Here is a 113,455-nt window from a genome sequence, read left to right as displayed (position 1 = left end):
TGGTACGCCACCGGCGCCATGGCCACCGTGGTGCCGTCGCTGCGGCGGGCCGGCGCCTTGCCTGCGGCCGGGGCCGCCAGCGGGGTGACGGTCACCGAGTGGTCAACGGTCTCGTTGGGGCGGAAGCCCGTCCCGGTCAGGATGACCGTCTCGCCGAGGAAGATCGTCGGCCGGTTGACGGTCAGGGCCGGGGGCTGCGGCGCGTACGGGGGCGGCTGGGGTGGATCAGTGGTCGCGCTGGGCGACGGCTGCGGCTGCGGCTGTGCCGCCCCCGCTGCCGTCGGCATGGCCACCACGGCCAGGCCGACCGTGAGCGCCATGATGATGCGGGATAGCCGCATGATTGGTTCCCTCCTACTGGTCACAGCTTGGTGCGGAATGAACTTGGGTGGTCCACGGGCTGGCGGTGGGGGTCAGCCACAGCTCGGCCTGCCCGACGCCGGTCTTGGCCGTCAGGACGGTGACCTCCAGCGCCCTCTCGGCGCCGGGGCCGATGTCGACGTTGGCCGTCGCCACCTGGCGGCGGCGTTCGGTGCCGCTGCCCAGTGCCGTTTCGGTCCCGTCGAGCCGGGCGTCGAGCACGGAGCCGCCAGCCGGACTGAAGATCGACACCAACGTGCGAGCGGTGTACGGATCGCCAGCCAGGCCGAGGCCGAGGATCGACTTGCTCAGCCCCGACTTCGGCGCCGTCGAGCGCAGGGTCACCCGCAGCCGGAGCTCGCGGCGGCCGTCGGATTGGCATTCGCCGACCGTGAGGCTTGCCGTCGGCCGCAGGTAGTAGCCGAGTTTCGCGCCGCTGCCGTCGTTGAGAAACACGCCGACCGTCGGCACGGTGTCCTGTTCCGGGAGTGATCCGGCCATCCGGCTGTCGCCGAACGTCCGCTGTTCTTCCGGTCGAGCACTCCAGAACAATATCCGGCGTTCCGTGATAGCACGGTCGAATGCGGACAACAACACCCTAGGGTTGACATTCTTCTTGAGGAAGGCGTCAAACACCGCAGCGGCCGAGGACGCGAAGTACTCGTCCTGCTGCTTGGTGTCCAGCCGCTGGTAGGTCTCGTTGAGCAGGGTCTGCACGACCTTCTCGCTGGCCAGCGGCACACCGCCGGGCACCAGCACCGGGCCGGTGGCCTTGAGCAGATAGGACAGCACCACCGGGTCGACGGCGAGCACGCCGTCGACGGTGGTTCCGGTCTTGCGCCGGAACATCTCCCGGTACAGGGCGGCGGCGGTCGGGAAGTGCGGCGTGAGGTTCACGTCGGCGGGATAGATGCCGGGCAGGTCGGTCCAGACCGCCCGGGTCTCGGCGGGCAGCTTCAGCGCCGGGGTGAACTGGCCGAGGGAGGCGCTGCTGCCCTGCTGGCCCATCCGGACCCGACCGTTCTCGGCCTCGATCATCGCGTACGCGCCGAACATGCCGCCGGTGGCGCGCAGCTCGGCCAGGTTCTGCGAGACGAGCAGGTAGCGCCGTGGCCCACTCGCGCCGAGCAGCGGCGGCAGCAGCCGAGCGCCCTCATCGGCCGCGGCGGTGAGACTGGCCAGCCGGTCGATCTCGCCACGTAGGTCGGTCAGCGCCTGGCGCACCTGGTTGACCAGCCGGTCGACGGGCACCGCGCTCAGGTCACGCCGGGTGCCCTGCACCGCGTCGTTCGCCCGGGTCAGCTCCGCGGAGACCGAGCTGAGCCGGGCCAGGTCCAACCGCCCTTCGGCCGGCACCAGGCTGGTCAGGTCCGTCCGCAGCAAGGTCGGGAACGCCCGCCGGGCCAGGTCGTCGATGGCGATGGCGATCAGCCGGACGGCGTCGAGGTCGTCGCCGACGATCGGGGTACGCCGACCGACCTTCCAGCTCGGGTCGGACGTGGCAGCCCGGGCCGCGCCGGCCTGCTCCTGCAAGGCGGAGAGGGTCCGCTGGGCACGCTCGGTGTCCCCGCCGACCACCTGCGCGCTCAACTCCCGGGCCAGGCCGGCGGCATTGAGCAGGTGGGCACGCGCCTGCCAGCCCCGGAAACCGATCCATCCCCCGGCGGCCAGCAGCAGCGATCCGACGACCAGGGCGCCGAGCAGGGCGCGTCGCAGTCGCGCCCGCCGGCGACGCCGGGATCGGCTCCGCCGTCGATGCGGTCGTTCGCTCTCCGTCACACCACACTCCCGTTTGCTGGAATCGGACAGTCCGGCGGATTCCCCGACGTTCTTAGCACGTAGCGGAGGAACTTCGTACGGTTATGGCATTTTTCGTCCTTTACACGAGGTTTCCTCGCGGCTCTCCCGCGTCCTGCGGAACCCGGCCGGCGGCCTCGTGCAGCAACCGCTCGATGCGGTCCACCCCGGCCGGCAGCGACATCTCCCGCAGGTACGTCTGCCGTCCCCGGCGGCCCATCTCGGTGCGCGCCGGCGGCGGGATGGTGGCGGCCAACCAGAACCGGTCGGCCAGCGCGGCCCAGTCCTCGGGAGGGCACGACAGCCCGGCTCGGGCGCGTTCCACCAGCTCGGCGGTGTCCCCGCCGGCCGACGCCACCACCGGCGCTGCGCAGGAGAGCGCGGCCTGCAGCTTGCCGGGCACCATGCCGCGAAGCTCCGGCAGGTCGCGCAGCATGATCAGCTGGTAGTCGGCGGCGGCGTACAGCTCGGGCATGTCGACCGGCGACCGCCGCTCAAGGAAGCGGACGTTCTCCGCCTTCAGATCGGCGGCGAGCCCGCGCACCCGCTGCTCATCCGCGCCCGAGCCGACCAGGACCAGGTCCATGGTGCGGTCCAACGCGGCGGCGGCTCGTACCGCCGTCTCCAGCCCCTGGCGGGCGCCGATGGTCCCGGCGTGCATGACCACGCACCGACGATCCCGGCGGACCATCTGCCGGGCCGCCGCGCCCGGCGTCGCCGGGTAAAAGATGCGCTCGTCGGTCCAGTTCAGCACCAGCTGGACCCGGGCCGGGTCGGCCCCGGCGGCGACCACCAGGTCACGCATCGACGGTGCGGCCACCGCGACCCGCGCGGCCGTCCGGTAGAGGCGGGTCATCGCGGCGCCCATCCGTGCCGACCAGCGGCCGTCGCCGTCCGCGTCCGCGCCGTCCCGTGCCCAGACATCCTGTACGTGCAGCACGGCCGGCACCTTCGGCAGCAGCCGGAACAGGGCGGCGGTGGCGAACGTGGTGGCCGGCAGCTGGAAGACGTAGAGCGCGTCCACGTCGCCGAGGAACCGACGCGCCGCCAGCGACGCGCTGCCCGCGAACGACAGGTAGCTGACCATTCGCCCGCCCATGGAGGTGGCCCCGCTGGAGTAGCGCGGCACCCGTCGGACCGCCAGCCGTTGACTGTGCGTCTCGTGGTGCCAGCGCTGCCGCCACCCTGGATAAACGTGGCCACCGGGGTAGTCCGGGAAGCCGGTGAGCACACGGACCTCGTGCCCGCGCGCGGCCAGCTCCTCCGCGAGGCTGCCGGGGATGAAGGCGGGCTCGGGTGGAAAGTGGTACGACAGGATGCCGATCTTCACCGGGGCACCGCCGAGGACCACGGATCGACCTCGGCCGGCGCGGCAGCACGTCCGGCGGGTGGTCGGCCCGCGTACGATGCCGGCAACCCCTCCCCGCGCGGCCAGCGACGTCGATGCACCACCCTCGGGGTGTGGCGACCCGCGTCCGCACCCACGAGAGGGCTCCCGATGGCCGATCGCGTGTTGTTCGTCTGCCACGCCAACCTGTGCCGCTCGCCGATGGCCGAGTTCCTGGCCCGCCGGTTGCTGGCCGACCGGCCCGTGCTGGTGTCCAGCGCCGGCACCGACGCGATGGACGGCATGGCGATGCACCCGTACGCGGCCCGGGTCGCGGCCGAGGGCGGCGGCGACCCGGCGGCCTTCGCCAGCCGGACGCTGCGCCCCGAACACCTCGCCGACGCGACGCTCGTGCTGACCGCGACACGGCGGCAGCGCTCGATCTGCACCGCGCTGGCGCCCGGCGCGCTGCACCGGACGTTCACCCTGCGCCAGTTCGGCCGACTGGCGGCGGCGGCCGAGCCGCCCGCCGAGTCGCGCGACGACCCGCTGCGGGCCGCCATCGCCGCCGCCGCCCACGCCCGGGGGCGGTTGCAACCCGCCGCCCCGGACGCAGACGACCTGCGAGACCCGATCGGCGGGACCGCCGCCGACTTCCGTCGCTGCGCTGAGGAGATCGAACGCTCGCTACGACCCCTCGCCGCGCTCATCGGGGCAACCGGGTGAGTTCCTGGGTGCGGTCGCTGACGCCGTTGACGCCGGCGCCCTCGCTGTGCCGGGCGGCGGAGGCCCGGCCGGTCGGCACCGACGAAGTGGCCGGCGAGGTCACCACCCGGTAGGCCTCGTACTGGTACGCCTCGGCCTTGGCCACCTTGGCCATGTTCAGCACGCAACCGAGCACCCGCACCGAGACCGAGTGCAGCGAGCGGGCCGCCGCAGCCACCTGGCTTCGCGACGTACGGCCCTGCTGACTCACCAGCAGCGCACCGTCGGCCTGGACGGCCACCACGACACCATCGGTCACCGCGAGCAGCGGCGCGGTGTCGATGATGACGATGTCCGCGCTCTCGCGCAGCGCGAGCAGCAGGTCCGCCATCGCCTTGGAGCCGAGCAGTTCGCTCGGGTTCGGCGGCGCGGAGCCGCTGGGCAGCACCAGCAGGGACTTGTCGCCCCAGCGTTGCACCACGTCACCGACCTGGACGTCACCGACCAGCACGTCGGTGAGACCGACACCCGCGTCCAGGCCCAGGTACTCGTCCACCTTCGGGCGGCGCAGGTCCGCGTCGACCAGCAGCACCCGCCAGCCCGCCTCGGCCAGGGCGATGGCCAGGTTGCAGGAGAGCGTCGTCTTGCCCTCGCCCTGCAGGGCGCTGGTCACGGCGATGACCCGGGCCGGCTCGTGCACGTCCACGAAGCGCAGGTTGGTCCGCAGCTTGCGGATCGCCTCCGCGCGGACCGACGTCGCGGCTTCCCCGACGATCAGCGGAGCGGTCCGGGCGGCGCTCTCGAACGGGATCTCACCCAGCAGGGGGCTTCCGGTGGCGCGTTGCAGGCCCGCGGCGTCGCGCAGGCGGACATCGGCGACACCGCGCAGGATCGCCAGGCCGACGCCGAGCACCAGACCGACCAGACCGCCGAGCGTGAGGTTGCGCGCCGGCTGCGGCGAGACGGGGCTGGCGCTGACCCGGGGGCCGCTGACCACCTCGATCTTGATCGGCGCCTTGCCCTCGGGCGGCGTCTCGACCTTCTGGACGAGCTCGACGAACTTCGCGGCGAGGATTTCGGTCACCCGCAGCGCGCGCGCCTGGTCGGTGTCGGTGACGGAGGCGCGCAGCAGCACGGTGCCCGTCTCCGTGGAGGTGGTCACCCGGTGCTGCACCTCGTCCGCGGTGAGCCCGACCGGGGTCTCGGCCACCACGCTCTGCGCCAGGCGATCGCTGCTGAGCAGGTCGGCGTACGACTTGACCCGCTGTTGAAGGAACAGACCACCCTGGTAGGCGTCGGTGACGCCCTGGTTGGGGGTGGTGACGAAGAAGGTCACCGAAGCGACGTACCGGGGCTGGGCCCGTACGGTCAGGAACGCCGAGAGGCCCAGGGCCACCATGACGGTGACCAGCACGACCCACCAGTGCCGACGCACGTGGCGCAGTTGGCGGAGCAGGTCCATCAGGAGTGCCTCCGTGCGGGTCCGGTTACGCCAAAGAACTTCACGAAAACCCCCAAGGTCGTCTGGCAACTCGTGAAACCATTAAAGCCCCTCATAGGGCTTATGTCCGGAGTTATGCATTTTCGAGGCGTACAAGTGCGCCCGCATGACCAACCCGACAAAGGGCCATTCGGCAGCGGCGACATCCGGGAAAAGTCACGGCCGATCCGCGGCCACCCCCTCGCGGTCGCCGCGAGATCGCCCGCAATATCCACCGCCGGAGGCGCGCTGCTGCTCCTCGGCGCCGTCCTCGCGCTGCTCTCGGCGGGGACGCAGCTGGGTCGAGTCGTACACCCGGCCAGGACCGGTGACACCCTGGCCCGGCGGCGGGCGCTGGCACCTCGACCTGGGCTGCTGGCCGACTTCGCCTTCGTGGCGGGCCTGAGGTCAGGCGCGAGGTCGTGGCCGGCGATCTGCGGGAGCGCGAGGCGCGGCACTCGCGGTGGTGGCCGACATCGGCGGGATGACGCTGCCCGCGTCGATCTACGCGGCGGTAATCGAGAGAGCGGGCGGGGAGGGGTTGTGCGGCTGGGCCACCGCGATCGCCGCCGACATCGCCCGCACGCTGGCCGTGCTCACGGTGGTCACCTCGATGGTCACCGCACACCTGGCATCGACTGGCGGGGTGGTGGCGGTCAGGGACGAGCTGCTCGCACTCGGATCGGCCGGGACGAAACGGCGCCGGCGGTCGCCCGCGTGGACGACCGCCGCAATGCGTGACGGTTCAGTGGCGACGCTCGCTGGGGCGACGCTCCTCGGTCTCGTCGGCCAACGCGTCGGTCGCCGGCGCGGTGAGATCATCGCCGGGCACCGCCACCTCCTCCGCGAGGTCCTGCTCGTCGGGCTTGCCGCCGGGCTGGGGCTCGGGAGCGGTGGCGCCGCCGGCGTAGCCGTACTCGTTCGGTTCGTCGTGCCGGCCCATGTGGTTATCCTCCCGCTTTTCCCTGTTTCGCTGCTACCGCCCACGGTAGGTGGTGATCGTCGTCCGCGCAGCGCGGCGGGGATTGTCGGCGCGACCACGGCGGCGCGAGACTCAACGCCGCCCCGAGCAGTTGGCGCAGCGCGACGATCGCCGCCGCGGCGGCCAGGCCACCCCACTGCGGATTACCGGCCAGGCGGAGCAGGCCGGCCGCCGTGAGCAGGTCCAACAGGACCCGGACCGCGACCCGGACGGCACCGGTGCACAGAGCTGTGACCACACCGGCGGCCAGGGCCAGCGCGGTCACCACCTCGACCAGCGCGCCGATCACGGCCGTGGCTGCCCGTCAGTGACCTGCCGCTGCTCCTGCCGGATCTCCCGGCCCAGGAAGTAGTTCAGCGCCGTCCGGATCGTGGCGATCGCCGCCAGCTGGCCGATCTGGGTGAACGACGGTGACACCGCCGTGCGCAGGACGTCGGCGGCCAGCTGGAACTCCAGACCCAGCGTCAAAAACCGGCCCAGGGACAGTCGGATCGGAGTGAAGACGGCGGCGGTGCGGTGCCGCAGCCCTTCGACCACGAACCGCACCGCCGCCCACACGGCACCCACGAAGATCACCAGGGCCCCGGCCACCTCCACCACGGCTACCAGCACCTCGTCGCCGTGGCGCAGCAGCTCCGCCGGCTCCACCCGGAGCCGTTACCCGCCAGCGGGGCAGCTAGTCGGTGCTCAGGTCAGCTCGTTCACGGCCTCCAGGATCAGCCAGAGGCCACTGATGGCGAAGAGCACCGCGGCGCCGTACTTGATGGTCTTCTCCGGCAGGCGGCGGCCGAGCGTCCGGCCGACCAGGATGGCCAGCGCGTCCGCGGCCACCATGCCGATCGTGGAGCCGAGCCAGGTGCCGAACCAGCCGTACTTCGTGGCCAGGGTGATCGTCGCGAGCATCGTCTTGTCGCCCAGCTCGGCCAGGAAGAACGCCACCGACACCGCGACGATCGCGGTCTTGCTGGTCTTCTCGGCCTTGCGCTTCTCCTCCTCGGTGAGCCTGTCACCGCGCAGTGTCCACGCGCCGAAGCCGAGGAACGCCACACCGGCCACCAGGGAGATCCACTCGGTGGGCAGCACAGCGCCGAGACCCGAACCGATCGCGACCGACGCCAGGTGCACCACCGCCGTGGCGACGGTGATGCCGATCAGCACCGGAATCGGTTTGAACCGCGTAGCGAACGTCAGCGCCATCAACTGGGACTTGTCTCCCAGCTCGGCCACGAAAATGACACCGAAGCTGACGACCAGCGCGGCGAGGAATCCCTCCATGACATCCTTCCCGTTTACGCCGGGAGGAGGTACAGGGGCACCCTCGACCCGGCTGCGACAGCCTGAGTCGAAGGTCTCGCCCGCCCCGGAGACCGGGGCCGCGTGGCCGGGTGCGGAACGCACCAGTATGTCGACCACGACATTGAGGGCTACTCCCCTTCGCGCGACCAGCCTAACCGATCACCGAGCGGCCCGGACGCCGTGGGTGAAGAGCGTCACCGCGCCCGGGCCGCAAGTCGTGGATGAACAGCCTCACCGCGCCCGGGCCAACGTCACGCCGAAGAGCCCGTCCGGATCGGTCCAGAAGTTCGCCGCCGCGAAGCCCGCGTCGCGTAGCTCGGCGGCCACCCCCTCCGGGCGGAACTTCGCCGACACCTCCGTCCGCAGCTCCTCCCCCGCCGCGAACTCGACCGTCAGGTCCAGCACTCGGACCCGCATCGGGCGCGTCGCCCGCAGCCGCATCTCGATCCACTCGCGGTCCGGATCCCAGTGGGCGACGTGCTCGAACGCCTCCGGGTCGAAGTCGGCGCCCAACTCCCGGTTGATCACGTACAGCACGTTGCGGTTGAACTCGGCCGTGACCCCGGCCGCGTCGTCGTACGCGGGCACGATCACCGACGGGTCCTTCACGAGGTCGGTGCCGAGCAGCAGCCAGTCGCCGACCTCCAGCGCGGCGCGCATCGCGGCCAGGAAGTCGGCCCGCTCAGCCGGCAGCAGGTTGCCGATCGTGCCGCCCAGGAACACCACCAGCCGCTGACCGCCGGTGGGCAGCCGGTCGAGCTGACGGGTGAAGTCACCCACGATGCCCCGGACCCGCAGCCCCGGATAGTCGGCGGCGATCTGCGCGGTCGACCCCAGCAGGGCACTGACCGACACGTCCAGCGGCACGAACGTGCCCAGCCCGCCCTGACGGGTGAGCGCGTCCAGCAGCAGCCGGGTCTTCTCCGACGAGCCGGAGCCCAGCTCGATCAGGGTCTTGGCGCCGGTCAGCGCCGCCACGTCCGGCGCGTGCTCGGCCAGCACCGCCCGCTCAGCCCGGGTCGGGTAGTACTCGGGCAGCCGGGTGATCTCCTCGAACAGCTCGCTGCCCCGTGAGTCGTAGAACCACTTCGGCGGCAGCCACTTCGCCTCGGCGGTCAACCCGGCCCGGACGTCCTGACGCAGACCACGCTCCAGGTCCTGCGGCTCAAGGTAGATCTCCAACGGTTCCGCTGTCATCGGTCCTGCCTCTCTGCTCAGTCACACACCTCGCGTTGCCCGACCGGTGCTGCTCACCGGGTCGGCAGTGGGCACATCCGCACCTCGTCCACGGTGGCGGTGACCAGGTGCCCCTCCGGCACCGGCCGCCACCGGGAGTCGTCGTCGTGTGGCTCGGAGGCCAGCAGCACCGAGCCCGCCGCCGCACGCACCGACAGCGCGTGGCCGGACGTGGTGGCCACCACCCGCCGCCCGTCGGTGAGCAGCACGTTCAGCCGCGACCCCGGGGCGGCCACGGCGACCTCGGCCACCGTCCGGGCCACCGCCTCCGCCGGGTCGTCGCCGGCGCGCAGCCGGTGCCGCACCAGCGCCCACAGCAGCGCCGAGTCGGTGGCCGCGTCCAGGGTCAGCAGGTCACGCACCGGCAGGCCGGCGGCGAGCGGCACCACCGCGTCCGGCCAGCCCCGGACCACACCGTTGTGGCTGAACAGCCAGCGCCCCTCGGCGAACGGCGCGGCAGCGCCGTCGAGCACCGCCATCCCGACGGTGGCCGAGCGGACCGCGGCCAGAACAGCGCCGGCGCGGGTCACCGCCGCCAGCTCGGCGAGCGTCGGGTCGCTCCAGATCGGCTGGGCACGCCGGTACCGCACCGGCTCGCCGTCGCTCGGATACCAGCCGACGCCGAACCCGTCGGCGTTGATCGTGCCGCCGCCGCGCATGTCGCGAGGCGCCCAGGACTGGCGTACGAGTGCGTGCGCCGGCTCGAACAGCAACTCGGCCAGCGTGACCGGCGGCCCCAGATAGGCCAGGTGACGACACATCAGCGCAAAATGGTCGCCAGCGCACCGGCCCGGTGCGGCGTCACCGGCGCGACTCGTCCGGCGCGGCGTCCCGGGCGCAGCGAAAGCCGCTGAAGATCTGCCGCCGGATCGGGTAGTCCCAGTTGCGGAACGTCCCCCGGCAGGCCGACCGGTCCGTACCGAACGAGCCGCCGCGCAGCACCCGGTAGTCGTCGCCGAAGAAGACCTCCGAGTATTCGCGGTAGGGAAACGCGGTGAAGCCGGGATGCCCGCGGAAGGTGGTCGACGTCCACTCCCAGACGTCCCCGATGAGCTGGTGCACGCCCAGCGGCGACGCGCCGCCCGGGTACGCGCCCACCGGCGCCGGCCGCAGGTGGCGTTGGTCCAGGTTCGCGTGCGCCTCGGTCGGGTCCTCGTCGCCCCACGGGTAGCGGCGCGACCGCCCGGTCGCCGGATCCCACCGGGCGGCCTTCTCCCACTCCGCCTCGGTCGGCAGACGCTTGCCCGCCCACGCGGCGTACGCCTGCGCCTCGTGGAAGCACACGTGCACCACCGGCTCGTCGGCGCGCACCGGATCCCACCGGCCGAAGCGCCGGTACGCCCAGCCGTCGCCGTCGCGACGCCAGTGCATCGGCGCGACGAGTTGCTCCCGAACCCGGTGCTCCCAACCCGCCGCGCTCCACCACCGTGGGTCGGCGTACCCGCCGTCGGCGATGAACGCCTCGTACTCGCCGTTGGTGACCGGCGCGGCGTCGATGACGTACGCGGGCAGGTCGACGCGGTGCGCGGGACGTTCGTTGTCCAGAGCCCACGGGTCGGTGTCCGTGCCCATCGTGAACTCCCCGGCCGGCACCAGCACCTCACCGCCGACGCGGGCGGTCGGCTCGGGTGGTGGCGGGGCGTGCAGGACCGCCGCACCCGCGCGCAACTGGTGGGTCGCGAGCATCGTCTCGTCGTGCTGCTGCTCGTGCTGAACGATCATGCCGAAGGCGAACCCGTCGGCGACCAGCGGCCGGTCGGTGAAACTCACGGCATCGAGCAGGTCGTGCACCTTGTCCCGGACCGTGCCCAGGTAGGCACGCGCCTCCGCCGGTGGCAGCAGCGGCAGCGCGGGCCGGTCGCGGCGGGGCTGCTTGAACGCGTCGTACAGCTCGTCGATGTCGCAGCGGACCGGCTCGCGGCCACCCACATCACGGACCAGCCAGAGTTCCTCCTGGTTGCCGACGTGCGCCAGATCCCACACCAACGGCGACATCAGCGGAGAATGCTGGCGCATCAGGTCGGCGTCGTCGACCGCCTCGGTCAGCAGGGCCGTGCGGGACCGGGCACGCGCCAACTCCGCCGCGATCCGCCCCCGCAGCCGCTCCCCCTCGGGATGTTCCGTCGTGCGCTCACTCACCGTCTCGCCGTTCACCGGTCTCCCTTTCGTTCGCGACTGCGGGGCTCGCAACCCCGGCTCACTCCTCGCGCTCACCGGTCCGCCTTCGTTCGCGACTGCGGGGCTCGCAACCCCGGCTCACTCCTCGCGCTCACCGGTCTCCCCTCTGTGCGGCGACCAGCCGCCGTCGTACGCCTCGTTGGACCTCGTCGTGGGTGCCGGCCGGCAGCTCCAGCCGGGGCAGTGCGGCCAGGGCCAGGTCGAGCAGCGCGGCCGCGGCGGCGGCCAGCGTCGGGTCGGACAGACCGTGCCGCGCGGCCGCCGACCAGCGGTGCGCCACCGGCGCGCCGATCGTGTACGCCGTGCGCACGGTGCCCGGGTCGCTGAACAGCGCGCTCAGCACCGCCAGCGGGAGACGCCAGTCCCGGTCGGGCTGGGCGTCCAGGTAGCGCAGCTCCAGGTAGCCGCGCGGGCGCACGGGTGGAAAAAGAGTGCTGACGTGGTAGTCAAGATCGTCGGTGGTGGGCGGGCGGGGCAACGCCCCGTCGAGCCAGTCGGCGAAGGTGACACCCGGCGGCGGCGCCCAGTTCGGGCCGCGTCGGCGCAGGCAGAGCAGTGGCGCGGCCAGCACGTACCGGATCCAGGTGGTCGTCGGATCCTCGTCGGCGTTGCCGGGCACCCACACCGGGCGGGTGCGGGCCGGGTCGATGGCCAACCAGGCGGCCATTCGCGCGGACGCCCAGCCGGTGCGCCGCCCGGCGTGCCGGCTGGCCGAGGCGAACGCCGCGAGCAACGGCGGCCCGACCGCGTGGGCCGCCGCCCAGCGCGGCGCGACCTGGTCCGGCTCGCCGATGTCGAGGCAGACCTGGAGACCGGCGGTGCTGTACATCATCGTCCGGCCGGCCGGACCCCGCCGGTCGAAGACGCGACGCATGGCGCGGTATCGGGGAGTGTCCACCACGGGGCGGGGCCGACGGTGCGGGTCGATCCCGCTGCGGCCGAGGGTCAGCCCAGCGGCGGCCAGCAGACCGGTGACCTGGGCGATGTCGGCCTCGGTGGCCTGGATCAGCGCGCCGGTCGAGGAGCGCGGCGGGGTGGAGATCTCCAACTGGCCGCCCGGTTCGAGGGTCACCGTCCCGCCGTGTCGCAGCGGCTCGGCGGGGCTCGTCGGGTCCAGTGTGACGGGGCAGTGGCGCCCCAGCGCCGCCCGCAGCCGCACCGGGTCGACCGGTCGGGCGGGGTCGGCGGCGTCGTGCACGGTCCATTCCAATTCGACGCCCGTGTACGTCGGGGGGCCCGTCTTGAAGCAGATGCGCGCGAGATGTCGGCCTGCGGCGGCGGACTCCCGCAGGATCGCGCTGCGGTCCAGCTCGGGCGACGTCACCATCGGGTGCAGCCTCCTTCGTCGTGCGCCAGCTCCGGAACACTGTGCCACCGTAAACCCACCCACCGACACTGTCGGCGGCGTCGACGGTGCCACCAACTTCTGTCTAACAGAAGAATTTCCCGGTGCACGGCAGAACGAACGCGCCGGCCGGACGCTCAGTTCGCGGCCGGCCCGGCCGGGTGGGAGGGCTTGACCTTCGCCGATCCGGGCGGCGTCGCCGCCGGGGACGGTTCGGCGGGGGCAGACGGCCGCGCCGAAGCCGACGGGGACGGTCGCGCCGGAGCCGACGGCTTCGCCTCGGGCACCAGTCGCCGGCAGTACTCCTCGACCGCGGCGACGCCACCGGCGGCCGCCACCAGCCGCTGGAAGGCCGGCGTCCGCAACTTCTTCTCCCGCTGCTCGGGCTTTCCTGCGCGCCAGGCCCGGCACAGCCCGTGCAGCTGACCGTTCGGCGCCGCACCGACGGACCCAGTGCTGGCCGGGGGCGGCGGGCCCGGCGAGGCCGACCGGCTCGGCGCGGTCGACGTGGTCGCCGCGGTCGACGAGGTCGCCGCGGGATCGCTGGCGCTCGGTGGCGCGCTGCTCGGCGCCGGCGGCACCGGGTCGGGTGCCCGGTCCAGGCCGGCCGCGGCGAACGCGGCGCCCGCGGTGGCGGTGGCGGCCAGCGCTCCGATCCAGGCCAACGCGCCGGTGGTGAGCCGGCGGCTGCGTGGTCGTCGGGCTGCGGACGGCTCCGAGGCGGCGGCCCGGGCGACCCGGAACGCGGCCAGCGCGGCCTCCTCGCCCGCCAGCTCCCCCGGCCGGGCCGGGCCGGCGGCAGCGGCGAGCAGCCGCGCCAGCGGGTCGGCGGACGCCGGCGAGGCGGCGGACGCGCGGGGCCGCTCGGCCGCGTCGAGGTCGGGGGCCACGTCGGGGTCGACGGCGATGTCGACGTGCCGGGCCGTGTCGGAGTCCGAAGACGTGTCCGGGCGGAGAGACGCCTCGGGGTCGAGGGCAGCGTCGATGCGGGTGGCGTCGAGCAGCCGCTCGGTCTCGGCACGGCCGGCGTGCCGGTCCGGCCGGTACGGGTTCATCCGGAATCCCCTCACGTCAGCCGTCCGCCTGCTCGGCGTGTGACGTCCGCCGGGATCGGCCGGTCCGTCCGCGAGGTGGCGGGACCACCTCGGCGCCGATCGACGGTGCGACGCCGTCGGCGCCGAGGGCCGGCGCCGCAGTCGCGCCCTGCGCGTTCGACGCGGACGCGGGGCCCTGCGCAGACACCGCGCCCTGCGCGTTCGGCGCAGACACCGGGCCCGGCGCGGCAGGCACAGGCCGTGTGGTCGGAGCGTCAGGCGCGGACACCCCGTCCGGCGCGTCGGCCGCCCGGGTCGGGACGGCACCGTCGGATGGCGGTGCGGTCACCATCTGTCGGTCCAGCACGGTGGCCAGCCGCCGCAGCCCACGGTGGGCGGCGGTCCGGACGGCCCCGGCCCGACGCCCCAGCACCCGACCGGCCGACTCAGCGTCCAACCCGATCACGGCCCGCAACAGCACCGCCTCGGCCTCACGCGGCGGCAACGTGGCGATCAGCGCCAGGGCCGCCTCGGTGCTGATCGTCTCGCCGGCCCGCTCGGCGGTGTCACCGTCGCCGGCCAACTCGGTGAGCGCCTGCACCGGGACCGGCAGCGACGGTCGTCGACGCAGCCGGCGCAGATGGTCCATGGCCCGGTTACGGGCGATGGTGACCGTCCAGGCGCGGAACTCACCGCCGGTGAAGTTGGGCAGGTCACGGGAGATCTGCAACCACGTCTCCGACGCCACGTCCTCGGCGTCCGCGCCGACCAGGGCGGTCAAATAGCGCAGCAGACCCGGCTGCAGGCTGCGGTACAGGAAGCGGAAGGCGTCCTCGTCCCCGGCCTGCGCGGCGGTGACCGCCTCGGACAGCTCGCCGGTCATCCGCGGCTCACGGGTCGCTCCGGACGGCGGGCCGGCCCGACGCGCCATGCCGGCGCTCTCCGCGCGCGCACCGTCGACCCCACCGGCTCCCGCACGCGCACCGCCCTCCACCGAATCCGCTTCGCGCCCGCGTCCGGGCCGGCCGGGGGGCGTCCGCACCGGCGCGATGGCTCTCGACTCTCCAGGCGCGGCCGGCCGGGCGGCCCCGAGCCGGGCTAACGGTAAAAGGGGACCATCCGAGCGACAAGTCGGGATCGCGTCACGGAAGAGTGACAATTATCAAGCCGTCCGGACGGCGTGCCGCCGTAACAGGTGTGCACCACCGGACGCTCCGTGGGCCGGGAGACCGCCCGCGGCGGTGATCCGGCAACCGTACGCCGGGATGTGTCGGGTTTTGTCACGTGCCGCTGTCATGTCGTCACAGATCTGGCCGTGTCCACTGAGGTCGGACTGGACGGACCGGCGGGTACGACCACCTGGCCGATCAACCGCAGCGCGCCGTTGCCCGCCGCTCTGGGTACGGTAATGCTGTGTTGTCATCGGAGGTCGTGCTCAGCGGGCGGTACCGCCTGGACGAACGTGTCGCCACCGGCGGCATGGGCGACGTCTGGCGTGCCTCGGACCTGGTCCTCGGCCGGCAGGTCGCGGTCAAGGTCCTGCTGCCGGCGCTGGTCTCCGACCCGGACTTCATCGCCCGTTTCCGGGCCGAGGCACGGATCATGGCCGCTCTGCGGCACCCCGGCATCGTGCAGGTGTACGACTGCGGCGAGGACGACCTGCCCGACGGCGGTCGGGCGGACTACCTGGTCATGGAGTTCGTCGAGGGTGAGCCGCTGTCCAAGCGGATCGAGGCGGCCGGTCGGCTCGACGTGGCCGAGACGATGTCGATCGTGGGTCAGGCGGCGCACGCGCTGAGCGCGGCGCACCGCGGCGGCATCGTGCACCGCGACGTCAAGCCCAGCAACCTGCTGGTCCAGGAGGACGGCACGGTCGTCCTCGTCGACTTCGGTGTCGCCCGTTCCACCAACGTGACCAGCATCACCAGCACCAACGCGGTGCCCGGCACTGCTCTCTACATGGCGCCCGAGCAGGCCGCCGGTCGTCCGGTCAGCGGCGCCACCGACATCTACGCGCTCGGCGCGGTCGCCTACTGCTGCCTCACCGGCGGTCCACCGTTCACCGGGGACAACCCCCTCCAGGTCGCCGTGCGGCATCTGGACGACGAGCCGCCGGAGCTGCCGCACGACATCCCGGAGGCGGTCCGCGCGCTGGTGTCGCGGGCCCTCGCCAAGGACCCGCTCGACCGCTTCACCAGCGGCTCGGCCATGGCCGAGGCCGCCCGCACCGCGGTCACCGGCGGTGAGCCGCCGACGGCGATGGCGGCGGCGGTCCCGCTGCGCGAGGCCGGACCGGGCACCCGCACCGACGTGCCGGTCGGCGCGGCGGTGGCGAGCACGGCGGATGTCGCGCGTCAGCGACGTCGCGGGCCACTGGTCGGCGCGGCGGCCGCCATGCTGGTCGCCCTGATCGGTCTCGGGGCGGCACTGGGTGCGGCACACAACACCGGCGACGACGAGCCGGCCGTCGACCTGCCGACGACCTCCGCGACGCAGGGGTCGACCCAGCAGGCGGAGCTGCCGGCGGCGGACGAGCAGAGCACCGACGATCCGGAGCGCCCGAACCGGCCGACCGTCCCGGACGCCACCACGTCGGCGTCGGTCACCGCCGCGCCGAGCGTGCAGCCCTCCCAGTCGTCCAGCCCGGCGTCGGCGACGCCGAGCGCGACCACCGCGCCGCCGCCCAGCGACCCGCCGAAGACCGACCCGCCGAAGACCGGCCCTCCCGCGACGGAACCGCCCCCCACCACGGCGCCGCCGACCGTTCCGGAGGAGCCGGGGGGCCGCTGACCGTCGACCCCACCAGCACCGATATCCCCAAAACGGACTTACAACGCCGAAGACCCCTCTAGGCTCCCAGCAGGTCATTTCCACCATCTGCCGCGGGAGCCCGGGTGAGCGCTGAGAAGCTGGTCGTGATCGGTCAGGGGTACGTCGGACTGCCGCTGGCCATGCGTGCCGTCGAGGCGGGCCTGGACGTCGTCGGCCTCGACGTCGACGCCGACCGGGTGAAGCGGCTCGCGTCCGGTGAGTCCTTCGTGGAGGACATCCCCACCGACCGGCTGGGCCGCGCGCTGGGCAGCGGTCGGTACCGCCCCAGCACGGAGTACACCGACGCCGAGGGTTTCGACATCTGCGTCATCACCGTGCCCACCCCGCTGCGCGACGGCACCCCGGACCTGAGCTTCGTCGAGCAGGCGGGCGTCGGCATCGGCCCGTACGTGCGGCCGGGCTGCACGGTGATCCTGGAGTCGACCACCTATCCGGGCACCACGGAGGAGCTGCTCCGACCGCTGCTGGAGTCGGCCAGCGGGCTGACCAGCCCCGGCGACTTCCACCTCGGCTACAGCCCGGAGCGGATCGACCCGGGCAACCCGACCTGGCGACTGGAGAACACCCCGAAGGTGGTCTCCGGTGTCGACTCGGTGTCGCTGGCCCAGGTGCAGGGGTTCTACCAGCGCCTCGTGGAGCGCACCGTCGCGGTGGACTCCACCAGGGTCGCCGAGCTGACCAAGCTGATCGAGAACACGTTCCGCCAGGTCAACATCGCGTTGATCAACGAGCTGACGATGCTCTCGCACCACCTGGACATCGACGTGTGGCAGGCGATCGACGCCGCCGAGACCAAGCCGTTCGGGTTCCTGCCGTTCCGGCCCGGCCCCGGCGTCGGCGGGCACTGCCTGCCGATCGACCCGTGCTACCTGTCCTGGCAGGTCAAACGGCGCCTCGGCCGACAGTTCCGGTTCATCGAGCTGGCCAACGACGTCAACCACGAGATGCCCGAGCACGTCGCGCAGCGGATCATGGCGGGACTGAACCGGTCCGGCCGGGCGGTGAGCGGCGCCCGGCTGCTGCTGCTCGGGCTCGCGTACAAGAAGAACACCGGCGACATGCGGGACTCCCCCGCCATCGACGTGGCCCGCCGCCTCCAGGCGCTCGGCGCCGAGGTCCACGCGGTCGAGCCGTACGCCCAGGCCCACCACATTCCCGCCGGGGTCACCATCGTCGGGCTCACCGAGCGGGAGGTACGGGCCGCGGACGCGGTGGTGGTGGTCACCGACCACGACAGCTTCGACTACGACCTGGTGGTCCGGCACGCCCGCTACGTCTTCGACACCCGCAACCGGTGCGTCGGCGAGATGGTCGAGCGCCTCTAGACCCGGCACCGCTGGCCGGTCCCGCCGCCGGGGAAAGATGGCGGGGCCGGCCGGCGGATGTCCGCCCGACGGCCCCGAGACGGAGCCGGCCGAGATCACTGGTCGGCGAGCGCCTCGACGACGGGCCGCGACAACGCCCGGCGGGCCGGGAGCACCGACGCGAGCAGGGCGGCCAGCACGGCCACGCCGAGGATCAGCCCGAGTTGACCGAGCGGCAGCACCACGTGGAAGTCCCCACCGAGACGTGCCAGCAGCGCCATCGCCGCGGCGCTCACGCCGGTGCCCAGACCGATGCCGAGCACCGCTCCGACCAGCGCCATCAGGACCGCCTCCGCCGCGAGCATGGCCCGCATCCGGGCGCGGGTCAGCCCGACCGCCCGCAGCACAGCGTTCTCCCGGGTGCGCTCGACCACCGACAGGCTCAGCGTGTTGGCCACGCCGACCAACGCGATCACCACGGCCAGGCCGAGCAGCGCGGTGACGAAGGCCAACAGCATGTCCACCGTGCCGGTGAGCATCTTCTTGTACGCGCCCTGGTCCATCAGGTTCACCGTCGGATAGCGGGCCAGGACGGTTTCGATCGCGTCGCGGGCCTGCACGGCGCTCACGCCGTTGGCGGGGTCGATCTCGGCCAAGAAGCCCCGCTCGCGGGGAAAGAGCGCGGCGAAGTCCGCGTCGTCCAGGTCAATGACGTGCCCCTTGGGCGCCGCGCTGGCGACCATGGCCGGCGCGTCGTCGGCGACCACCGCCGCCACCCGGAACGGCCGGCCCGCGATGGTGACCGGGGAGCCGACCTGCCAGCCGCGCGCCTGTGCCAGCTCCCGGTGCACCAGGACCTGCCCCGGTCCGAGCCGCCCGACGTCGCCGGCCAGCACTCCGGTCAGCGTCCGGCCGACCAGCGCCGGGTGGGCGGCGCGGACCTCGATGTCGCCGGTGACGGTGCTGCGCTGCTCGTGCACCACGCCCAGCTCGGGGCGCGCGGCCAGTTCACCGGCGAGCGCGGCGGGCAGGTTCTGACCGATGCCGCTGACCACGAAGTCTGTCCCGATCTCGGCGTCGACGCTGCGTTCGATGCCGTCCTTGGTGCTGCGCGCGCCGACCACGAACGCCGACACCAGTCCGATTCCGATCACCAGGGCGGTCGCCGTGGCGGCGATCCGGCGCGGATTGCGCACGGCGTTGGCCACCGCGAGGCCCGCGGTCATCCCGAACAGCCGCCGGGCCGGCCAGCCGATCGCCCGGACCAGCGCCGGGACGAGCACCGGCCCGAACAGGACGATCCCGAAGAACGCCAACACGCCGCCGACGGCCACGAGCAGCACCTGACCGGCGCTGGCGGCGCCGGCCAGCGCCGCGACGCCGGCACCGAGCACCACCGCGCCGAAGATCAGGCGCAGCCGACCGGCGCCCCGAGCGGGCTGCACCGCGGCGTCGGTGAGCGCGGCCACCGGGGCGACCCTGGTCCCCCGCCAGGCGGGCAGCAGGGCGGACGCCACGGTGAGCGCGGTGCCGAGCAGCAGGCTGGTCAGCACTGTCGAACCGGCGACCGTCAGCCCACCGGACAGCGGCACGTCCAGCCGGGTCATCAGCAGCCGCATACCGGCCGCGAGAGCGACCCCGAGCAGCACCCCGAGCACGGACGCGACGAACCCGACCAGCGCCGACTCCAGCAGGGCGGCCCGGAAGACCTGCCCCCGGGTCGCGCCCACCAGGCGCAGCAGCGCGGTCCGCCGGGTGCGTTGCGCCAGCACGATCGCGAAGGTGTTGGCGATCACGAAGCCGGCCACCACCACCGCGACCCCGACGAAGATGAGCAGCAGCATCATGAACTGGTTCAGGTCGCGGACCGCGTCGTCGACGGCCTCGTCGAGGATCTGCTGGCGGCCCCGCACGCTGGCGTCGGCGCCCGCGACGACCGCGCGCAGCCGGCCGGCCAGCACCGTCTCGGACGTTCCCGGCCGCGCCGCCACCATGATCCGGTCATAGCCGCGCGCACCGCTGACCGCGAGCGCGTCCGGGCCGACCAGGCCGATGAACGGCCCGCCGACGTCACGGACGCTGCCGGCCACGTCGACGGTACCGACCAGGGTGTACGGACGGGCCGCGCCGCCGGTGCCGCCGATCTGGACCGGGGCGCCGAGGGTGAAGCCCTCCTCGGCCACGGTGGGCGCGTCGAGCACCACCTCGCCCGCGCGGTCGGGCAGGCGGCCGGACACCACGTCGTACGAGCGCAGGGCGGCCTCGGTGGGGATACCGGCGAGCACGGCGTAGCCGAGCACCGGCCGGCCGTCGGCGCCGAGGAGCCCTCCGGCGCCGGTCAGCTCCCCGGCCGCGGCGGCCACGCCCTCGACGGCGCGGACCCTGTCGATGAGGCTCGCCGGCAGCGCCCTGTCGCCGCTCGGGTAGACGCCGAGGTCGGTGTGCCGGTCGAAGGTCCCGGCCCGCTCGTACGCGCCGGCGCGCATCCCGTCGACGAAGATCAGCGTGCCGGCGATGAACGCGACGCCGAGCACGACGGCCAGCGCGGAGAGCAGCATGCGCAGCGCCTCGGCGCGCAGCGAGCGCAGGGTCGATCGGATCATGTGCGGGCTCCCGGTGCAGGCGCGGATCGGACCCCTTCGACGCTATGGCCGGGCCGATCCGATCGACCTGCACCTGCGCGCTCGACCCGCGTACGCCCGAGGTAGCGCTCGGCCCGCCGGCCGTACGACCCGGGTCGTACGGCGGGTCATCGGCCGGGCGTGACCAAGCCGCTCTCGTACGCCAGCACGACCGCCTGGACCCGGTCGCGCAGGTGCAGCTTCGCCAGGATCCGCCCGACGTGGGTCTTCACGGTGGCCTCGGCCACGTGCACCTTGGCGGCGATCTCGGCGTTGGACAGGCCCTGCGCGACCAGCAGCAGCACCTCCCGCTCGCGCTCGGTGAGCTGGGCCAGCCGGGGGTCGGCGGTCGGGCCGGCGCCGAGCTGACCGGCGAAGCGGTCCAGCAGCCGCCGCGTGATCGACGGGGCGACCACCGAGTCGCCGCGCGCCACCACCCGGATCGCGTCCAGCAGCTCCTCCGGAGGGACGTTCTTGAGCAGGAAGCCGCTGGCGCCGGCCTGGAGCGCGGCGAACGCGTCCGCCTCGGTGTCGAAGGTGGTCAGCACCAGCACCCGGGGCGGCCCCGACGGCCGGTCGGCGCAGAGTCGGCGGGTCGCCTCCACCCCGTCCATGGTGGGCATCCGGATGTCCATCACGACGACGTCGGCCTCGGTGCGGGCCAGCACCCGCAGGGCGTCCGCGCCGTCGATCGCCTCCCCGACCACCTCCAGGTCGGGCTGGGAGCCCAGCACCATCCGGAACCCGGCGCGCACCAGCGCCTGGTCGTCCACGATCACCACCCGGACCGTCATGCCGCGATCACCTCCGTTGCCGGGCCTGACGGTAGCGGTAGCCGGGCCTCGACCTGCCAGCCCCCGGCCGGCCGGGGGCCGGCGGTGAGGCTGCCGTCGTACACCGTCACCCGCTCGCGCATGCCGAGCAGACCGTGACCGCCGGACGGCGCCGGGCTGACCACCGGGCGGCCGCGACCGTCGTCGACGGCCCGGACCACGACGGCGTCGGCGGTGTACGACAGGCTCAGGTCGACGCCGGCGCCGACGCCGCCGTGTTTGAGCGCGTTGGTCAGCGCCTCCTGCACCACCCGGTAGACGGTCAGCTCCAACCCCGGCGGCAGGACCAGGGCGTCGCCGGTGACCGTGTGCCGGATGCGCAGCCCGGCGTCGCCGAAGCGGGCCAGCAGGTCGGGCAGGTCGGCCAGGGCCAGCCGGCGGTGCTCCGGGTCGGCGGCCATCACCGAACCACCCACGCCGGTCGGGCCCGCGTCGCGCAGGACGCCGACCAGCCGGCGCATCTCCTCCAGTGCCTGCCGGCCGGTGTCCGCGACCACCTTCACGGCGGTGCGGGCCTGGGCGGGATCACGGTCGAGCATGAACCGGGCGCCGTCCGCCTGGACGATCATCACCGCCATGCTGTGGGCGACCACGTCGTGCAGCTCCCGGGCGATCCGGGTGCGCTCCTCGGCGACCGCGGCCCGGGACTCGGCCTCCCGCTCGCGTTCCAGGGTCGTGGCCCGCTCCTCCAGGCTGAGCACGTAGAGCCGGCGGGTCCGCACGTTCAGCGCGACCAGCCAGACCGCGCCGGTGACCAGCGCGTACCAGAGCGCGGTCATCCACCAGGCGATGACGCCCGAGGTCTGCGCGGCGGCGAGGAGCACGCCCACGGCGGCGACCGCGCCGGCCAGCACGCCGTCGCGCAGGCGTTCGCCGTACTTCACGACGCTGTAGAGCGCGATGAGAACGGCGACGTCGAAGGCGAGCGGACCCCACTGGGCGATCACCTGGACCAGGGCGAGCGCCGCCACGACGACGGTCACCGCGCCCGGGTGGGTGCGGCGGAACAGCAGCGCCACCGCCATGCCCACGCCGACGCCGGTGGCGGCCCAACCGCCGGGCTGGGCCACCGCCGAGGCGAAGCCGACGAACGCCACCACGGCGGAGACGGCCACGTCGAAGGCGACGCCGCGCAGGGGGCGGCCGAACAGCGTGCGTCTCACGGTCACCCAGCGTACGTGTCGTGGCTGGTGGCGGCCGGCCGGCCGCCGGTCAGGGCGGGGTCAGCTCGCGCAGGCGGGCGATCTCGATGGCCTGCTCGGTGGCGAGTGAGGTGGCCAGCTCGTTGAGGGTCGCATCGACGCCGACCGACAGCAGGTCGGTGGCCATGGTGACGGCGCCCTGGTGGTGGTCGGTCATCATCGTGATGAAGAGCCGGTCGAACTCGACGCCCCGGGCGGCGGTCAGCCGCTTCATCGCCTCGGGTGACTGCATTCCCCGCATGCCGGCATGGTCGTGGCCGGGCGCCGTCTCGGGCAGCCCGCGGGTGGCGAGCCAGCCGCGCAGGACCTTGATCTCCGGGCCCTGGCCGGCGCGGATCCGGTCGGCGTAGGCGCGGATCCGGGGGTCGGCCGCCCGATCCTGGGCCAGCGTGCTCATCTCCAGCGCCTGCTCGTGGTGCGGGATCATCATCTGGACGAAGACGGTGTCCAGGCCGTTGTGCCGGGGCGGGCTGTCGTCGCGCAGCTCCTGGGCGGACCGGGCGACCGCCGGCTCGCCGGGGCGGCCCGGCACGAGCACCGGCGGGGGCGGCGGGCCGGTCGGGCTGGCCGTCGTCGCAGCGGGTGAGGTCGCGCCGGCCGTGGCCGGACGGCCCGGGTCGCCGGTGGCGCGGACAGCCAGCACCGCCAGCACCACAATGATGGCCGCCGTTATGACGACGGCCAGTAACCGAGCACGTCGGACGGTCATGCCACACCCCCTCAGGTCGAGGTCGCAGCGATCCTATCCATTGACGAGTGGGCAAATATGTGACCGGGGTCACATTGATGATCTCCGAAGCTCGGTAAGGTACCGACAACGTCATCCCCCCTTTCGAAGGGCGCCGCCGATGATCAAGTTGGCCACCGCACGGCTCCGACAACTCCGCATCGTCAGCCTGGCCGCAACGGGCCTGCTGCTGACCGGCGTCGCCGTGGCGACGCCGAGCAGCGCCCAGGAGGCCGCGCCAGCGGCGGCACCACAGGCCGCCGCCAGCGACATCCCCGGCGTGGACGAGATCCGCAGCAGCCCGAACCTGCGGCAGATCGCCAACCTGCCGAAGCAGGCGCCGTTCGACACGACAGCCGCGCTCAACAGCGACATGGCGTTCCAGGGCAAGTACGCTTTCGCCGGCAACTACAACGGGTTCGTCGTCTACGACATCTCCCGGCCCAGCGCGCCCAAGATCACCGCGCAGGTGTCCTGCCCGGGCTCGCAGAACGACATCTCCGTCTACGGTGACCTGCTCTTCGTCTCCACCGACTCGTCGCGCAGTGACGACTCGTGCGCGAGCGTCGCCCAGCCCGCCTCCGTGAAGGAGTCGTGGGAGGGCATCAAGGTCTTCGACATCAGTGACAAGGCCAACCCGCGCTACATCAAGTCCGTGGAGACCGCCTGCGGGTCGCACACCCACACGCTGGTGCCGGGCAAGGATCGCAAGAACGTCTACCTGTACGTCTCGTCGTACAGCCCGCGGGCCGAGTTCCCCGACTGCCAGCCGCCGCACGACTCCATCTCCATCATCAAGGTGCCGGTGAAGAAGCCGACCCAGGCGGCCGTCATCTCGACGCCGAACCTCTTCCCGGACGGCGGTTTCCCGGGCAGCGAGACCGGCTCGGCGACCACCGGCTGCCACGACATCACCGCGTACCCGTCGAAGGACATCGCCGCCGGCGCCTGTATGGGTGACGGCGTCCTGCTCGACATCAAGAACCGCGAAGCGCCCCGGGTGATCACCCAGGTCCGCGACACGGTCAACTTCGCCTTCTGGCACTCGGCGACCTTCAACAACGCCGGCACCAAGGTCGTGTTCACCGACGAGCTGGGCGGCGGCGGGGCGGCCACCTGCAACGAGACCGTCGGCCCCAACCGCGGAGCGGACGCCATCTACGACATCACCGGCCGCGGTGACGCTCGGACGCTGGCGTTCCGCAGCTACTACAAGATCCCCCGGACGAACGCCGATACCGAGAACTGCGTGGCGCACAACGGCTCGCTGATCCCGGTGCTCGGGCGGGACATCATGGTGCAGGCGTGGTACCAGGGCGGCATCTCCGTCTGGGACTTCACCGATTCGCGCCACCCCAAGGAGATCGCGTACTGGGAGCGGGGCCCGCTGTCCGACACGCAGGCCATCACCGGCGGCGCCTGGTCGACGTACTACTACAACGGCAACATCTACTCCAACGACATCCAGAAGGGCCTGGACGTCCTGGAGCTGAACGACTGGCGGACCTGGACGGCCAACCTGACCCGGTTCCAGGAGCTGAACGTGCAGACCCAGCCCGGTTACCTCAGCTGGTAGGCACCGCGCGCGACGCCGGGCCCGGCCCCCCGATCTTCGGGGGCCGGGCCCGGCGCTGTCCGGGCGACGGCCTGCTGATCGGCACCAACGTCAGCTCGCTGCCCGCCCCCTGGGCGTCGCTGGCCGCCCTGCTGTGGTTCGAGCGGTGCCGGGCGGCCGACGTGGCCGTGCCGTTGACCCGGTTCGTGCTGACGAGCACCCTGCTCGCGGCCACCGGCACCCTCGCCGCAGTCGGCGCGCTGCTCCTGGTCGGCTGACCGGAGCAGCTCCGGGGCCCCGGATACGCAAGTGTCCGCAATTGGTCATCAAGCTGCTGACCTGCGGGAATGTGGTATACCAGAGATAGCGAAATGTCAATATAAACGAGTCCATTTCGGAATTCTTCCCTCGCAGCACCCGGTCACCCTCCGGGCTCTGCGGCGTGCCCATCGACGTGCCCGCCACTGTTCCCCAGCCCGATGCCTCACCCACCCCCGAGAGGTAGGTTCAATGTCATCTTCATCCCGTCTCCGCGCACTGGCGGGCTCGGCGCTCGCCGGCCTGCTGGTCGCGACGGCGCTCACGGTGCCAGGCGCCGCCGCAGCACGCGCCCCCGACCTGACCGCCGCGCCGGCGCAGGCCGCCGTACCGCGGGCCCCGGCCCAACGTCTGGAGCCCTCCGGACCAAAAGCAGCGCCGGCCAAGCTTCGCCCGCCATCCGCTCCCGCCGCACCCAAGGCGGCCCGCAAGGGCACGAAGGCGGTGGTCACCTGGAAGGCGCCAGCGGCCAACGGCAGCCCGATCACCGGCTACGTGGTCACGCACTACCGTAACGGCACGAAGGCCAAGTCCACGTCCGTCGACGCCTCCACGACCAACGCCACGCTGAAGCTGACGTCGGCGAAGGACACCTGGACCTTCACCGTGGCGGCCCGCAACGCCGCCGGCGCGGGCCCGGCCAGTAAGCGCTCGGCCCCGCCGAGGCTGCTCGCCCTGCCCGACCCGCCGAGCATCATCGCGGCCACCGCCGACGTCACGACCGCGGTGGTCAGTTGGCGTCCGCCCGTCTCCGACGGCGGCTCGCCGATCACCAACTACATCATCTTTCCGTACATCGGCGGGGTGAAGCAGCCGTCGCAGACGGTGCTGGCCACGCCGCTGACCGCCACCGTCGGCGGCCTCACCGCCGGTCTCACCTACACCTTCAGAGTCGCCGCGCTGACCGGCCAGGGGCTCGGGCCGGAATCGGCGCCGTCACACCCGGTCACCCCGAACGACTCGCCGTGGGTGTTCTGGACCGGCGCCTCCGCCGAGGTCGGCGTGGCCTACAGCCAGAACGTCGGCGTCTCCCGGGGCCATGCCCCGTGGACGTTCTCCATCACCTACGGGGCCCTGCCACCCGGGCTGACCCTCAACCCGAACAACGGCAACATCGGCGGCATCCCGACCACGGCCGGCAGCTTCGCCTTCGTGGTACGGGTCGTCGGCAGCACCGCAGAGATCGGCAGCCGGCTGATCACCATCCCGGTCACCCCGGCCCCGAACATCGTCATCACCTCCATCCCGCTGGCCGAGATCAATGCGCCGATCTCGCTGCGGCCCGCCGTGGTCGGCGGGGTGGCCCCGTACACCTGGTCGATCGCTGCCGGCATCCTGCCACCCGGACTGACCCTCAACCCGAACACCGGCGAGATCAGCGGTGTGCCCACCGTGGTCGGCACCTTCGGCCTCGACCTGCGGGTGACCGACAGCGCCGGGCTCACCGACGTCCAGCAGATCCGCCTCGTGGTGCAGCCGGAGACGGTGGTCTCCGTGACCGTCAACGCCGCTTCGGTCAACTTCGACAGCCCGACCACCCTCACCGCCGAACTCGGCCCCGGCGAGGTCGGCGGCACGGTGACCATCTTCGACCGGCAAAGCACCGGAGTCACCGCCAACCTCGGCACCCAGACCGTCGGGGGCAACCGGGCGAGCTTCACCCTGAAGCTGCCGGCGTTCGGCCTCAACCAGTTGTTCGTGGTCTACAACTCCACCATCACCAACTCCGTGGCCACCTCCAACACCGTGCCGGTGCAGGTCAACGGCGTGCCCGGCCAGTTGCTCATCGACCAGTTCCGGCAGTCCGGCCTGGCCAACACGCCCACCCAGTACGACCAGTACGTGGTGCTCTACAACAACACCTCGATCCCGATGCAGTTGCCCGGGATCAAGGTGGAGGCCCCCGGCGGCGTGTCCATCGTGATCCCGAACACCGAGACCACCATCAGTCCCCGGAACGGCTACCTGATCGGCAGCGCGAGGTACAACATCTCCTTCCCCACCATCCCGGCGGACCTGCTGGTGCCCACCCTCGGGCCGGTGCCGAACACCGGCCCGACCGGCCTGCGGCTGCGGGTGCCCGACGCCGCCAACACCATCACCGACGCGGCCGGCAGCCTGCCGGCCTGGTCCACCGGCACCCCGTTGGGGACGTTCACCAGCCCGCCGACGGTCCGCAGCGCCTGGGTACGGCTGCGGGTCTTCGGCACACCGCAGAACACCTTCAACAACCAGACCGACTTCCGGTTGGTGGCGACCACCCTCGGCCCGATCAACGGGGTGCCGTCCGCTCTCGGCTCACCGTCGCCGCTGCGCCAGTTCGGGCCGTTCGAACAGAGCAGCATCCTCCAGACCACCCTGCTCGACCCGAGCAAGGCGGCCGACCAGGCGCCGAACCAGCAGGTCGTCCCGGCCACCCCGACCAGCGCGAAGCGGCTGATCGTCCGGCGGGGCATCACCAACCGGGGGGTCACGCCGGCCACCCTGGTGCGGCTGCGGATCTCCACGCTCAGCCAGGCCAACGGCGCTCCCATCCCGGGCGGGCCGAACCCGCCCAACCCGGCGGAACTGCGGTTGGCCAACCCGGACACCACCACCTCCACGTTCACCGTCGGCGGGCAGCAGGTGACGGTGCAGAACCTCCGGATGGACACACCGGCGGAGGACCCGCCGGGCGGCGGGCTCTCCACCACGCTCACCGTGCCGCTGCCGATCGGCGGCCTTGTCCCCGGGCAGACCGCCTCAATCTCCCTCAGCTTCGAGGTGGACAAGGGCGGCAGGTTCTGGGCTGGCTGGGACGTCGAGGCCATCGGCGGCGGACCGGTCATCCCGCCGACCCTCACCGCGACGACGGCGGTCACCTCGGCCAAGGAGAAGGCGGCCAAGAAGGCCGGACAGCGGGCGGCGAAGAGCCGCAAGCTGACCAACGTACAGGGCAGCCTGCGCTGAGCCACTGATCCGTCCGAGCCGGACCAGGCGCCGGGTGGGGGCCACACCCCACCCGGCGCCGTCCGCGCGCCCCTGAGCCGCACCAGGAGACACATGCCAGCCAGATCCGCGTACGGGCTGCACATCCGGGGTCTCGACGAGGTCGCCGAGCTGCCCGCCACGACGTACCCGCCAGCGGGAAGCCGCCCGGTGACCGTGTGCCAACGCCACATCGCGCCGCCGCCACGGGTGCCGTTGAACGGCGACCGGATGGTTCGGCAGCTCACCGACGGTCGTACCCTCGCACTGGACCGGGCCACCGGCGACGCCACCTTCTACGGGCCGCCGCTCGCCGCCGACGTGCTCGCCCACCCCTACCTCGCTCCGGTGGCCGTCGTCGTCAACCGCTGGGCCGGGCGGGAGACCTTCCACGCCGGGGCGTTCGTCCACACCGGACGGGCGTGGGTGGTGCTCGGTGCTCGTACCGCCGGCAAGAGCACGCTGCTCGCGGCGCTCGCCGACCGGGAGGTGCCGGTGCTGGCCGACGACATCGTGGTCTGCGACGGCGACGAGGTGCTCGCCGGGCCGCGCTGCGTCGACCTGCGGGAACCGGTCCCCGGCCTCGGGTTGCCCACCCGGGAGGTCCGCGACGCGACCCGGCTGCGGGTCACCCTGCCCGCCATCGCGCCCCGACTGCCGCTCGGCGGTTGGATCTTCCTGCGCTGGGGCGACGGGCTCGCGCTGACGCCGATCGGCCCGGCCGAGTTGCTGGCCCGCCTCGCCGCCCGGCGCTCCCTGCCCGAGTTGCCCTCCGATTCGGCCGCGCTACTCACGCTGGCCGGCCGGCCCGGATACGACCTGACCCGTCCGCGGGACTGGGCGGCCCTCGACGCCACCCACCGACTCCTCGACAGCACGCTCACCCCCGCCGGGGCGCTGCGGTGACCGCTACCCCCGGCCTCGCCCTGCGCTGCCTCGCCCTCGACGCCCTGGCCGTGGCCACCAGCGACGCGCTGCGCCACCACGGCGTCGACAGCATGCTGCTCAAGGGTGCCGGCCTGGCCCGCCGGCTCGACACCGACCGGCTCTACGCCGACGTGGACCTGCTCGTCGCGCCGGACACCGTCACCGCCGCGCAGGACGCCCTGCTCGCCGCCGGCTACCGGCCGAAACTGCCCCCCGACCTGTACGACGTCGGGGCGTACTGGCACGAGCAGCCCTGGCACGCCCCCGGGCCACTGCCGCTGACCATGGAACTGCACCGCGGCTTCGCCGGGGTCGGCGACTACGACGAGCTGTGGCGGTCGCTTCGCGCTGGGGCGCAGCACCTCGACCTGGCCGGCGGGCACGTCCTCGTGCCCGACGCCGTCGGCGCCGCCCTGATCGCCGCCCTGCATGCCGCCAGTCCCCACGGCTTCGGCAAGCCCGCCCGGGACCTGGCCCGCGCCCTTGAGGTGCTGCCCCCGGATGCCTGGGAGGCGGCCGGTCGGCTCGCCGTGGCCTGCGACGCCGTGCCGGCGTTCACGGTCGGGCTCGGGGTGCTACCGGCCGGCGTGGCCGTCGCGACCCGGCTCGGCCTGTCGTCCACGCACGGCCCGTCGTCGGCATGGCTCGCCGCCCGCCTGTCCAGCCCCACCGCCGTCGGCCTGGCGCACCTGGCGGAACTGTCCGGGCCGGGGCACCGCCTGCGAGCACTGTCCCGGCTGGTGCTGCCGTTGCCGGTGCACCTGCGCCTGCTCGACGCGGGGGCACACCACGGCCGGTGGGGCCTGCTGTGGGCGTACGCCCGGCGGATCGGCCGGCACGTCGGGCGGCTGCCCCGGGTGCTGCGGGAACTGCGGACCGCGCGGCGGCGGCATCATGCCTGATTCGGTACGCGCGCTGCGCGCCCTGGCCCGGGTGATTCGTCGGCACGGGCCGCTCGGCCTGGCCGTGGTGGCGTGGACGCTGCTGGCCTGCCGGCGCGTACGCCGCCAACTCGCCCGAGGCGGGCTCGACGCCGTACACCTTCCCGCGCCCCCGCCCGGCGGCACCGACACCCTGGTCCGGCGCGCGTTGGGCCGGGGCGGTGGCAACTGCCTGGAGAGCGCGCTGGTGCGGCAACGCTGGTTCGCCCGGCAGCGGGTGGCGCGGACCGTGGTGATCGGGGTCAGCGCGCCGGGGGTCGGGTTCCACGCCCACGCCTGGCTGGACGGCGACCCGGACCCGCACCGGCACGAGCTGGCGGAGATCCTGTGCCGCCCGGTCCCACGCTCCTGGCTGCCCTGACCACGGCCGCGGGTCGGACCGCGCCGCCCGTTGCGTTGAGCGCGCAGCTCGGCGGGCGTCAGAGGCGTTCGAGCAGGTCGGCGGCCTCCAGCTCGGCGAGGAAGGCGCGGACGTCGGCGGCGGCCCGGTCCCGGCCGATCGGTGCCTGCCCGGCCAGCACCTCGGACAGTTCGTCGGCGGTGGCGCCGGCCAGCAGGTGCGGCCACAGCAGCGCGGCCGAGCGGTCCAGTGCGAAGTAGACCGACTGCCGGGTGTCCAGCAGCACGGTCTCGTCGCCGGCCGACCGCCAGGCGACCCGGTCGGCCAGCACTCGATAGACGGGCGCGGTATCGGTGGTCACCTCGGCACCTCCAGGGTGGTTTGTCTCCTCGGAGCCGACCGGTCGGCCAGCCACACCTGCTGCACGAGCGCCGCCGTCCGCGGGTTGATCGGCCAGCCCGACCATTCCCGGCGCAGCGCCGCCACGTCCACCAGCGACTCGTCGACCCCGCCGCCGTCCCAGGCGCGCACCACCTCGCGGGTCGGCGCCCGGAAGAACACCTCATCGAAGGTGGCCTTACGGCGGGGCGCGATGATCAGCGGCGGCAGGGCGGCATCGGTGATCGCGGCGAGCAACTCCCGCCGGGACGGTGCGCGCAGCCCGCCGTGGTGGGCGGCCAGGGCGGCGGCGAACCCGTCGTCCAGCAGCGGCGTCACCGCCAGCACGGCGTGGTCGGCGGCGACCGCGGCCAAACTCGCCCGGGTCATCGTCAGGTCTCGGCGGCGCAGGTGCCAGGCGATCCGCCCAGCCAGCCGGTGCGGCTCGGCGCGCTGCTCGACGCGGAACGCGCGGCTCATCTGCCGGGCCACCTCCGGGCGCAGCCAGGGGAACGGGTCCGGCTTCCGATGCCGCCACCGGGCCCGCAGCCGGCCGAGCCGGGCCCGCACCGAGCCGGGACGCCGCCGCCAACCGGCCAGGATCTGGTCACCGCCGACCCCGGTGAGCAGCGCACCGCCCCGGGCCAGCTCGACGATCGGCAGGTGCAGGTGCCGGTTGGGCGGGTGCACCTGCCCGTACCGGCTCAGCAGCCGGTGGGCGACGGGCCCGACCAGATCCAGGTCGTCGCCGGCCTGGAGGATCTGCCACTGTGCGGCCAGCCCCAACTCGGCGATCACCCGATCCTGCCAGGGCGACTCCTCGGCGCGGGGCGCGTCGGTGAACCGCCAGGTGACCGGCACCGGGTCCGGCAGCCCTTCCCGCCGCGCCACCCGGGCGGCGATCGCCAACACCAGCGAGGAGTCCACCCCGCCGGAGAAGCTGACCAGGCAGGGCGGTCGGCGCAGCGCCGGCAGCACCGCCTGCTCCAGGGCCACCAGCGGCGTCGGCGCCGGGCCGGACGGGGTGGCCGGTGTCGACGCGGCGGGGTCCAGGCCCAGCACGATGCCGCACGCCACATCGCGGTCGGTGGGACGCAGCGGTACGAGGTCAGTCACGGGTGAGCACCCCTCTGCGCCGGGCGAACCACAGCGCGCGGTCGAACATCCAGGCGGACAACGGCAGCAGTACGGCGGCGATACCGGCGAGCGCCCACGCCGCCCCCGCCCAGTCGCCCCCGGTGAGCGCGTGCCGCAGGCCGTCCAGCGCCATCCGGGTGGGCAGCACCGCGCACACCGGGTGCAGGATGTCGGGCAGCGCCGAGATCGGGAAGTACGTGCCGGACAGGAACGACAGGGCCACCACCAGCAGCCGGGCCAATGGGTCGCCGCGACCGACCGCGACCGCGAACCCCATCAGCACCACCCCGAACGGCAGCGCGCACAGCGCCCCGAGGACCAGCACGACCACCACCCCGAGCCAGTAGGCATCGCCGACGTGCAGACCGAAGAACCCGGCCAGCAGGCCCAGATACACCCCGGCGCGCAGCAGCGCGAAGGCGAACGGGTGACCGACCAGCCCAAGCGCGAGCGCCCAGCCGGGCACGGGTTGCGCGGCCAGCAACTCCAGCATTCCGTCCCGCTGCTCGGCTGTCACCCGGGCGACCACCTGCACGGTCGCGGCCTGGATCACCAGCAGGAACACGATGCCCACCGCGACGAAGTCGAAGTAGCTGGACGAACGGGCGAAGTCGCTGGTCGGGGACAGCATGAGCACCCGGGACACGAACAGGAAAACCAGCAGGTTGAGCAGCCCGAACCCAAGGTCCAGCAGGAACGACAGCCGCAGCCCACGACGCTCGGCCAGGTCCCGGCGCAGCAGCGCCAGCACGGCACGACCGCCGGCCCGCCAGGTCGGTGGTGCGTCGGGGACCGCGCTGGCGCGACCGGGCTCCGTGGTGCCGGTCGGTCGGGGCGCCCGTCCTGCCCCGAGGGCGTCGGCGGAGCGCAGGTCGCTGCTCATCGACGTACCGGCATGGCGAGCGTGCGGTCGCACCGGGCGCGATCCTCATCCAGGTGCGAGGCGAGTACGCAGGTCAGGCCCGGACGGCGATCCAGCGCGGCCCAGAACAGCGCCCGAGCCGCGGCGTCCAGGGACCGCCCGGGCTCGTCGAGCAGCAGGAGCGGCGGGGCGCCGAGCAGCGCGCGGGCGACGCTGATCCGGGCCCGCATCCCGGCGGAACACCGCTGGGCGGGCAGTCGGGCGTAATCGGAGATGCCCAACTCCTCCTCGACCTCCGCCACCGCTGCGGCAGCCTTCCGGCGGGGCAGCCGCATCCGGGCCACCAGCATCAGGTTGTCGTGCCCGGAGAGCCGGCCGCTGAGGGTCTGCTCGGGCGCGAAAGCGACGCCGACCAAAAGGCGGGCCGCCGGTGTGCCGGCCGGCCACCCGGCGATGGTCGCCCGGCCGGTGCTCAAGGCGAGGGTGCCGGCCAGACAGCGCAACAGGGTCGTCTTGCCGGCACCATTGCCGCCGGTCAGCAACAGCCGGGTGCCGGGCGCAGCCTCCAGGTCGAGCCCCGAGAAGACCCGGCGCCGCCCGAAGGCCCGCCCGGCACCGTCGAGTCGCAGCATGGCGAGGATGAGTGGTCGACCGGGACGGTCAGATCGAGCCCTCGACGCCGGACTGGCCGTCGGCGTCCGTGACTCCGGGGAAACCGCCCTGGGTCAGCTCGGCCAGCGTGCCCAGCCGGCGCAGCTGCGGCGGCTGGTAGCCCTGTGAAGCCTCGTTCGGGGAAAGGGAAACAGGACTAACATTCATTAAATGCCCCCCAATGTACGGAATACGATATAGATACCGTAGCACCATCATTTGGGGACAGGACGTATCTACGCGGAGCGGACGTGTTCGGGCCGACGCAGCCGTCAACGACGGGCCGGGAGCGCTGCTGGCCAACGCGGTGAACAACCTGCCGGCGTACCTGGCCGGCGAGTCGGTGCTGCCGACCGCCGACCACACTCGCCTACTGGCCCTGCTGATCGCCACGAACGTCGGCCCGCTTGCCGCGCCGTGGGCGTCGCTGGCCACCCTGCTGTGGTTCGAACGGTGCCGGGCGGCAGGTGTGGCGGTGCCGGTGGAGGCGGTTCGTGCTGACCAGCACCCTGCTCGCCGTCGTCGGCACGCTCGCGGCGGTCGGCGCGCTGCTGCTGGTCAGCTGACTGCGGTCAACCGGCGGCCCGCTCCACCACGAACATGAAGCAGCCGTAGACCACGTTGCGGCTGTGCAGCTGGTGCACCTGCGGGTCGGCGAACAGTTCTGCGATCACCGCCTCCGGGTCCGTGCCGTCGTGCAGCCGGCCGCCGCAGATCCGTCCCTGCCGGTCGTACGCCCGCAGGACCTGGGGGCGTCCGCGCCAGGCCGGCGGGTGGCCGCCGCCGTGGTCCGGGCCGGGGCACGCGGCGGCGTGCGCGAAGACCGGGCCGATCTCCCGGTACGGGACGGCGGCGATCGGCGGGGCGTAGCCGAACAGCAGCAGCGCCTCCCCCTCCTCGGCGTCGCGTAGGCAACAGCGCAACGGCTCCCCGCCACCGGCCCGGCGCCCCTCGACGCGATGGCCCGCGGCGTCGCGGCCGGTCCGACGGACGAGGTCCAGCGCCGCGGCCGGCACGGCATGGACGCGGAAGGTGTCGGTGATCGTCATGCGTCCAGCCTGCCCCGGTGCCGGTGCGGATGCTGGCGGCGATCGGACCTGGCGCTGGGGACGGCCCGGGCCCCAGTGGCCGACGCGACGGCGGAGCGACCGTCAGGCGCGGTCGACGGCGAGCTGAAGCTCGGTGACGCCCTGCTCCGGGGAGTCCTGGCAATACTCCAGGTACACCTCACGGGCGAATCCGTCGGTGCGGTAGCCGTTCTCCTCGATCCACCGGGCGAGCACCTGGACGCTCTGCTCGACGTCGTCCATGGCGCCGTGGTGGACGATCGTCGCGGCCGCGCCCACCGCGGGCAGATCACGTACCGCCAGGTCGGAACCTGCCGACACGCCGGCGCCGACGGTCACCCCGGCGTGCACGACGACGGCGTCGCCGTCGTCGTCGCAGGCGGGTTCGTACCAGGCGATCGCCGGGCCCGTCGGCGTGATCCCGGCCTCGGCCAGCCGGCGGAACAGCTCCGGGTAGAGCGGCTGGATCACCGGACCGATGTCCTGGCTCTCGTAGCTGGGCGCGACGGCGGTCAGCTCCGCGACGCGAACCGGCGCGATGTCCTTGAGGACGACTTCCTGGGCGGTCATCCGACCCTCCGATTCGATCATGCGGAGTCTCGCCTCGACGGCCGCGAGCCGGGCGGTGTCGGCGGCCAGTTGCGCCGTCAGCTGGCTGCGCCGCAACCGCAGCATGCCGCGCAGCTCGGCGGTGTCGACGGCGTCGTCCAGGATCGCCCGCACCTGTTCCAGGGTGAGACCCAGGTCCTTGAGGGCGAGCACCCGGTTGAGCCGACGCAGCTGGTCCGCCCGGTAGGAGCGGTAGCCGGTGTGCGCGTCGACGCTGGCCGGGCGGAGCAGGCCGATGCTGTCGTAGTGGCGCAGCATCCGCACCGACACGCGGCCCAGTCGGGCGAAGTCTCCGATGCTGAACATGGTCCCCTCACGCTCGTCCCTGACACGGTGTCAGAGTCAAGCGTCGGGTGGGTGCTCAGCCGACGGGTGAGCGGCGGGGCGGGCGGGGCCCGACCAGTCGGCGGACCATCGGCGCGGCGTTCCACTTCGCCGCACCGACCAGGTCGCGGGCGTGCTCCAGGACGGTGTAGTCGGGTCGGTCCATCCCGGCGGCGATGGCCCGGTCCAGGTCGTTGCCGCAACGGCTGAGCACGGTGTCGAAGTCCCGGCGGACCGGTTCCAGCAGGTCGTAGCCGAACGACCGGTGCGTCCGGGCGAACAGCGGCTTGTAGAGCCGGACCCGTTCGTGCAGCCCCGAGGAGTACGACATGGGGTTCTTCGGCCGCCGCAGGACGTAGTCGGGCAGCACGTCGGCGAACGCCCGCCGCACGATCCACTTCTCCTGGCCGTCGCGCACCTTCAGGTCCAGGGGCAGACGCATCGCCAGCTCCACCACGCTGAGGTCGAGGAACGGCACCCGCGCCTCCACCCCGTGCCCCATGGCGGTCCGGTCGACCCGCTGCAACTCGGTACGGCACAGGTTGCGGATGCGGTGCAGGAACAGCCGACGTGACGCGATCGGGTCGACCTGGCGGTACATCGGGTACCCGCCGAACAGCTCGTCGGAGCCGTCGCCGGTGAGCACCACCTTCACGCCGAGGTCGCGCAGCCGCCGGAAGACCGGCACCGAGACGACGGCGTTGATGATGTCGCCGTACTCGGTCAGCTCGGAGATCCGGATGGCCTCGCGTACGTCGGCCAGCCGGATGTCGCGTGGGCGCAGTTCGACGACCACGTGCGGCACGTCGAGGTCGGCGGCGAGGCGCCGGGCGTACGCCACGTCGGGGCTGTCCGGCATGCCGACCGTCACCGCCACGCAGTCCGGGTGGATGTCGCGTACCTGCCGCAGCGTCAACGAGCTGTCCAGCCCGCCGGAGAGCACCACCCCGACGGTCAGGTCGGTCTGCACCCGCATCCGGATGGCGTCGGTCAGGGCGGCCCGGACGAGCAGGGTGGCCTCGTCCGGGTCGTCGATGACCGGCAGACCCTCGCCGATGGTGAGCAGGTCGACGTACGGGCGCAGCCGTACGGGCCCGTCCGGCGCCGCCCAGCCGTGGTGTCCGGGCGGCACCTCGGTGACCGGGGCGCCATGCCCGACGAGCGCCTTCACCTCGGAGGCGAGGTGCAGGCAGCCGGGCCGGCGGGACCAGTACAGCGGTTTCACCCCGAGCGGGTCGCGGGCCAGGTACGCCCGGCCGCTGGCGCGTTCGACGACCGCGAAGGCGTACTCGCCGCGCAGCCGGGTCACCGCCGACTCGCCCCACTGTTGGAACGCGGCCAGCAGCACCTCGGTGTCGCTGTCGGTGTGGAACACCTGCCCGAGCCGGGTGAGCTGCGCGCGCAGCTCCCGGTGGTTGAAGATCTCGCCGTTGAAGCAGAGCAGCCAACGCTCGTCGGTCGACGTCCAGGGCTGCACGGCCCGGTCACGGTCGACGACACGCAGTCGGCGGGTGCCGGCGAGCAGCCCGCGCTCCAAGCGGGTCTCGGTGACCTCGCCGCGTGGGGCGAGGACGGCGAGCATCCGCCGGTAGGTCGCGGGGTCCGCCTCGGGGCCGAGGCTCAACGCGATGCCGCACACGTGCTCACACCCCCATCTCGGCCTCGTACGCCTGGCGCAGACGACGCCGGGCGGAGGGCGCGAGACACAGGTGCCAGGCCTGCCCCTCGTCGATCACGTTGATCTCGCCGGACTCCTGCCGGGCCAGCAGCAGCTCCGCCAGGGCGTCCCGCGCGCCGAACCGCTCGAACCAGTTCAACTCGACGTCGACCGAGTAGCCGAGGCAGTGTCCGCTGGGCAGCATCGCGGCGTAGCCCAGGCGGCGAAGCCGGTACTGGTGCTCGGCACTGCGGACCAGGCTGGTCACCCATAGTGACGGGGTGGCCGGCGGCGCGCTGGCGGTGAACTCCCGTCCGATGTCGTTGAGCAGCGCCACCACCTCGCGCCGGGCGCGGCGAAACAGCAGCCCTGCGGTGCGCGGAGTGGCGTCCGGTCGGAGCCGGCGACGTAGCCCTCGCGTGGCCCGGCCCAGCACCGTGGCAGGTTGCTCCTGGTAGCGGAAGCGCAGCAGGTCGCGGCGGCGCAGCCACTCCAGGTCGACCAGGTCGGCGCTGCCGTTGACCTGGTCGTCGGTGACGAAGGTCGGAGCGTCCTGCCACCACAGCACGTCGATGCGGGAGAGCAGGTAGATCCGGACCAGCGCGGTGAGGTCACGCGCCGAGTTGCGCGGGTTCGGCTGGTAGCGGACCATCTCCAGCAGCAGCGTCTCGCGTGCGCCGAGCACGCCCTGCGGGGTGGCGTCCAGGACGGCGGCGAGCGCTGGCTCCCGCAATCGCTCGTCGATGAGCACCTGCCGAGCGCGGGTGCTCGCCGCGTCGGCCAGGGCGCCGACCTCGACCAGCAGGTCGGCGACGGCCGCCCGGTAGGCGGCGAGGTCGGGCGCGGCGGTGGCAGGACGGCGAGGGGGCACGCCGGAGGGTCGGCGGCGGGCCGGGGCGGTGGGCGAGACGGGTTGCTGTCCCGGACTACGGCTGGGCACTCGCATGACGGGGGTCCCTTTCTCCGGTCACGACACTGGGTGATTCGCCCTGTAACACACCGTAATCGCAGGGGCCGGAGCGGGACCGAACATTTCTCCTATCTACCCCGAAGGGAGCGGGACGTCCGGCTTTGTGCAGTGCTTCGCCGGCACCGGGCCCTGCACCTCGGCGTACGACGGCAGCCCTTGCGGCACCGCGAGCCCGCCGGCGCGTACCCCGTCAGCGGCGGCGAGCGCGGCCCGGAACAGCAGGGAACCGGTGCTGATGTCGACGGTGAGCGGCACCGGCAGCTTGGCGAGCCGGCGGGCCAGGGTCAGGGTCTCCGCGGCGGTGGCCCCGATCCCGTCAGGTCGGCCGGCGGCCGCGGCGACCCCGAGGCTGGTGGTGCCCGAGCAGATGGCCGTAATCAACGCCGATCTGGGCGTGTCCGGCGTGAACCAGCCAAGTGGCGTCCGAGTACTCTTGACCTTGTCGGAACTCCAACCACGGGTCGGTTGGCGTGCCGGCAGGCGGCACGCGTGCGCGGCAACTCGGGTGGAGGCAACGATGAGCAGCAGCGTGACGATCGCCCTGATCACCGTGGTAGCGATCATGAGCGTCGTCGTCTGGTTCGACCGGCGTGTGCTGGCCGATCTCGCCCAGACCAGCGACCGCGACCTACGCTACTTCAACCGGAACACCTGGGCACTGATCATCGTGTTGTCGTTCCCGATCGGCCCAATGCTGTACCTGCTGTACGCGAAGGGCCCACGCCGATACAGCTAGCGATTCTGCGAGGCGACCGGCGCCCGGCACCAGGTCCTGCACCTCGGCGTACGACGGCAGCCCCGCCGGTGCGGTGAGCCCTCCAGCGCGGACGGCGTCGGCGGCGGTGACCGCGGCGCCCAGCGCGGCCCGGAACAGCAGGGAGCCGGTGCTGACCCGGGCCACCCCGGCCCGACCAAGCTCGGTCAGCCCGGGCCCGCCCGGCTGGTACAGCGCGTTCACCGGCGCGTCGAGCCGCTCGGTGAGCAGGCGCAGCGTCGCCGCGTCGACGGTGCCGGGCACGAAGATGCCGTCCGCGCCGGCCGCCCGGTAGGCGTGGGCGCGGCGGAGGGCCTGCGGCAGCGGATCGGCCACGTTCAGCCACCACGTGTCGGTGCGCGCGTTCACGAACAGGTCCGGCACCGCCGCCTTCACCGCCGCGATCTTCTCCGCGACGCACTCGGGATCGGCGAGGGTGCCGTCGGAGCGCCCGTCCTCCAGGTTGATCCCGACCACACCGAGGCCTGCCAACTCCGCCACGTACCCGGCGACCTCCGCCGGGTCGTCGCTGAACCCGGCCTCCACGTCGACGCTGAGCAGCACCGGCAACCGGGCCAGCCGGCGGGCCAGGGCCAGGGTCTCCTCGGCGGTGGCCGCCGCGCCGTCGGGGAGGCCGGCGGTCGCGGCGACCCCGAGACTGGTGGTGCCGACCGCCGGATGGCCACGCGCGGCGAGCGCCGCCGCCGAGGCGTGGTCCCAGGCGTTGGGCAACAGCAGGGGACGGCCGGTGTGGTGCAGGGCATGGAACGCGGCACGGCGCTCGATCATCGGACGCTCACCTCCACGGTGGTCGGGACGCGCAGGGTCGGGTGCGGCTCGTGGCGCAGCGGAGTCGGGGTGCGCCGGCAGCGTTCCCGCAGCACGTCGAGCACCCCGCCGGCCAGCGCGAGGGCATGGCGGTCACCGGGGCAGCCGCGCTCCCCCGCGCCGAAGGTGAGCGGGCCGAGGCCTGGCCGGCCGGGCCGGAACGCCTCCGGCGCGGGGAACGCCAGGGGGTCACGGTTGGCGGCGTCGAAGCGCAGCAGCACCGGGCTGCCGGCCGGCAGGTCGCGTCCGCCCAGTCGTACCGCGTCGACGGTGACCCGTCGGGTCGCCCGGACCGGGGGGTCGAGGCGCAGCACCTCGGCCAGCAGGTCGGCGGTCCCCGCCGTGAGCGGGACGGCCGGGCTCAGCAGGTGGTGGGCGGCGGCGCCGATCAGGCCGGCAGTCGCGTCGCACGCCTGGACCAGCAGACCGATCAGGTTGGCCCGCACCTCCAGCGGGGCCGGCGGGCAGAGCGCCAGCAGCGCCGCCACCGCCCGGTCGGCCCGCGCGGTCAGCGCCGGGTCCACCCCCGGGTGGTACGCCGCGGCGACGACGGCGACCGCCGTCGCGGCGGCTGCCGGATCGACGAGACCGAGCTGGTCGGCCAGCACCCGCAGGGGCACCGGTCGGGCCAGGTCACGCATCACGTCAAGGTGGTCACCGGCCCGGTCGAGCAGGGTGACGGTCAGCCGGGCCGCCTCGTGCCGCAGCTCGTCCGGGTCCAGCTCGGCCAGCGCGCTCACCCCGATCGCGCGGCGCTCGGCGTGCCGCTGCGGCGGGCTGAACCTGCTCACCGAGGCGCGCAGCCAGGCGAGGGTGCCGGGCGGACCGCTGTCGACGGCTGGCACCCGGAACGCCGGGTCGGTCAGCGCCGCCCGGACGTCGGCGTGCCGGGTCACGCACCACCCGCCGCCCGGCTCGACGGTGGGCGGGCCGCACTCCGGCGTCCCCGCGACGGGCGCGATGTCAGGCCAGCTGTCGATCACCGCTCGACCGTAGAGCCCGAACCGTTCGCTCCCCACCGAACAGTCCCGCAGCGCACCGCACCGGATCCGGAGCGCGGCGGCCGGCGGGTCAGGCTCGGCCGCTGGACGGCGCCAGGGGCGTACCGGGCAGGAGGGTGTTCACCGGCACGTCCAGGCTCTCGGCCAGGGCGGCGCGGCCGATCGGGGTGAGGCGTACCGCCCGGCCGGCGCCCTGGGTGATCCAGCCCAGCTCGGCGAAGCGGCTGCAAAGTGCCGCGCCGAGCGCTCCGGCGAGGTGCGGCAGGCGTTCGGTCCAGTCCAGGCAGTCGCGGACCACCGGTCGGCGCGCGGCGCGCAGCACGTCCACCGGTACGCCCAGCCCGGCCGCCCAGGCCCACCCGTCGGGCGTCAGCGCCAACCCACTGGATCGGTCCAGCCGGCCGTCGGCCAGCAGCGCGTCGTACAGCAGCACGCCCAGCCGCCCGGCGAGGTGGTCGTAGCAGGTCCGGGCGTACGCCAGGGCGGCGGTGGCGTTCGCCCCGCGCAGTGACGTGGTCGGGGCGGGCGGGGTCGGCGCATACCCGGCAAGGTTCTCGATCAGTTGGGCCACCGACGGCCCGGCCAGGCGCAGGTAGCGGTGCCGGCCCTGCCGTTCCTCGACGAGCAGCCCGCCCCCGACCAGGCGGGTGAGGTGGTCGCTGGCTGTCGACGGGGCGACGCCTGCCCGCCGTGCCAGTTCCCCGGCCGTCCAGGCCCGGCCGTCGAGCAGCGCCACGCAGATGCCCGCGCGGGTGCCGTCGGCCAGCAGGGCGGCCAGCTCGGCCATATTCCGACCGTCGGTGCCGGTACTCATCGATCCAGTCTAGGGAGGCACCATCGCAAACCTCTACAACGTTGTACCGCTGACGCAACGGCCTGGTCGGCCGCGCGAAAGGAGCCTCGAACATGCCGGCGGAGTCATCGCCCACGCCCCCGGGGCGTGCCAGGGACGGTGTCCGTCGGCCTGGTCGAGGACAACCCAGACGGCGGCGTGCAGCGCGGTCAACGCCGGCGTGGGCCGCACGAGCCAGACCAGCGGGGCGCTGCCGTCGAGGACGACGACCCGGTCGAGCGTGACCGGCACCGGCAGCACGGCGTCGAACAACTCGGCCAGGCGGTGCTCGACACCGGACGGGAACTCGTCCACGGCCGCCATGGTCAGATGCGGCCGGTTCGTCGGATGGATGGTGCGGGCCAGGCTCGGCAACCCGGCGGCCGCCAACCGCCCCAGACCGTCCGGATCGCGGCGTCCAACCCGGGCGAGCAGACCAATTCCACCGTACGCACGCAGACACGCTAGTCCGAACGCGTCACCGGCCCGGGTGGTACGGGTTGACTGGCCGACTTCTGCCCACCGGGTTGAGCATCCCGGCCGGCGCGGCCGCCAGCCAACTGGGCTCCTTGGCCAGGGTCGACGACAAGCGGCCGAGGGTGAAGATGAAGACGAGATAGAAGAACAGTTCGACCGCGCTCGCCCGTCCGGGTTGACCGGACCCGCCGCGACCTACGTCAGCATCAAGCCATCATTGCGTCCAATTCGAACACGACGGCGGGACCCGTCCCGATGCTCAGCGTTGGGATCGCGCGAAGGCCACGAAGCCCCGCCACGCTTCCGGCGCGAAGGTCAACGTCCCACCGTCACGGTCCTTCGTGTCCCGAACGAGGACAACACCCGGGAGATTGTCGGCAACCTCCACGCAGGCCCCACCGTTGTTGCCGCTCTTCGTGCTCTTGCGCCACCGTGCACCGATCAAGTCCATGAGGATGCCGCTTCCCTGAGCAGGTCTAGGGACTGTCCGCGCGAAAGAGTCTCCCCGCGAATGCGTTCCCATCGTCGGTCAAGGGTAGCAATCTCTGACAGCTGCTCGGATATTTGCGCCTGCGCCTGTCCGTCGATGTGGGCGACGCGTCCGCCGCCTTCCAACTCGGCGAGGATGAACGGCCCACCCAGGCCCGGGTACATGCCAACCGACATCGGCACAACGTAGACCTGCACCGACGGGAGTTGCGCACAGGCCACGAGATGCTCGCACTGGTCGCGCATCAGATCCCGGTCACCGTACGCCGACCGCCGCACAACGGCCTCGTCCTGCGCCGCGATCAGTAGAGGCGGCTGATCCCGATGCAGGATGGCCTGACGACCGATGCGGGCCTGCACGAGATGATCGACATCCTCCGTGGACAGCGGTTCTCCGGCCAGTGTCGCCCGTGCATATGCCTCCGTCTGCAGGAGGCCAGGAACCCAGGCCAACTCGTACCAGCGCAGGGCGACTGCCTCACGTTCAATGTCGGCCCACGGCCGGAACCACACCGGTTCACGACGCTTCAGGACGTCCGGCCACAACTCGGTTACCTCTCGGCCAAGGATCGCCGCGACCTGGGCGCGGTGGCGCGTCTGCGGGATTCGTCCAGGGTTTGCCCAGCGCGCGGCGGTTTTCGGGTCGACGCCGGTTTGAGCTGCGAGGGAGTCGGCCGTTTCACCGCATTAGGTCATGGCCTCCACGACGGCATGATTCATCCGCTGTCCTTTCAGGATATCCCGAACAACCAACCGCCATAGTGCAACGCAGTGTAGTTGGATCGCAACCCTCGGCAGGGTGTTGGAGGAACGGCGCGGCCCCCAGGGACCCGAGACCCGGCGGACGCGTTCGCAACGGGCCGCCCCTGGGGATGACGCTCAGGGGCGGCTCCCTCCACCTCGGAAGGAGAGCAAAGTGTCGGAGCATGCCGTGGCGGGTGCCCGCCCGATCAGGGCCGGTGACGTCCTGCACCTGACCCGCGCGGCGAGTCCGCAGTTCGGTCGTCCACTCATCCTGCGGGTCGTCCGCGAGCTGACCGACCGCCATACAGTTGTTCGTTCTCCGCGACGGGCTGCGGTGGCTGTCCGTGACGCCCGTACGCCGCCCGGTTCGTGGCGCGTCGCGGGCGGGGACGTCCGCGTGAGGCGGCGGGGTCTCCCCCACCTGCCGACGCGTCCCACCTGGCGGTGCCAGTCGTGCGGGATCGCCTGGCCGTGCTCGGCAGCGAAGCTGAGCCTCCTCGGTGAGTACCGCGAGAAACGGGCGGCCCTGGTGACCTACCTGGTGACCCTGCGGGACGAGGCCGCCGCGCAGCACGGCACGACGGCGGCCGACTTCGACGACCGGTTCGTCACCTGGGCACGGCTCCGCTAGCCGAGTGAGTCCTAACTCAGGACGGGGTTGGGGTTGCGGCGAAGGGCGTGTGGCCATCCGCTGTGGCTGCCCGCCGTGCCGATGTGCTGGTGAGCGGTATACCTCAGAGGTATGAATATGACTCTGAGGTATACCGCTTAGGACCGCGTCCGCCCCCACGCAGGTGACCGACTGTCACCGCCGGCCGCAGTCCAGCCAGGGTGAGGAATTACTCGTCTAGCCCAAGCAGCCGGCACGTCAGAGCCAACCGTTGTCCTGGGCTCTGCGCACCGCCTCGGCTCGGTCGGTCGCGCCGAGCTTCTGCACGGCGGCGGAGAGGTGGTTGCGCACGGTGCCGGTGGACAGGTGCACCCGGCGGGCGATCACGGCGACCGGTGCGCCGAACTCGGCCAGCCGCAACGTTTCCAGTTCGCGGGGCGTCAGCGGGCACGCCGGCAGCGTCAACGCGTCGGCGGCCAGCGACGGGTCGACGTACCGGCCGCCGGCATGCACCCGGCGGATCACGTCGGCAAGCGCGCCACCGGGCGAGCCCTTGGACAGGAAGCCTCGGGCGCCGGCGGTCAGCGCCTGCCGCAGGTGACCCGGCCGGCCGTGCCCGGTGAGGACCACCACGGCACACTCGGGCCGGGCGCGGGTCAGTTTGGCGGCGACGGCGATGCCGTCCAGGCCGGGCATCTCCAGGTCCACGACGGCCACGTCCGGGCGGTGCGCGAGCGTCGCCGTGACCGCCGTGTGGCGCTGCGCCACCGGCACCACACACCGACGGCGGTACGCCGGCACCCGGCCGTGGTGGCGCTCGCCCGCCGCTGGCCGACCGGGCTGGCGCTGCTGATGACCGTCGACATCTGGGTCGACCCGGGAGTGCTCAGCCCGTGGACGATGCTGGTGCTGCCCGGCGGGTACCTGGTGATCGGCGTGGCCCGGCGGACGCTGCGCGGGCCGGGCGTGCTCGCCACCCAACTGGCCGGTCTCGCCGTCTGGGTCGCCCTGACGCTGGTCGCCGTCGCGGCCGGCGGGCGGACCGCCGCCTGGCTGGTGGCGTTCGGCTGGCTGGCGCACGCCGGATGGGACCTGGTCCACCACCGCACCGGCCGGGTGGTGCCGCGCGGGTACACCGAGTGGTGCGGCGTGCTCGACACGAGCCTCGCCGCGGTGATGGTGCTGGCGATCCTGACCACCGACGCCTGAGCCCCGTCGCGGCGGTGTGCCGGTCGGCGCAGCGGCCCCGACGGCGGAATGAAAGGCTTGGCACATGAGTTCCGCACCTGCACAGCACGATGCACCGACTGACGCACCGACCGACGCCACCCCCGCCGGCACCGAAGAGGTGTACGCCTTCACCGAGCTGGGGCTGCGACCCGAACTGCTGGGTGCGTTGGCCGCCCTCGGGTACGAGGAGCCGACCCCCATCCAGCGGGAGGCCATCCCGCCGCTGCTGGAGGGTCGGGATCTGCTGGGTCAGGCGGCCACCGGCACCGGCAAGACGGCGGCGTTCGCGCTGCCACTGTTGAACCTCATGACGGCCCACCGCGACGGCGGGGACCCGGTGGCGCTGGTGCTGGTGCCGACGCGGGAGCTGGCGGTGCAGGTGTCCGAGGCGTTCCACCGCTACGGCAAGGACCTGGGCGCGCGGGTGCTGCCGATCTACGGTGGGCAGCCGATCGGGCGGCAGCTTCGGGCCCTGGACATGGGCGTCGACGTGGTGGTGGCCACCCCGGGTCGGGCCCTCGACCATATCGCCCGGGGCACCCTGCGCCTCGGTGGCCTGGCCACCGTCGTGCTCGACGAGGCCGACGAGATGCTCGACATGGGTTTCGCCGAGGACATCGAGGCGATCCTGGAGCACGCCCCCGCGCAGCGCCAGACGGTGCTCTTCTCGGCCACCATGCCGTCCCGGATCGACGGGATGGCCCGCCAGCACCTGCGCGAGCCGGTCCGCATCGAGATCGGCCGGGAGCCGACGGTGGCCGGCGAGGCGCCCCGGGTGCGCCAGAGCGCGTACATCGTGACGCGGGCGCACAAGCCGGCCGCGCTGGGCCGGGTCCTGGACGTGGAGTCGCCCACGGCGGCGATCGTGTTCTGCCGCAGCCGCGAGGAGGTGGACCGGCTGACCGAGACGATGAACGGCCGTGGTTACCGGTCCGAGGCGCTGCACGGCGGGATGAGCCAGGAGCAGCGCGACCGGGTGATGAGCCGGCTGCGGGCCGGCACCGCCGACCTGCTGGTCGCCACCGACGTGGCCGCCCGTGGGCTGGACGTCGAGCAGCTCACCCACGTGGTCAACTACGACGTGCCGTCGGCGCCGGAGTCGTACGTGCACCGGATCGGTCGGGTGGGCCGGGCCGGTCGGGAGGGCGTGGCGATCACCCTCGCCGAGCCGCGCGAGCATCGGATGCTCAAGACCATCGAGCGGGTGACCGGCCAGCGGATCACCATAGACAAGATCCCCACCGTGGCCGACATGCGGACCCGCCGGCTGGAGCTGACCCAGGCGGCGATGCGGGAGAGCCTGCTGGAGGACGACCTGGACCCGTTCCGGGTGATCGTGGAGACGCTGACCGACGAGTTCGACCTGATGGAGGTCGCGCTCGCCGCGGTGAAGCTGGCGCACGAGGTGACGTCCCCGGGCTCGGACGACGAGGAGGAGATCCCGCAGGCGCCGGTGCGCGGCCCGCGCGAGGGTCGGCCGGAGGCCGGTGGCCGGGGCGGCGACCGGCGCGGCGGCGGGCGGCCCCGCTCGGGCGGCGGCAACACCGTCCAGGTCTTCGTCGGGCTGGGTCGGCGCGCGGGGGTCCGCCCGCAGGACCTGGTCGGCGCCATCACCGGCGAGACAGGGATCCGCGGCCGGGACATCGGCTCGATCGAGATCGCCGACCGGTTCTCCCTGGTGGAGGTGCCGCAGGGGGTGGCCGACGAGGTGATCTCGGGGCTGCGCTCCAGCACGATCAAGGGCCGCAAGGCCACGGTTCGTCGCGACCGCGGGGGCGAGGGGCGCTGAGCGAGCCGCCGGCGACCGCCGGGGTACGACGGTCGCCGGCGCGTCAGCTCAGAAGGAGTACGGCCCGAAGCGGCCCCAGGCGACCACCGCGGCGAGGACGAGCAGCACGGCGCAGGCGATCGCGCCCTGGATCTCCGTACGACGCTCGGCCGCCGTGTCCCGCTTCTTCCTGTCGCGCAGGTGCACCAGGATGGCGCCGATCATGACGATGACCAGCCCGACGGCGGCGAGCGGCGTGAGCACCGTGGCGATGCCGGTCAGCGCGGGCAGCACGAGCCCGACGGCGGCCAGCACCTCGACCGCGCCGAGGGCCTTGACCTGGGTCGGCGGGACCGGATCGACCCAGGCCATCCGGTCGCGCAGCTTCTCCTTGGGCTGGGCCAGCTTGGTCAGGCCGGCGCCGGCGAAGACGGCGGCGAGCAGGAACTGGATGATCCAGAGCACCAGGTTCACGGGGGTTACCTCCGGGGGCACCGCCTCGCGGCGGAGAGGTGGTTGAGGTTTGCAGACGAGACAGTAGCCCCCATGCGCGAACATCAATGACCCCCGCCGTCGCACAGACGGCGGGGGTCATCGGGCTCGAAAACGTCAGACCGTGAAGAGCGCCGGTCCGTCGAGCGACTGGACGTCGGCCGGGCGCAGCGCCAGGGCGAGCACGTCGGCCACGTCGGCCAGGGTGTGCACGGTCAGCGCCTCGCGCACCTCGGTCGGCAGGTCGTCCAGGTCCGGCTCGTTGCGCGCCGGGATGATCACCTCGGTGAGGCCGGCCCGGTGCGCGGCGAGCAGCTTCTGCTTCACCCCGCCGATCGGCAGCACCCGACCGGAGAGCGTCACCTCACCGGTCATCCCGAACTCCGGGCGGACCGGGCGGCCGGTGACAAGCGACGCCAGGGCCGTCACCATGGTGATGCCGGCGCTGGGGCCGTCCTTGGGCACCGCGCCCGCCGGGACGTGCAGGTGGATCCGGCGTCCCGCCAGGGCGTTCGGGTCGATGCCGAGCCGACGCCCGTTGGAGCGCAGGTACGACAGCGCGATGTGCGCCGACTCCTTCATCACGTCACCGAGCTGGCCGGTCAGGGTCAGGCCCGGCTCGCCCTCCATGCTCGTCGCCTCGATGAAGAGCACGTCCCCACCGGCGCCGGTGACGGCGAGGCCGGTGGCCACGCCGGGCACCGCGGTGCGCTCGGCCGACTCCGGGGTGAACTTCGGCCGCCCCAGGTAGCCGGTGAGGTTATCGGTGTCGACGCGTACCGGCGACGGGTCGGTCGCCAGCGTCACCGCCACCTTGCGCAGGATCTTGGCCAGCGCCCGTTCGAGCTGCCGGACGCCCGCCTCCCGGGTGTACTCCCCCGCGATCAGCGCCAACGCCTCGTCGGCGACGCTGACCTCGTCGGCGGTCAGACCGGCCCGCTCCCGCTGCCGGGGCAGCAGGTGGTCGCGGGCGATGGCGACCTTCTCGTCCTCGGTGTAGCCGTCCAGGGTGACCAGCTCCATCCGGTCCAGCAGCGGGCCGGGGATGGACTCCACCACGTTGGCGGTGGCCAGGAACAGCACGTCGGACAGGTCCAGGTCGACCTCCAGGTAGTGATCCCGGAAGGTGTGGTTCTGCGCCGGGTCGAGCACCTCCAGCAGGGCGGCGGCCGGGTCACCGGCGTAGCCGGCGGCCAGCTTGTCCACCTCGTCGAGGAGCACGACCGGGTTCATCGAACCGGCCTCACGCAGCGCGCGGACGATCCGGCCGGGCAGCGCGCCCACGTAGGTGCGCCGGTGACCGCGGATCTCCGCCTCGTCGCGGACGCCGCCGAGCGACACCCGGACGAAGTTGCGGCCAAGGGCCCGGGCCACGGACTCGCCGAGGCTGGTCTTGCCGACCCCGGGAGGACCGGCGAGGGCCAACACCGCGCCGGAGCCGCGACCGCCGACCACGCCGAGGTTGCGCTCGGCCCGGCGGTTGCGCACCGCGAGGTACTCCAGGATGCGGTCCTTCACGTCGGCCAGGCCGGCGTGGTCGGCGTCGAGCACCGCCCGGGCCGCGGCCAGGTCGATGTTGTCCTGGGTACGCGTACCCCACGGCATTTCCAGCACGGTGTCCAGCCAGGTGCGGATCCAGCCCGCCTCCGGGGAGGCGTCGCTGGCCCGCTCCAGCTTGCCGACCTCGCGCATCGCCGCTTCGCGGACCTTGTCCGGCAGGTCGGCGCTCTCCACCCGGGAGCGGTAGTCGGCCGAGCCGTCCGGCTCGTCCTCGCCCAGCTCCTTGCGGATCGCGGCGAGCTGCTGGCGCAGCAGGAACTCCCGCTGCGACTTCTCCAGGCCCTCGCGGACGTCGCTGTTGATCTGCTCGGTGACCTCCTGCTCGGCCAGGTACGCCTTGACCCAGCCGACCAGCAGCTCCAGCCGGGCGGTGACGTCCGGCGCGGCGAGCAGCTCGGTCTTCTGGTCCAGGGTCAACCAGGGCGCGTAGCCGGCCGAGTCGGCCAACTCGGACAGGTCGGTCATCCGCTCCACCGCGTCGATGACCTGCCAGGCGCCTCGCTGCTGGAGCACGGAGGTCACCAGGGCGCGGTACTCGCGGGCGAGTTCTCGGGCGCGTCCGGCGGGAGCGGGTTCGTCGAGTTCGGTCGCCTCGACCCAGAGGGCCGCGCCGGGGCCGGGCACGCCGGAGCCGATCCGGGCCCGGGACAGGCCACGGACCACGGCGGCGGGCTCACCGTCGGGCAGCCGGCCGACCTTTTCGATGGTGGCGACCACGCCGACCGGACCGTACTCGCCGTCGATACGCGGCACGGCCAGCAGCTTGCGGTCGCCGGTCGTCCGGGCCGCGTCGATGGCGGCCTGGGTGGTCGGGTCGAGGGTCACCGGGATGACCATGCCGGGCAGCAGCACGGCGTCGGTCAGGGGAAGTACCGGAAGAGTTGCCATCGAACACCTGCTATCGCGTTGAGTTGAGCGTGTCTCACTCAAGTAACAAAGCGTTCCCCTTGTTCCGGGATGTGACCCAGACCACTGCCCGCGCCGGCGGGCGAGCCGGCAGCACCAATTCCCGGACCGCCCGGACACCGCCGGCCAGCGCCACGGCGACGGGAATGGCCAGGCTGGCCAACGGCCGCGATTCCTCGTCGGTTCGCGGTTTTGTGCGCCACTCAATCGCGACGCGCCGAAATGAATGGGACGCATATTGTTGCGGATTCCCCGGGTAGTAGGTCAGACTTTGGACACATCCCGCCACACACAGGGAGTAATCGGCAATGGCGAGAAAAGTAATCACGGTGCTGACCGACGACCTCGACGGCGGGAAGGCCGACCGGACGGTCGAGTTCAGCCTCGACGGCGTGGCCTACACGATCGATGTCTCGGACGAGAATGCCGGCGTCCTGCGGAAGGCGCTGGACCCGTACATCAATGCGGGTCGGCGGATCGGTCGGGGCCCTGCGGAGAACACGCGGACGGTTCGGCGGCCGGGGCGACCCAGCGGCGCCGGAATGGACCGCGAGCAGAACCGGGCGATCCGGGAATGGGCCGTGCAGAACGGCTACAAGATTTCCGAGCGGGGCCGGATCCCGGTCGAGGTCGTCGAGGCGTACAAGAGCCGCTGACACGCGGCAACAGCGACGGGGTCCCGCCGGAAACGGCGGGACCCCGTCGCTGTGCGCGTGGCCGGCCAGCCGGGGCTGTCGCCCTGGCTGGCCGACCGACTGTCGAATCAGTTGACGTCGATACGCACCGCGTCGAAGGCGGGGGTCTGGTTCGCCCGCTCCATCATCGGCAGACGGTGCGAGCCGTCACCGGCCCAGACCGAGCACTGCGCCGTACCCGACTCCGGCAGGCCCGGAATCTGAATGGTCACCTCGTCCGGCTGGGCGCCACCGCGACCGTCCTCGGTGGCGACGAAGAACGCCGGCACCTCCTGCGGCTCCGGCGGCGCGGTCAGGCTGTCCAGCATCCGGCAGGCGGTGTGGAAGTGACCCCGGACCAGGCCCTGGGCGTTGAGCAGTGAGCTCTCCACGTAGTACCCGCCCTGACCGGCCGCGAGGAAACGGTCACGGACCAGGTTGCGGGTGCTGACCCGCAGGGTGAAAGGCTGGTTGCGGCCGACCTGCTGCGGGAACTGGGTGATCAGCAGCGACGGGTTGTTGGCGGCGGCGCCGACCTCACCGAACTCGGTGCTCACGCACCGGTTGCCGTTCTGGAAACCGTCGTGCCGCTGCAACTGGCTCTCGTCGCAGTTGTTGGCCAGCACGCCGAGGCCCGCGCCGGGGGCGTTGCCGCCATTGTTCCCGCCGTTGTTGCCACCACCGTTGTTTCCACCACCGGTGTTCCCACCGTTGTTGTTGCCACCGCCGGTGTTCCCACCGTTGTTGTTCCCGGTGGGCTGCACCTGACACTCGGCGAGTTGCGCCAAACCCTGCGGACGCGGTCCGACCCGGTCGATAGCGGTCGTGATCCGGTCCAGCACCGCCTTACGCTTACCGGCCAGCGGCTGCAGGATCGCATTGCGGATGAACGCCTCACCCTTGTTGCCCTCGGCGGCCAGCCGGCGATCGGCCTCGGCGATCTGGGTCTGCAACTGCGCGAGATTACGGTCGACCTCGGCTCGCGCCCGATCCGGCACCTGCGGCAGCTTGGCCGCCACATCGGGACAGGCGATGGCCGAGCCGGTGCCCACCGTGCCGTCCTTGCCGTCCTCGCACTCCGCCACCGACTCCTGACCGTCACCCCAGTGGTTGCGCACCCACCGACCGTTCTGCCAGGTGCGGCTGGTCGAGGCGCCGCTCGGCGCGGTCGAGCCCGGGCTCGGCTCCACGCACTGCCCGGCGGCTGGCCGGGGCTTGTTCGTCCGCCGGTCCTGAGCCGACGAGATCTGGGTGACGGCGACTACTCCGCCGAAGACCACGAGCGTGCCGACAACGGCCAGCAGACGCTTGCTCCGCGCGATGCCGGGTGACCGGCGCGCCCGAGTGGACCTGCGCATCGAATTGCTCTCCTTCTCGATCCGGTAGTGGATTCCTGCCCTCGGCGGACCGACGGATGTGAGATGGCACGCCACGGCGGCGACCACCGCGACCTACCCGGTAACGTGTCGATGGCCGACGATGCCCTTTCCGCACCGTCTCCCGCGTCCGGTCGACGCGGTCGGGGAGATCCTCTTCATTCGCGCAGGAGTACGGGACGGCGACGGGGAAGGTTCAACCCGCGCACAGAAAATTGCTCCGCCGCCGAACGGATCGGCTGCGGAGCAGGGTTCAGCAGGGAAAGCGGCCGGTCAGTCCGCGCAGAGGTGATCGAACGCGAAACCACCCACCAGCTCGTCCCGCCGCCGGCTCAGCGCGACGATCTCCGTGCTGAGGTCCGCGCGCGCCAGCAGGTCCGGGCCGTCCGGCCGCACGGCGCGCAGCCGTTCGCCGACCGCGACGGTCGCCAGGTCCTCGGCCAGCCGGGCCACGTCGACGCCGCAGGAGAAGCGCTGGGCGGTCACCGAGACCCGCTCGACCAGACACGCGTCCGGGCGCACCTGGACCCAGCTCCAGCCCTGCGCCGGGCCCTCGGTCCAGTGCACGTGCAGCCCGCGCACGATCGGGTCGGCCAGGCGCCCGGCCACGTACGCCTCGACCGCCGCCGCTCGGGTCAGCGCGCCGAGGTCGTTCACCGGGCCGGTCCGGCCGTCCGGAAGCCGCCCGAGGATGTCGCGGAAGCCCACCGGAGCGGGCTCGTCCTCGGCCCCCGCCACGGCGGCGCCGGCCGCGTACGCGCGCGCGTCGACCACGTACTCGACGAGGCGCCGGCCGTGCTCGGCGGCCCGCAACGTCGGGGACCCGATGCGCAGCACGGGCAGCCCGACGGCCGCGCTCACGGCGTCCGTGAGGCGCTCGGCGCGCTGCTCGGCGGACCCGGCGGGCGGGACCGGGCCGATCGCCACGGCGACGACCGGCCGCCCGGTGTCGGCGGCGGCGACTACGAGGTCGAACGCCGCCCGGCTGGCCGACCCCCACTGGCTGCCGGTGACGCCGGGCGGACGCCCCTGCACCAGTTCGCTGAGCCGGCGCGTTTCGTACACCCGGTGGCCGGCGCGGCTGAAGAGAACGTCGCGTTCACCATCGGCGGGCATCGCCCGCAGCCAGCCGCGGCCGTCACTGCTCGTCATGTGCCTGATCCATCCGCCGGTCGGTCGAACCGCGCCGAGTCTAGGCGGTCGATCACCCGTCCCGGTGGAGCGGCCCGGCCGGCTGCGGAGCGCCGCGCCCGCTGCCCTAGCGGCAGACCGCCGTGACGACGACGGGGGCCTGCGGCAGGGTCGGCGGATGGCAGTTCCCGGGCGCTGCCGGTCGCCAGGCCGCCGCGACGTTGTGGACCGGATCCTCCGGTCGGTACGCGGCCCACCGGGACAGGTCGTTGCCGCCGTTCAGGCCACTGGCGAGCAGCACACTGGGGGAACCAATCCGGAGCGCGGCCAGCAGCAGCCGCATGCCGACCGTTGGATAGCCGAGCGCGGAGCACGCCTCGTCACCCTCACGCCAGCACGTCCAGGCGAGGGTCGGGTCGGCGATCGCCCGATCCGGGTACGGCGCCGAGAAGAGGTCGAATACCACCGTCTCGCTGGAGAGAGTCAGACCGACGCTCTCCCAGAAGTCCATGGCGTGCGCGGCGTCGGGCATCGGCTTGGCGCAGACGGCACGTTCGTCCCGACAGGTCGCCCCCGGCCCGGTGTAGCGGCCGTGGCTCCAGCCGAGAGCGACGATGGGCGTGATGCCGGCGGCCGTCAAGCGTTGCGTGTACGCGGCGATCTCCTGCCGATACGGCTCACCGCCGAAGCGGGGGTCCACGTACGACAGGCCGAGCCAGCAGGCCTCGTTGAGTGGGACGTACACCGCCTGGACGCCGCGTGCGACGAGCCCGGCCACGGCTGTGGCGTCGACCGGGCCGTCCCAGATGCCGCGCCGCTGCACGCAGCGGGCCTCCGCACCGGTGCGGACGAGCGGCGTCAGGCGTCGGGGGGCGGCCGCGTCGATGACCGGGGAGATGCCCCAGAGCTGGTCGCGCACCACGCTGACGTACGGCGCCTGCCGCTCCTCGCCCGGTGTCAACACGCGCACGGAGCTGCTCTCGTTGCTGGTCCGCGTCGCGCCTTGGTCGTCGTACACCTGGGCATACACGCTGTAGAAGCCGGCCGGCAGGTCACGCCACTGGGCGGTGTACGGCGCGGTCGTGTCGGTGCCGAGCGAGATGGTGTCCAGCCCGGTGCCCCAGCCGAAGAACTCGACGCGGGTGATCCGCCGGCCGGGCGCGGGCGTGGCGACGGCTTCCACGGTGATGGTGGCCGGGGCGAAGAGGTGGTCACCGTCTTCGGGCTTCGTGATCTGGACGGACGGACGGTTCGGGTCGGGGGTGGGGCTGGGCGGCCCGCTCGGCTTCGGGCTCGGCGAGACCGGCGGCGGGCTCGACGGGGGCGTCGGCGTGGGCCTGGGCAGCACGGTCGTGCAGGTGACGCCGTTGAGCGTGAAGGTCTGTGGCCCGCCGATCCGCACCCCGTGCGTCATGACGAATGGAAAGGACACCTGCTGGTCGGCCGGCAAGGTGACACCGGGCAGGTTGCGGATCGTGACCTCACCGCCGTGCTGTTCCCAGCGCACACCGTCGACGTTCTTGATCTGCTCGGTCGGGTAACGCAGCGGGAAGCTCAACGTCCACTCCGTGAGTGGCTGGCCGACGCTCAGCACCGTGAGGTCGCCGCGCAGCATCGCCGGGTACTGGTAGCGGACCTGGAGGTCCGCCGCACACCCGCTGGCGGCGGACGCCGGGACAACCACGGCGAGAACACCCGAGGCGGCGGCGAGCGCGGCGACGGCCAGACAGACGACCCGGTTCCTCATCAACGACCCCCATCATCGACATTCATCACTAGGATCGTCGTCCTGACCGGCGCCGGACGTCAAGGCCGGCGATTCCGCGCGCCCAGGCGGCACGCGGAGCGGGGTCGTCGGCCGTGGGGTGGGTGGCGGGTGCCGCTGACTGAGCCGGGGGTATGCCCATCGGGGCCTTTTCGGGCGGACGATATGTCTTACAACGTTGTAGAAACCTGCCAAGGGTTGGCGGGCGACGCCAGCGCTCGACGAACACCTGTGAGCTGGATCACATCACGGTCGCGTTCCAGGACACCCGACGAGGTGTATCCAGCGAGGTCGCCCGTAGCGGACCGGCTGGGAGGTCAGAGCATGTCGCGTCAGCAGTTCGGCACCTTCGCCCCGCGCGGGCCGGGTCCTCGCCGACCCCGCAGGGAGCGCCCGCGTCGGCCTCGCCAGCCGCGCCCCGCGGGTGATCCGACCATCCGCCGCCGACCGAACGCCGACCAGGCGGGACGCCACCACCGACTTCCCCCGCGTCCCACCACCATCCGTTCCACCCCGAGCATCGACCCGACCGGCGGCGGGCCGCGCCCCGCTGGCGAAACCGGCGCGGCGGCGGAGGTCGGGCGGATCGCGGCCGACGCGGCCGGTCGGGTGCCGGGCGTGTCCGACGTCCGCCCGGCCACCGTCCGCGTGGGCGACCGGTCCGTGGGCCTCGACCTGGACCTCATCATCGAGTACGGCCACCGCGTGCCCGCCGTCGCCGACGCGGTCCGCCGGACGGTCGCCGAGCAGGTGCTCGCCGGCACCGGTCGCCCGGTGGCCGCGGTGACGGTCACGGTGCGGGACCTGGTGGTGACCGGCTCGGACGACGCCGCCGCGTCGTACCCACTGGTCGCACGCCCCGAGCTGACCACGGCGACCGCCAACCGGGTGGCGTCCGCGCTGCTGGGCGTCGCCCTGCTCGCCGGTGGCGTCCTGCTGGCCGCGCAGGCGCTGCTGGTCACGCTGGCTCGCCGGACGCCGCTGCTCATCCGCCCCGGCTGGTACGACGCGCTGACCACCACCCGGTGGCACGATCCCGGCGTACCGGCAGCGGCCGGCGCCGCCGTACTGCTGGGCCTGCTCGTCCTGGTCGCCCAACTGCGCCGGTGGACGCCGGTCCGACTGCGAGTCGACGAGCGCGACGGCTGGCACCTGCACCGGCGGTGCGTGGAACGCCGGCTGACCGACGCGGCGGACACCGTGCCGGGCGTACGCGGAACCCGGGTGCGGGTCCGACGCCACGGCGACCGGTGGCGACCCCGGTTGCGCGCCAACGGCGACCCGGCGGCCCGTGCCGAGGTCGAGTTCGCCGTGCGCCAGGAGCTGCGTCAGCTCGCCTCGCCACGCGCCGACCACGTCGACGTCCGGCTGCTGCCCCACCGGCGGCCGGCATGACCGATGCCGCGCACCGCCTGCTGTGGACGATCGTCGCGCTGCTGCTGGTGGCCGGCGGGGCGACCGCGCTGGCAGCCGGTTCCGGCGCGCTGCCGTCCGGCGACCCTGACGCGGTCCTGCTCGGCGGCGGCCTGGTGGACGCGTGGCGGCTCGCGACGCCCTGGAGCACCCTGGCGGCGGCGGTCGCCGGGCTGCTGACCGCCGTCGCCGGCCAGCGCCTGCTGCACCGGGCGCTACGCCGACCCGACCGGGCACTGCGGGGCACTCTGAGCCGACCCGGAAGCCTGCCCGGTCGCACCCGCCTGGCCAGCGAGGTGCTCGTACGCGCGCTGGAACGGGACCTGCTGCGCGCGCCCGGGGTGCACCAGGCCCGGGTGGAGCTCACCGGCACGCCACCGCGCCCCGACGTCTGGGTCCGGGTGGACCTGACCAGCGACGCCCGCGCCGCCGGAGTGCGCGACCACGTCCACGACGCCGTCCGCCGGTTCGCCACGACGGCCGGCTGCCAACCGGCACACCTCGACGTGACGGCCCGGATCGAGCCGGCCCGCCCCTGAGCCGGTCGTCCGGCTCCGCCGGGTCAGCGGCTGAGCCAGCACCCGCCGTCGGCGCTCCGGTGAAGTCGATGCCCCGCCAGGGCGTCGCCGAACCGCCGGCCCACCGCCGCCACCGACAGCGGGAAGACGGCAGCGGCGACGACGAACCGGGTTCGCTCAGGCGACCGGCATGATCTGACCCGGATCGGTGACCGTGTCGTCGGCGTCGTAGGCGATCGCGTTGGTCACCCGCACGACGCCACTCACCTGGCCCGCCAGCCGGCCGGCGAGGTCGACGGCGGAGCGACGGTCCACCCGGCCCGCCAGGGTGACCTCACCATGGCGGACCTCGACCGTCACCAGGCCGTCCCGCACGGCGAGCACCCGGCGCAGCACCTCCTGGACGATGTCCGCACGAATCTCCGCGTCCGAGCGCAGGTGCACCTTCAGCAGGTCGGCGCGGCTGACGATGCCGACCAGCCGACCGAGGTCGTCCAGGACCGGCAGCCGCTTGACCTGCTCGCGATCCATGAGCCGCGCGGCGGCGGACAGTGCCGCCTCCGGGCCGGTGGTCACCGGCGGCGCGGTCATCAGGTCGCCGGCCAGCAACGCCTCGCCCTTGCCCCGGGCGTCGCGCCGACGCCGGCTCTCGAAGACCCGCCGCTGCGCCGGCTCACCGGCTCGTTCGATCCGGTGCAGCAGGTCGGCCTCGGACACCACGCCCAGCACCCGGCGGAACCCGTCGATCACCGGCACGGCACTGATACCGCGGCGCAGCAGCACATCGACGATCTCCCGGTACGGGGTCCCGGCCTCCACGGTCACGACCTCCCGGGTCATCACGTCACCCACCTGCCAGGTCCTCATCACGGCCTCCCTTTCGTACCTCCACCTCGGACGCTACGGCCGGACGGCGGCCACGGTCAGGGTCGCCGGCCCGGGCCGATGGGGGTCCAAGGTCCCGGGCCGGTGCGGTCCGGTCGGCCCTACCGAAGGCGCCGCCGAGAGCGTCTGATGGAGATGTCACCGGGAAGCGCGGTGCGAGGCAGAGAAGGGACGTGGACACCATGACCGCGACGATCGAGCGGACCACCGCCGAGACCACCGCTCCGGCGACCGGCACCACCCGAGAGAAGGCCACCCGGTACGTTCTTGCCGGCATCCGGATGGCGCTCGGCTGGATCTTCCTCTGGGCCTTCCTCGACAAGCTGTTCGGCCTCGGCCACGAGACCGAGTCGAAGAACGCCTGGATCAACGGGGGCAGCCCCACCAAGGGCTTCCTCACCTTCGGGGTCGCCGGCCCGTTCAAGGACCTCTACACCGGCATCGCCGGCGCCGCCTGGGCCGACTGGCTGTTCATGGCCGGCCTCGCCGGGATCGGCATCGCGCTCCTGCTCGGCGTCGGCATGCGGGTCGCCGCCGTGGCCGGTGGGCTGCTGCTGGTCCTCATGTGGACCGCCGTCCTGCCTCCGGAGAACAACCTCTTCATGGACGACCACCTGATCTACGCCGCGGTGCTCGCGGTCCTGGCGCTGGTCAACGCCGGCGACACCTGGGGCCTCGGGAAGCTCTGGGCGAAGCTGCCGATCGTCGCGCGGGTGCCCTGGCTGCGGTGAGCACCACCGCACCGTCGCACGGCGGGCGTCACCACCGGTGACGCCCGCCGACACGTGTACCCGGTGACCTGGGGTCAGGTACGGACGCGTCGGGGCAGGTGGCGGGTCCGCCGCACATCGGTGACGCGCTATCCGGCAGGATCGACGGTGACCGGACACATCACCCAACACGGCAGGAGATCCCCGCATGAACCAGGCAGCAGGCGCCCGATCGGGCAAGCCCGAGGTGGGTCCGATCGGGGGTGCGCCGCCGGCCGACCTCGTGACCGAGGACATCACCGTGGGCGACGGCCCGCAGGCCGAGCCGGGTCAGCTGGTCAGCGTCCACTACGTCGGCGTGTCCCACTCCACCGGCGGCGAGTTCGACTCGTCCTGGAACCGGGGCGAGGCGTTCGAGTTTCCGCTCGGCGGCGGTCAGGTCATCGCCGGCTGGGACCAGGGCGTGGTCGGGATGCGCGTCGGCGGCCGTCGCCGCCTCACCATCCCGCCCCACCTGGGGTACGGCGACCGCGGTGCCGCCGGCGTCATCAAGCCGGGCGAGACGCTGATCTTCGTCGTCGACCTGCTCGGCGTGCGCTGATCGAACGTGGCGGGGGTCGTTCGGCTCGATGCCGGGCGGCCCCCGGGCGCGTCCGCTGTCGGCGTCAGACGGCTGGTGGGCGTGGGCACGTCCGCGTTCGGACGGTGCGCCAGCTCACCCCCAGGTCAGTCTCAGGCCGCCAGCACCAGGCCGCCGGCCGCGGCCGGCGGCCGACCGGCGGCCTCGACCAGGTCGGCTGGCATCGGGCGACGGGCGGCCTCGACCACCCGGGCGGGCTCGAGGATCGGCATCACCCGGTGCAGGCCGGTGGCGCGCAGCACCCGGGTCACCACCGGGGTGGGATCGACCAGGACCAGCTCGCCGCCCCGGGCCCGGACGCGCAGGTGCGCGGCGAGCAACGCGCGCACCCCGGCCGCGGAGAGCAGGCGCAGCCCGGACATCTCCAGCTGCACGACCGGCCGCGCCGGCGCGGACCACAGAGCGGACCGGAACGCGGCAACCGTGGCGATGTCGACCTCGCCGGTCACCCGCACCTGGACCACCTGGTCACCGACGCGGACCTGCACGTCGAGCCGGTCGCTGCGCTCTTTCATGACATGAAATCTAGCCCCCACCACCGACAGTTTCGCCCCTCCGCGGAGTGATTCCGGGTACGCCCAGGGTCATCCCCCGAGGTGCCCCTCGTCCCCCTAGGGGTGGAGGCCAGGGGCCTCGCGGTCGACCGAACGGCCAGGTGCCGCGCCGGTGCACGGCGCTTCAGGTCCGCCGGGCATCGGCGGTGGAGAATGACCCGATGGTGATCCCCCGGCCCCGGCCGCCACGGCTGATCCGTCCCGTCCGCGAACCGGCCACCGTCCCGCCTCCGCTGCACGGCGTGTGGGCGGCCACGGACCGCCGGCTCGACCAGGTCGACCTCCTGCCCCTCCCCGAGGGGTCCGTCGGGCCGGAGGACGTGCTCATCGACCGGAGCGGCCGGGTCATCAGCGGCGACGAGGGCGGCAACCTCTGGTGGTGGCCGGCCGACGCGCCGGCCGGCACGCGAGGACGGCTGCTGGCCGAGACCGGCGGCCGGCCGCTCGGCATCGAGGCGGATCCGTCCGGGGAGGCGCTCATCGTCTGCGACGCGTACCGCGGGTTGCTGCGGGTCACGCCGGACGGGGCGGTCCGCGAGCTGACCGGCACGGCGCCGCCGGTGCACCTGGCCAACAACGCGACGGTGGCCCGCGACGGCACCGTCTACTTCACCGACTCGTCGGACCGGTTTCCGGTCTCACACTGGAAGCGGGACCTGCTGGAGCACCGCCCCAACGGCCGCGTGCTGGCCCACCACCCGGGCAGCGGGCGCACCGAGGTGGTGGTCGAAGGGCTGTACTTCCCCAACGGGATCGCGCTGACCCCGGACGAGTCGGCGTTGCTGCTGGTCGAGACCACCACCCACCGGCTGCTGCGGGTGGAGCTGCGCGGCGGGGTGCGGGTGCTCGCCGACCTGCCCGCGTACCCGGACAATCTCGCCGCGGTGGGCGACGGGACGTACTGGATCGCCCTGCCCAGCCCCCGGGTGCCCATCGCCGAACGGTTGCTGCCGCACCCGCGGCTGCGTCAGCTCGCCGCGCTGCTGCCCGACGCGATGCAGCCGCAGCCGCGCCGCTACGGGCTGGTCGCGCTGGTCGACGGCGAGGGCACGGTCCGTCGTACGCTGCACGGCCCGGCCGGGAACTATTGGATGATCACCGGGGTACGACAGCACGGCGACCAACTCTGGCTGGGCAGCCTCGTCGGGCCCGGCGTGGCCCGCGTACCCCTGTAGTGAGCGTCCGGCGTGTCGGGCGGTGGCCGACCTCGACGCGGCCGGGATGCCTGCACGGCGAACGGACCGACCCACCGCGCTGGTGGGTCGGCCCGGTGCCTCAGCGTCCGCTGACCGAGGGCGCCGGCGCGGGTGACCCGCCGGCCACCGCGCCCGGGTGCGCCGGGGCGACCGGCGCGGGCTTGAGCCCGGACGGCACCGGCAGGGCGCTGCCCTTGACGAACTCGTCCCAACTCACGTTCCACGCCGTCCAGCCGTTGCCGGGTTGCAGGTCGACCTCGGTGCCCTTGACCGTGACCAGGTCACCGACCTGGGTCACGCCCATCAGCCAGTCCGCGGCCGTGGCGGAGACGTTCGCGCAGCCGTGCGAGGTGTTGGTGTAGCCCTGCTCGCCCTCCGACCAGGGGGCCGAGTGGATGAACTCACCACCCCAGGTGAGTCGCTGGGCGTCGTCGACGTCGACCACGTAGCCGCCGTTCGGGTCACCCCGGGTGTCGAAGGTGGTCCGCTCGTGCTTCTCCATGATCACCATCTTGCCGCTGGAACTGGGCGTGCTCGGCTTACCCAGGCTCACCGGGATGCGGCGAACCAGCTTGCCGTCGCGCAGCACCGTCATCTGCTTCGTGGCGTTGTCGATCTCCAGCGAGACCTGTTTCCCGATCTTCGAGGTCGCGGTCCGTTCGGCGTCCCCGACCAGGTTCTTGCCGATCGGCAAGCCCTCCAGTGCCGCCCGGACACTGATCGTCGTCCCCGATTGCCAGAAATCGGGCGCCCGGTAATAGACCTGACTTCCGTCCTCCAGCCACGACCAGGTACCCGGCTGCGGCGGATTGGTCTTCACGAACAACCGGCGCTGCACATCCGCCCTGGCCTCTTTCGGAATTGCCGGGTCGAACGCCACGGTTACCGGCATAGCCGTGCCGTACGTCCGGTTGCCGACGAAATAGAGGGTGCTGGTGATGTGCGGCTTCGTGGACTTGGCCATCGTGGTGAACGTGGTGGTCCGTGTCGTGGTCGCACCCGAGTCACCGGTCGCCGTCACCTCCGCGGTGTACGTACGCCGAGGTTGCAGCGGCGCGCTCGGCACCCAACCGGAACCGTCCTCCCGCGGTTCCGCCTTGACCTGCGCGCCCTTGTCGTCGGTGAGCCGGACGGCGGTGACCCGGCCGCCCGTGACCACCGCGCCGACCTCGGCGCTGATCGGCACGTCCCGGGTCTTGTCCCCCGGTGTCACGGTGAGCTCCGGCGCCGCGACGTGCCCCTTGGCCGGCCCGGCCGCCGAGTCCCGGTCGGCGGTACATCCGGCCAGCACGAGCGGTGCGGCCGCGATAGTTACCGCCAACAGCGTCAATCGCCGCCTAGGTGTCATTTTCAATCCCCCCGTTTTCGACTTCCCTCTGCCACATTCTGTCGGCCCCGACAGGAGTATCCAGGGCATTCGGAAATAATCGGCGGCGCATTTATCGGCGCATTTTCCGACCCTGCGCCGTTGACGAGAAAAACGCACGAGTGCCGCCTCTCGGCATGTCCGCACTCCCGCACGTCACCCGACCCGCAACGTCCCGTCCCACCCCGACCCCGCCACGCCCGCACCTATCGCCGCCGTTGCACGACTTGCCCCGCGCCCCGCGCGCGCGGGGTTGGGGCGGCTGCCACACCTGCTGGGAGGACTTTTTGTCACATGGAGCGAAACTTCTGCTCGTCGAGACGGAGCTTTGCCTTCGTCCGGAGGCAAGGGTAAGGTCGGTTTTCAGATAGAAGATTGCCCATTCGTCGATCAGACTGCCTGCTCACCTTGCCGGGTCGGCCGCGGTCCCCCTCAGGGGCGCCGACCGCGCCCACGCGTCATCCTCACCGCGCAGCCGCAGCGCGCCTCCGGCCGGTTCGGCGCGCTGCGGCAACGGGCAACCGGTCGACAGCTGCCGACGGCACACCAGCCGTCAGGAAGGGACCACCACCGTGGATCACCAGACCAACCGCTCGGAGCCGACAGCGACCTCCGAGTCGCTCACTCGACGCGGTCTGCTCCGCGCCGCGACCGTCTCCGCCGCCGCCGTCGGCGCCGCCGGGTTCCTCGCCGGCCCGGCCAGTGCCGCGCCCGCCGGCGACACCGCCGCCCGGGGTCAGTCCCACGGCCGGCGTCGGGTGCCGGTGGACCGCATCAGCATCCAGCTCTACACCGTGCGCGACCAACTCGCCGCCGACCTGCCGGGCACCCTGACCGCCCTGCGGCGCATCGGCTACCGGCGGGTGGAGCACGCCGGCTTCGTGGGGCGTACGGCGGCGGAGTTCCGGGCCGCGCTCGACGCGGCCGGGCTGCGCGCCACCTCCGGGCACACCGGCATCCCGCAGCCGTTCGACGCCGCCACCTGGGAACGTGCGCTCGCGGACGCCAACACGGTGGGCTGCAAGAAGATCGTGCACCCGTACTTCGGTCGGGACGCCGAGGGGCGTCCGTACCGGGACCCCGCCGTCTACCGTGCCCTGGCCCGGGATCTCAACCAGGCGGGCCGGCTGGCCGAGCGCGCCGGGCTCGATTTCGGCTACCACAACCACCAGTTGGAGTTCGTGCCGCTGACCGACGGCTCGACCGGCTTCGAGATCCTCACCGGGCAGACCGATCCCCGGCTGGTCCACTTCGAACTCGACCTGTACTGGACCTGGCGGGGGGCACACGACCCGGTCGACGTGATCCGGGCCAACCGCGGCCGGATCCGCCAGGTGCACGTCAAGGACCTGGACGTCGAGGGTGGCTTCGCGGACCTGGGCGACGGCGTCATCGACTTCGGCCGGATCTTCGACCACGAGCGGGAGGCGGGCATCGAGGAGTACATCGTGGAGCGTGACGACGCGGGCACCCCGCCGCGCGCACCCGCCGATGCCCTCGACACCGCCCGGGTGGGCTTCGACTACCTCGCCGCACTCCGGTACTGACCACCTCGGGTCGCTCAGGTCCAGTCGCTGTCGACGTGGTTGTCCCGCCAGCGTCCGCCCACCGGCGGGGTGTCCAGCCGCATCCCCTCGTCGGCGTTGCCGGCGAGATCGTTGTCCTCGACCCGGCAGTCCACGCAACTGCCCCGGTCGGTGATCCACAGCCCGTGCGTCTGGGTCTGGTGGTCGTGGTTGTCCCAGATCCGGTTGCCGCGGATGGTGGCCGAGTCGAACGGCGCGTCGATGGTGATACCGGCCCGCCGCTGCGGCGCGGCAGCCAGTTCGTATTCACATCCCGGTGGCGGGATGTCCCCGCTCCACGCGCTGAACGCGTCCGGGCGGACCGGGGCGAGGATGAGTTCGTCGCCGGTGTTGGAGGCGACCATGGCAACGGCCCGTCCGACCCGCAGCATCTTGCCCCGGTGCCCGTCGTGCGGCCAGGTGGCCGACCGGTCCACCAGCGACCGCTCGCCGTAGCGCACGGCATCACCCGTCCCGCCGGTGCCTTCGGCGTACTGCTGCCCGTTGTTGCGGATCCGGTTGTTGAGCACCACCGTGTCGGTCATCTGGTGATCGACACGGACCGCGTCCAACCCGTTGCCCCAGATCTCGTTGCTCTCGATCACGACGTTCCGGATCGCGCCCCGGTAGCCGCGTTCGAGGTCCCGCGCGTGATATCCGTGCTGGCCGTTGCCGCTGATCCGGTTGCCCCGGACGGTGTACGGGCCCGGGGTGTTGCCGATGCTGACCCCGTCGCGCAGGTTGCCGTCGATGACGCAGTCGGTGAGCAGCCCACCCCGGCCCGCCACCGACGCGGTGCCCTGCGACGACACGTCGAAGCCGGTCTCCAGGTTGCCGGTCATCGTGCAGGCCGAGACGATCAGACCGTCGGCACCCCAGTCGGAGATGCCGAACCGGTTGCCCTGGCTGTGGCAGCCGATGATGCGGTAGCCGCGTGGCGGTTCCCAGTGGTCCTTCTGCAGCTCCAGGAAGATCCCGTTGGTGCCGTTGGCCAGGGCGGTGCAGTTGGCGATGGTCAGCCGCTCCACCGGGCCCCACCCGCCGATACCGACCCCGATGCCGGCGCCGCCGATCTGCTCGCCGTTGTCCAGCCGGCCGCAGCCGACGACCACCACGCCGTCGATCAGGGAATCCTGCAGGAAGTCGCAGCCCAGCCCGGTGGCCGCGGTGTGGTGGATGTAGAGGTTGCGAAAGACGCCCCGCACCACGTACTGCAGACCGAGGCCCTTGGCGAGGTAGCTGTACTCGGCCATCGCCACGCCGGAGCCGTCGATCTGGAAGTCGGCGAAGGTGCAGTCGGCGATGTGCCGGTCCCGGTCGGCGCCGTGCTGCACGGTGGTCCAGAAGGCCAGCGGCGTCGGATCGGCCCGGTTGCCCTCGTTGCTGAGCATGAACCGGGTCGCCGCCGGGCCGGCCCCGATCAAGGAGACACCGCTGCGCCACACCGTCCCCGCGTCCCGGATCGAGTAGATGCCCGGCGGGCAGTAGATGACGCGGGCCCGCCCGTCCGAGGCGTACCCGGCGCCGAGACGTTCCACGAGGGCGGCCAACGCCGGCTGATCGTTGGTCGCGCCGTCACCGGTCAGCCCGAACTCCAGCGCGTCGCAGTAGAGCGGTGCGCCGGCCGCGGCGGGCCGCCGCACCCGTACCGAATTCAGTAGCAGCTCGTTCGCCACGGCCACGGATCGGCTCCCTTCGACGCCTCCGGTGCGTACCGGCGGGGCCGACTTCCCGATGACGCGACCGCGAAACCCGGGCGCACGCCGGCCCTGGCGCCGCGTGGGCGGTGCCAGGGCCGGCGGTACGCGTCAGACGGCGGCGATCAGCAGCGCCGGGCGTTCCACGCAGTCGGCGACGTGCCGCAGGAAGCCACCGGCCACCCCACCGTCGCAGACCCGGTGGTCGAAGGTGAGGCTCAGCTGGGTCACCTTGCGCACGGCCAATTGCCCATCAACCACCCACGGCTTGTCCACGATCCGGCCCACGCCGAGCAGGGCCGCCTCGGGGTGGTTGATGATCGGCGTGGAGCCGTCCACGCCGAACACCCCGTAGTTGTTCAGCGTGAAGGTGCCGCCGGTGAGCCGGGCCGGCGCGAGCGTCCCGGCCCGCGCCGCGGCCGTGGTCGCCGCCAGCTCGGCGGCCAGCTCGGCCGTGGTGAGTCGCTGGGCGTCGCGCAGCACCGGCACCAGCAGGCCCCGGTCGGTCTGCGCGGCGATGCCCAGGTGCACGCCGGCGGACTGGACGATCCGCTGACCCTCGGTGTCGACCCGGGAGTTGAGCTGCGGAAACCGGCGCAGACCGCTGAGGCAGATCCGGGCCAGCAGGGCCAGGATGCTCACCGGCGCGTCGGGCGTCGCCGCGTTGATCGCCGCGCGGGTCTCCAGCAGCCCGGTGGCGTCGACGTCGACCCAGATGGTCACCTCGGGGATCTCCCGCCGGCTGCGGGAGAGCTTGTCGGCGATCACCTTGCGCACGCCGGTGAGCGGGACGATCAGGTCGCCGTCGCCCTGCGGGGTCGGCGCGGCGTGTGAGTCCGGTACGGCGGCGAGCCGGGCGACGGGGACCGCCAGCGCCGCCTCGACGTCGGCGCGGCGGATCACCCCGCCGGGCCCGCTGCCACGGACCGTGCCCAGGTCGACGCCGCGCTCCCGGGCCAGCCGCCGGACGATCGGCGAGATGACCAGGGCGCTCGCCGACCGCACCTCGGCGGAGACGCTGCCGGCGACCGGGGCTGCTCTTTCCGCTGACGGGCCGGAGCCGCCCACCGGAGGGGCGCCGACTAACGGACCGGAGTCACCCGCCGGGCCCGCGTCGGGCCGGACAGCGTCGGCCGGGGCGGCCTCGGCCGGTTCCGGCGCCAGCGCCAGTCGGGGTCGACGCCGACGGCGGGTCGCACCGCCGTGCCCGGTGCCGTACCCGATCAGCACGTTTCCGGAGCCGGCACGCTCCTCCTCGCGGTAGGTGGCGTGCCCGGCCGGCTCGTCGCCGTCGCCGTCCAGCGGCGCGATGGTGATCAACGGCTGGCCGACCGGGCGGACCTCACCCGCCGCGCCGTGCAGGGTCACGACCCGGCCGGCGTACGGGCAGGGCACGTCCACGACCGCCTTGGCGGTCTCCACCTCGACGACGCTCTGGTCGACCGTGACGATGTCACCCACGGCGACCCGCCACTCGACGATCTCGGCCTCGCTCAGCCCCTCGCCCAGGTCGGGCAGGAGGAAGACCTGCGTCCGTTCGACGGTGGTCATGCCGCCGCCCAACGCGCGTCGGGCTGGTCGTCCCACTGCAACCGGGCCACCGCGTCGAGCACCCGGTCCACGCCGGGCAGGTGGGTGTGCTCCAGCATCGGCGCCGGATACGGGATGTCCAGCCCGGCGACCCGCAGCACCGGGGCGTGCAGCGCGTGGAAGCAGCGCTCCTGCACCCGGGCGGCGATCTCCGCGCCGACACCCGCGAACCCGGGCGCCTCCTGGATCACCACGCACCGGCCGGTACGCCGGACCGACGCGGTGATGGTGGCGTCGTCGAACGGCACGATGGTCCGCACGTCGACCACCTCCAGGTCCCAGCCCTCCTCGCGGGCGGCCTCGGCGGCCTCCAGCGCGACCGGCACCGCCGGCCCGTACGCCACCAGGGTGGCGTCGCGGCCGGGCCGGCGCACGACGGCCCGGCCGAACGGCTCGGTACGCGTCGGCAACTGCGCGTCGGCGCTGCCGAAGTAGAGCTTCTTGGGCTCCATGAAGACCACCGGGTCGGGGTCGTCGATCGCCTCACGCAGCAGCGAGTACGCGTCCTCGACGGTGGCCGGGGTGACCACCTTCAGCCCGGGGGTGTGCGCGTAGTACGCCTCGGACGAGTCGCAGTGGTGCTCCACGCCGCCGATGCCGCCGGCGTACGGCACCCGGATGACGATCGGCACGCTGAGCTTGCCCCGGGTGCGGTTGCGCAGCTTCGCCACGTGCGAGGCGATCTGCTCGAACGCCGGGTACGCGAACGCGTCGAACTGCATCTCGACCACCGGCCGCAGGCCGGACATGGCCAGGCCGACGGCGAAGCCGACGATGCCGGCCTCCGCGAGCGGGGTGTCGAAGCAGCGCTTCTCGCCGAAGCGGGCCTGAAGGCCGTCGGTGATCCGGAAGACGCCGCCGAGCTGGCCGACGTCCTCGCCGAAGACGACGACTCGCTCGTCGGCGGCGAGGGCGTCGGCGAGCGCCGAGTTGAGCGCCTTCGCCATGGTGGTGGCCATCAGGCGTCACCCTCCTCGTCGTGCGCGGCGGCCAGCTCGGCGCGGACCTGCTCGCGCTGCTCGACGAGCTGCGGGGTGGGCTCGGCGTAGACGTGGTCGAAGAGGCTCAGCGGGTCGACCGTGGGCTGGGTGTTCATTCGGGCACGCAGGTCCGCCGCGTACGCCTCGGCCTGCTCGGCGACCTCGGCGACCGCCGCGTCGTCGAGCGCACCACGGGCGCGCAGGTACGCCTGGAGGCGGGCGAGCGGGTCGCGGTCGCGCCAGGCGTCGACCTCGGCGCCGTCGCGGTAGCGGCTGGCGTCGTCGGCGTTGGTGTGCGGCTCCATCCGGTAGGTGTGCGCCTCCACCAGGAAGGGCCCCTTGCCGGCGCGGGCGTGCGCGACCGCGCGGGTCAGCACGGCGAGCACCGCGACCGGGTCGTTGCCGTCGACCTGCTCGCTGGGCACCCCGTAGCCGACGCCCTTGTACGCCAGCGACGGCGCGGCGGTCTGCCTCGACAGCGGGACGCTGATGGCGTACCTGTTGTTCTGTACGAAGTAGACGACCGGGGCCTTGAACACGGCGGCGAAGTTGATGCCCTCGTGGAAGTCGCCCTCGCTTGTCGCGCCGTCGCCGATGAAGGCCAGCGCCACGGTGTCGCGCCCCTGGTACGCCTCGCCGTGCGCGAGGCCGGCGGCGTGCACGCACTGGGTCGCGAGGGGGGTGCACTGCGGCGCGGTGTGCACCTCGGTGGGGTCGTAGCCGCAGTGCCAGTCGCCGCGCAGCAGCGTGAGCACCTCGACCGGGTCGATGCCCCGGGCAACCAGCGCCATCGATTCACGGTAGGTGGGGAACACCCAGTCGGTGTCGCGGACGGCGAGCACGGCGGCGACCTGGCACGCCTCCTGGCCCCGCGACGACGGGTAGACGGCGAGGCGGCCCTGCTTGGTCAGCGCGGTCGCCTGGGTGTCGAACCGGCGGCCGAGCACCATCCGGCGGTACAACTCGCGCAGCGCCTCGACGGGCGGCTCCGGGTAGTCGGTACGGGCCGGCAGCGGCGTACCGGTCGGGTCGAGCAGGCGGACCGGTTCGGCGTCCGGCAGCAGCGGGCGTGCCGGGTCGGGCGGGGTGACCGTCCGACGGGCGCGCGGGGATGCCCTGCGGACCGCCTGGGGTGTGGTCGTCACGGCGGGACCTCCTGGGACGTGTGGTGAGCCTATGCTTCCGCCTGACGGATGATTGACTCAAGATCCACGCAGAAGGCGAGACGATCGGCATGACAGGGGCCCATCAGTGAGCCAGGAGGCCACCAAGGACGCCGGCCGGGCGGCGGGATCGGGACGATCGGTCCGCGCCCTCGACGACGTGGACCGGCGGATCCTCGACGAGCTGGTCCGTGACGGCCGTACGTCGGTCCGCACCCTCGCCGAGCGCATCCACATCTCCCGCACCAACGCGTACTCCCGGGTGGAGCGCCTGCTGCGCGACGGGGTCATCACCGGGTTCCGCGCGCAGGTGGCACCCGAGGCCGCCGGGCTCGGCACATCGGCGTACATCGCCCTGACGATCGAGCAGAACACCTGGCGGGAGGTCTCCGCGGAGCTGGCGCAGGTGCGCTACATCGAGCACGCCGCGCTGCTCGGCGGCGACCACGACGTGCTCGCGCTGGTCCGCGCGCCGGACAACGCCGCGTTGCGGGACGTGGTGCTGGGCCGGGTGCAGAGCATCGCCGGTGTGCTGTCCACCCGCACCTGGCTGGTCTTCGAGGAGTTCGACGGAGCCGGCAGCCCTTGGGCCTGACGTGTAAGGAAGGGCCCCCTACTAACGCCTGGTGTCTAATAAGGGGCCCTTCCTTACCGCTCGGGCGGAGCTTCCAGCCCTTCGCGGTCGGCCAGCTCCAGCAGGGGCTCCAGCGAGTGCCGGTCACCGTCGAGGCCGGCGTGCGGGTCGCCGCGCTCGGCGAAGCGGGCCGGCACGCTGAGCACGTCGAAGTCCTCCGGCCGGGCGTCGTCCAGCTCCGCCCAGTCCAGGGGCGCCGACACCAGGGCCTGCGGAGTCGGCCGGATCGAGTACGCCGACGTCATCGTGTGGTCGCGGGCCATCTGGTTGTAGTCGACGAAGACCGGCCGGTCCCGCTGCTCCCGCCACCAGGTGGTGGTGACCAGCTCCGGCAGCCTGCGCTGCATCTGGAGGCCCAGCGCGAGCACCGCCCGGCGGCACTCGCCGAAACTCCACCTCGGCTCGATCGACAGGTAGACGTGCAGGCCGCGCCCGCCGGTGGTCTTCGGATAGCCGGTCATGCCCAGCTCGGCGAGGAACGCCCGCACCTCGTGCGCCACCGGCACCACCTGCTCGAAGCCGACGCCGGGCATCGGGTCGAGGTCGATGCGCAGCTGGTCGGGGCGTTCCACGTCGGCGGCGGTGACCGGCCACGGGTGGAACCGCAGGGTGCCCAGGTTGGCCGCCCAGATGACCACTGCCAGCTCGCTCGGCGCGACCTCGTCGGCGGTCCGGCCGCTGGGAAAGGTGATGTGCGCGGTCCGCACCCATTCCGGCGCGCCCGCCGGCAGCCGCTTCTGATAGAAGGCGTCACCGCGGTTGGTCTGCCGGGTGGCGATCGTCGCGCCCGCGAAGACGCCGCGCGGCCAGCGTTCCAGCATGGTCGGCCGGTCGCGCAGCGCCCGCAGGATGCCGTCGCCGACCGCCAGGAAGTAGCGGACCACGTCCAGCTTGGTCAGTCCGCGTTCCGGGAAGTACGGCTTGTCGGGGCTGGAGACGCGGACCAGCCGCTCCCCCACCTGGATCTCCTGCGCCGCCGTGGCCACGCCCCGAGGGTACGGCGTCGCCGGCCGGCCGGAGAACAGGTCGGCCGGTGCGCCGCGGGACCGGACCAGGGCGAGGAAGTCAGGCGGTCAGGAGCCTCTCGACCATCAGGCGGACACCTCGGCGCCGGCGTGCTCCCACAACTGCTTCATCTCGGTGTGCAGATCGTCGCTCGGCGACCAGCCGAGCACCTCGGCGGCCAGCCCGACGTCGAGGCGCTGCCAGCTGGTCTCGGCGGGGCCGGTGCGTTCGGCCTCGACCAGGTCGGTCGGCACCTCACTGACGTCGATGAGGAGCTGGACCATGTCACGCGCGCTGGCCGCCACCCCCCGACCGACGTTGATCACTCGGCCCGCCGCGTCGGGGCGGGTCGCGGCCAGCAGCACGGCGGCGACCACGTCGCTGAGGCCGACGAAGTCGCGCCGGGAACCCAGCGGGGCAAGCTCCAGACGGGCCCGCTCACCTGCCTGCTGGGCGGCGCGCAGCTTGCCCGCCACCACGCCGAGCAGGCTGTGACCGGGCTGGCCGGCGCCGACGACGTTGCCGACCCGCAGCGTGAGGCCCTCGATGAGGCCGTGCCGGTCGGCCTCGGCGACGGCGGTGGTGCAGCGCAGCTTGAAGTCGCCGTACGCCATCACCGGCGCGGGGGGCAGCGTCTCGGGCATCGAGGTGCCGACCGGGACCAGCCCGTACTCGTGGACGCTGCCGAGCTGGATCACCCGGACCCGTCGGGGCAGCCGGCCGGCGGCCTCGATCAGCCGCTCGACGAGAGTGACGTTGACGGCGAGCATCTGCGCGTCGGTCAGCCCCCACATGCCACCCGCCGCGTTGACCACCACGTCGGGGTCGAGCTCACGCAGCACGTCGGTGATCTCGTCGACGTCGGCGGCGGCGAGGTCCAGGGCGCGGACTTCCACGCCCTGGCCGAGGTCCCTGGGCTGGCGTGCCACGGCGATGACCGTGTGACCCTGGTCGGCCAGCGCGCGGCAGATCGGGCGGCCGAGGAAACCCGTACCGCCGAGCACCATCACCCGCAGCGCGGACCCGGCGTCGTCGGCGGCGCCTCGCGGATTGATGATCATGTCGCCCACCTGGCTGTCGTCGCTCATCGGCCCGGCCCGAACGCGTGCCGGGACAGGCTGCACACGCCCGTCATGGTGCCCGAGCGCAGCGCCGCCGGGAGCAACGTGATGGCGTGCAGTCGGGACGAGGTGTAGCGGCGGGCCGCCCGGGCCGCCCGGGGCCGCCCCTGGGCGTCCATCCGCCGGGCGACGTCGAGAAGAACGCCCGCGCCTCGGTGAACCGGGAGCCGGTGACCGCGTCGGCGGCGGACTTGCTGACCGCGTGCCGCCGGTACTGGAAGCAGAGGGTGTTGTCGACGGCCATCTGCTCGCCACGCTCGATCAGGTCGATCACCAGGGCGAGGTCCTGGATGACCTGGAACTCGTCGCGGAAATCGACGGCCTTCAGCACGTCGCTCCGCCAGCAGATCGACGGGAAGTAGAACCAGCAGCCGCGCAGCAGGCTGGCCGCCAGGTCTTCGCCGCCCATCAGCTCCCGGCTCTCGATCCGGGGGGCGTAGAGCCGACGCTTGGCCTCGTCGACCATCGTGTTCACCACTTTGCCGTCGGCGTCGATGATCTCGACCCCCGGCTGGACCATGCAGACGCCCGGGTACTCCTCGATCACCGATCGCACGGTGGCCACGTAGTTGGGGTGCATGATGTCGACAATCATCGGTCCGCGGGCCTAACTGTGCGTGGTGGAATGTGCGACAGGCGCGGGCCACATCATCAGGCATCGCGCTCGAATCGATTACCGGCGAACCGCCCACGCGGCCCGCCGCGACACCGCGTTCTGTCGCCCGTCGACGGGTCCGATGGTGGCCTCCGCGGCGGCTATCATCGTCGCGCCCGTACCGCACCGCCCCGATCGGACGCCAATGTCGAACCGCACTGTCACCACGGACGCGCCTCCCGTGCAGACCGACGAGGGTCCGCGCCCGGCGGCCACCGCGCCGCAACCCCGGCGGCTCGACGGCTGGCACTGAGTGTCTGGTTCTGGCCGACGGCGTTCGCCGCCCTCGCGGTCGGCTGGCGCATCGGCAGTCCGGAGATTTGGCACGACGAGCTGGTCAGCGTCGACGTGGAGACCCGCTCCACCCGGCAGATCCTCGCTCTGCTGGAGAAGGTCGACGCCGTCCACGGGACGTACTACCTGTTCATGCACGGCTGGACCACCGTGTTCGGCACCGGGCTGGCCACGGTGCGGCTGCCGTCGGCGCTGGCCATGATCCTGGCCACCGCGTGCGTGGCACTTGTCGGGCGACGGGTCTTCGACCAGACGGCGGGGATCGCGGCCGGGTTCGTCTTCGCCCTGGTGCCCACCGTCACCCGCTTCGGGCAGGAAACCCGCTCGTACGCATTCGTCGTCCTCGCCGCGGCCCTGGCCACCCTGTTCCTGCTCCGGGCGTTGGAGCGGCCGGGGTGGCTGCGCTGGGCGGCGCACACCCTCGCCGTGGCCGGCATCGGCCTGGTGAACGTGGTGGGGCTCACCCTGCTGCTCGGGCACGGCGTGGCCGTTCTCGTGCACTGCTGGTGCCAGCGCCGCTGGTGGTCGGTGGCCTGGTTCGGGCTCGCCGCCGCCGCCGGGGTGGCCATCGCCGCGCCGGTGATCCTGCTGGGCATGAGGCAGTCGGGACGGCAGATCAGCTGGATCCCCGACAGCGCGCCCTGGATCGTCTGGGAGCAGGTCCTCGGCTCGACGCTGCTCGCGGTCGCGGTGACCGCACTGGCCGTGGTGGGCGTCCTGACTCACCTGCGCCGCGACGCCGCCGCCCGGACCCTCATGGCCGCGGTGATCGCCATGCTGCCGCTGCCGGTGATCCTGGTGGCCTCCACCGGCGACATCAACTACTTCTTCTCCAAGTACCTGCTCTTCGTGGTGCCGGCCTGGGCGGTGCTCGCCGGTGCGGGAATCGCCGCGCTGCGCCGCGCGCCGCTGGTGGCGGCGGCGCTGGTGGTGCTCGCCGCCCTGTCCGTGCCCGGCCAGCTCACCCTGCGCGCCGACCTCTCCCCCGGCTGGTACACCTATCCGCAGGCGCGGGCGTTCCAGCCGCTGTCCTACTCCGAGGCGGCACAGGTCGTCGAGGCTGGTTACCAGCCCGGCGACGGGCTCGTCACGAGCGGCCCCTGGTGGTGGGCGCGCGAGCTCGGCGTGCGCTACTACCTCCCTGCCGACGTGTCCCCGCGCAACGTCTTCCAGCAGCGGACGGCGGCCCAGCGCAACGAGTTGTTCGGCTCGGACTGCGCCGATCCGGCCCGCTGTCTGCGCGACGAACCCCGCCTGTGGGTGCTGTTGCCGGCCGACGTCGACGAACCGCTGAGCAAGCTGCCGAAGAAGCAGTCGGCCGTGCTCGCCGAGCGCTACGGCGTGGCCCAGGTCACGCACGTGACCGGGCTGACCGTAGCCCTGCTGCAACGGCGCGGCTGAGCGGCGTCACGGCTGGCACGACGCCGGCCGTGACGCGGTTACCCACGGCGGCGCCCGGGTAGGGGGTCCGGCATGGCGGAACTGTCCACGCTCTGGATCATCCGACACGGCGAGAGCACCGCGAACGTGGCGGCCACCCGGGCCGAGGCCACCGGCGCGGAGCTGATCGACCTCAGCCACCGCGACGCCGACGTGCCGCTCTCCCCCACCGGCGAGGAGCAGGCCCGAGCCACCGGCCGTTGGCTCGCCGGGCTGCCCGAGGACCGGCGTCCCGACGTCGCGGTGGTCTCGCCGTACCTGCGGGCGGTCTCCACCGCCGAACTGGCGCTGTACGACACCGGAGTGCCGGTCAGCCGCGACGAGCGGCTACGCGACCGCGAGCTGGGCATTCTCGACGGCCTGACCGGGCACGGGGTGCGCCAGCGGTTCCCGGACGAGGCCGAGCGCCGCGCCCGGCTGGGCAAGTTCTACTACCGGCCGCCCGGCGGCGAAGCCTGGACCGACGTCGCGCTGCGCCTGCGGGCCCTCCTCGGCGACCTGCGCCGCGACCACGCCGGTCAGCGGGTGCTGCTGTTCGGCCACGACGCGCTTGTCTTCCTGCTCCGGTACCTGGTCGAGGGGCTGACCGAGCCGGAGCTGATGGAGCTGACCCGCGCGCACGTCATCGCCAACTGCTCGATCACCGACTGGTCCGCCGACGTCGACGGCAGGCTGCGGCTGGGCGGGTTCAACGAGGTAGGCCACCTGCGGCGGCAGGGCGCCGAACCCACGAAGGAGGACGAGGTCCATGCCGAACCGGTCTGAGCCGCAGGTGATCACGCCGGGGTTGCTGCGGGACTGGCCGCTGCCGGTGCCGACCGGCGGCAAGGAGAGCCGGGGCACCGTGCTGGTGGTCGGCGGTTCCCGCTTCACCCCTGGCGCGGTGCTGCTGGCCGGGGAGGCCGCGTTGCGTGCCGGCGCCGGGGTGCTCCAGCTCGCCGCCGCCGAGTCGACAGCCGCCACGCTGAGCATCCAGGTGCCCGAGGCGCTGGTGGTCGGCTTGCCGGAGACCTCCGACGGCGCGGTGGTGGCCGACCGTGGCGGCCAGCTCGACGAGCTGGTGGCGCAGGCCGACGTGGTGACCCTGGGCCCCGGCCTCAAGGGCATCGACGAGACCGTCCGGCTGCTCAGCCTGGTGCTGGAGGCGGCGAGGCCGCGCACCCCGCTGGTGCTCGACGCGTACGCCCTCGGCGCGCTCAGCCACGAGCCGAAGCTGCTCGTCAGTGCGGGCCGGCCGGTCGTGCTCACCCCCAACGTCACCGAGGCGGGGCACCTGCTCGGCCGGGAGCCGGGCGACGACCTGGACGCCAAGGCCGCCGAGTTGGCCGCCCGGTACGAGGCCGTCGTGTCGCTCTACGGGCATGTGGCCGCGCCGGACGGGCGCCGGTGGCGGGAGGAGAGCGGGGACGCCGGGCTGGGCACCTCGGGCAGCGGCGACGTGCTCGCCGGCCTGCTGGCCGGTCTGCTGTCCCGGGGAACCGACCCCGCGCAGGCCGCCTGCTGGGCGGCGTTCGCGCATGCGGTGAGCGGCCAACGGCTGGTCCCCCGGTACGGGCGGATCGGTTTCCTGGCCCGGGAACTGCTCGACGAGATCCCCCGCACCCTCGCCACCGTCTGACCGGACACATCGGCCGTTTCCGCTCGTTTCCGCAGTTCAGCAACGGGGTACCGGATCGACACCAGACGAAGCTAGCTAGGGGGTCAGCCGGTGTCGACCGATGCCATCGTCCTGCTCAAAGAGGACCACAAGGAGATGCGCCGCCTGTTCAAGGCCTTCCAGGATGCCGAGGAGGGGCCGGCGAGCAAGCGGCAGAAGCTGGTGGACCAGATCCTCGAGGCCCTGACCGTGCACACCTACCTGGAGAACGAGGTGATGTACCCGGAGGTCCGCCGCCTCGTGCCCGACCTGGCGGACGACATCCTGGAGTCGTACGAGGAACACCACGTCGCCGACGTGCTCTGCCTCGAACTGGTCGCCATGGACGCCGACGACGAGCACTTCAACGCCAAGACCACGGTGCTCATCGAGAACGTCACGCACCACGTCGAGGAGGAGGAGCAGGAGTGGTTCCCCAAGGTGCGGGAGGCACTCGGGCGCAAACAGCTCCAGGAGATCGGGGAGAAGATGATCGCGTTGCGCGCCGACGCGCCCCGCAGCCCCACCGCGCCCAAGGCGATCAAGAAGGCCCGTGACGCGGTGACCGCCTGACGACGACACCGTTCGACGAGGGGCCCGGCAGTGCCGGGCCCCTCGTCGTTCCGTTCCGCGGTCGGGCCGCTCGTCGTCTCGCTCGGCGGGCTGCCCTTGTCGTCTCGCTCGGCGGGCCCTCGTCGTCTCGGTCGGCGGGTCAGTCGCCGGAGCCGGGTTCGGCCATCCGACGGTGCTGCGCGGCCTTGAGCTTGTCCGGGACGATCTTGCCGGCGGCAGTCTGCACCTTGTTGACCAACGAACCCGCGGTGACTGTCTGGTCGCCCTTCATCAGCGCGGCGAAGCCCTGCGCCGCGACCTGCGCCGGGTCGTCCTTCTTCCCGGAGCCCACCCGGGTGTCCCCCATGTCGGCTCGCTCGAAGAACGCCGTGTCGGTCGGCCCGGGCAACAGCGCGGTCACCGTGACGCCGGTGTCCTTCAACTCGTTGCGCAGCGCCTCCGCGAAGGACTGCACGAACGACTTCGACGCGTTGTAGACCGCCTGGAACGGCCCCGGCATGGTGGCGGCGATCGACGACGTGAACAGCACTCGACCGGCGCCACGCTGGACCATGCCAGGCAGCAGCCGCTTCGCCAGGTGCACGGTCGAGCGCACGTTCAGATCCACGACCTCCAACTCGTCGCGCAGGTCGGTGCCCCCGACGAACGCGCCGCCGGTGCCGCGGCCGGCGTTGAGCGCCAGCGCCTCCAGCGGTCGCCCGGTCGCCTCGACCGCCGCCACCAACTCCTGGACGCCCTGCTCGCGGGCCAGATCGACGCGCACCGGCAGGACCTGCGGCCCCCCGTCGCGGCGCAACTTCTCGGCCGCGTGCGCACCCGACGCGACGCCCGTTAACCCAGTGCCCCACCACCGAGCGCCCAACCACCTCGGCGGGTCGGTTCGGAGGTCGGCCGGGCCTGGCCTGGCCGGCCCGGTAGGATCGGCGCGGGCCGTTACTGGCGCGTGGGGATGGACAACCATCGGGAAGCGGTCCCGTCACGAGGACGTTTTTTGCCGAGCGCCTGGGCCTTCCGCACGTCTGTAGGAGGTCGTATGTCGCACAACGCCGAGTCCACCGCATTCCGCAGCGCCCTTGAGGTGATCCGGGCTGTCGAGCCGCGGGTGGCCGACGCCATCGGCGCCGAGCTGACCGACCAGCGGGAGTCTCTCAAGCTCATCGCCAGCGAGAACTACGCCTCCCCGGCGACCCTGCTGGCCATGGGCAACTGGTTCAGCGACAAGTACGCCGAGGGCACCGTCGGCCGCCGCTTCTACGCTGGCTGCCAGAACGTCGACACCGTCGAGGCGCTCGCCGCCGAGCACGCCCGGGAGCTGTTCGGCGCCGCCCACGCGTACGTGCAGCCGCACTCGGGCATCGACGCCAACCTGGTCGCGTTCTGGGCGGTGCTGGCCGACCGGGTGGAGTCCCCCGCGCTGAAGAAGGCCCAGGTCCGCCAGGTCAACGACCTCACCGAGGCGGACTGGTTCGCGCTGCGCCGCGAGCTGGGCAACCAGCGGATGCTCGGCATGTCGCTGGACGCCGGCGGTCACCTCACCCACGGTTTCCGGCCGAACATCTCCGGCAAGATGTTCGACCAGCGCAGCTACGGCACCGACCCGGCCACCGGCCTGATCGACTACGACCGGGTGGCCGAGGCCGCCCGCGAGTTCAAGCCGCTGATCCTGGTGGGCGGCTACTCGGCGTACCCCCGGAAGGTGAACTTCCGGATCCTGCGGGAGATCGCCGACTCGGTCGGCGCCACCTTCATGGTCGACATGGCGCACTTCGCGGGCCTGGTGGCCGGCAAGGTCTTCACCGGCGACTTCGACCCGGTGCCGCACGCGCACATCGTCACCACCACCACCCACAAGTCGCTGCGCGGCCCGCGCGGCGGCATGGTGCTCTGCGGCCCGGAGCTGGCCGACCAGGTGGACCGGGGTTGCCCGATGGTGCTCGGCGGCCCGCTGCCGCACGTGATGGCCGCCAAGGCCGTCGCCCTGGCCGAGGCCCGCCGCCCCGACTTCGCCGACTACGCCCAGCAGATCGTGGACAACGCGCAGGCCCTCGCCGACGGGCTGCTGCGCCGGGGCGCGACGCTGGTCACCGGCGGCACCGACAACCACCTGGTGCTGATCGACGTGTCCGGCTACGGGCTCACCGGCCGGCAGGCCGAGCAGGCCCTGCTCGACTCCGGCATCGTCACCAACCGCAACTCGGTCCCGCAGGACCCGAACGGCGCCTGGTACACGTCCGGCATCCGGATCGGCACCCCGGCGCTGACCACTCGCGGGCTGGGCACCGCCGAGATGGACCAGACCGCGGAGCTGATCCACACCGTGCTGACCCAGACCACGGCCGGCGCCAACGCCGACGGCACCCCGTCCAAGGCGAAGTACACGCTCGACGCCGACCTGGCCGACAAGATCGCCCGCCAGGCCACCGACCTGCTGGCCCCCCACCCGCTCTACCCGGGCATCGACCTGGCCTGACGGTCATCGCCAACCGGGTCCGACGGCACCCGGGCCGACGAGCGGTATACCTCAGCGTCATAGATATGACGCTGAGGTATACCGATCAACGGTGTGGCCGCCCCGACGGGCGGCGGGCAGTCAGTTCAGGGGACGCTTGAGGTGGTAGCGGTGCACCTCGGTGCTGCCCTGGACGTTGTTCACGTCCTCGGCGGCCGAGACCAGCTCCCAGCCCTCCCGGCCGGCGCGGTTGAGGTGCGCGATGGCCGTGTCGCCGTAGGCGGTGATGTCCTTGCGCGACCCGTCCGGGCCGTACCAGACGAACGAGACGGTGAAATTGCGGCCCTGTCCCTGATAGCGGCGGACGAGCAAGGCGTACTCCCAGGCAACCATGCGACCCATTATGACCGTCCACGCAGGAGCTCGTCGGCGATGAGGGCGGCGAGCCGGTCCAACCCCAGGTCGATCTGCTCGGGTGTCACCGCGCTGACCGACAACCGCAGCGCGCACACCGGCGCCGTGTCGTCGTAGAAGTGCGCCATCGGCGTCCAGAGCACCCCGTAGTCCCGCGCCGAGGTGTCCAGCAGCGCGTCGTCGACCGCGAACGGCACGGTCACCACCACGAAGAACCCGCCGGCCGGCACCGTCCACCGCACCACCGCCGGCCGGTCCGGCCGGTCGGGGAAACGTCGGGCCAGCCCGGCGACCAGGTGACGCAGGTTGCGGGCGTACGCGGCCCGCTCCCGCGTGTTCGCGGGCACCAGGCTGCACCCGTGCTCCAACAACCGCCCACCGATCACCGCCTGCGCGATTGGTGAGGTGTTCACCGTGACCATGCTCTTGATCATCGCGAGCTGGTCGGCGAGCGGGCCGACCCGGCCGTCCGACCCGGCCACCCGCTGGTCGGCGACCACGTAGCCGACCCGCGCTCCGGGCAGCACCGTCTTGGCGAACGAGCCGAGGTAGATCACCCGCCGGTCGGTGTCCAGCGCCTTCAGGGTCGGCGGGCGCGGCCCGTCGTCGACGGGGAACAGCCCGTACGGGTTGTCCTCCAGCAGCAGCAGGTCCTCCTCGGCGGCCAGCGTCAACAGCCGCTGCCGGTCCGGGACGTTCATGCTGACCCCGGACGGGTTGGCGAAGTCCGGCAGCACGTAGCAGGCGCGCGGCCGACGTCCCGACGCCCGGGCCCGACGCGCCTGGGCCCGCAGGTCGGCCAGGTCCACACCGGACGGTCCCCCGGCGACCGGCCACACCGGCAGGTCCACCAGCCGGGCCGCCCCGGTCAGCCCGACGTAGGTCGGGGCGACCGCCAGCAGCACGTCCGCCGGATCGGCCCGCAACGCCCGCAGCACCAGGAACATCGCCTCCTGGCAGCCGACGGTCACCACGACGGCCTCCGGGTCGACAGTGATCCCTTCGTCGACCGCGAGGTTGCGGGCGATGAGGTGGTGCACGATGCCCTTGGTCCGGCCGTACTGCAACAGCAGTCGTCGGGCCTGCTCGGGCGTGTGACCCAGCTCGTCGACGAGGTGGCGGTGGAACGTGTCCAGGTGCCGGTGCACCGCCGCGACGTCGAAGAACTCCTCGTACGGGCGCCCGGCCGCCAGCGACACCGCCGCCGGATAGCGTTCGGACACCTCGTTGAGGAAGTTCATCGAGGTCAACGCCGGGTCACCCAGCGCGGGGTGCAGGTCGGCGACGCTCAGGTCGGCCGGCTCGGTCGGTGCCACCGCTCAGCCCACTCCGAGCGTACGCAGCTCGACCGCCGCGGCCGGATCGGCGCAGCCGGCCAGGGTGAGCGCGTCATGCACCTCCGCGGCAAGCAGCGCCAACGCGTCCTGCGCACCGCGCCGCCCCCCGACGGCCAGCGCCCAGAGCATCGGACGGCCGACCAGGACGCCCGCCGCGCCCAACGCCAGCGCCCGCAGCACGTCGGTGCCTGAACGGATGCCGCTGTCCAGCAGCACCTGACCACCGTCGCCGACGGCGTCGACGACCTCCGGCAGCATGGTGACACTGGCCGGCGTCCCGTCCAACTGACGCCCGCCGTGGTTGGACACCACGACCGCGTCCGCCCCGATCCGCACCGCCTCGACCGCGTCGCGGGGATCCAGCACCCCCTTGACGACCAGCGGCAGGTCGACGTGCTCGCGCAGCCAGGCCAGGTCCGCCCAGCGCAGGGCGGACTCGAACGACGCGTCGGTGTGGGCGGCGATCGCGGACACACCGGGGGCGCCGGCGTGCGCCAGGGCGTCCCGGCCGTGCGGCAGGTTCGCGGCGACCACGTCGGCCGGGAGGCGGAACGCGTTGCGCAGGTCGCGCGGGCGTCGACCGAGCACCGGAACGTCCACGGTGACCACCAACGCATGGCAGCCCGCCGCCACGACCCGGTCCAGAAGATCGCGGACCAGTGCCCGGTCGCGCAGCCAGTAGAGCTGGAACCAGACCTCCGCGCCAGCTCCGGTGATCTCCTCGATCGGCGTGCTGCTCAACGTGCTCGCCAGATACGGCACGCCAGCGGCGCCGGCCGCCGCCGCGAGGCCCAGTTCCCCGTCCGGGTGCACGAGCCGCTGGTACGCCATCGGCGCGACCCCGACCGGCATCGCGTACGGCCGGCCGAGCAGCCGGGCGCCGAGGTCCACGGCGTGGCTGCCGCGCAGCACCCGGGGCAGCACGGCCACCCGGTCCAGCGCGGTCCGGTTGGCTGCCAGGGTCACCTCGGCGGCGCTGCCGCCGGCGATGTAGTCCCACACGTCCGGGGCCAGCACCGCCCGCGCCCGCGGTCCGTAGTCGGCGAGCGTCACCGCCGCCGGCGAACCGGTCGGCAGGTCGGCCAGCACCGGCTCAGCCACCGCGTACCCCCGCGTCGGCCGGCTGCGGCGCCAGCCCGAACCGTTCCCGCAGGAACGCCGCCGCCCGGTGCTGCGCCCGCTGGCCGTCGGTGAAGGCGCCGGGCATGGCGAAGAACCCGTGGATCATCTGCGGATAGTGGTCGAGGCGGGTGGGCACACCGTAGGCGCGCAGCCGCTGCGCGTAGCGCTGCCCCTCGGCGCACAGCGGGTCCAGTTCGGCGGTGACCACCAGCGCCGGAGGCAGACCGGACAGGTCGTCGGCGAGCAGCGGCGACGCCAGCGGATCCCGGGAGTGCTCCTCATCGGCCAGGTAGTGCGTCCGGTACCAGGCCACCGACCGGCGGTTGAACAGCGCCGGGTCGTCGTCGACCGGGCCGGACGGCTCGCCGCTGACGTCGGTGTTCGGATAGACCAGCAGTTGCGCGGCGAGCGGGGGTCCGTCGGCGCGGCAGAGCAGCGTCACCGCCGCGGCCAGGTTCCCGCCCGCGCTGTCCCCGCCCACCGCCAGCCGGGTCGGGTCCGCGCCGAACTCCTCGGCGTTCGCGGCAATCCACACGGTGGCGGCGTGGCAGTCGTGCACCGCGGCCGGGAAGGGGTACTCGGGGGCCAGTCGGTAGCCGACGGTCACCACCTGGCATCCCGCCGCGTTGGCCAGTCGTCGGCAGATGCCGTCGGCGGTGTCCACGCTGCCGAGCGTCCACCCGCCGCCGAAAAAGTACAGCAGGGTGGGCAGCGGCCCCGGCCCGGTCGGCCGGTACACCCGGATCGGCAGGTCACCGCCCGGCCCGGGGATCCGCTCGTCGCGTACCTCATCGACCTGCTCGACCGCGCCGCCGCCGGCGCGGATCGCGGCCAGGTCCGCGGCGCGCGCCTCGCTGAGGGTCTGCGTGTAGAGCGGCGGCGTGCCGGCCGCGACGCGGGCGGCGCGGTAGGCCGCCACCTCCGGGTGCAGGGCCATGCGGGTCTCCTATCCGCCGGTGCTGACCAGCAGCTTGTCGATGCCGCGCAGGAAGAGGCTGCCGCTGTACGTCGGGGTCTCGGTGACCGCGAGCCGGGGGAACCGGGCGAACAGGCGGGGCAGGGCGAGGCGTCCCTCCAGCCGGGACACCGCCGCGCCGAGGCAGAAGTGCAGCCCCACGCCGAAGGCCAGCGACGGCGGGCCGGGGCGGGTGGGGTCGAAGACGTCCGGGTCGGGAAACCGCGCCGGGTCGCGGTTGGCGGCGCCGATGATGATGAGCACGTTGTCGTCGCGGGCGACCGGCACGCCGGCCAGCACGGTGTCCTGCGGCGCGGCCCGGGCGAGGAAGTGCACCGGGCTCTGCAGACGCAGCACCTCGTCGACGCAGCCCCGGGCGAGGTCGTCGTCGGTGGGCAGCGCGGTGACCGCCCCCGGGTGGGCCAGCAGCAGCGGCAGGCCGTTGCTGAACATGTAGACGGTGGTGACGAAGCTGGCGTTGAACAAGACGATCAGGTTGCTGATCAGCTCCTTTTCGGTCAGCTCCACCTCGCCCGAGCCGACGGCCTCGACCAGCGCGCTGATCAGATCCTCGCCGGGCGTGCGGCGGCGGTGGGCCAGCAACTCCCGGTAGAACGCCCGCAGCTCCTGCGCCGCCGTGTTCGCGGCGGCCAGCCGCTGCGGGGTCTTTCCCGCAACGTCCAGGAACTCGTCGATGCGCTCCACCCGGTCCCGGTACCAGGGCAGCTCCCCCGCCGGGATGCCGATGAACTCCGCCATCACCAGGGCCGGGATCGGGTACGCGAAGTCGGCCACGAAGTCGACGACACCGCTACCGGCGTCGGCCATCCTGTCCAGCAACTCGTCGACGACCCGCAAAATCACCGGCTCCAGCGCGCCGAGGCGACGCGGCGTGAAGGTACGGGAGAAGACGTGCCGCATCCGGGTGTGATCGGGCGGGTTGATGAACATCATCGAGGTCTGGAAGGTGCGCAGGATCTCGTGCTCCTCCCAGCCCGGCGGCGGCTGCTTGGTCCACTGCGGATCGCGCAGCAGCCCGTCGATCAGGTCGTACCCGACCGCCACCGCCGACACCGTGCGGTGCTCGGCGCGGGGCGGCACCGCGCTGACCGGTCCGAGCCGATGCAGCTCGGCGTACCACGGGTACGGGTTCTGGCGGCCCTCTTCGCTGTAGAGGCCGGTGAGCAGGTCCTGCACCGTCACGACGTTCTCCTCCCCAGGATGTCGGTGCCCGGAGGCGACGGGATCGGCCGCCGCCCCCGGGCCGGTGTCACAGGTTGAGCAGCCGCAGCGGGACGGCGTCAGCCATCGCCTGGTTGCCGGCGTCGTTCGGATGGATGTGGTCCCCCGAGTCGTACGCGGGCAGCAACTGGCTGGGCCGGGCCGGATCGCGCAGCACCCGGTCGAAGTCCAGCAGCCCGTCGAACTCCCGGCTACCGCGCAGGTACGCGTTCACGGCCTGCCGGGTGGTCTCCTTCTCCGGCGTCCACACGCCCGGGGCGCCGTGCCCCTCGTACGGGGTCAGCGTGGCCACCAGGCTGGTCAGCCCACGCTGCTGAAGCTGCTGGTTGATCTGCCGGAGCGTGGCGATGATCGCCTCCGGCGAGTCGTTGGACATCCAGATGTCGTTGATGCCCAGGTGCGTGACGACCGTACGGACCCCGGTCTGGGGAAAGACGTCCTCGTTGAGGCGGGCCGCCGCGTTCGGGCCGAGCTGGAAGTAGCCGGGGTAGTCTCCGGCGCCCGGCTCGGTGCCCTCATGGTTGAGGCGGTTGCCGGCCAGGCTCAGGTTGAGCACGCCGGGGGTCCGCCGGTCCGGCCGGTCGGCGAGCAGCCGGTCGGATAGCAGGTCCGGCCAGCGCCGGTTGGCGTTGACCGTGCTGCCGTTGCCGTCGCCGATAGAGTCGCTGAGCACGACCAGCGCCCCCGGACTGCCCTTGCGCTGCACGTCGATGCCGGACAGGAAGAACCAGCAGCAGGTGGGTCGGATGGTGAACCCGCCGCCGTCGGCGGCCCCGGTCAGGTCACCGGCGCCGATGAAGTTGCTCTGCTGGGACTGCCCGTGAAAGGTGGTCGGCCCGGTCGGCGTCGGGAAGTGCAGGGTGACCACCAGGTCGCTGTCGTCCGCGACGGTGAAGGTGAGCGGGTCACTGAGCAGCTCGGCGCCCCGGTTCATGGTGGCCGAGGCCGCGCCGGTGAACGTCAGCGCGCGCAGCGAGGCCGGGTCGATGTCGGAGACGTCGTCGACGGTGGCGGTGTTCGGCCGGGCGACGGTGGCGCGGCCCACCCGGACCGCCTGCTCGCCGTACAGGTTGCTCAGCCGTACCCGCAGCGCCGGGCCACCCACGGAGACGTGCACGACCATCCGGACGCTCTGGTCGTTCAGGCCGGTGTTGGTCAACCCGACCGAGTTGCCCCGGGTTACCGCGGCGGCCCAGCTGCCCGCCCACTCGCCCCGGTCCGGCCGCGCCGCGGCGGTCGGGGATCCGCCGGCGCTGGCGACGACGGCGGGTGTTGCCGTGACCAGCAGCGCCGCGGCCGCGGCGACGACATGCCATCTCTTCGGGGTCGACATTGAACCTCCATCGTGTGGCAGCCCAGGGCCGTCCGCTGACGGCTCCCGCCTGGACGATGGTCCAGAAACCTAGCCGCCGCCGATGACGGGCGTCAATCAACCTGATCGACGCGATCAAATGTCCACCGGGCCTTCCGGATCGCCCTTCGGCCCGGTCCCGCCGCGCCCTCGCCGGCCTAGGCTCGCAGGCGGCGGCGGTGCGGTCGCCGAACGCGCGCCCACCGCCCGCGACGTCACCGGGAGCTGCCCGGAGACCGCCGCTTTCTTGCGATGGGGGTTTGCCGGATGACTGACGGACCCGGGCACGCGACCTACGTGGACAGGGCACTGGATCTCTTCGCCGACTTCGGCGACCGGGAGGCGCTGGTCGGCGGTGGCCGTCGCATCACGTACACCGAGGCCGCCGCGTTGGTGCGGGCGATGGCCGCGGCCCTGACCCGGCACGGCGTACGGCCCGGCTCGGCGGTGCTGGTGACCGTCGCGAACGCCGTGGAGGGGCCGCTGCTCCAGCTCGCGCTGCACCTGATCGGCTGCCGGACGATGTGGGTCGCCCCGGTCACCGCCCGCCGGGAGGTCGACGAGTTCCTCCGGCGGGCCCGACCCGACGCCCTCGTCTACGACGCCCGCGACCCGGCCAGCCTGGGGCCGGAGCTGACCGCCGCGCTGCCCGGCGTGCCGGTGTGCTGCCTGGGCCCCGGCGGCGCGGGCCCGGACCTCACGGCCGCCACCGATCCGGCCGGTTCGGTGGCGCTGCCGGCGGCCGTCCGCGCGCCGGAGTCGTTCCTGCAGACCAGCGGCACCACCGGCACACCCAAGCTGGTGCACCACACCGAGAGCTTCTACGCCCAGATCCTCACGCTGGCCGCCGACTTCCGCGCCGCCGGGTTCCCGCTGCTGCGGCACCTGTCGCACTCGCCGATGTGGCTGGCCAGCGGCCAGATCACCACCCTGTTCAACCTGTTCACCGGTGGCGTGCTGTTCCTGCGCGACGACTGGGACCCGGTGGCGTTCGTGGCCACCGTGCAGCGGGAGCGGATCAACTCGACGTTCGTCACCCCGCCGATGCTCTACGAGCTGCTGGACCACCCGGCGCTGGTGGGCGCCGACTTCTCGGCCATGTTCATGTTCAACGTGGGCGCCGGGCCCGCCGCGCCCGCCCGGCTGCGCCAGGCCATCGCGCGGTTCGGCCCGGTACTGCGCATCGTGTACGGCCTCAGCGAGGCCGTGGTCATCACCGCTCTGCCCGGGCTGATCGACGATCCGGAGCACCCGCAGCGGCTGCGCTCCTGCGGGCGGCCCTACGGCGACGTGCGCATCGAGATCCGCGACGACGACGGCACGGTGCTGCCGCCGGGCCGTGACGGTGAGGTGTGGGTGCACACCCGGCTGAGCTTCGCCGGCTATCACGGCCAACCCGAGTTGACCGCGCAGACGCTCGTCGACGGGTGGGTCCGCACCCGCGACATCGGCCACCTCGACGACGACGGCTTCCTGTACCTGGTCGACCGGGCGCACGACATGATCGTCACGCACCGGCGGAACTGGGCGATCTTCTGCCGCCCCATCGAGGACGCTCTGGCCGGGCACCCGCAGGTGCGGGCCGCCGCCGTGATCGGCGTACCGGACGAGACGGTGGGCGAGGTCCCGTACGCGTACGTGGTGACCGCACCGGACGCGACCGTCACCGAGGCGGAGCTGATCGACCTGGTGACCGCCGAACTCAACGAGATGTGGGCGCCGGCCGGGGTGGAGTTCGTCGACCGGTTGCCGGTGAACCGGTCGGTGAAGGTGGACAAGCGGGCACTGCGCGCGCAGTACGCCGCGCGCGGGGCGGCGGCGGTCGGGACATGACCCCCCGCCGGCAGCTGGTCGTCCTGGTCAGCGCGGACCTGATCTCCAACCTGGGCACCCGCATCTCGGTGGTGACCATCCCCTGGCTGGTGCTGGTCACCACCGGCAGCCCGACCAAGATGGGTCTGGTCGCGTTCGCCGAGACGCTGCCGTACCTGCTGTCCAGTGCCCTCGGCACGCCCTGGGCGGACCGGATCGGCCTGCGCCGCACCTCCATCCTGTGCGACGCCGGCAGCGCGGTGGCCATGGGCGTCGTCGCGTTGACCCCGTGGCTGGGCTTCGCCCCCCTGGTGGCGCTGGTCGCGGTGGCCGGCGCGCTGCGGGGCATCGGGGACCGGGTCAAGCACGTCATGTTCCGACCGGTCGCCGAGGCCGCCGGGGTGCCGCTGATCCGCCTGACCTCGGCGTACGACGGGTTGAGCCGGGTGGTGACGCTGTTCGGCGCCGCCGTGGGCGGCCTGTTGATCGCCGCGTTCGGGGTGAGCCAGGCGATCCTCATCGACGCGGTCAGCTTCGCGATCTGCGCCCTGCTGATCGGCCTCCTGGTCCGCCCCCCGGCCGCCCCGGCGCAACCCACCGCCCCGGTCGGCTACCTGCGCGCGCTGGGCGACGGGTTCGGCTACCTCGGTCGCGACCGGCCGCTGCTGGGCATGCTGGTCGTCGTCGCGGCGCTGAACATGGTCGCCAACGCCAGCGTGGCCGTCTACATCCCGTTCTGGGTCGCCCGGGAACTGCACGGCCCGAGCGGGCTCGGCCTCGTGCTGGCGGCCTTCTCGGCCGGCGCGCTGCTGGGCAACGTGCTGTTCACCGCGCTCGGACCGCGGCTGCCCGGCCGGCTGACGTTCCTGCTCGGGGCGATGGTCGCCGGCACACCTCGACTGATCGCCCTGGCGATCAGCGGCGAGTTGCCGGTCGTGCTCGTGGTGACGTTCCTGTCCGGCATCGGCATCGCGGCGGTCAACCCGCTGCTCGGGGTGGCGCTCTACGAGCGGGTGCCGCCGGATCTGCAGACCCGGGTGCTCGGCATCGCCGGATCGCTGGCCTTCGTCGGCCTACCGGTCGGCGCGTTGCTCGGCGGCTGGTCGGTGGACGCGTTCGGCCTCACCCCGGCGCTGCTGGTCATGGCGGCGGTCTGCCTGCTCGTCACCGCGTTCCCGCTGGTGGCCAGGGTGTCCAACCCGAAGGCGCCGACGCGGCCCACACCTGCCGCCACCGCCTGATGTCCTGCTGCCCAGCGGCTCGCAACCGTCTCGTGCGCCCCCTTTGCTCTGCTTAAACCCACGCAACACTTTCGGGGCGTCGGTGTTGCGGCGGTTGAAGCAGAGCAAAGGCGGCAGTTGAGGTGCGGCCAGGCCCGCACCTCCCGGACATTTGTCCCGAGGCTGACCCGACCGGTCCCACTGTCGGCGCAAATCGGTTGCGGGCGGCCGGCGTAGCCCGCAGGCTCGGGCGGATGAGCGCACAGCCCGCACCCGACGTGCCGCACACCGACGAGACGACGGCCCGGCGCATCGACGTGGGCCTGGTCCGCCGACTGGTGGCCGAGCAGTTCCCCCGGTGGGCCGAGCTGCCGGTGCGCCCGGTCGAGGTCGGCGGCTGGGACAACCGGACCTTCCGCCTGGGTGCGGAGATGACCGTGCGGCTGCCCAGCGGGGAGGGCTACGCGTTGCAGGTCGCCAAGGAGCAGCGCTGGCTGCCGGTGCTCGGCGGGCAACTGCCGCTGGAGATCCCCAGCCCGCTGGCCCACGGGCGACCCGGCGCCGGCTACCCGTACCCGTGGTCGGTCTACGGCTGGATCGACGGCCGGACCGCGCGACCCGAACGGATCGACGACCTGACCCGGTTCGCCACCGACCTCGCCGCCTTCCTGCGCGCCCTGCGCGCCGTCGACACCACCGACGCCCCGGAGGCCGGCCCGCACAGCGCCTGGCGCGGTGGTCCGCTGTCCACGTACGACCCGGAGACCCGGGCCGCGATCGAGACGCACCGCGACCGGCTGCCCGTCGACGTGGTCACCGACATCTGGCAGGCCGCTCTCGACGCCACCTGGTCCGGGCCACCGGTCTGGTTCCATGGCGACGTCGCGGACGGCAACCTGCTGGTCCGCGACGGCCGGCTCGCCGCTGTCATCGACTTTGGCTGCTGCGGTGTCGGCGACCCCGCCTGCGACACCGTGATCGCCTGGACCCTGCTGCGCGGCGGCGCGCGGGCGGCGTTCCTCGACGCGCTCGACGTCGACGCGGCCACCTGGGCGCGCGGACGCGGGTGGGCGCTGTGGAAGGCGCTCATCACGCTGGACGCTTCGGAGCCGGCAACGGCGGCCTGGGCCCGGCAGGTGCTCGGCGAACTGCTCGCCGAGCACGCCGTGTCCCGCTGAACCCCGGCGCACCGGCCCCGGCCGAGGCGACTCGTCAGGGACCGGTTCGGAGCGGGGTGGCGTGTTCAATCCGGCAGCGCGGGCAGCGCAGCTTCGCCCCGGTGGCGACGGTCGGCACGCGCAGTCGCTGCCCGCAGCCGCAGGTGAACTCCCGGGCCGAGCGGAGGTACTCGGCGCGGTCGCGGCGTGGCCAGCGGCTGTGGCAGCGGGCGCACCACTTCGGCGGGTAGTTGTTGTACCAGGCCAGCCCGAACGCTCCCCCGACCATCAGGGCGCCGGGGACCAGCAGGCCCAGTGGCGCGAGCAGGGCGGGCCACAGGGCGCCGACGCCGTCGGACAGCACCGCGCCGACCACGGCCAACACGACAATCGGCACGCCGAGCAGGGTGAACCCGAAGCCCCATGCGAAGGCCAGCAGCGACAGCAGGAACACCGCCCACATGCCGCCGGGGGCCCACCGCCGGACGCCGTACCCGCCGCAGCGTGGACAGTTTGGTGCGGCACGGTGCGGTACGGCCCGCAGCGCCTTTGGCGCGAGCCATTCGGTCAGTTTGCCGATGATCGCCTCGACCAGCTTGCTCGCCAGGGCCTGCAGAAAGGCGCTGAGCATCGACACCTCCCTCCGACGCACTCGCCAGCCCGGAGCGGCCGGCCCACCGCCATCGTGGTGGACCCGTGCCAGCGCACCGCCCCACCGCGCCGACGGCTAGCGTCGGCCCGTCGCGGCCGCGCCGGAGCCCGTCGGGCCGGACAACGGCCGGTCCGGGCACGCGTCGGCCCCGGGAGTACCCCTCTTTCCGCAGCCAGGAGGCCGCCGCGCATGACGTCGTCGTCACCCACCCACCGCCGCACCGCCGAGGTCACCGCCGTACGGCGGATCGGCGACAGCGCGCCGCACAGCGCGTTCACCGACCTCGTCCGGCACGCCGGGACGTGGTTCTGCGCCTTCCGTGAGGCGCGGACGCACCTATCCGACGACGGCGTGATCCGGGTGCTGACCTCGGCGGACGGTCGGGCCTGGAGCTCCGCGGCGGTCATCCGGCAGGACGGCGTCGACCTGCGCGACCCCCGGTTCGTCGTGCGGCCCGACGGGCGCCTGCAACTGTTCGCGGCGGCGGCGACCGGAGAGACGAGCAAGACGTTCGACACGGTGACCTGGCTCTCCGGGGACGGGCGCACCTGGGGCGACCCGGTTCCCGTGGGCGAGCCGGGCGTCTGGGTGTGGCGGGCCGCCTGGCACGACGACGCGATGTACGCCGTCGGCTACGCCACCCGGGGGCCACGGTTCGCCCGGCTCTACCGCAGTGCTGACGGCGTCGACCTGCGGCGGTGGGTGCCGACGCTGTTCGAGGGCGGCTACCCCAACGAGTCGGGTCTGGCCTTCGCCCCGGACGGCACCGCCCACTGCCTGCTGCGCCGCGACGGCGACAGCGCCACCGCGCAGCTCGGCCGGGCCGCAGCGCCGTACCGGGAGTGGACCTGGACCGACCTGGGGGTGCGGGTGGGCGGGCCGGCGCTGCTCCGGCTGCCCGACGGGCGGCTGCTGGCCGGCGTACGGCTGCTCGACGGCGACGTCCGCACCGCGATCTGCGCCGTCGACCCGGAGCGCGGCACGCTTACCGAACTGGTCGCGTTGCCCTCCGGCGGCGACACCAGCTACCCGGGCCTGGTCTGGCACGACGACCTGCTCTGGGCCAGCTACTACTCCTCCCACGAGGGACGCACCTGCGTCTACCTGGCCGAGGTCAGCCTGGCCGAGGAGGCGACGGTCGGTTAGCGTGCCGGCATGCCATCGACGCTCGACGAATCGACAGACCCGTACTGTCTACGCCCCGGGGAGGCCGCCGAGCTGCTGCGCGGGCACCCGTGGCGGCGGTTCGTGGCGATCGGCGACAGCGTCGTGGAGGGCATGTGCGAGCCGACGCCGGGCTACCCGGACGTGCAGTGGGTCGACCGGGTCGCCGCCGAGCTGACCGCCGTCCGCCCCGATCTGGCGTACCGCAATCTGGGTCGACGCGGGCTGCGCGCGCACCAGGTGCGGGCCGCGCAGCTCGCCCCGGCGCTGGCCTTCGAGCCGGACCTGGCGCTGGTCGTCTGCGGCGGCAACGACGCCTTCGGCCCGGCGTACGACGCGGACGCGGTGGACGCCGAGCTGACCGCGATGATCAGCCCGCTACGGGACGCGGGAGCGGACGTGATCACGGTGGGCATGTTCGACGTGTCGCACAGCCCGGCCGTGCCCGAGCACGTGCGGGCCGGCCTCGGGGAACGGATGCGCCGCCTCTCCGCGCACACGGCACTGCTCGCCGACCGCCTGGGAACGGTCCACGTGCACCTCACCGACCACCCACTGACGGCCGACCCCACCCTCTACAGCACCGACGGCCGCCACGGCAGCGCCCGCAGCGACGCGATAGCGACAGCGGAAACCCTCCGCGCCCTCCGAAAGCGACGGTGATCATGAAGTTATTGCCGTCCGGCACGGCGTGTCGGGGCAATAACTTCATGATCACCCGGTGGGGGTCGGGGTCAGTTGGACAGGAGGATTCCCGTCAGGAGGACTCCGTGGGCCAGGTTGAGGATTCCGTCGCCGCCGGGGAAGCCGACCCTCGCCAGGCCGCCGGAGGCGTGGCGACCGAACAGGTACGGAGCCAGGGAGTACGGGACGTCGGCCGTGACCGTCTCGCCGGTCTCGATCTGCACGAAGTCCATCGGCACCCGGTCGGCCGGCAGGTACTGCTGCAGGATCGCGCCGCCCCGGTCGACGGCCGCGCGCAGGCCGTCGGCCCAGTCCGTCGGGCTCAGCTCGGGGCCGATCAGCACACCGTGCCCGGCCGAGCCGTCCGCCGGTTTCGCCACCAGCTCGGCCTGCTCGGCGATCGCCCGGTCGAGCACCGCGACGGTCAACGGCACCGTGTACGGCACGTGCCGGCGGATCAGCGTCTGGTCGTCGGCGGGCAGGGCGTCCACGTCCTCCCACAGCCAGGCGAAGGTGGTCTTGTTGCCGAGCAGCCAGGCCGCCGCCGACACGAACATCGGCAGCGTGCCGGCGGCCAGCGCGCCGGCCACCGCGTCCAGGCCGGCGGTCGGGGTGACCCGGTTGGGCACGAAGAGGCGGAACAGCGCGTCGACCGGCGCACCGTCCACCACGAGCCGCTTGTCGGCGGCCAGGGTCGCGGTGGCCAGGGGCGCGATGACCAGGTCGATGCCGAAGTCCCGGGCCCGTACGGCGAGCGGGCTGAGGATGCGGATGAACGTCTCCGGGTCGTCCAGCCCCGGGTAGTCGGCGTCGAAGTCCATCAGCAGCGCCAGCCGGGCGCCGTCGGGCAACCCCAGCTCCTCGCGGATCGCCACGAAACGTTGGTCCAGCAGCGACGGCGCGGCGCGTACCGGCAGGTCGTCGAGGATGCCGTGCTCGGCGTAGAGCTGCGCGAACCGCTGGATGACGGTGTCGGCGTCGAATCCTCCCCCGAGGCTGCTGTCGATGTTGTACTCGACGAACTTCGGCACACCCTCGGTGAAGATCACATCCGGTCGGTACGCGGCCAGCAGCGCCTCGGTCAGCGGCTCCGACTCGTCCAGCAGCCGGGTCTCCCCCGCCGGGACGCCGAGCAGCCGGCGCAGCTCGCCGGCGGTGTCCACCCGGCGCCGGCAGGTGTCCAGGATGAGTTGGGCCAGCCGGTCGCAGACCTCGTTCAGCTCCCGCCAGGCGTCGGCGGTCAGGATCGGGGGGCGGGCCAGCCGCCACTGTTTGTTGTAGGTGGCCCGCCCGTGAAAGACGCGTTCCCAGGCGGCCGCGCCGCTGGCCACCATGGCCTGGCGGGCCGGCGCCGGCAGGTCGGTCCAGGCCCGGTCGACCGACGGCCACGAGTAGTTCGGGTCGATCATGATGAGTCCTTCATGGTCAGGTGGATGGCGGTGGCGAGCTGCTCCCGGGAGGGCTGCACGGCGCGGTCCAGGGCGGGGGCGAACGGCAGCACCGCCCCGTCCGGGCGGGTGACCCGGCGCGGTGGGGCGAGCAGCCGGACCCGCTCCACCACCGAGGCGATGATCTCGGCGGCGATGCCGCAGGAGCGGTTGGCGTCGTCGAGCACCACGAGACGCCCGGTGCGGGCGACCGACTCGATCAACCCGTCGATGTCGAAGGGGTACAGGGTGCGCGGGTCGAACACCTCCACCGAGACCTGGTCGGCCAACTCCTCGGCGACCGCGAGCGCGTCGTGCACGAGGTGCCCGATCGCGACCACCGTGACGTCGTCGCCGAAGCGGTGGACGCGGCCCCGACCCAGCGGCACCGGTTCCAGATCGGACACGTCGTCGCGCGTGTCCATCGCGCCGGCCGGGGCGAACACCACCACCGGGTCGTCGTGCCGGATCGCGCTGACCAGCAGCCCGTACGCGTCGGCCGGGGTGGCCGGCACGACGGTGACCACGCCGACGTGGGCGAACAGGCTGTACGGGTGGTCGGAGTGCTGCCCCGCCCAACCGGTACGCGACCCGGAGCCGGGCACCAGGTAGGTGACCGGCACCGCGCACTGCCCGCCGGTCATCAGCGGGAACTTGTGCGCGTGGTTGACGACCTGCTCGAAGACCAGGAACAGCAGCGACGGGATCTGGAACTCGATCACCGGCCGCAGCCCGGCCAGCGCCGCCCCGGTGGCGAAGCTGGTGAACGCCTGCTCCGACAGCGGGGTGTCGCGGACCCGGTCGACGCCGAACCGCTTGGCCAGCCCGGTGGTCACCAGCGACGCGCCGACCTGGATGTCCTCACCGAGCAGGAACACCGCCTCGTCGCGGGCCAGCTCGTCGGCGAGGGCCCGGGTCAACGCCCGGCGGTACGACAGTCGGGGCACCTCAGCCACCTCCGGTGCGGGCGGTCAGGCCGCTGGCGTACAGGTAGGTAAGCGCGTCGGCCGGGTCGGGGTGCGGGCTGTCCAGGGCGAAGCGCACCGCCGCGTCGAGGGTCGCCTCCACCTCGGCGTCCACGGTGGCGCGGTCGGCGTCGCAGAGCCGTTCGCCCTGGAGGCGCACCGGATCGCGGGCCCGGCCCCGGTTCACCTCGTCGGGCGGACGGTAGTCGAGGCGTACCGCGTGTTCGAAGGTGTGGTGGGCGTCGAAGCGGTAGGTTCGGGCCTCGATCAGCTCGGGGCCGCCGCCGGCGCGCATCCGGTCGACGGCGGCGGCCGCCGCGTCGCGTACCGCCTCCGGGTCCTGGCCGTCGACCTCGACGGCGCGGATGCCGAACGCGGCGGCGCGGCCGGCGATGCTGCCGGCCACCGCGCCGGCGACCGGCATGGTGGTGGCGTAGCCGTTGTTCTCGCAGACGAACAACACCGGCACCCGCCACAGCGCGGCGAGGTTGAACGCCTCCAGCAGCATCCCCTCGTTGACCGCGCCGTCGCCGAAGAAGCTCACCCCGACGGTGTCGTGGCCCTGCCGTCGCCGGGCCCACACCGCGCCCGTGATGATCGCCCCGGAGGCGCCGACGATGGCGTTCGCGCCGAGCACGCCGATGCTCAGGTCGGCGGCGTGCATCGAACCGCCCCGCCCGGCGTTGAGGCCGGTCAGCCGGCCGCACAGCTCGGCGAGCATCCGGGCCGGGTCGGCGCCGCGGGCCAGCACGTGCCCGTGCCCACGGTGGGTGCCGGCGAGCACGTCGTCGGCCCCGAGCGCGGCGCAGACGCCGGCGGCGATCCCCTCCTGACCGAGGTACGGGTGGATGCCGCCGACGATCTGCCCGCCGTGGACCAGCTCCACCGCCCGCTGTTCGAACCGGCGGATCAGCCGGACCGTGCGGTAGAGCCGGACCGGGTCGGCGTCGGTCACGCCGGCGCCTTGATCGCCGCGAGGATGTCGTCCCAGAGCCGGGTGATGCCCGGCTGCGTCCTACCCCGGTCGTACCGTGACATGGTCAGTCTCCCTGCTGCGCGCGGTGGCGCCAGATGACCGGGCAGTAGTCGGGGTCCGCGTAGTCCGGCCGCCCGTCGTGGGTGCGGCGGACCAGCACGTCGTGGTTGTACGCGGCGAGCGAACCGTCCGAGAGTGGATACTCCCGCCAGGCGTTGTCGCCGTCCTGCAGGTGCAGCGAGATCGCCTGTCGAGGGCGGCCGCTGACGTTGGGGCCACTGCCGTGGTAGGTGCGGCAGTGGTGAAAGCTGACATGTCCCTTGGGGATCACCATCGGGATCTTGCGGATCTCGGCGCCGTTGTACGCGGCGTTCTCGGCCAGCATCTCCTCCAGCTGGCTGCGGTCCCGGTCGGCGAAGTGCCGCACGACGGTGTCGTCGGCGCCGATCTCGGACCACCGGTGCGAACCGTCGACCATGGTGATGGTGCCCATCTCCTGGCCGCAGTCGTGAAACGGGATGAACGCGGTGAGCATCTTCTCCGACGACGACGACGCCCAGTAGTGCTTGTCGAAGTGCCACGGCACGATGTTGCTCGGCTCGCCGGAGATCGGCGGCTTGTAGATCAGCGTGGACTGGAAGACGCGGATCTCGTCGGCCTCGGCGAGCCGGGCGGCGACCGCGCCGATCAGCGGCTTGCGCAGGATCGCGCCCAGCCCGTCGTGCTCGTGGTGGACGTAGTCGTTGTGCCGCTGCACCGGCCCCCTGGCGGGCTCCCAGTAGGCGAGCTTCGGTGGGCGCACCGGCAGCCGGCGGTCGCGTTCGCCGTCGTAGTAGCGCTGCGCGGCGGCGGCGAGCGCGTCCACCTCATCGTCGGTGAACAGCTTCTTCGACAGGTACCAGCCGTGCTCGGCGTAGTGCCGCACGTCGTCGTCGGACGGCAGCAGCGCCTGCTCGGTCGTGGTCAACGTCGACTCGTAACCGGTCGCGGTCATGCGCCCACCGCCGTGGCCGCAGCCAGTTCCCGCTCCTTGGCCTCGTACAGCGCCTTGATGTTGCCGCTGCCGAAGCCGCTCGCGCCCCGCCGCTCGATCAGCTCCAGGAACAGCGTGCGGCGCACGTGCATCGACTCGGCGAAGATCTGCAACAGCTGCCCGCCGTGATCGGAGTCGACCAGCACTCCCAGCTCGCGCAGTCGTTCCAGCGGGGCATCCACCCGGCCGACCCGCGCCTCCAGGGCGTCGTAGTAGCTGGCGGGGGTGCCGGCGAAGCGGACCCCGCGCCGGCCCAGCGACTCGACGGCGGCCACGATGTCGTCGGTACGCAACCCCAGGTGCTGCACTCCCCCACCGGCGTGCTGGTCGAGGAACGCGTCGATCTGCCCCGGCCGGCGGGTCCGGTCCGGCTCCAGCAGCACCACGGTGACCTGCCCGGACCGGCTCTGCACCACCTTGGAGTTCATCGCCTGCCCGTCGACCTCGATGTGCTCCTCGAAGATCTGCGCGAAGTCGAACAGCCCCTCGAAGTGCCGGACCGTCTCGTCGAGCTGGCCGGGCGGCACGCAGACCGCCAGGTGGTCGACCTCGGCGAGCACCGGCTTCCCCTCGTCCGTCGTGAACGGCGTCGGTGTGATCACCCCGGGCAGGAAGTCGGCGCGGCTCCCCCGGCGCTGCACCAGGCGGTGCCGCACGTCGGCGAAGCCGTCCACCTCGGCGGTCACCACCTCGGCGTCCGCGCCGGTCAGCGTGGTCGGTGGCGTCCCGCCGGTCGCGCCCCGGCCCACCAGCTCGGCGTACGCCTCGGCGACATCGCCGACCTCGACCGCGACGACCGCGATGCCGTCGCCGTGGCGCTGCACGTACCGGGCCGCCGGATGCTCGGCGCTCAGCCCGGAGGTGAGCAGCAGGCGGATGTCGCCGTGGCAGAGCAGCAGTGAGCGCTGCCCGGCCAGCCCGGTCTCCGGGCCACCCTGGCCGCAGATCTGGAAACCGACGGCGGTGCTGAAGTAGAAGGCCGCCTGTCGGGCGTCACCTACGTAGAGTTCGATGTGGTCGATCCCACGGATGTCCATGTTCAGTGCCCTTCCCCATGCTTCCCCCGCGTTGCCGTCCGGACGCCCCCCGTCCGGGATGCCGCGTCGCTCACCTCCTCGGCTCGGCGACCCGCGCGAGCAGCAGGCTCACGTTGTGGCCGCCGAACCCGAACGAGTTGGTCAGCGCGTACTCCGGGTCGGCCTTGCGGGGCGTGCCACGGATGTGGTCCGCCGGGCAGGCCGGGTCCGGGTCGTCGAGGTGGTACGTCGGTGGCAGCAGCCCCCGACCGAGCGCCAACGCGGTCGCCGCGGCCTCCAGCACCCCGGAGGCGCCGAGCAGGTGGCCGGTGAGCGCCTTGGTGGAGCTGACCGGCACGCCGCCGTCGCCGAAGACGTCCGCGAGGGCGGTGGTCTCGGCGATGTCGCCGAGTTTCGTGCCGGTGCCGTGCGCGTTGACGTAGCCGACCACGGCCGCCGGCACGCCCGAGCTGCGCAGCGCGCCGCGGATGCACGCGGCCGCGCCGGCGCCGTCGGGGCGCGGGGCGGTCGGGTGGTACGCGTCGGTGGTCGCGCCGTAGCCGGCCACCTCGGCGTACCCGGTGACACCGCGTGCGGCGGCGTGCTCGGCACGTTCGACCACCAGCAGCGCCGCGCCCTCGGCCAGCACGAACCCGGAGCGGGACGTGTCGAACGGCCGGCTCGCCCGGGACGGGTCGTCCCCGCCGCGGGCCAGCGCCCGCGCGTTGCCGAAGGTGTCGGCGAAGGTGGGAAACAGCGGCGCCTCACTGGCCCCGCAGAGCACCACGTCGGCCTCCCCCGCCCGGATCAAGCGGACCGCGTCGGCGATGGCCTGGGCGCCGGACGCGCAGGCCGTGCCGACCGACGAGGTGTAGCCCCGGATGCCGTGCGCGATGGCGATCCGCGCCGCCGGCATGTTCGGCAGGATGCCGGTGAGCAGGTACGGGCTGACCGCCGCGCGGCCCCGGGCGGCGCGGGCGAGCACCTGGGTCTCCAGGGTGGCCATCCCGCCGACCCCGCCGACGATCACGCCGATCCGGGACTCGTCGACGTCGCGGCCCACCTCGATGCCGGCGTCGGCGAGCGCGTCGGCGGCGGCGAGCAGCGCGAGCACCACGATCCGGTCCAGCACGCGGCTCTCCGGCCCGGACACGACGCTGCGCGGGTCGATGTCCGGCAGCAGGCCGGCGACGTCCAGCGACTCGCGCGCCGGATGACCGTCGGGCGGCCGGGTCAGCCCGGAACGACCGGTGGTCAGCGCGTCGAAGGTCTCCTCGACGCCCCGCCCGACCGGGGTGAACAGACCCATCCCGGTGATCAGGGCGCTCACGATGACGCCTCGGTCAGGTAGCGCTCGCGCAGGGCCACCTTGCGGACCTTGCCGGTCACGGTGACCGGGATGTCGTCCGAGCGCACCGGCACCACCCGGCGCAGCGTGGCGCCGACGTCCGCACCGAGCGCGGCGCGGACCCGTTCGGTGCGGTCCTCCGCCTCGTCGGCGCCGGCCGCCAACTCCAGCAGCACGTCGGTGACCACACCACCGGCCTCCGCGCCGATCACCACCGTACAGTCGATGACGTCCGGGCAGGTGGCGAGGATCTTCTCCTCGGACAGGGCGGTGAAGAACCGCCGGCCGTCTCCGGCGTCGACCGAGTCGACCGCCCGGTCCAGGTGGTAGTAGCGGCCGTCGGCGTCGGCCCGGACCAGGTCGCCGGTGAGGTACCAGCCGCGCTGGCGGAACCGGTGGGTGGTGACCGAGTCGTTCCAGTAGCCCCGGAACAGCGACGGCGAGTCGACGCCCAGGAAACCCACCTCGCCGACCGGCACCGGCTCGCCGTCGGCGTCGAGCACCGCGACCCGGGCGAACTGGTACGGGCGGCCGATGCAGCGGCCGTACCGGTCGGTGTCGGCGCGGTGGGTGATGTGGAACATGGAGTGCCCCATCTCGCTGGAGCCCAGCCCGTCGATGAAGACCGAGCCGGGCACCCGGGCCACGCCGTCGCGGGTGACGGTGTCCCGCCAGCCGGTCGCGACCAGCCGGCGGATGTGCGGCTCGTGCGAGCAGTCGCCGGTGTTGAACCACAGCCGCACCGAGTCCAGGTCGTACCCGGACAGGTCGAAGCGGGCCAGCTCGGCCCAGGTGACCGAGAAACCGAACACCCCGTCGGGACGCCAGCGCTGGATGGCGTCGAGCACCCGCTCGCCGCCCTGCTCGGACAGCAGAAAAATCTCCGCGCGGTTGCCCAGCGCCTGGTTGACCATCAGCACGGTGGCGGTGTGCGGTGCGGGCAGCGCGTTGAGGATCCGCCGGGTGCCCTGTGCCTGCGGCATGGTGAGCAGGTGCCGGGTGGCGGCGAAGAGGCTGGCGTGTGAGTGCAGCACCGCCTTGGGCACCCCGGTCGTCCCCGAGGTGTGGGTGATCACGATCGGGTCGTCGGCGTGGTGCCGGTAGTGCGCCGGGGCGGCGGCCGGATCGCCCGTGCCGGCCTGCGCAGGCGTGCCCAGCAGCGGTACGCCCAGGTCGTACCCGGCCAGCAGCGCGGTGTGCGCGGCGTCGGCGAGCACACCGACGCCGCGGAGCCGGCGAATGTACTCGGCGGCGATCTCGGGACGGAGCTTGCCGTTCATCAGCGCCGGGATCGCCCCGAGCCGGGCCAGCGCCAGGAAGCTGAGCACCATGTCGGCGGCAGCGGTGGCCCAGACGGCGACCGGGTCGCGGGGGCGTACCCCGCGCTCGCGCAGCCAGGCGGCGCGGGCGGCGACCCGCTCGTCGAGCTGGCCCAGCGTGAGCGGCGCCTCGGCCGGGTGTCCGTCGACGGCGGTGTCGAAGGTCAGGCCGGGCCCGTCCGGGTCGGCGCCGTGCGCCAGCACCCGGGCCAGCATGTTGCCCGCGCCCAGCTCGGTGTCGGCGGCCAACGCGCCGCGCAGTCGTGGTGTCCTCATGGTCGTGCTTCTCCCCCCAGCAGCACCGCGACCGCCTCGGTGGACGTGTCGGGCGCCTGTTCGATCAGGACCAGCAGCACCTCGTCGGCGTCGCCGTCGTCGCGCAGCAGGGTCGCCTCGGCTGTGCCGTCGGCGTACGGGTCGCCGGTCGGGCTGAGGCAGACCACCGGGCCGCGCAGCCCCCAGCGGGCCGCGAGGTGCCCGGCGACGCTGTTGGGCACGGACTGGTAGAAGAACAGCGGACCGACCCGTCCGCCGGCCTCGACGGTGGCCCGCACGTGCTCGGCGCTGGCCCGGTCCCCGCTGGCGGTGACCAGCACGATCGCCGTCCGCGTCCCGGCGGGCACCGGCGCGGTCCCGTGCCGCCGCCGCAGACACCGCTCGGCAACGGCCACCACCACCGGAGCGAACCCCGAGAACACGAACCCCGGCACGCCCGGCACCTCCCCGTCGCCGTCCTCGGGCCAGCGAGCCCGCGCAAGCTCCGCCACCCCCGCCTGCCGCGATCTTGCGGTTTCTGTCGTCGTTTCGCGTGCTTCATCGGATTTGTCGGGACAGGATGTGCAAGATCGCGGGGAGGTCGGGGTGGTCACGGGGTGCCGACCAGGAGGGCGGTGTTGGCGCCCCCGAAGGCGGCGTTGAGGGTCAGGGCGTGGGTCGCGGTCGTCCGGCGTGGACGGTCCGTGATGACATCCAGCGGGCACGCCTCGTCCGGGCCCCGCCAGCCGGCGTTGACGGGCAGTGCGCCGTGGCGCAGCGCCAGCGCGGTGACCACCAGTTCGAGCAGCCCGGACGCCTCCAACGCGTGCCCGTGCAGCGCCTTGGTGGAGCTGACCGGCACCTGCCCGACGTACCCGTCGAGGGCTTGGCGCAGCGCTGCCGCCTCGGCGGCGTCGCTCTGTGCGGTGCCGGTGGCGTTGGCGTTGACGTAGCCGACGGCCCGCGGTGACAGCCCGGCCCGGCGCAGCGCGGCGCGCACCGCGTGCGCCAGCCCGGTGCCGGACGGGTCCGGCTGGCAGGGGTGGAACGCGTCCCCGGCCCGCCCCCAACCGGCCACGGTGGCCACCGGCTCACCGTCTCGTCGACGGGCCGCCGCGCTGGACTCGAGCACCACCGCGGCCACCCCGTCGCCGAGCAGCAACCCCCGTCGGCCGGCGCTGAACGGGCGTACCGCCCCGTCGTCGGCGAGAGCCCTGCCGGCGTCGAAGAGCGCGAACTGGTCCGGTTCGACGAGGTAGCCGGCGGCCACCACCGCCCGGTCCAGGTCGCCCCGGGCGATGAGGGAGGCGGCGTCGGCCACCGCCGTGCTCGCCGACACGCAGGCGCTGGTGTAGACGCGGGTCGGACCGGACAGTCCGGCGCGCAGCGCGAGCTGGCCGGCGAGCGCCGCCGGGGTGGGTCCCGCGCCCGACGCCGGGCCGCCGTGCACGGCGAGCAGCAACGCGCACCCCGCCCGCCGTACGTCGGTCAGCCCGGCCGCCGCGCAGGCCGCATCGATCGCGGCGGCCAGCTCGTCGGCGAGGGTGCCCACGTCGGGCAGGGTGGCGGCCACGGCGACCCGCCGGGCGGTGGTGTCGAAGCGGCGTACCGGGCCGAACGCCGGCTCACCGGCCAGAACGCCGGCGAGCTGCGCCTCGGCGCCCCGACCGAGGGCGCTGACCGCGTGCACACCGGTGAGCTGGGCGACGGGTGGCTCAGCCATCTGCGGTAGCGGCCAGCGACGCCCGGAAGACCACCAGGGCGTCGTCGACGGTACGAATGCCGGCCAGGTCGTCGTCGGTGAGGTCGAGCCGACGCTCGTAGCGCTGCTCGATGAGGTGCACGAGCCAGGCGAGTTCCATCGAGCCGATCCGGTCCGGGACCTCGGCGGCGGGTTTCGCGGTGAGTTCGGCGAGCATGGTCAGCAGGTCAGCTCGCCCCAGGTCGGGCTGACCGGGCATCAGGCGTTGTCGCTCGTCGCCTCGGCGACGCGGTCGGCGACCACGGTGGTGAACTCGCCGACCGTCATCAGGGCCAGCTTCTCCGACTCGTCGTCGGCGAACGTCACGCCGTAGCGGTCCTCGACGCGGACGGACAGGTCTGCAAGGGCCAGCGATTCCAGGTCGACGCCGGACGGGCCGAGCGTGGTGTCGTCGTCGAGCCCCTCGACGTCGTAGTTCATGTCGGCGAGCTGTTCGACGACGAAGGCACGGACCTCGGCTCTCATGGATATCCTCTCTGCGTGGACCAACTGACGGTGTCCGATCGGGACACCGCGTACGTGTGGGTCGGTCGGGACACCGGCGGTCGGCCGGGCCCCGCCGTGCGGTTGCTGCGGCGGGCGGGCGCGGCGCTGCTCGGTCGCGCCGAGGCGGAGGTGGTGCTGGCACACGGCCCTGCCGGCAACCCGGTCGTACGGGTCGCCGGGCCGGTGGACTCCGGGCCCGTCGAGCTTCCGGTCAGCGTCAGCCGCGCCGGTCAGGTCGTGGTGGTCGCCGCCCGTGCGGCCGGCCCGGTCGGCGTGGACGTGGAGCGGGTCCGTCCGCTGCCCGCGCTCGCGCTGGCCCGCCGCTGGTTCTCGCCGGCCGAGCTGGCCTGGTTGGCCGGTCGACCCGAGGCCGCCCGGGCGGCGGACTTCCTGCGGCTGTGGACCGCCAAGGAGGCGGTCGGCAAGGCGCTCGGCCGGGGGCTGCGTGTCGGCGGACTGCTCCGGGAGATGCCCCCGCCGGACGGGCCCGGGCTGCCGCTGCGCCCGGTGCCCGGCGGCGAGCCCCTGCGGGTCGGTAATCCGGAGCTGGGTGACGGTCTCGTCCTGGCCGTCGCGGTACGCGCCGAGGCGGGCGTCGAGGTCGTCGTCAAGGTGGTGCAGCGGGCCGGTCACGAGGGCGGCGTCGAGGTGGTGCAGCGGGCCGGTCACGGCGTCGCCGCCGAGCGCAGCGCGCCGGTCGAGCGGACCAGCTTGCCGGTGGTGGTGCGGGGCAACGCGTCGAGCAGGCGCAGCACCCGGGGTCGCTTGTAGCCGGCCAACCGCTCGGCGAGCAGCTTGTCCAGCATCTCCTCCGACAGCGGGCCGTTCGGCTGGACGTACGCGGTGATGCCGTCGTCCCACACCACCACGGCGGCGGCCACGCCGGGCAGCTCGGCGACGGTGGCCTCGACCTCGGTGAGGTCGACCTTCATCCCGCCCACCGAGACCTGCGAGTCGAGCCGGCCGCGCAGGGTGACCAGGCCGGAACCGCTGTCGACGGTGCCGGCGTCGCGGGTGTGCAGCCAGCCGTCGGCCCAGCGGGTCGGGTCGCTCAGCCCGACGTACGGCGAGGCCGGGCAGGACACCCACAGCTCGCCGTCGGACTCGCGGACCTCGATGCCGGGGGCCGGGGCGATCGACGGCCGGTGCGCCCCGTGCAGGTCGGTGCCGATCACGCCGACCTCGGTCATCCCGTACATGTTGCCCAGCGGCACCCCGTACCGGTCGGTGAACGCCTGGGCCACGGCGGCCGGCACCAGTTCGCCGCCGGTGGTCATCCGCCGTAACTGCGGCAGGGGCCCGGACGGCCGGGTGGAGGCGAGCAGACCGATGTGGAACGGCACCCCCAGCACGGTGGCCGGCGTCGGGTCGACGGCGATCGCGGCCAGCACGGCGTCGCCGCTGAGCCGCTGCGGCGGCACCAGCTCGACGCCGGCGTGCAGGCCGTAGAGCAGGCCGCCGACGAGGCCGAGCACGTGCACCATGGAGGGCAGCAGGATGATGCGCTCGCCGGGCAGTGGCACCCCGTCGATGCGCGTGTAGCGGTCCACCTCGGCGACCAGGTCGGCGGCGGTACGGCCGATCACCTTGGACGGGCCGGTGGAGCCGGAGCTGAGCTGGATGACGGCGTGCCCGCTGACCGCCGGGCGGTCGGCGAAGCGGGTGACGCTCTCGGTGACGTCGACGAAGACCTTCAGCGCGCCACCGGAGGTCCGCAGCGGCGCGATCACCACCTGCGGGGTGAGCCGGGTCAGCGCCCGATCCACCTCGTGGTCGGTCAGCCGGTGGTCGAGCAGGATCGCCTGCGCGCCGGTGCGCCAGGTGGCCAGCAGGTTCACCACGTACGCCAGTGACGGCGGCAGTCGTAGCGCGGCGGCGCCGCCGGGGCGCAGGCCGGCAGCGATGAGCCGGTCCTGCGCGGCGGTCACCAGCCGGTGCAGGGTGACCCGGTCGATCGGTTCCGGCAGACGGAGACAAACATCGGTCGGATGGCCGGAGAACAGGACGTCGTCCACCCATCCGGGGTCTTCAGCCGTAAGGTTTCCTGTCGATTGATCCATCGCCCTCGCCGTTCAAACCGCAGCACAAATTAGGGCATAGCAGCCGTTTGTGAACAACTTTCGGGGTGCTGACGGAACCCTACGACAGCCGCGCGGAACATCGCTAGATGCAAATGGCTAGATCAAAACAAGCACCCGGACCGATTGCCACATACCGCCGCCGACCACCGGCCAGCGCGGTCACCGAAGGGGATGAAGGGTCACCGGATCAGCCCGACGAGGGTGGCCAGTCGGGCCACGCCGGCGGCTGCCGGGCCGTGGGGGGCGATCTCGGCGATGAGGGTACGGGCGGCAGGGCGACAGCGGACTTCGGCGGGCGCGATGGTGTCGGCGTCGACCAGCGCACGACCGGCGGCGGCGATGTGGCCGGTCTGCAGGTAGGCGCGGGCGGCGTCGACGAGGTGCGCGGCGCGGTGTTCGGCGGGGAGCCCAGACCAGCCGTCGCGGCGGACGGCCCGCTCGTGGTGGCACAGGGCCCGGTCGGCGTCGCCGAGGTGCAGGGCGGTGAGGAAGCGGGCCAGCAGCACGACGACCGGGCCGAAAGCGGTGTGCTGCGCGTGGTCGGTGCCGGCACGACGGTCGGCCAGTGCGGCGGCGTGGTCGATCAGGTCGTCGACGCGGTGGCGCTCGCCACACGCGGCAGCGGCCATCGCGGCCTGAAGCAGCAGTGTTCCGCGTACCCCATCATCGGCGGCGGTGCCCGCGGCCGCGACGGCGGCGGTGCGGGCGAGGCGGTCACGGCCCAGGGCGCGCAGCGCCTGCGCGACGGCGATGGTGGCCGCGCCCGTGCCGATGGGATCGCCGGTGGCGGCGGTGATCCCCCGGTCCGCGGCGAGCCACGCAAGGTCCGGCTCACCGAGCTTGACGAGCACCGAGGCGGTGATCCGGTACGCCGGCACCAGCAGGCCCGGTGTGGCATGGGCGGCGTCGAGCAGGGCGGGCAGCGCCCGCAGAAGCTGCGCGTAGTGGGCGTGCTCGTAGGTGAGCCAGGCGTACGCGACGTGCCGCTCGATCTCGTGCACCGCCACGGTGCGGGTCGGGCGTTGGTGGTAGTGGGCCAGGGCCGTGCGGACCGCGTCGACGCCGTCGAGGCCGACCGCCAGCACCGAAGGCTTGCGGCTATCGAGCAGGACGGCCGGGTCGATGCGCAGCACCTCGGCGATCTCCTGGACGACGGAGTAGCGGTCCAGGGCACGCACGCCACGCTCGACCTTGTCGACCCAGCTCTTCGACTTGCCGAGCCGGTCGGCGAGCATCTGCTGGGTCAGCCGCCGACGCACCCGCCACCGGGCCACCCGCCGTCCGACCGGCTCGTCACGCTCCACGACGGGCCGGGTCACCGGTCGCGCCCCTGGGACAGTGGCTGGGTGGGCTGCCCACAGTGGGGGCACCACCTCGCCTTCACTCGGAACGCCAGGAGCCCGAGCAGAAACCCTGGCACCCGGCCGCCGAACACCATCGCCACAACTCCGGAAACCACGCGCACCTTCACCTTTCAAGCTCTTCATCGTGACTCGACCCGCTCGTCTTGACGTGTCCAGTGGACCCCGTCCACGAAGCCGCCACGTCAGGTGCGCTCGGTGCCTATCAGTGCCCACGAGTGCCGCAGCCACCCGATGTCCGACCGAATCGCTACTGTTCGTGTGGCGGTCGCTACAGATGAGGAGGCTGGAGGGTGGCACTCAGCGGAGAGGCGTTGACGCGGTTGTTGGCCGAGGCGGGCTGGCAGCCGGAGCAATTCGCTCGACGTCTCAACGAGTGCGCCGAGCGACACGGGCGGCCGGAGCGGCTGCACCTCAAGACGCCGTACAAGTGGAAGAGGGGCGATGTCCCCCGGGCACCGTGGCCGTCGTTGACCAGGGCTCTGCTGTCCGAGCGGTTGCGGCGGACGGTTGGTCTCGATGAGCTGGGTTGGCCGAGCGACGGGTTCGAGGCCGCTCCCGCCTCGGCCGGGCTTGACCTGCCCTGGTCCGCGAACGGGGCCTTGCGGGCGGGCGAGGTGGTGAACGAACCTGAGGGGATGACGCACCGACGGATGTTCCTCACTCTGCTCGGTTCCGCACTGACCTCACCAGCGCATGAGTGGCTGATCGCCCAACCACCCCAGGACATCGCATCGGCCGCCGGCCGGCCCGTGTCCGGCGACGTCGTGAACCACCTGGACGCGGTCACCGCCAGCCTGCGACGCATGGACGACCACCTTGGCAGCGGTCAGACCCTCGGCCTGGTCCGCAAGCACCTGAGCACGGTGGTCGAGGTGCTGCGCGAACGCAGCTATACCGACGCGGTCGGCCGGCGGCTGCACGGCACCGCCGGTGAGCTGCTGCGCCTCGCCGGTTGGCTCTCCTTCGACGACGGCCACCACACCCAGGCGCAACGTTTCTGGATCGCCGGCCTCTATCAGGCCAACGCGGCAGGTGATCGCGGACTCGGCGCGAACATCCTCGGCTTCATGTCCTGCCAGGCCAAAGATCTCGGTCAGCTCCGCCAGGCCGTGACCCTCGCCGAGACCGCGCGAGCCAGCTACCCGGCTACGAGCCCCAAGGTGGGGACGATCCTCGATCTGCGGGCAGCCGAGGCGTATGCCAACAACCGTTCGGTAACCGACACCCGTCGTGCGCTCGACACCGCATTCGACAGGTTCACCGACAGCCGGCCGGAGCATGGCGACCCGGACTGGTCCTACTGGATCAACGAGGCGCAGGCTCACGCCCAGGCCGGCTACTGCTTCGTCAAGCTGGAAGACTGGCCGCGCGCTCGTGACCACCTGCGGGCAGCCCTGCGGCTACAGAGCAACGAGTACACCCGCGAAGGCGCACTGCGCAACGCGTTGCTCGCGACGACGTACGTCCAGCAGGAACACCCCGAACTGGACAAGGCGCTCGCCCTCGGCGACCAAGCCGTGCAGACCCTGACCGGGCAGGTCACCTCCACCAGGTGCATCAAGCACGTGCGCAACCTGGTGGGAGCGCTGACCCCGTACCGGCGCACTCCGACCGTCCGCCGGTTCTGTCAGGACGCCCGGGACCTCATCGCCTCCTGAATGGTGACTCCGAGGGGCAGGGTCGCGCGTCACACGCCGGCGAGTTAGCGTACCTCGAAATCTCATAAGACGTAGCAAACATGCGAACGCTCGTTGCCCCGTGGGGCACTCCATCATCCGACGGTGTTGCGCCGAAGAGGCGGTAGGTCCAATATTGGCAAATGATTGATTGGGTAGGCTGGGACTCTGATGAGTGCGCTGTCACCTTGGGCAAATCACTGAAGCTGGCCGAAGATTTCAACCCTCGTGACGCAACCCATATCTCAAAATTCGAGAAGATGAACGTCGGCGAATTAAGAGAAGCGCTCGCGCTTCACCTCGCCCAGGTTCCTCGAGTAACTGATTGCTCGGGTCGCGGGCCGCTGAACGTCGGCCGCTTCGCGGGGCGCTCCTAACAGCGGGCCTCTTGGTGAAGCTCCGACATTTAGGTTCGGATAGGAGGTCCACCTGGCGTGTGGGGGCAGTGTCGTCGGCCCTGTGGTGGTCAGTTGATGAAGAGCAGCTCGGAGAAGGCCGTAGCAGGGATTCTTCAACGCCGTTGCGTTGAAGCAAACGACCGCCGTGGCAACGCAGGCTGGCTGGTGCGCGCGTAACACCCGTCCGGGCGATGCCACTCCGGTAAGCGGTATACCTCACAGGTATAAATATGACTCCTTGGTATACGGCTCACCAGCAACATGCCCACCGAGGCCACTATTCGCAGCTGACGCAGAAGGGCGACCTGGAGTGGGAGTGCACGGCCCCGACGATCTTGCAGTTTTGGTTGTCGACACGACGGGGCTGACCTTTGCGTCTGTACGGCAAGTGCAAGATCGCGAAGCAGGAGTGGGTTTGCACCGTCGATCAAGGAGTTGTGGTGCCGGCAGCGCGGATGGTCAGGCCAGCGCCGGCGTCTGCGCGTGGATGTGGAAGCGCAGCGAACGGGCGTCGGTGAAACACTCCCGCATCGGGCGCACCAGGTCCCGGTGCTCTTCAGTGCGCTCCCAGCTCTCGAAGTCGGCCAGGCTCGCCCATTCGCTGGTGATCAGCCACTGCTCCGGGTCGGTCGACGAGCGGCAGACCTGGTCGACCGGATGCCCCGGTACGCCGTCGGCGACCAGATGCCGCACCTGGCTCGTACGCGGCGAGGAACTCCTCGGTGCGTGCGCCGGCACCCGGACCAGGAAGATCACTCGGGCCCGCTGCTCGCTCATGGCGTCTCTCCCCTCGTCGGCGCGGCCCCCCGCAGGATCAGCGCGCTGTTGAACCCGTCGAAGCCCCGCGCGCAGACCAGCGCGAGCCGACTGCGCGGCCGGCGGTGCTCCCGCAGGAAGTCCAGCTCGCACCCGTCGGCCACCTCGTCCGGGCCGGCGGACGCGGGCAGCGTGTCGTGCGCGAACGCGAGCAGCGCGGTGGCCACGTCCAGCGCCGAGCCGCCCTGGTGTGCCCGGCCGGTCAACGGCTTCTGGGTGGTGACCGGGGGCGGCCGGTCGGCGAACACGGCGCGCAGCGCCTCAGCCTCGCTGCGGTCGTAGCGGGGCACACCGAGGGCGTCGGGCAGCACCATGTCGATCCCGGCCGCCGCGACACCCGCCCGGTCCAGGGCCAGCCGCATCGCGCGGGCGTACTGCCCCACGTCGCCGGCGCTGTCGACCGTGGTGTGCGCGGCGTCGTGGGTCGCGCCCCAACCGCTCACCTCGCCGTAGATCCGGGCACCCCGCGACAGCGCGTGCCCCAGCTCCTCGACCACGAACACCGCGCCGCCCTCGGCCGGCAGGTAGCCGCTGGCCGCCGCGTCGAACGGCCGGTACGCCCGCTCCGGGTCGGCGACGTCGCTGAGCAGCCCGGAGCGCAGTTGGCAGGCCAGCGCGTACGGGCTCAGTGGACACTCGGTCGCGCCCGCGATCACCACCGGCGTGCCCCGGCGTACGGCGCGGGCGGCGTGCGCGAGGCTGTCCAGCCCGCCGGCCGTCTCCGCGACCAGCACCCCGCTCGGTCCCTTGAACTGGTGGTGGATGGAGAGCTGTCCGACGCTGGCCGCGTAGAACCAGGCGATCGACTGGTACGCCCCGACGGTGCGCGACGTCCCGCCCCACAGCCGTTGCAGCTCCCGCTGGCCGAACAGGTTGCCCCCGGACGAGCTGGCCAGGGTCATGGCGTAGCCGTACGGGTCGGGCGCCCGCTCGGGCAGGCCGGCGTCGGTCAGCGCCAGCCGGGTGGCGGCGAAGCCGAGGTGCGTCCACCTGTCGGTCTGCACCAGTTGCCGGCTGTCGGCGTACGAGTCGGCCGTGAAGTCGGGGACCTCGCCGCCGAAGCGGGTCGGGTAGCCGGCCGGGTCGAACAGGGTGATCGGCCCGGTGCGCCGGGTGCCGGCCAGGACGGTGCGCCAGTGCGCGTCCACGCCGACGCCGCTCGGCGCGACCACCCCGATGCCGGTGACGACCGCCCGGGCGGTGCTCACGCCGCCACCGGGGGGAGCCGGCGGAACACCATCGCCGACTGGAAGCCGCCGAACCCACTGCCGACCGACAGGGCCACGTTGACGGGCACCTCCCGCGCCTCGTTGGGTACGTAGTCCAGGTCGCACTCCGGGTCGCGGGTGCTCCAGTTGGCCGTGGGCGGCACGACGCCGAACTCGATCGCGAGAGCGCAGGCTGCCATCTCGATCGACCCGATCGCGCCGAGCGAGTGCCCCACCATCGACTTGATCGAGCTGATCGGCACGCGGTACGCGGCCTGGCCCAACGCCCGCTTGAACGCGGCCGTCTCGTGCCGGTCGTTCTGCCGGGTCCCCGAGCCGTGGGCGCTGATGTAGGAGACCTGCTCGGGGATGATCCGGCCCTGCCGCAGCGCGTCGGTGACGGCGAGGCCCATCTCCAGCCCGTCCGGGCGCAGGCCGGTCATGTGGTAGCCGTTGCTGCGGCTGGCGTAGCCGGCGACCTCGCAGTAGACGTGCGCGCCGCGCCTGCGGGCGTGCCCGGCCTCCTCCAGCACCAGCACCGCCGCGCCCTCGGCCAGCACGAACCCGTGCCGGTCGGCGTCGAAAGGACGGGAGGCGTGCGCGGGGTCGTCGTTGTCGGGGCTGGTCGCCTTGATCGCGTCGAACGAGGCGACGGTCACCGGTGAGATCGGCGAGTCCGCCGCGCCGGCCAGCACGATGTCCGCCTCGCCGTCCACGATCAGCTGGTGGGCGTAGCCGATGGCGTCGATGCCCGACGTGCAGCCGGTGGAGACCACCTGCGCCGGGCCGTGCAGCCCGTGCCGGCAGGCCACGTCGGCGGCCAGGCTGCTGGGCACCAGCGCCTGGTACAGGTACGGGCCGCCAAGCGCCGCGTCGACCAGCCAACGCCGGCCGTGGTCGCTGACCCGCACGTACTCCTGTTCCAGGGCCATCGTGCCGCCCACGGCGGTGCCGAGCACCACCCCGGCGCGGTCCCGCTCGGCGTCGGTGAGCACCAGGCCGGCGTCGGCGATCGCTTCGGTGGAGCAGGCCAGCGCGAACTGCACGTACCGGTCGGCGCGGCTGCGTTCGGCGTCGGTGAGCCCCGCGGCCATCGGGTCGAAGTCGCACTCGGCGGCGATCTGGGAGCGGAACGGTGACGGGTCGAAGAAGCTGATCCGCCGGGTGGCCGTACGTCCCTCGGTGATGGTCTTCCAGAAGCGGTCCCGGCTCGCGCCGCCGGGAGCGACCACCCCGATGCCGGTCACCACCGTGCGACGCCCGGTCACGACCCGCCCCGTTGCTCGACCAGCTCCGTGTCGACGTGTCCCAGCTCCGGACGCGGGGCCAGCGGGCCCAGGTGGAAGACCACCTCGGCCGGCTCGGATCCGGTGTTGCGCAGCCGGTGCCGCACGTTGACCGGCACGAACAGCGCCTCCCCGGCCGCGACCTCGGTGGGCTGGTCGTCCAGGTCGACCGTGATCGCGCCACGCGCCACGTACAGGAACTCCTCGCTGTACGGGTGGTAGTGCTCGGCGATCCGCTCCCCCGGCGCGAGGGCGGCTACCCCGAGGAATCCGGAGGTGCTGCCGACGGTGCGGGGTCCGAGGAGCACCCGCAGTTCGCCGCCGCGCCGCCGGTCGGCCGGTACGTCGGTCGCGGCGATCGGCCGGGTTCCCAGGTCACTCATCGCGGGCCCCCGTCGGCTCGCCGGCGACAGCCGGGCTGTTCGGCGCGGCGTCGGCCGCCGTGCTGTCCTGCTCCGCGCGCTGCCGGGCGATCCGTTCCACCCGGTCCTTGATCACCGCGAGTTGGATTCCGCTGTTGGTGTTGATCCGCTCGGTCATCCCGGCGTTGTCGACCGGCGCGGTGGGCTTCATGGCGAAGTCCTGCGTCCAGGTCATCCGGGTGCCGCCGGCCTCCTCGGTGTAGCGCCAGTGGATCCGCATGTACTCGAACGGCCCGGTCTCCACCCGGTGCGCCCGCACCTGCCGGCTCACCGGGTCGGCGGTGCGTTCGCTGACCCAGCTCCACGCCACCCCGTTCTCGTCGGGGTACATGGTGAGCCGGAACCGCACGGTGTGCCCGTCGCGGTGCAGGATCTCCACCACGGCGTACTCGGTGAACAGCTCGGTCCAGTTCGCCACGTCGTTGGTGACGTCCCAGACCAGCGCGAGCGGCGCGTCGATGACCACGGAGTTCTCGGTGTGCCCGGGCGGGTCGGTGCGCCGGGCGACCAGGTCGGCCACCGCCGGGATGCTCAGCTGCCCGGCCTGTTCGGGGATGCTCACCTGCCACCGGTCGGCGACGACCGCGGAGAGTTCCAGCAGCGCGAGCGAATCCATGCCCAGCTCCTCCAGTGACGCGGCGGGCGCCCGCGCGGCGGCGTCGGCGTCCAGCCCGCAGTGCGCCACCAGGATGTCGGTGATCTCGGCGGTCATCGGGCGACCATGGGTGACGGTCATCGGGTCCTCCGGTTGGATACGTCGGGCTCCGCGGCAGGCGCGGCGCGGGGTGTGGGGGTGGCCGTCGACCGCTGCGCGGGCACCGGCGGCGGCGTGGTGAGCAGTCGGTCGACCAGGCCGGTGGTGTAGCGGCCCTTGCGGAATGCGGCGTCGTCGAGCACCCGCCGGACGAACCCGATGGTGGTGTGCACGCCCGGCCCGGCGATGTCGAACTCCTCCAGGGCACGCTCCAACCGGTTGAGCGCCAACTCCCGGTCGGGCGCCCAGACGATCACCTTGGCCAGCAGCGAGTCGTACCAGGGGCCGACCAGGTAGCCGGCGCTGGCGTGGGTGTCCACGCGGGTGAACGGGCCGCCGGGCGGGGTGAACCGCTCCAGGCGGCCGGGCGTGGGCACGAAGTCACGCTCCGGGTCCTCGGTGTTGACGCGGCACTCCACGGCGACGCCGTGCAGCCGGATCTCCTCCTGCCGCCACCGCAGCGGCACCCCGGCCGCGATGTGCAGTTGCTCGTGCACCAGGTCGATCCCGGTGACCATCTCGGTGACGGGATGTTCCACCTGGATCCGGCAGTTGATCTCCAGGAAGTGGAAGCGTTCCTCGGCGTCCACCAGGAACTCCAACGTGCCCGCGCCGACGAAGCCGACCTCCAGGGCACCCCGCAGCGCGGTCTCGGCGATGGCGTCGAGCGCGGCGGCGGACAGCGCGGGAGCGGGCGCCTCCTCGACGAGTTTCTGGTGCCGGCGCTGCACCGAGCAGTCCCGGGTGCCCAGGTGCACGCCGTTGCCGTGGGAGTCGCAGAGTACCTGCACCTCGACGTGCCGGGCCTCGGTAAGGTACCGCTCGACGTACACCCGGTCATCGCCGAAGGCGGCCTGCGCGGCGGCCCGCGTCCGCGCGTACGCCCGGGCCAGCTCGGCCGGGTGGCGCACCACGGTCATTCCCCGGCCGCCGCCCCCGGCGGCGGCCTTCACGATCACCGGGTAGCCGACGGCCTCGGCGACCTCGGCCGCGGCGGCGGCGGTCTCCACCGGCGCGACGCTGCCCGCCGGCAGCGGCAGCCCGGCCCGGCTCATGAGGGCCCGGGCCGA

The 113,455-nt window shown here is 72.9% G+C and carries 107 protein-coding genes, 3 pseudogenes and 1 riboswitch (2 of these 111 running past the window's edge); of the genes and pseudogenes, 33 read left to right on the top strand and 77 right to left on the bottom strand.

Annotation, left to right across the window (positions count from 1 at the left end; genetic code table 11):
* The 3 genes from OG505_RS09570 to OG505_RS09560 all read right to left on the bottom strand — a co-directional run.
* A protein-coding gene (locus tag OG505_RS09570; RefSeq protein WP_405432628.1) for a hypothetical protein crosses the window boundary here: on the bottom strand, positions 1 to 341 show its 5' portion. 295 nt of this gene lie to the left of the window's left edge; only the first 341 of its 636 coding nucleotides appear in the window; its start codon is at positions 339 to 341; the stop codon falls past the left edge of the window.
* Positions 342 to 354: 13 nt separating this feature from the next.
* The gene (locus tag OG505_RS09565) at positions 355 to 2,139 is read right to left on the bottom strand and encodes a DUF4012 domain-containing protein (protein WP_405432627.1); all 1,785 of its coding nucleotides are present in this window, start codon (positions 2,137 to 2,139) and stop codon (positions 355 to 357) included.
* A gap of 100 nt (positions 2,140 to 2,239) precedes the next feature.
* A complete protein-coding gene (locus tag OG505_RS09560; RefSeq protein ID WP_405432625.1) occupies positions 2,240 to 3,487 on the bottom strand; it encodes a glycosyltransferase family 4 protein in 1,248 nt (415 codons plus the stop codon).
* A gap of 168 nt (positions 3,488 to 3,655) precedes the next feature.
* Here OG505_RS09560 and OG505_RS09555 point away from each other — a divergent pair, with 168 nt between their 5' ends.
* Positions 3,656 to 4,210: a low molecular weight phosphatase family protein gene (locus OG505_RS09555; RefSeq protein ID WP_405432623.1), complete on the top strand. Its 555-nt coding sequence runs from the start codon at positions 3,656 to 3,658 to the stop codon at positions 4,208 to 4,210.
* Here the strand turns inward: OG505_RS09555 and OG505_RS09550 are convergent.
* On the bottom strand, positions 4,191 to 5,651 hold the full coding sequence (locus OG505_RS09550) for a polysaccharide biosynthesis tyrosine autokinase (RefSeq protein WP_405432622.1): 1,461 nt from the start codon (positions 5,649 to 5,651) through the stop codon (positions 4,191 to 4,193). The two genes, OG505_RS09555 and OG505_RS09550, sit on opposite strands and share 20 nt — an antisense overlap.
* 502 nt (positions 5,652 to 6,153) lie before the next feature.
* On the opposite strand from OG505_RS09550, the pseudogene OG505_RS09545 reads away from it, so the two are divergent.
* Positions 6,154 to 6,288, top strand: a pseudogene (locus OG505_RS09545) (Na+/H+ antiporter NhaA); the annotation flags it as partial.
* Between the two features lie 126 nt (positions 6,289 to 6,414).
* Here OG505_RS09545 and OG505_RS09540 read toward each other — a convergent pair.
* The 10 genes from OG505_RS09540 to OG505_RS09495 all read right to left on the bottom strand — a co-directional run bounded on the left by OG505_RS09540 (position 6,415) and on the right by OG505_RS09495 (position 14,623).
* The gene (locus OG505_RS09540) at positions 6,415 to 6,612 is read right to left on the bottom strand and encodes a hypothetical protein (protein WP_405432621.1); all 198 of its coding nucleotides are present in this window, start codon (positions 6,610 to 6,612) and stop codon (positions 6,415 to 6,417) included.
* Between the two features lie 4 nt (positions 6,613 to 6,616).
* A complete protein-coding gene (locus OG505_RS09535) occupies positions 6,617 to 6,940 on the bottom strand; it encodes a hypothetical protein (RefSeq protein ID WP_405432620.1) in 324 nt (107 codons plus the stop codon).
* A complete protein-coding gene (locus OG505_RS09530; protein ID WP_234591220.1) occupies positions 6,937 to 7,299 on the bottom strand; it encodes a DUF1622 domain-containing protein in 363 nt (120 codons plus the stop codon). Before OG505_RS09530 ends, OG505_RS09535 begins: the two co-directional genes overlap by 4 nt.
* 39 nt (positions 7,300 to 7,338) lie before the next feature.
* Positions 7,339 to 7,926: a TMEM165/GDT1 family protein gene (locus OG505_RS09525; protein WP_405432618.1), complete on the bottom strand. Its 588-nt coding sequence runs from the start codon at positions 7,924 to 7,926 to the stop codon at positions 7,339 to 7,341.
* A gap of 252 nt (positions 7,927 to 8,178) precedes the next feature.
* Positions 8,179 to 9,144: an L-histidine N(alpha)-methyltransferase gene (egtD, locus tag OG505_RS09520; protein WP_405432616.1), complete on the bottom strand. Its 966-nt coding sequence runs from the start codon at positions 9,142 to 9,144 to the stop codon at positions 8,179 to 8,181.
* Between the two features lie 53 nt (positions 9,145 to 9,197).
* Entirely contained in the window at positions 9,198 to 9,944 is a 747-nt protein-coding gene (egtC, locus tag OG505_RS09515; RefSeq protein WP_405432615.1) for an ergothioneine biosynthesis protein EgtC, read from the bottom strand.
* 40 nt (positions 9,945 to 9,984) lie between these two features.
* Positions 9,985 to 11,337, bottom strand: a complete 1,353-nt coding sequence (egtB, locus tag OG505_RS09510) for an ergothioneine biosynthesis protein EgtB (RefSeq protein WP_405432613.1) — start codon at positions 11,335 to 11,337, stop codon at positions 9,985 to 9,987.
* A gap of 115 nt (positions 11,338 to 11,452) precedes the next feature.
* Complete coding sequence (gene egtA, locus OG505_RS09505) at positions 11,453 to 12,688, bottom strand: ergothioneine biosynthesis glutamate--cysteine ligase EgtA (protein WP_405432611.1); 1,236 nt, start codon at positions 12,686 to 12,688, stop codon at positions 11,453 to 11,455.
* 155 nt (positions 12,689 to 12,843) lie between these two features.
* Positions 12,844 to 13,761 (bottom strand): hypothetical protein, encoded by a 918-nt coding sequence (locus OG505_RS09500; protein ID WP_405432609.1) that lies wholly within the window; start codon positions 13,759 to 13,761, stop codon positions 12,844 to 12,846.
* A 16-nt stretch (positions 13,762 to 13,777) separates the two neighbouring features.
* Entirely contained in the window at positions 13,778 to 14,623 is an 846-nt protein-coding gene (locus OG505_RS09495) for a sigma-70 family RNA polymerase sigma factor (RefSeq protein WP_405432608.1), read from the bottom strand.
* Positions 14,624 to 15,153: 530 nt separating this feature from the next.
* Here OG505_RS09495 and OG505_RS09490 point away from each other — a divergent pair.
* Both OG505_RS09490 and OG505_RS09485 read left to right on the top strand, forming a co-directional pair.
* Entirely contained in the window at positions 15,154 to 16,530 is a 1,377-nt protein-coding gene (locus OG505_RS09490) for a serine/threonine-protein kinase (protein ID WP_405432606.1), read from the top strand.
* A gap of 104 nt (positions 16,531 to 16,634) precedes the next feature.
* Positions 16,635 to 17,897: a nucleotide sugar dehydrogenase gene (locus OG505_RS09485; protein WP_405432604.1), complete on the top strand. Its 1,263-nt coding sequence runs from the start codon at positions 16,635 to 16,637 to the stop codon at positions 17,895 to 17,897.
* Between the two features lie 95 nt (positions 17,898 to 17,992).
* On the opposite strand, the gene OG505_RS09480 is transcribed toward OG505_RS09485, so the two are convergent.
* From OG505_RS09480 to OG505_RS09465, 4 genes are all read right to left on the bottom strand, one after another.
* Positions 17,993 to 20,479, bottom strand: coding sequence for an ABC transporter permease (locus OG505_RS09480; protein WP_405432602.1), 2,487 nt, complete (start codon positions 20,477 to 20,479; stop codon positions 17,993 to 17,995).
* A gap of 146 nt (positions 20,480 to 20,625) precedes the next feature.
* A complete protein-coding gene (locus OG505_RS09475) occupies positions 20,626 to 21,291 on the bottom strand; it encodes a response regulator (protein WP_405432600.1) in 666 nt (221 codons plus the stop codon).
* On the bottom strand, positions 21,288 to 22,499 hold the full coding sequence (locus tag OG505_RS09470; protein WP_405432598.1) for a sensor histidine kinase: 1,212 nt from the start codon (positions 22,497 to 22,499) through the stop codon (positions 21,288 to 21,290). Before OG505_RS09470 ends, OG505_RS09475 begins: the two co-directional genes overlap by 4 nt.
* Before the next feature lie 43 nt (positions 22,500 to 22,542).
* A complete protein-coding gene (locus OG505_RS09465; protein WP_405432596.1) occupies positions 22,543 to 23,241 on the bottom strand; it encodes a DUF305 domain-containing protein in 699 nt (232 codons plus the stop codon).
* A 139-nt stretch (positions 23,242 to 23,380) separates the two neighbouring features.
* On the opposite strand from OG505_RS09465, the gene OG505_RS09460 reads away from it, so the two are divergent.
* The 5 genes from OG505_RS09460 (at position 23,381) to OG505_RS09440 (ending at position 30,328) form a co-directional block, all read left to right on the top strand.
* Positions 23,381 to 24,835, top strand: coding sequence for an LVIVD repeat-containing protein (locus tag OG505_RS09460; protein WP_405432595.1), 1,455 nt, complete (start codon positions 23,381 to 23,383; stop codon positions 24,833 to 24,835).
* A 489-nt stretch (positions 24,836 to 25,324) separates the two neighbouring features.
* Positions 25,325 to 28,081, top strand: a complete 2,757-nt coding sequence (locus tag OG505_RS09455; protein ID WP_405432593.1) for a fibronectin type III domain-containing protein — start codon at positions 25,325 to 25,327, stop codon at positions 28,079 to 28,081.
* Between the two features lie 93 nt (positions 28,082 to 28,174).
* On the top strand, positions 28,175 to 29,005 hold the full coding sequence (locus OG505_RS09450; RefSeq protein ID WP_405432591.1) for a hypothetical protein: 831 nt from the start codon (positions 28,175 to 28,177) through the stop codon (positions 29,003 to 29,005).
* Positions 29,002 to 29,928: a nucleotidyltransferase family protein gene (locus OG505_RS09445; RefSeq protein ID WP_405432589.1), complete on the top strand. Its 927-nt coding sequence runs from the start codon at positions 29,002 to 29,004 to the stop codon at positions 29,926 to 29,928. The genes OG505_RS09450 and OG505_RS09445 overlap by 4 nt, the downstream gene beginning before the upstream one ends.
* Positions 29,921 to 30,328, top strand: a complete 408-nt coding sequence (locus OG505_RS09440) for a lasso peptide biosynthesis protein (protein WP_405432587.1) — start codon at positions 29,921 to 29,923, stop codon at positions 30,326 to 30,328. The genes OG505_RS09445 and OG505_RS09440 overlap by 8 nt, the downstream gene beginning before the upstream one ends.
* 58 nt (positions 30,329 to 30,386) lie before the next feature.
* Here OG505_RS09440 and OG505_RS09435 read toward each other — a convergent pair whose 3' ends face one another.
* The 16 genes and pseudogenes from OG505_RS09435 to OG505_RS09360 form a co-directional block, all read right to left on the bottom strand.
* Positions 30,387 to 30,668, bottom strand: a complete 282-nt coding sequence (locus tag OG505_RS09435) for a PqqD family protein (RefSeq protein ID WP_405432586.1) — start codon at positions 30,666 to 30,668, stop codon at positions 30,387 to 30,389.
* A complete protein-coding gene (locus tag OG505_RS09430; protein WP_405432585.1) occupies positions 30,665 to 31,801 on the bottom strand; it encodes an asparagine synthase-related protein in 1,137 nt (378 codons plus the stop codon). Before OG505_RS09430 ends, OG505_RS09435 begins: the two co-directional genes overlap by 4 nt.
* Positions 31,794 to 32,705: an ABC transporter permease gene (locus OG505_RS09425; RefSeq protein WP_405432583.1), complete on the bottom strand. Its 912-nt coding sequence runs from the start codon at positions 32,703 to 32,705 to the stop codon at positions 31,794 to 31,796. The genes OG505_RS09430 and OG505_RS09425 overlap by 8 nt, the downstream gene beginning before the upstream one ends.
* The gene (locus OG505_RS09420; protein WP_405432582.1) at positions 32,702 to 33,316 is read right to left on the bottom strand and encodes an ATP-binding cassette domain-containing protein; all 615 of its coding nucleotides are present in this window, start codon (positions 33,314 to 33,316) and stop codon (positions 32,702 to 32,704) included. Before OG505_RS09420 ends, OG505_RS09425 begins: the two co-directional genes overlap by 4 nt.
* A gap of 28 nt (positions 33,317 to 33,344) precedes the next feature.
* A complete protein-coding gene (locus OG505_RS09415; RefSeq protein WP_405432580.1) occupies positions 33,345 to 33,503 on the bottom strand; it encodes a lasso RiPP family leader peptide-containing protein in 159 nt (52 codons plus the stop codon).
* A 404-nt stretch (positions 33,504 to 33,907) separates the two neighbouring features.
* Positions 33,908 to 34,384 carry a DUF1203 domain-containing protein gene (locus tag OG505_RS09410; protein ID WP_405432578.1) on the bottom strand — a complete coding sequence of 159 codons (477 nt, stop codon included), beginning with the start codon at positions 34,382 to 34,384 and terminating at the stop codon, positions 33,908 to 33,910.
* 102 nt (positions 34,385 to 34,486) lie between these two features.
* On the bottom strand, positions 34,487 to 35,317 hold the full coding sequence (locus OG505_RS09405; RefSeq protein WP_405432576.1) for a MerR family transcriptional regulator: 831 nt from the start codon (positions 35,315 to 35,317) through the stop codon (positions 34,487 to 34,489).
* A 55-nt stretch (positions 35,318 to 35,372) separates the two neighbouring features.
* The gene (locus OG505_RS09400) at positions 35,373 to 36,974 is read right to left on the bottom strand and encodes an asparagine synthetase B family protein (RefSeq protein WP_405432575.1); all 1,602 of its coding nucleotides are present in this window, start codon (positions 36,972 to 36,974) and stop codon (positions 35,373 to 35,375) included.
* 4 nt (positions 36,975 to 36,978) lie between these two features.
* Positions 36,979 to 37,938: a DUF5715 family protein gene (locus OG505_RS09395; RefSeq protein WP_405432574.1), complete on the bottom strand. Its 960-nt coding sequence runs from the start codon at positions 37,936 to 37,938 to the stop codon at positions 36,979 to 36,981.
* Between the two features lie 96 nt (positions 37,939 to 38,034).
* The gene (locus OG505_RS09390; protein WP_405432572.1) at positions 38,035 to 38,526 is read right to left on the bottom strand and encodes an isocitrate lyase/phosphoenolpyruvate mutase family protein; all 492 of its coding nucleotides are present in this window, start codon (positions 38,524 to 38,526) and stop codon (positions 38,035 to 38,037) included.
* A gap of 64 nt (positions 38,527 to 38,590) precedes the next feature.
* Positions 38,591 to 39,505 (bottom strand): isocitrate lyase/phosphoenolpyruvate mutase family protein, encoded by a 915-nt coding sequence (locus OG505_RS09385; protein WP_405432571.1) that lies wholly within the window; start codon positions 39,503 to 39,505, stop codon positions 38,591 to 38,593.
* Positions 39,502 to 40,527, bottom strand: coding sequence for a cytochrome P450 (locus OG505_RS09380; RefSeq protein ID WP_405432569.1), 1,026 nt, complete (start codon positions 40,525 to 40,527; stop codon positions 39,502 to 39,504). The genes OG505_RS09385 and OG505_RS09380 overlap by 4 nt, the downstream gene beginning before the upstream one ends.
* 88 nt (positions 40,528 to 40,615) lie before the next feature.
* Positions 40,616 to 41,359: an ArsR/SmtB family transcription factor gene (locus OG505_RS09375; RefSeq protein WP_405432568.1), complete on the bottom strand. Its 744-nt coding sequence runs from the start codon at positions 41,357 to 41,359 to the stop codon at positions 40,616 to 40,618.
* Positions 41,360 to 41,392: 33 nt separating this feature from the next.
* Entirely contained in the window at positions 41,393 to 41,692 is a 300-nt protein-coding gene (locus tag OG505_RS09370) for a hypothetical protein (RefSeq protein ID WP_405432566.1), read from the bottom strand.
* A 421-nt stretch (positions 41,693 to 42,113) separates the two neighbouring features.
* Positions 42,114 to 42,305, bottom strand: coding sequence for a DUF397 domain-containing protein (locus tag OG505_RS09365; RefSeq protein WP_405432565.1), 192 nt, complete (start codon positions 42,303 to 42,305; stop codon positions 42,114 to 42,116).
* Positions 42,296 to 43,063 (bottom strand): annotated as a pseudogene (locus OG505_RS09360) (DUF5753 domain-containing protein). Before OG505_RS09360 ends, OG505_RS09365 begins: the two are co-directional and overlap by 10 nt.
* Positions 43,064 to 43,259: 196 nt before the next feature.
* Here OG505_RS09360 and OG505_RS09355 point away from each other — a divergent pair.
* Complete coding sequence (locus tag OG505_RS09355; protein ID WP_405432563.1) at positions 43,260 to 43,718, top strand: hypothetical protein; 459 nt, start codon at positions 43,260 to 43,262, stop codon at positions 43,716 to 43,718.
* Between the two features lie 237 nt (positions 43,719 to 43,955).
* Here the strand turns inward: OG505_RS09355 and OG505_RS09350 are convergent, their stop codons facing one another.
* Positions 43,956 to 44,414 carry a LuxR C-terminal-related transcriptional regulator gene (locus OG505_RS09350; RefSeq protein WP_405432562.1) on the bottom strand — a complete coding sequence of 153 codons (459 nt, stop codon included), beginning with the start codon at positions 44,412 to 44,414 and terminating at the stop codon, positions 43,956 to 43,958.
* A gap of 9 nt (positions 44,415 to 44,423) precedes the next feature.
* Here OG505_RS09350 and OG505_RS09345 point away from each other — a divergent pair, with 9 nt between their 5' ends.
* A complete protein-coding gene (locus OG505_RS09345; RefSeq protein WP_405432561.1) occupies positions 44,424 to 44,906 on the top strand; it encodes a hypothetical protein in 483 nt (160 codons plus the stop codon).
* Positions 44,907 to 44,970: 64 nt separating this feature from the next.
* Positions 44,971 to 46,716 carry a DEAD/DEAH box helicase gene (locus tag OG505_RS09340; RefSeq protein WP_405432560.1) on the top strand — a complete coding sequence of 582 codons (1,746 nt, stop codon included), beginning with the start codon at positions 44,971 to 44,973 and terminating at the stop codon, positions 46,714 to 46,716.
* 48 nt (positions 46,717 to 46,764) lie between these two features.
* Here OG505_RS09340 and OG505_RS09335 read toward each other — a convergent pair whose 3' ends face one another.
* Both OG505_RS09335 and lon read right to left on the bottom strand, forming a co-directional pair.
* Positions 46,765 to 47,169 (bottom strand): DoxX family protein, encoded by a 405-nt coding sequence (locus OG505_RS09335; RefSeq protein ID WP_405432559.1) that lies wholly within the window; start codon positions 47,167 to 47,169, stop codon positions 46,765 to 46,767.
* A gap of 135 nt (positions 47,170 to 47,304) precedes the next feature.
* Positions 47,305 to 49,635 (bottom strand): endopeptidase La, encoded by a 2,331-nt coding sequence (lon, locus tag OG505_RS09330; protein WP_405432558.1) that lies wholly within the window; start codon positions 49,633 to 49,635, stop codon positions 47,305 to 47,307.
* A 326-nt stretch (positions 49,636 to 49,961) separates the two neighbouring features.
* Between lon and OG505_RS09325 the strand changes: the two genes are divergently transcribed.
* Complete coding sequence (locus tag OG505_RS09325; RefSeq protein ID WP_234588764.1) at positions 49,962 to 50,309, top strand: Lsr2 family protein; 348 nt, start codon at positions 49,962 to 49,964, stop codon at positions 50,307 to 50,309.
* Between the two features lie 107 nt (positions 50,310 to 50,416).
* On the opposite strand, the gene OG505_RS09320 is transcribed toward OG505_RS09325, so the two are convergent.
* The 3 genes from OG505_RS09320 to OG505_RS09310 all read right to left on the bottom strand — a co-directional run bounded on the left by OG505_RS09320 (position 50,417) and on the right by OG505_RS09310 (position 54,581).
* Entirely contained in the window at positions 50,417 to 51,685 is a 1,269-nt protein-coding gene (locus OG505_RS09320) for a hypothetical protein (protein ID WP_405432557.1), read from the bottom strand.
* A 291-nt stretch (positions 51,686 to 51,976) separates the two neighbouring features.
* A complete protein-coding gene (locus tag OG505_RS09315; RefSeq protein WP_405432556.1) occupies positions 51,977 to 52,855 on the bottom strand; it encodes a hypothetical protein in 879 nt (292 codons plus the stop codon).
* Between the two features lie 106 nt (positions 52,856 to 52,961).
* Entirely contained in the window at positions 52,962 to 54,581 is a 1,620-nt protein-coding gene (locus OG505_RS09310) for an Ig-like domain-containing protein (RefSeq protein ID WP_405432555.1), read from the bottom strand.
* 342 nt (positions 54,582 to 54,923) lie between these two features.
* Between OG505_RS09310 and OG505_RS09305 the strand changes: the two genes are divergently transcribed.
* Both OG505_RS09305 and OG505_RS09300 read left to right on the top strand, forming a co-directional pair.
* Positions 54,924 to 55,994 (top strand): Asp23/Gls24 family envelope stress response protein, encoded by a 1,071-nt coding sequence (locus OG505_RS09305; protein WP_405432554.1) that lies wholly within the window; start codon positions 54,924 to 54,926, stop codon positions 55,992 to 55,994.
* Complete coding sequence (locus OG505_RS09300) at positions 55,991 to 56,551, top strand: hypothetical protein (protein ID WP_405432552.1); 561 nt, start codon at positions 55,991 to 55,993, stop codon at positions 56,549 to 56,551. The genes OG505_RS09305 and OG505_RS09300 overlap by 4 nt, the downstream gene beginning before the upstream one ends.
* A 156-nt stretch (positions 56,552 to 56,707) precedes the next feature.
* On the opposite strand, the gene OG505_RS09295 is transcribed toward OG505_RS09300, so the two are convergent.
* A complete protein-coding gene (locus OG505_RS09295) occupies positions 56,708 to 57,397 on the bottom strand; it encodes a CBS domain-containing protein (protein ID WP_405432551.1) in 690 nt (229 codons plus the stop codon).
* Between the two features lie 191 nt (positions 57,398 to 57,588).
* Between OG505_RS09295 and OG505_RS09290 the strand changes: the two genes are divergently transcribed.
* Positions 57,589 to 58,146, top strand: a complete 558-nt coding sequence (locus OG505_RS09290; protein ID WP_405432549.1) for a hypothetical protein — start codon at positions 57,589 to 57,591, stop codon at positions 58,144 to 58,146.
* A 187-nt stretch (positions 58,147 to 58,333) separates the two neighbouring features.
* Positions 58,334 to 58,726: an FKBP-type peptidyl-prolyl cis-trans isomerase gene (locus tag OG505_RS09285; RefSeq protein WP_405432547.1), complete on the top strand. Its 393-nt coding sequence runs from the start codon at positions 58,334 to 58,336 to the stop codon at positions 58,724 to 58,726.
* 131 nt (positions 58,727 to 58,857) lie between these two features.
* Here OG505_RS09285 and OG505_RS09280 read toward each other — a convergent pair whose 3' ends face one another.
* Entirely contained in the window at positions 58,858 to 59,280 is a 423-nt protein-coding gene (locus OG505_RS09280; RefSeq protein ID WP_405432546.1) for an STAS domain-containing protein, read from the bottom strand.
* 200 nt (positions 59,281 to 59,480) lie between these two features.
* Between OG505_RS09280 and OG505_RS09275 the strand changes: the two genes are divergently transcribed.
* Positions 59,481 to 60,494 (top strand): SMP-30/gluconolactonase/LRE family protein, encoded by a 1,014-nt coding sequence (locus tag OG505_RS09275; protein WP_405432544.1) that lies wholly within the window; start codon positions 59,481 to 59,483, stop codon positions 60,492 to 60,494.
* A gap of 100 nt (positions 60,495 to 60,594) precedes the next feature.
* Here the strand turns inward: OG505_RS09275 and OG505_RS09270 are convergent, their stop codons facing one another.
* Positions 60,595 to 61,863: an Ig-like domain-containing protein gene (locus tag OG505_RS09270; RefSeq protein ID WP_405432543.1), complete on the bottom strand. Its 1,269-nt coding sequence runs from the start codon at positions 61,861 to 61,863 to the stop codon at positions 60,595 to 60,597.
* 590 nt (positions 61,864 to 62,453) lie between these two features.
* On the opposite strand from OG505_RS09270, the gene OG505_RS09265 reads away from it, so the two are divergent.
* Complete coding sequence (locus tag OG505_RS09265) at positions 62,454 to 63,428, top strand: sugar phosphate isomerase/epimerase family protein (RefSeq protein ID WP_405432542.1); 975 nt, start codon at positions 62,454 to 62,456, stop codon at positions 63,426 to 63,428.
* 14 nt (positions 63,429 to 63,442) lie between these two features.
* Here OG505_RS09265 and OG505_RS09260 read toward each other — a convergent pair whose 3' ends face one another.
* From OG505_RS09260 to pdhA, 4 genes are all read right to left on the bottom strand, one after another.
* Positions 63,443 to 65,122, bottom strand: coding sequence for a right-handed parallel beta-helix repeat-containing protein (locus tag OG505_RS09260; protein WP_405434437.1), 1,680 nt, complete (start codon positions 65,120 to 65,122; stop codon positions 63,443 to 63,445).
* Between the two features lie 132 nt (positions 65,123 to 65,254).
* Positions 65,255 to 66,694 carry a dihydrolipoamide acetyltransferase family protein gene (locus OG505_RS09255; protein WP_405432541.1) on the bottom strand — a complete coding sequence of 480 codons (1,440 nt, stop codon included), beginning with the start codon at positions 66,692 to 66,694 and terminating at the stop codon, positions 65,255 to 65,257.
* Positions 66,691 to 67,695, bottom strand: coding sequence for an alpha-ketoacid dehydrogenase subunit beta (locus OG505_RS09250; protein ID WP_405434436.1), 1,005 nt, complete (start codon positions 67,693 to 67,695; stop codon positions 66,691 to 66,693). The genes OG505_RS09255 and OG505_RS09250 overlap by 4 nt, the downstream gene beginning before the upstream one ends.
* The gene (pdhA, locus tag OG505_RS09245) at positions 67,692 to 68,858 is read right to left on the bottom strand and encodes a pyruvate dehydrogenase (acetyl-transferring) E1 component subunit alpha (RefSeq protein ID WP_405432539.1); all 1,167 of its coding nucleotides are present in this window, start codon (positions 68,856 to 68,858) and stop codon (positions 67,692 to 67,694) included. Before pdhA ends, OG505_RS09250 begins: the two co-directional genes overlap by 4 nt.
* A gap of 178 nt (positions 68,859 to 69,036) precedes the next feature.
* Between pdhA and OG505_RS09240 the strand changes: the two genes are divergently transcribed.
* Positions 69,037 to 69,471: an Lrp/AsnC family transcriptional regulator gene (locus OG505_RS09240; RefSeq protein WP_405434434.1), complete on the top strand. Its 435-nt coding sequence runs from the start codon at positions 69,037 to 69,039 to the stop codon at positions 69,469 to 69,471.
* 53 nt (positions 69,472 to 69,524) lie between these two features.
* Here the strand turns inward: OG505_RS09240 and OG505_RS09235 are convergent, their stop codons facing one another.
* From OG505_RS09235 to OG505_RS09225, 3 genes are all read right to left on the bottom strand, one after another.
* Positions 69,525 to 70,496 carry a DNA polymerase domain-containing protein gene (locus OG505_RS09235; RefSeq protein ID WP_405432537.1) on the bottom strand — a complete coding sequence of 324 codons (972 nt, stop codon included), beginning with the start codon at positions 70,494 to 70,496 and terminating at the stop codon, positions 69,525 to 69,527.
* Positions 70,497 to 70,601: 105 nt separating this feature from the next.
* The gene (locus OG505_RS09230) at positions 70,602 to 71,603 is read right to left on the bottom strand and encodes an NAD-dependent epimerase/dehydratase family protein (RefSeq protein WP_405432536.1); all 1,002 of its coding nucleotides are present in this window, start codon (positions 71,601 to 71,603) and stop codon (positions 70,602 to 70,604) included.
* A 43-nt stretch (positions 71,604 to 71,646) separates the two neighbouring features.
* Positions 71,647 to 72,231 carry a hypothetical protein gene (locus tag OG505_RS09225; RefSeq protein WP_405432534.1) on the bottom strand — a complete coding sequence of 195 codons (585 nt, stop codon included), beginning with the start codon at positions 72,229 to 72,231 and terminating at the stop codon, positions 71,647 to 71,649.
* 408 nt (positions 72,232 to 72,639) lie between these two features.
* Here OG505_RS09225 and OG505_RS09220 point away from each other — a divergent pair, with 408 nt between their 5' ends.
* The 4 genes from OG505_RS09220 (at position 72,640) to OG505_RS09205 (ending at position 76,234) form a co-directional block, all read left to right on the top strand.
* On the top strand, positions 72,640 to 73,986 hold the full coding sequence (locus OG505_RS09220; RefSeq protein ID WP_405432532.1) for a glycosyltransferase family 39 protein: 1,347 nt from the start codon (positions 72,640 to 72,642) through the stop codon (positions 73,984 to 73,986).
* Between the two features lie 72 nt (positions 73,987 to 74,058).
* A complete protein-coding gene (locus tag OG505_RS09215; protein ID WP_405432531.1) occupies positions 74,059 to 74,790 on the top strand; it encodes a histidine phosphatase family protein in 732 nt (243 codons plus the stop codon).
* Positions 74,774 to 75,643, top strand: a complete 870-nt coding sequence (locus tag OG505_RS09210; RefSeq protein WP_405432530.1) for an NAD(P)H-hydrate dehydratase — start codon at positions 74,774 to 74,776, stop codon at positions 75,641 to 75,643. The genes OG505_RS09215 and OG505_RS09210 overlap by 17 nt, the downstream gene beginning before the upstream one ends.
* A gap of 90 nt (positions 75,644 to 75,733) precedes the next feature.
* Positions 75,734 to 76,234: a hemerythrin domain-containing protein gene (locus OG505_RS09205; protein ID WP_405432529.1), complete on the top strand. Its 501-nt coding sequence runs from the start codon at positions 75,734 to 75,736 to the stop codon at positions 76,232 to 76,234.
* Between the two features lie 139 nt (positions 76,235 to 76,373).
* On the opposite strand, the gene OG505_RS09200 is transcribed toward OG505_RS09205, so the two are convergent.
* Positions 76,374 to 77,195: an SDR family NAD(P)-dependent oxidoreductase gene (locus tag OG505_RS09200; protein WP_405432528.1), complete on the bottom strand. Its 822-nt coding sequence runs from the start codon at positions 77,193 to 77,195 to the stop codon at positions 76,374 to 76,376.
* A riboswitch (ZMP/ZTP riboswitch) is annotated at positions 77,157 to 77,249 on the top strand. (Overlaps the previous gene by 39 nt.)
* Positions 77,250 to 77,267: 18 nt before the next feature.
* Between OG505_RS09200 and OG505_RS09195 the strand changes: the two genes are divergently transcribed.
* Positions 77,268 to 78,704: a glycine hydroxymethyltransferase gene (locus OG505_RS09195; protein ID WP_405432526.1), complete on the top strand. Its 1,437-nt coding sequence runs from the start codon at positions 77,268 to 77,270 to the stop codon at positions 78,702 to 78,704.
* 120 nt (positions 78,705 to 78,824) lie between these two features.
* Here OG505_RS09195 and OG505_RS09190 read toward each other — a convergent pair whose 3' ends face one another.
* The 6 genes from OG505_RS09190 to OG505_RS09165 form a co-directional block, all read right to left on the bottom strand.
* Positions 78,825 to 79,085, bottom strand: a complete 261-nt coding sequence (locus OG505_RS09190; protein WP_007460594.1) for a hypothetical protein — start codon at positions 79,083 to 79,085, stop codon at positions 78,825 to 78,827.
* Positions 79,085 to 80,413, bottom strand: coding sequence for a PLP-dependent aminotransferase family protein (locus tag OG505_RS09185; RefSeq protein WP_405432525.1), 1,329 nt, complete (start codon positions 80,411 to 80,413; stop codon positions 79,085 to 79,087). The genes OG505_RS09190 and OG505_RS09185 overlap by 1 nt, the downstream gene beginning before the upstream one ends.
* Before the next feature lie 3 nt (positions 80,414 to 80,416).
* Entirely contained in the window at positions 80,417 to 81,535 is a 1,119-nt protein-coding gene (locus OG505_RS09180) for an alpha-hydroxy acid oxidase (RefSeq protein WP_405432524.1), read from the bottom strand.
* Complete coding sequence (locus OG505_RS09175) at positions 81,528 to 82,493, bottom strand: alpha/beta hydrolase (protein ID WP_405432522.1); 966 nt, start codon at positions 82,491 to 82,493, stop codon at positions 81,528 to 81,530. The genes OG505_RS09180 and OG505_RS09175 overlap by 8 nt, the downstream gene beginning before the upstream one ends.
* Positions 82,494 to 82,502: 9 nt before the next feature.
* Entirely contained in the window at positions 82,503 to 83,714 is a 1,212-nt protein-coding gene (locus OG505_RS09170; protein ID WP_405432521.1) for a cytochrome P450, read from the bottom strand.
* A 67-nt stretch (positions 83,715 to 83,781) separates the two neighbouring features.
* Entirely contained in the window at positions 83,782 to 85,086 is a 1,305-nt protein-coding gene (locus OG505_RS09165; protein WP_405432520.1) for an SGNH/GDSL hydrolase family protein, read from the bottom strand.
* 285 nt (positions 85,087 to 85,371) lie between these two features.
* Between OG505_RS09165 and OG505_RS09160 the strand changes: the two genes are divergently transcribed.
* From OG505_RS09160 to OG505_RS09150, 3 genes are all read left to right on the top strand, one after another.
* A complete protein-coding gene (locus OG505_RS09160; protein WP_405432518.1) occupies positions 85,372 to 86,937 on the top strand; it encodes an AMP-binding protein in 1,566 nt (521 codons plus the stop codon).
* Positions 86,934 to 88,157: an MFS transporter gene (locus OG505_RS09155; protein ID WP_405432516.1), complete on the top strand. Its 1,224-nt coding sequence runs from the start codon at positions 86,934 to 86,936 to the stop codon at positions 88,155 to 88,157. Before OG505_RS09160 ends, OG505_RS09155 begins: the two co-directional genes overlap by 4 nt.
* Positions 88,158 to 88,390: 233 nt before the next feature.
* Positions 88,391 to 89,314: an aminoglycoside phosphotransferase family protein gene (locus OG505_RS09150; RefSeq protein WP_405432514.1), complete on the top strand. Its 924-nt coding sequence runs from the start codon at positions 88,391 to 88,393 to the stop codon at positions 89,312 to 89,314.
* A 34-nt stretch (positions 89,315 to 89,348) separates the two neighbouring features.
* Here the strand turns inward: OG505_RS09150 and OG505_RS09145 are convergent, their stop codons facing one another.
* Positions 89,349 to 89,924, bottom strand: a complete 576-nt coding sequence (locus tag OG505_RS09145) for a hypothetical protein (RefSeq protein WP_405432513.1) — start codon at positions 89,922 to 89,924, stop codon at positions 89,349 to 89,351.
* 210 nt (positions 89,925 to 90,134) lie between these two features.
* On the opposite strand from OG505_RS09145, the gene OG505_RS09140 reads away from it, so the two are divergent.
* A complete protein-coding gene (locus tag OG505_RS09140; protein WP_405432511.1) occupies positions 90,135 to 91,091 on the top strand; it encodes a sialidase family protein in 957 nt (318 codons plus the stop codon).
* Positions 91,092 to 91,100: 9 nt separating this feature from the next.
* Positions 91,101 to 91,772 carry an SGNH/GDSL hydrolase family protein gene (locus tag OG505_RS09135; protein ID WP_405432509.1) on the top strand — a complete coding sequence of 224 codons (672 nt, stop codon included), beginning with the start codon at positions 91,101 to 91,103 and terminating at the stop codon, positions 91,770 to 91,772.
* Between the two features lie 71 nt (positions 91,773 to 91,843).
* On the opposite strand, the gene OG505_RS09130 is transcribed toward OG505_RS09135, so the two are convergent.
* The 11 genes from OG505_RS09130 to OG505_RS09080 form a co-directional block, all read right to left on the bottom strand.
* The gene (locus OG505_RS09130; RefSeq protein ID WP_405432507.1) at positions 91,844 to 93,202 is read right to left on the bottom strand and encodes a hypothetical protein; all 1,359 of its coding nucleotides are present in this window, start codon (positions 93,200 to 93,202) and stop codon (positions 91,844 to 91,846) included.
* Positions 93,199 to 94,167, bottom strand: a complete 969-nt coding sequence (locus OG505_RS09125; RefSeq protein WP_405432506.1) for an alpha-ketoacid dehydrogenase subunit beta — start codon at positions 94,165 to 94,167, stop codon at positions 93,199 to 93,201. The genes OG505_RS09130 and OG505_RS09125 overlap by 4 nt, the downstream gene beginning before the upstream one ends.
* A 1-nt stretch (position 94,168) precedes the next feature.
* Entirely contained in the window at positions 94,169 to 95,140 is a 972-nt protein-coding gene (locus OG505_RS09120) for a thiamine pyrophosphate-dependent dehydrogenase E1 component subunit alpha (RefSeq protein ID WP_405432504.1), read from the bottom strand.
* An 85-nt stretch (positions 95,141 to 95,225) separates the two neighbouring features.
* Complete coding sequence (locus OG505_RS09115; RefSeq protein WP_405432502.1) at positions 95,226 to 96,155, bottom strand: phytanoyl-CoA dioxygenase family protein; 930 nt, start codon at positions 96,153 to 96,155, stop codon at positions 95,226 to 95,228.
* On the bottom strand, positions 96,152 to 97,231 hold the full coding sequence (gene hppD, locus OG505_RS09110) for a 4-hydroxyphenylpyruvate dioxygenase (protein WP_405432500.1): 1,080 nt from the start codon (positions 97,229 to 97,231) through the stop codon (positions 96,152 to 96,154). Before hppD ends, OG505_RS09115 begins: the two co-directional genes overlap by 4 nt.
* Positions 97,232 to 97,301: 70 nt before the next feature.
* Positions 97,302 to 98,540, bottom strand: a complete 1,239-nt coding sequence (locus tag OG505_RS09105) for a beta-ketoacyl-[acyl-carrier-protein] synthase family protein (protein ID WP_405432498.1) — start codon at positions 98,538 to 98,540, stop codon at positions 97,302 to 97,304.
* Positions 98,537 to 100,153, bottom strand: coding sequence for a class I adenylate-forming enzyme family protein (locus OG505_RS09100; protein WP_405432496.1), 1,617 nt, complete (start codon positions 100,151 to 100,153; stop codon positions 98,537 to 98,539). The genes OG505_RS09105 and OG505_RS09100 overlap by 4 nt, the downstream gene beginning before the upstream one ends.
* Positions 100,150 to 100,644, bottom strand: a complete 495-nt coding sequence (locus OG505_RS09095; RefSeq protein ID WP_405432495.1) for a beta-ketoacyl synthase chain length factor — start codon at positions 100,642 to 100,644, stop codon at positions 100,150 to 100,152. The genes OG505_RS09100 and OG505_RS09095 overlap by 4 nt, the downstream gene beginning before the upstream one ends.
* A 98-nt stretch (positions 100,645 to 100,742) precedes the next feature.
* Entirely contained in the window at positions 100,743 to 101,855 is a 1,113-nt protein-coding gene (locus tag OG505_RS09090) for a beta-ketoacyl-[acyl-carrier-protein] synthase family protein (protein WP_405432493.1), read from the bottom strand.
* A complete protein-coding gene (locus tag OG505_RS09085; RefSeq protein ID WP_405432491.1) occupies positions 101,848 to 102,093 on the bottom strand; it encodes an acyl carrier protein in 246 nt (81 codons plus the stop codon). Before OG505_RS09085 ends, OG505_RS09090 begins: the two co-directional genes overlap by 8 nt.
* A complete protein-coding gene (locus OG505_RS09080; protein WP_405432490.1) occupies positions 102,093 to 102,359 on the bottom strand; it encodes an acyl carrier protein in 267 nt (88 codons plus the stop codon). The genes OG505_RS09085 and OG505_RS09080 overlap by 1 nt, the downstream gene beginning before the upstream one ends.
* A 15-nt stretch (positions 102,360 to 102,374) precedes the next feature.
* On the opposite strand from OG505_RS09080, the gene OG505_RS09075 reads away from it, so the two are divergent.
* Positions 102,375 to 103,151: a 4'-phosphopantetheinyl transferase family protein gene (locus tag OG505_RS09075; protein ID WP_405432489.1), complete on the top strand. Its 777-nt coding sequence runs from the start codon at positions 102,375 to 102,377 to the stop codon at positions 103,149 to 103,151.
* Here OG505_RS09075 and OG505_RS09070 read toward each other — a convergent pair.
* Together OG505_RS09070 and OG505_RS09065 are read right to left on the bottom strand one after the other, a co-directional pair.
* Positions 103,046 to 104,440 (bottom strand): class I adenylate-forming enzyme family protein, encoded by a 1,395-nt coding sequence (locus tag OG505_RS09070; RefSeq protein ID WP_405432487.1) that lies wholly within the window; start codon positions 104,438 to 104,440, stop codon positions 103,046 to 103,048. The genes OG505_RS09075 and OG505_RS09070 overlap by 106 nt on opposite strands.
* Positions 104,441 to 104,640: 200 nt before the next feature.
* Entirely contained in the window at positions 104,641 to 105,780 is a 1,140-nt protein-coding gene (locus OG505_RS09065; RefSeq protein WP_405432486.1) for a helix-turn-helix domain-containing protein, read from the bottom strand.
* A gap of 335 nt (positions 105,781 to 106,115) precedes the next feature.
* Here OG505_RS09065 and OG505_RS09060 point away from each other — a divergent pair, with 335 nt between their 5' ends.
* Together OG505_RS09060 and OG505_RS09055 are read left to right on the top strand one after the other, a co-directional pair.
* Positions 106,116 to 107,483, top strand: a complete 1,368-nt coding sequence (locus tag OG505_RS09060; RefSeq protein WP_405432485.1) for a hypothetical protein — start codon at positions 106,116 to 106,118, stop codon at positions 107,481 to 107,483.
* A gap of 161 nt (positions 107,484 to 107,644) precedes the next feature.
* Positions 107,645 to 107,878 carry a hypothetical protein gene (locus tag OG505_RS09055; RefSeq protein WP_405432484.1) on the top strand — a complete coding sequence of 78 codons (234 nt, stop codon included), beginning with the start codon at positions 107,645 to 107,647 and terminating at the stop codon, positions 107,876 to 107,878.
* Between the two features lie 480 nt (positions 107,879 to 108,358).
* Here OG505_RS09055 and OG505_RS09050 read toward each other — a convergent pair.
* The 6 genes and pseudogenes from OG505_RS09050 to OG505_RS09025 form a co-directional block, all read right to left on the bottom strand.
* Positions 108,359 to 108,676 (bottom strand): annotated as a pseudogene (locus OG505_RS09050) (antibiotic biosynthesis monooxygenase family protein).
* Positions 108,673 to 109,923, bottom strand: a complete 1,251-nt coding sequence (locus OG505_RS09045) for a beta-ketoacyl synthase N-terminal-like domain-containing protein (protein WP_405432482.1) — start codon at positions 109,921 to 109,923, stop codon at positions 108,673 to 108,675. The pseudogene OG505_RS09050 and the gene OG505_RS09045 overlap by 4 nt, the downstream one beginning before the upstream one ends.
* Positions 109,920 to 111,191: a beta-ketoacyl-[acyl-carrier-protein] synthase family protein gene (locus OG505_RS09040; RefSeq protein WP_405432481.1), complete on the bottom strand. Its 1,272-nt coding sequence runs from the start codon at positions 111,189 to 111,191 to the stop codon at positions 109,920 to 109,922. The genes OG505_RS09045 and OG505_RS09040 overlap by 4 nt, the downstream gene beginning before the upstream one ends.
* A complete protein-coding gene (locus OG505_RS09035) occupies positions 111,188 to 111,592 on the bottom strand; it encodes a cupin domain-containing protein (protein ID WP_405432479.1) in 405 nt (134 codons plus the stop codon). Before OG505_RS09035 ends, OG505_RS09040 begins: the two co-directional genes overlap by 4 nt.
* Positions 111,585 to 112,367: an SRPBCC family protein gene (locus OG505_RS09030; RefSeq protein ID WP_405432477.1), complete on the bottom strand. Its 783-nt coding sequence runs from the start codon at positions 112,365 to 112,367 to the stop codon at positions 111,585 to 111,587. The genes OG505_RS09035 and OG505_RS09030 overlap by 8 nt, the downstream gene beginning before the upstream one ends.
* Positions 112,364 to 113,455: the 3' portion of an acetyl/propionyl/methylcrotonyl-CoA carboxylase subunit alpha gene (locus OG505_RS09025; RefSeq protein WP_405432476.1), read on the bottom strand. It continues 351 nt past the right edge of the window; the window shows 1,092 of its 1,443 coding nt (coding positions 352-1,443); its start codon lies beyond the right edge, outside the window — the gene reads right to left on this strand; the stop codon is at positions 112,364 to 112,366. Before OG505_RS09025 ends, OG505_RS09030 begins: the two co-directional genes overlap by 4 nt.

The sequence above is a fragment of the Micromonospora sp. NBC_00617 genome (genome assembly GCF_045161355.1).
Classification (GTDB): domain Bacteria; phylum Actinomycetota; class Actinomycetes; order Mycobacteriales; family Micromonosporaceae; genus Micromonospora.
The sequence above is the reverse complement of the archived record's forward strand: the minus strand, read 5'-3'. Positions and strand labels throughout refer to the sequence as shown.

Bases quoted from the DNA above. Each gene is read 5' to 3' on its own strand.
- OG505_RS09555 (WP_405432623.1), top strand. From the start codon at position 3,656: ATGGCCGATCGCGTGTTGTTCGTCTGCCACGCCAACCTGTGCCGCTCG.
- OG505_RS09550 (WP_405432622.1), bottom strand. From the start codon at position 5,651: ATGGACCTGCTCCGCCAACTGCGCCACGTGCGTCGGCACTGGTGGGTC.
- OG505_RS09540 (WP_405432621.1), bottom strand. From the start codon at position 6,612: ATGGGCCGGCACGACGAACCGAACGAGTACGGCTACGCCGGCGGCGCC.
- OG505_RS09525 (WP_405432618.1), bottom strand. From the start codon at position 7,926: ATGGAGGGATTCCTCGCCGCGCTGGTCGTCAGCTTCGGTGTCATTTTC.
- egtD (WP_405432616.1), bottom strand. From the start codon at position 9,144: ATGACAGCGGAACCGTTGGAGATCTACCTTGAGCCGCAGGACCTGGAG.
- egtC (WP_405432615.1), bottom strand. From the start codon at position 9,944: ATGTGTCGTCACCTGGCCTATCTGGGGCCGCCGGTCACGCTGGCCGAG.
- egtA (WP_405432611.1), bottom strand. From the start codon at position 12,688: ATGGTGACGTCGCCCGAGCTGGACCGCAGCGCGATCCTGCGGGAGTCC.
- OG505_RS09500 (WP_405432609.1), bottom strand. From the start codon at position 13,761: ATGAACCCGTACCGGCCGGACCGGCACGCCGGCCGTGCCGAGACCGAG.
- OG505_RS09495 (WP_405432608.1), bottom strand. From the start codon at position 14,623: ATGACCGGCGAGCTGTCCGAGGCGGTCACCGCCGCGCAGGCCGGGGAC.
- OG505_RS09480 (WP_405432602.1), bottom strand. From the start codon at position 20,479: ATGATCCGATCGACCCTGCGCTCGCTGCGCGCCGAGGCGCTGCGCATG.
- OG505_RS09475 (WP_405432600.1), bottom strand. From the start codon at position 21,291: ATGACGGTCCGGGTGGTGATCGTGGACGACCAGGCGCTGGTGCGCGCC.
- OG505_RS09465 (WP_405432596.1), bottom strand. From the start codon at position 23,241: ATGACCGTCCGACGTGCTCGGTTACTGGCCGTCGTCATAACGGCGGCC.
- OG505_RS09460 (WP_405432595.1), top strand. From the start codon at position 23,381: ATGATCAAGTTGGCCACCGCACGGCTCCGACAACTCCGCATCGTCAGC.
- OG505_RS09455 (WP_405432593.1), top strand. From the start codon at position 25,325: ATGTCATCTTCATCCCGTCTCCGCGCACTGGCGGGCTCGGCGCTCGCC.
- OG505_RS09450 (WP_405432591.1), top strand. From the start codon at position 28,175: ATGCCAGCCAGATCCGCGTACGGGCTGCACATCCGGGGTCTCGACGAG.
- OG505_RS09440 (WP_405432587.1), top strand. From the start codon at position 29,921: ATGCCTGATTCGGTACGCGCGCTGCGCGCCCTGGCCCGGGTGATTCGT.
- OG505_RS09425 (WP_405432583.1), bottom strand. From the start codon at position 32,705: ATGAGCAGCGACCTGCGCTCCGCCGACGCCCTCGGGGCAGGACGGGCG.
- OG505_RS09420 (WP_405432582.1), bottom strand. From the start codon at position 33,316: ATGCTGCGACTCGACGGTGCCGGGCGGGCCTTCGGGCGGCGCCGGGTC.
- OG505_RS09415 (WP_405432580.1), bottom strand. From the start codon at position 33,503: ATGAATGTTAGTCCTGTTTCCCTTTCCCCGAACGAGGCTTCACAGGGC.
- OG505_RS09410 (WP_405432578.1), bottom strand. From the start codon at position 34,384: ATGACGATCACCGACACCTTCCGCGTCCATGCCGTGCCGGCCGCGGCG.
- OG505_RS09405 (WP_405432576.1), bottom strand. From the start codon at position 35,317: ATGTTCAGCATCGGAGACTTCGCCCGACTGGGCCGCGTGTCGGTGCGG.
- OG505_RS09395 (WP_405432574.1), bottom strand. From the start codon at position 37,938: ATGCGAGTGCCCAGCCGTAGTCCGGGACAGCAACCCGTCTCGCCCACC.
- OG505_RS09390 (WP_405432572.1), bottom strand. From the start codon at position 38,526: ATGATCGCTACCACGGTGATCAGGGCGATCGTCACGCTGCTGCTCATC.
- OG505_RS09385 (WP_405432571.1), bottom strand. From the start codon at position 39,505: ATGATCGAGCGCCGTGCCGCGTTCCATGCCCTGCACCACACCGGCCGT.
- OG505_RS09375 (WP_405432568.1), bottom strand. From the start codon at position 41,359: ATGAGTACCGGCACCGACGGTCGGAATATGGCCGAGCTGGCCGCCCTG.
- OG505_RS09365 (WP_405432565.1), bottom strand. From the start codon at position 42,305: ATGGACTTGATCGGTGCACGGTGGCGCAAGAGCACGAAGAGCGGCAAC.
- OG505_RS09340 (WP_405432560.1), top strand. From the start codon at position 44,971: ATGAGTTCCGCACCTGCACAGCACGATGCACCGACTGACGCACCGACC.
- lon (WP_405432558.1), bottom strand. From the start codon at position 49,635: ATGGCAACTCTTCCGGTACTTCCCCTGACCGACGCCGTGCTGCTGCCC.
- OG505_RS09325 (WP_234588764.1), top strand. From the start codon at position 49,962: ATGGCGAGAAAAGTAATCACGGTGCTGACCGACGACCTCGACGGCGGG.
- OG505_RS09320 (WP_405432557.1), bottom strand. From the start codon at position 51,685: ATGCGCAGGTCCACTCGGGCGCGCCGGTCACCCGGCATCGCGCGGAGC.
- OG505_RS09315 (WP_405432556.1), bottom strand. From the start codon at position 52,855: ATGACGAGCAGTGACGGCCGCGGCTGGCTGCGGGCGATGCCCGCCGAT.
- OG505_RS09310 (WP_405432555.1), bottom strand. From the start codon at position 54,581: ATGAGGAACCGGGTCGTCTGTCTGGCCGTCGCCGCGCTCGCCGCCGCC.
- OG505_RS09305 (WP_405432554.1), top strand. From the start codon at position 54,924: ATGTCGCGTCAGCAGTTCGGCACCTTCGCCCCGCGCGGGCCGGGTCCT.
- OG505_RS09300 (WP_405432552.1), top strand. From the start codon at position 55,991: ATGACCGATGCCGCGCACCGCCTGCTGTGGACGATCGTCGCGCTGCTG.
- OG505_RS09295 (WP_405432551.1), bottom strand. From the start codon at position 57,397: ATGAGGACCTGGCAGGTGGGTGACGTGATGACCCGGGAGGTCGTGACC.
- OG505_RS09285 (WP_405432547.1), top strand. From the start codon at position 58,334: ATGAACCAGGCAGCAGGCGCCCGATCGGGCAAGCCCGAGGTGGGTCCG.
- OG505_RS09280 (WP_405432546.1), bottom strand. From the start codon at position 59,280: ATGAAAGAGCGCAGCGACCGGCTCGACGTGCAGGTCCGCGTCGGTGAC.
- OG505_RS09275 (WP_405432544.1), top strand. From the start codon at position 59,481: ATGGTGATCCCCCGGCCCCGGCCGCCACGGCTGATCCGTCCCGTCCGC.
- OG505_RS09270 (WP_405432543.1), bottom strand. From the start codon at position 61,863: ATGACACCTAGGCGGCGATTGACGCTGTTGGCGGTAACTATCGCGGCC.
- OG505_RS09255 (WP_405432541.1), bottom strand. From the start codon at position 66,694: ATGACCACCGTCGAACGGACGCAGGTCTTCCTCCTGCCCGACCTGGGC.
- OG505_RS09230 (WP_405432536.1), bottom strand. From the start codon at position 71,603: ATGAGCGACGACAGCCAGGTGGGCGACATGATCATCAATCCGCGAGGC.
- OG505_RS09225 (WP_405432534.1), bottom strand. From the start codon at position 72,231: ATGATTGTCGACATCATGCACCCCAACTACGTGGCCACCGTGCGATCG.
- OG505_RS09215 (WP_405432531.1), top strand. From the start codon at position 74,059: ATGGCGGAACTGTCCACGCTCTGGATCATCCGACACGGCGAGAGCACC.
- OG505_RS09210 (WP_405432530.1), top strand. From the start codon at position 74,774: ATGCCGAACCGGTCTGAGCCGCAGGTGATCACGCCGGGGTTGCTGCGG.
- OG505_RS09200 (WP_405432528.1), bottom strand. From the start codon at position 77,195: ATGGTTGTCCATCCCCACGCGCCAGTAACGGCCCGCGCCGATCCTACC.
- OG505_RS09195 (WP_405432526.1), top strand. From the start codon at position 77,268: ATGTCGCACAACGCCGAGTCCACCGCATTCCGCAGCGCCCTTGAGGTG.
- OG505_RS09190 (WP_007460594.1), bottom strand. From the start codon at position 79,085: ATGGGTCGCATGGTTGCCTGGGAGTACGCCTTGCTCGTCCGCCGCTAT.
- OG505_RS09175 (WP_405432522.1), bottom strand. From the start codon at position 82,493: ATGGCCCTGCACCCGGAGGTGGCGGCCTACCGCGCCGCCCGCGTCGCG.
- OG505_RS09165 (WP_405432520.1), bottom strand. From the start codon at position 85,086: ATGTCGACCCCGAAGAGATGGCATGTCGTCGCCGCGGCCGCGGCGCTG.
- OG505_RS09160 (WP_405432518.1), top strand. From the start codon at position 85,372: ATGACTGACGGACCCGGGCACGCGACCTACGTGGACAGGGCACTGGAT.
- OG505_RS09155 (WP_405432516.1), top strand. From the start codon at position 86,934: ATGACCCCCCGCCGGCAGCTGGTCGTCCTGGTCAGCGCGGACCTGATC.
- OG505_RS09150 (WP_405432514.1), top strand. From the start codon at position 88,391: ATGAGCGCACAGCCCGCACCCGACGTGCCGCACACCGACGAGACGACG.
- OG505_RS09145 (WP_405432513.1), bottom strand. From the start codon at position 89,924: ATGCTCAGCGCCTTTCTGCAGGCCCTGGCGAGCAAGCTGGTCGAGGCG.
- OG505_RS09140 (WP_405432511.1), top strand. From the start codon at position 90,135: ATGACGTCGTCGTCACCCACCCACCGCCGCACCGCCGAGGTCACCGCC.
- OG505_RS09135 (WP_405432509.1), top strand. From the start codon at position 91,101: ATGCCATCGACGCTCGACGAATCGACAGACCCGTACTGTCTACGCCCC.
- OG505_RS09130 (WP_405432507.1), bottom strand. From the start codon at position 93,202: ATGATCGACCCGAACTACTCGTGGCCGTCGGTCGACCGGGCCTGGACC.
- OG505_RS09115 (WP_405432502.1), bottom strand. From the start codon at position 96,155: ATGACCGCGACCGGTTACGAGTCGACGTTGACCACGACCGAGCAGGCG.
- hppD (WP_405432500.1), bottom strand. From the start codon at position 97,231: ATGGACATCCGTGGGATCGACCACATCGAACTCTACGTAGGTGACGCC.
- OG505_RS09100 (WP_405432496.1), bottom strand. From the start codon at position 100,153: ATGAGGACACCACGACTGCGCGGCGCGTTGGCCGCCGACACCGAGCTG.
- OG505_RS09090 (WP_405432493.1), bottom strand. From the start codon at position 101,855: ATGGCTGAGCCACCCGTCGCCCAGCTCACCGGTGTGCACGCGGTCAGC.
- OG505_RS09085 (WP_405432491.1), bottom strand. From the start codon at position 102,093: ATGCCCGGTCAGCCCGACCTGGGGCGAGCTGACCTGCTGACCATGCTC.
- OG505_RS09080 (WP_405432490.1), bottom strand. From the start codon at position 102,359: ATGAGAGCCGAGGTCCGTGCCTTCGTCGTCGAACAGCTCGCCGACATG.
- OG505_RS09070 (WP_405432487.1), bottom strand. From the start codon at position 104,440: ATGGATCAATCGACAGGAAACCTTACGGCTGAAGACCCCGGATGGGTG.
- OG505_RS09055 (WP_405432484.1), top strand. From the start codon at position 107,645: ATGATTGATTGGGTAGGCTGGGACTCTGATGAGTGCGCTGTCACCTTG.
- OG505_RS09035 (WP_405432479.1), bottom strand. From the start codon at position 111,592: ATGAGTGACCTGGGAACCCGGCCGATCGCCGCGACCGACGTACCGGCC.
- OG505_RS09030 (WP_405432477.1), bottom strand. From the start codon at position 112,367: ATGACCGTCACCCATGGTCGCCCGATGACCGCCGAGATCACCGACATC.